At 61.5% G+C, this 113064-nt stretch carries 100 protein-coding genes, 2 tRNA genes, 5 pseudogenes and 1 riboswitch (2 of these 108 only partly in view); of the genes and pseudogenes, 47 read left to right on the top strand and 60 right to left on the bottom strand.

Annotated features, from left to right (window positions below; genetic code table 11):
- Nucleotides 1-357, top strand: the 3' portion of a protein-coding gene (locus C2U47_RS18400) for an MIP/aquaporin family protein (RefSeq protein ID WP_010674230.1). It extends 492 nt beyond the left edge of the window; 357 of the gene's 849 nt are visible here — the last part of the coding sequence; its start codon lies beyond the left edge, outside the window; its stop codon occupies nt 355-357.
- A 54-nt stretch (nt 358-411) separates the two neighbouring features.
- Entirely contained in the window at nt 412-1914 is a 1503-nt protein-coding gene (glpK, locus tag C2U47_RS18395; protein WP_010674229.1) for a glycerol kinase GlpK, read from the top strand.
- Between the two features lie 177 nt (nt 1915-2091).
- Here glpK and C2U47_RS18390 read toward each other — a convergent pair whose 3' ends face one another.
- On the bottom strand, nt 2092-2994 hold the full coding sequence (locus tag C2U47_RS18390) for a LysR family transcriptional regulator (protein WP_010674228.1): 903 nt from the start codon (nt 2992-2994) through the stop codon (nt 2092-2094).
- 168 nt (nt 2995-3162) lie between these two features.
- Here C2U47_RS18390 and C2U47_RS18385 point away from each other — a divergent pair, with 168 nt between their 5' ends.
- From C2U47_RS18385 to C2U47_RS18365, 6 genes are all read left to right on the top strand, one after another.
- The gene (locus C2U47_RS18385) at nt 3163-3549 is read left to right on the top strand and encodes a DUF6404 family protein (protein WP_010674227.1); all 387 of its coding nucleotides are present in this window, start codon (nt 3163-3165) and stop codon (nt 3547-3549) included.
- A gap of 26 nt (nt 3550-3575) precedes the next feature.
- Nucleotides 3576-3929 carry a VOC family protein gene (locus C2U47_RS18380; protein WP_010674226.1) on the top strand — a complete coding sequence of 118 codons (354 nt, stop codon included), beginning with the start codon at nt 3576-3578 and terminating at the stop codon, nt 3927-3929.
- A gap of 120 nt (nt 3930-4049) precedes the next feature.
- Nucleotides 4050-4559, top strand: a complete 510-nt coding sequence (locus tag C2U47_RS22985) for a hypothetical protein (protein ID WP_158657424.1) — start codon at nt 4050-4052, stop codon at nt 4557-4559.
- Nucleotides 4560-4724: 165 nt separating this feature from the next.
- A complete protein-coding gene (locus C2U47_RS18375) occupies nt 4725-5015 on the top strand; it encodes a putative quinol monooxygenase (RefSeq protein WP_010674225.1) in 291 nt (96 codons plus the stop codon).
- 67 nt (nt 5016-5082) lie between these two features.
- Nucleotides 5083-5886, top strand: a complete 804-nt coding sequence (dkgB, locus tag C2U47_RS18370) for a 2,5-didehydrogluconate reductase DkgB (RefSeq protein ID WP_103261785.1) — start codon at nt 5083-5085, stop codon at nt 5884-5886.
- 385 nt (nt 5887-6271) lie between these two features.
- Nucleotides 6272-7441, top strand: coding sequence for an MFS transporter (locus C2U47_RS18365; RefSeq protein WP_010674208.1), 1170 nt, complete (start codon nt 6272-6274; stop codon nt 7439-7441).
- 61 nt (nt 7442-7502) lie between these two features.
- On the opposite strand, the gene C2U47_RS18360 is transcribed toward C2U47_RS18365, so the two are convergent.
- From C2U47_RS18360 to C2U47_RS18350, 3 genes are read right to left on the bottom strand one after another with little or no spacing between them, the layout of a single operon-like run.
- Nucleotides 7503-7616 carry a CydX/CbdX family cytochrome bd oxidase small subunit gene (locus C2U47_RS18360; RefSeq protein WP_010674207.1) on the bottom strand — a complete coding sequence of 38 codons (114 nt, stop codon included), beginning with the start codon at nt 7614-7616 and terminating at the stop codon, nt 7503-7505.
- A gap of 28 nt (nt 7617-7644) precedes the next feature.
- Nucleotides 7645-8772 carry a cytochrome d ubiquinol oxidase subunit II gene (gene cydB / locus C2U47_RS18355; protein ID WP_010674206.1) on the bottom strand — a complete coding sequence of 376 codons (1128 nt, stop codon included), beginning with the start codon at nt 8770-8772 and terminating at the stop codon, nt 7645-7647.
- Nucleotides 8772-10343, bottom strand: a complete 1572-nt coding sequence (locus C2U47_RS18350) for a cytochrome ubiquinol oxidase subunit I (RefSeq protein WP_010674205.1) — start codon at nt 10341-10343, stop codon at nt 8772-8774. Before C2U47_RS18350 ends, cydB begins: the two co-directional genes overlap by 1 nt.
- A 120-nt stretch (nt 10344-10463) precedes the next feature.
- Between C2U47_RS18350 and C2U47_RS18345 the strand changes: the two genes are divergently transcribed.
- Entirely contained in the window at nt 10464-11912 is a 1449-nt protein-coding gene (locus tag C2U47_RS18345; protein WP_010674204.1) for an aminotransferase-like domain-containing protein, read from the top strand.
- Between the two features lie 26 nt (nt 11913-11938).
- On the opposite strand, the gene C2U47_RS18340 is transcribed toward C2U47_RS18345, so the two are convergent.
- Nucleotides 11939-12397, bottom strand: coding sequence for a GNAT family N-acetyltransferase (locus tag C2U47_RS18340; protein ID WP_010674203.1), 459 nt, complete (start codon nt 12395-12397; stop codon nt 11939-11941).
- 159 nt (nt 12398-12556) lie between these two features.
- Entirely contained in the window at nt 12557-13207 is a 651-nt protein-coding gene (locus tag C2U47_RS18335) for a tellurite resistance TerB family protein (RefSeq protein WP_103261784.1), read from the bottom strand.
- 174 nt (nt 13208-13381) lie between these two features.
- On the opposite strand from C2U47_RS18335, the gene C2U47_RS18330 reads away from it, so the two are divergent.
- The 3 genes and pseudogenes from C2U47_RS18330 (at nt 13382) to C2U47_RS18320 (ending at nt 14576) form a co-directional block, all read left to right on the top strand.
- Complete coding sequence (locus C2U47_RS18330; RefSeq protein WP_010674201.1) at nt 13382-13849, top strand: acyl-CoA thioesterase; 468 nt, start codon at nt 13382-13384, stop codon at nt 13847-13849.
- Nucleotides 13850-13933: 84 nt separating this feature from the next.
- Nucleotides 13934-14088: pseudogene (rsmS, locus tag C2U47_RS18325) on the top strand (pleiotropic regulatory protein RsmS).
- A gap of 20 nt (nt 14089-14108) precedes the next feature.
- Nucleotides 14109-14576 (top strand): GyrI-like domain-containing protein, encoded by a 468-nt coding sequence (locus tag C2U47_RS18320; RefSeq protein ID WP_010674199.1) that lies wholly within the window; start codon nt 14109-14111, stop codon nt 14574-14576.
- A gap of 16 nt (nt 14577-14592) precedes the next feature.
- Here C2U47_RS18320 and C2U47_RS18315 read toward each other — a convergent pair whose 3' ends face one another.
- Complete coding sequence (locus C2U47_RS18315) at nt 14593-15435, bottom strand: LysR family transcriptional regulator (protein ID WP_029314296.1); 843 nt, start codon at nt 15433-15435, stop codon at nt 14593-14595.
- A 115-nt stretch (nt 15436-15550) separates the two neighbouring features.
- Here C2U47_RS18315 and C2U47_RS18310 point away from each other — a divergent pair, with 115 nt between their 5' ends.
- Complete coding sequence (locus C2U47_RS18310; RefSeq protein WP_039038602.1) at nt 15551-16060, top strand: nucleoside deaminase; 510 nt, start codon at nt 15551-15553, stop codon at nt 16058-16060.
- Nucleotides 16053-17285, top strand: a pseudogene (locus C2U47_RS18305) (MFS transporter). Before C2U47_RS18310 ends, C2U47_RS18305 begins: the two are co-directional and overlap by 8 nt.
- An 86-nt stretch (nt 17286-17371) precedes the next feature.
- On the opposite strand, the gene rluF reads toward C2U47_RS18305, so the two are convergent.
- On the bottom strand, nt 17372-18385 hold the full coding sequence (gene rluF / locus C2U47_RS18300) for a 23S rRNA pseudouridine(2604) synthase RluF (protein WP_010674196.1): 1014 nt from the start codon (nt 18383-18385) through the stop codon (nt 17372-17374).
- Nucleotides 18386-18956: 571 nt separating this feature from the next.
- Here rluF and gdhA point away from each other — a divergent pair.
- Both gdhA and C2U47_RS18290 read left to right on the top strand, forming a co-directional pair.
- Nucleotides 18957-20300 carry an NADP-specific glutamate dehydrogenase gene (gdhA, locus tag C2U47_RS18295; RefSeq protein WP_010674195.1) on the top strand — a complete coding sequence of 448 codons (1344 nt, stop codon included), beginning with the start codon at nt 18957-18959 and terminating at the stop codon, nt 20298-20300.
- Nucleotides 20301-20484: 184 nt separating this feature from the next.
- Nucleotides 20485-20688 carry a DUF3955 domain-containing protein gene (locus C2U47_RS18290; RefSeq protein ID WP_010674194.1) on the top strand — a complete coding sequence of 68 codons (204 nt, stop codon included), beginning with the start codon at nt 20485-20487 and terminating at the stop codon, nt 20686-20688.
- A gap of 24 nt (nt 20689-20712) precedes the next feature.
- Here the strand turns inward: C2U47_RS18290 and C2U47_RS18285 are convergent, their stop codons facing one another.
- Complete coding sequence (locus C2U47_RS18285; RefSeq protein WP_010674193.1) at nt 20713-21081, bottom strand: VOC family protein; 369 nt, start codon at nt 21079-21081, stop codon at nt 20713-20715.
- A gap of 305 nt (nt 21082-21386) precedes the next feature.
- On the opposite strand from C2U47_RS18285, the gene C2U47_RS18280 reads away from it, so the two are divergent.
- Nucleotides 21387-22661: an IS4-like element ISApu2 family transposase gene (locus C2U47_RS18280; RefSeq protein ID WP_011191341.1), complete on the top strand. Its 1275-nt coding sequence runs from the start codon at nt 21387-21389 to the stop codon at nt 22659-22661.
- Nucleotides 22662-22693: 32 nt separating this feature from the next.
- Here the strand turns inward: C2U47_RS18280 and C2U47_RS18275 are convergent, their stop codons facing one another.
- From C2U47_RS18275 to C2U47_RS18255, 5 genes are read right to left on the bottom strand one after another with little or no spacing between them, the layout of a single operon-like run.
- Nucleotides 22694-24775 (bottom strand): AIPR family protein, encoded by a 2082-nt coding sequence (locus tag C2U47_RS18275; RefSeq protein ID WP_010674192.1) that lies wholly within the window; start codon nt 24773-24775, stop codon nt 22694-22696.
- Nucleotides 24760-25767, bottom strand: a complete 1008-nt coding sequence (locus C2U47_RS18270) for a PD-(D/E)XK motif protein (RefSeq protein ID WP_233735829.1) — start codon at nt 25765-25767, stop codon at nt 24760-24762. The genes C2U47_RS18275 and C2U47_RS18270 overlap by 16 nt, the downstream gene beginning before the upstream one ends.
- Entirely contained in the window at nt 25733-28390 is a 2658-nt protein-coding gene (locus C2U47_RS18265; RefSeq protein WP_010674190.1) for a Z1 domain-containing protein, read from the bottom strand. The genes C2U47_RS18270 and C2U47_RS18265 overlap by 35 nt, the downstream gene beginning before the upstream one ends.
- Nucleotides 28387-29865: an ATP-binding protein gene (locus tag C2U47_RS18260; protein WP_010674189.1), complete on the bottom strand. Its 1479-nt coding sequence runs from the start codon at nt 29863-29865 to the stop codon at nt 28387-28389. Before C2U47_RS18260 ends, C2U47_RS18265 begins: the two co-directional genes overlap by 4 nt.
- Before the next feature lie 23 nt (nt 29866-29888).
- Nucleotides 29889-31514, bottom strand: coding sequence for a DNA cytosine methyltransferase (locus C2U47_RS18255; protein ID WP_010674188.1), 1626 nt, complete (start codon nt 31512-31514; stop codon nt 29889-29891).
- A gap of 68 nt (nt 31515-31582) precedes the next feature.
- Here C2U47_RS18255 and C2U47_RS18250 point away from each other — a divergent pair, with 68 nt between their 5' ends.
- Nucleotides 31583-32041, top strand: coding sequence for a very short patch repair endonuclease (locus C2U47_RS18250; protein WP_010674187.1), 459 nt, complete (start codon nt 31583-31585; stop codon nt 32039-32041).
- An 83-nt stretch (nt 32042-32124) separates the two neighbouring features.
- Here the strand turns inward: C2U47_RS18250 and C2U47_RS18245 are convergent, their stop codons facing one another.
- Nucleotides 32125-32712, bottom strand: a complete 588-nt coding sequence (locus tag C2U47_RS18245) for a histidine phosphatase family protein (protein WP_029314288.1) — start codon at nt 32710-32712, stop codon at nt 32125-32127.
- Nucleotides 32713-33159: 447 nt separating this feature from the next.
- Between C2U47_RS18245 and C2U47_RS18240 the strand changes: the two genes are divergently transcribed.
- Complete coding sequence (locus tag C2U47_RS18240) at nt 33160-35268, top strand: putative bifunctional diguanylate cyclase/phosphodiesterase (protein WP_227656147.1); 2109 nt, start codon at nt 33160-33162, stop codon at nt 35266-35268.
- 163 nt (nt 35269-35431) lie between these two features.
- Nucleotides 35432-35719: a hypothetical protein gene (locus C2U47_RS18235; protein ID WP_010674184.1), complete on the top strand. Its 288-nt coding sequence runs from the start codon at nt 35432-35434 to the stop codon at nt 35717-35719.
- Between the two features lie 45 nt (nt 35720-35764).
- Here the strand turns inward: C2U47_RS18235 and C2U47_RS18230 are convergent, their stop codons facing one another.
- Nucleotides 35765-35953, bottom strand: a complete 189-nt coding sequence (locus tag C2U47_RS18230) for a hypothetical protein (protein ID WP_010674183.1) — start codon at nt 35951-35953, stop codon at nt 35765-35767.
- Nucleotides 35954-36209: 256 nt separating this feature from the next.
- Nucleotides 36210-38111, bottom strand: a complete 1902-nt coding sequence (speA, locus tag C2U47_RS18225) for a biosynthetic arginine decarboxylase (RefSeq protein ID WP_029314286.1) — start codon at nt 38109-38111, stop codon at nt 36210-36212.
- A gap of 1025 nt (nt 38112-39136) precedes the next feature.
- Here speA and pepT point away from each other — a divergent pair.
- Both pepT and C2U47_RS18210 read left to right on the top strand, forming a co-directional pair.
- A complete protein-coding gene (gene pepT, locus C2U47_RS18215) occupies nt 39137-40363 on the top strand; it encodes a peptidase T (RefSeq protein ID WP_010674181.1) in 1227 nt (408 codons plus the stop codon).
- A 105-nt stretch (nt 40364-40468) separates the two neighbouring features.
- Nucleotides 40469-42193, top strand: a complete 1725-nt coding sequence (locus tag C2U47_RS18210) for a lysophospholipid acyltransferase family protein (RefSeq protein WP_010674180.1) — start codon at nt 40469-40471, stop codon at nt 42191-42193.
- 62 nt (nt 42194-42255) lie between these two features.
- Here C2U47_RS18210 and C2U47_RS18205 read toward each other — a convergent pair whose 3' ends face one another.
- From C2U47_RS18205 to C2U47_RS18190, 4 genes are all read right to left on the bottom strand, one after another.
- Nucleotides 42256-42567, bottom strand: a complete 312-nt coding sequence (locus C2U47_RS18205) for a SelT/SelW/SelH family protein (protein ID WP_010674179.1) — start codon at nt 42565-42567, stop codon at nt 42256-42258.
- Complete coding sequence (locus tag C2U47_RS18200) at nt 42564-43685, bottom strand: adenosylhomocysteinase (RefSeq protein WP_010674178.1); 1122 nt, start codon at nt 43683-43685, stop codon at nt 42564-42566. The genes C2U47_RS18205 and C2U47_RS18200 overlap by 4 nt, the downstream gene beginning before the upstream one ends.
- 185 nt (nt 43686-43870) lie before the next feature.
- Nucleotides 43871-44605 (bottom strand): hypothetical protein, encoded by a 735-nt coding sequence (locus C2U47_RS18195; RefSeq protein ID WP_010674177.1) that lies wholly within the window; start codon nt 44603-44605, stop codon nt 43871-43873.
- Entirely contained in the window at nt 44605-45165 is a 561-nt protein-coding gene (locus C2U47_RS18190) for a YceI family protein (RefSeq protein ID WP_010674176.1), read from the bottom strand. The genes C2U47_RS18195 and C2U47_RS18190 overlap by 1 nt, the downstream gene beginning before the upstream one ends.
- Nucleotides 45166-45274: 109 nt before the next feature.
- Between C2U47_RS18190 and C2U47_RS18185 the strand changes: the two genes are divergently transcribed.
- Nucleotides 45275-46177: a LysR family transcriptional regulator gene (locus C2U47_RS18185; protein WP_010674175.1), complete on the top strand. Its 903-nt coding sequence runs from the start codon at nt 45275-45277 to the stop codon at nt 46175-46177.
- Nucleotides 46178-46185: 8 nt separating this feature from the next.
- Here the strand turns inward: C2U47_RS18185 and C2U47_RS18180 are convergent, their stop codons facing one another.
- A complete protein-coding gene (locus C2U47_RS18180; protein ID WP_010674174.1) occupies nt 46186-46587 on the bottom strand; it encodes a hypothetical protein in 402 nt (133 codons plus the stop codon).
- A 66-nt stretch (nt 46588-46653) separates the two neighbouring features.
- Between C2U47_RS18180 and C2U47_RS18175 the strand changes: the two genes are divergently transcribed.
- Nucleotides 46654-48387, top strand: a complete 1734-nt coding sequence (locus C2U47_RS18175) for a formate--tetrahydrofolate ligase (protein WP_010674173.1) — start codon at nt 46654-46656, stop codon at nt 48385-48387.
- 236 nt (nt 48388-48623) lie between these two features.
- On the opposite strand, the gene C2U47_RS18170 is transcribed toward C2U47_RS18175, so the two are convergent.
- Together C2U47_RS18170 and folE are read right to left on the bottom strand one after the other, a co-directional pair.
- A complete protein-coding gene (locus C2U47_RS18170) occupies nt 48624-50273 on the bottom strand; it encodes a methyl-accepting chemotaxis protein (RefSeq protein ID WP_103261783.1) in 1650 nt (549 codons plus the stop codon).
- Between the two features lie 250 nt (nt 50274-50523).
- Nucleotides 50524-51180, bottom strand: a complete 657-nt coding sequence (gene folE / locus C2U47_RS18165) for a GTP cyclohydrolase I FolE (protein ID WP_010674171.1) — start codon at nt 51178-51180, stop codon at nt 50524-50526.
- A 370-nt stretch (nt 51181-51550) separates the two neighbouring features.
- Between folE and moeA the strand changes: the two genes are divergently transcribed.
- On the top strand, nt 51551-52777 hold the full coding sequence (gene moeA, locus C2U47_RS18160; protein ID WP_010674169.1) for a molybdopterin molybdotransferase MoeA: 1227 nt from the start codon (nt 51551-51553) through the stop codon (nt 52775-52777).
- Nucleotides 52774-53529, top strand: a complete 756-nt coding sequence (moeB, locus tag C2U47_RS18155) for a molybdopterin-synthase adenylyltransferase MoeB (RefSeq protein WP_029314282.1) — start codon at nt 52774-52776, stop codon at nt 53527-53529. Before moeA ends, moeB begins: the two co-directional genes overlap by 4 nt.
- A 68-nt stretch (nt 53530-53597) precedes the next feature.
- Here moeB and C2U47_RS18150 read toward each other — a convergent pair whose 3' ends face one another.
- From C2U47_RS18150 to moaA, 16 genes and pseudogenes are all read right to left on the bottom strand, one after another.
- On the bottom strand, nt 53598-54374 hold the full coding sequence (locus C2U47_RS18150) for an alpha/beta fold hydrolase (protein WP_029314280.1): 777 nt from the start codon (nt 54372-54374) through the stop codon (nt 53598-53600).
- A 67-nt stretch (nt 54375-54441) separates the two neighbouring features.
- Nucleotides 54442-55497 carry a molybdenum ABC transporter ATP-binding protein gene (gene modC / locus C2U47_RS18145; protein WP_010674166.1) on the bottom strand — a complete coding sequence of 352 codons (1056 nt, stop codon included), beginning with the start codon at nt 55495-55497 and terminating at the stop codon, nt 54442-54444.
- Entirely contained in the window at nt 55494-56174 is a 681-nt protein-coding gene (gene modB / locus C2U47_RS18140) for a molybdate ABC transporter permease subunit (protein ID WP_010674165.1), read from the bottom strand. Before modB ends, modC begins: the two co-directional genes overlap by 4 nt.
- Before the next feature lie 123 nt (nt 56175-56297).
- Entirely contained in the window at nt 56298-57020 is a 723-nt protein-coding gene (gene modA, locus C2U47_RS18135) for a molybdate ABC transporter substrate-binding protein (RefSeq protein WP_010674164.1), read from the bottom strand.
- A 54-nt stretch (nt 57021-57074) separates the two neighbouring features.
- Nucleotides 57075-57539: a molybdopterin synthase catalytic subunit MoaE gene (gene moaE, locus C2U47_RS18130; RefSeq protein ID WP_010674163.1), complete on the bottom strand. Its 465-nt coding sequence runs from the start codon at nt 57537-57539 to the stop codon at nt 57075-57077.
- Nucleotides 57540-57639: 100 nt separating this feature from the next.
- Entirely contained in the window at nt 57640-57885 is a 246-nt protein-coding gene (gene moaD, locus C2U47_RS18125) for a molybdopterin synthase sulfur carrier subunit (protein WP_010674162.1), read from the bottom strand.
- The gene (gene moaC, locus C2U47_RS18120) at nt 57882-58376 is read right to left on the bottom strand and encodes a cyclic pyranopterin monophosphate synthase MoaC (RefSeq protein WP_010674161.1); all 495 of its coding nucleotides are present in this window, start codon (nt 58374-58376) and stop codon (nt 57882-57884) included. Before moaC ends, moaD begins: the two co-directional genes overlap by 4 nt.
- A gap of 50 nt (nt 58377-58426) precedes the next feature.
- Nucleotides 58427-58933, bottom strand: coding sequence for a molybdenum cofactor biosynthesis protein B (gene moaB, locus C2U47_RS18115; protein WP_010674160.1), 507 nt, complete (start codon nt 58931-58933; stop codon nt 58427-58429).
- Between the two features lie 193 nt (nt 58934-59126).
- Complete coding sequence (locus C2U47_RS18110) at nt 59127-59717, bottom strand: cytochrome c3 family protein (protein WP_010674159.1); 591 nt, start codon at nt 59715-59717, stop codon at nt 59127-59129.
- Nucleotides 59718-59728: 11 nt separating this feature from the next.
- Complete coding sequence (locus tag C2U47_RS18105) at nt 59729-60184, bottom strand: nitrate reductase cytochrome c-type subunit (protein ID WP_029314277.1); 456 nt, start codon at nt 60182-60184, stop codon at nt 59729-59731.
- Nucleotides 60184-61058 (bottom strand): annotated as a pseudogene (gene napH, locus C2U47_RS18100) (quinol dehydrogenase ferredoxin subunit NapH). Before napH ends, C2U47_RS18105 begins: the two are co-directional and overlap by 1 nt.
- Nucleotides 61055-61789, bottom strand: coding sequence for a ferredoxin-type protein NapG (gene napG / locus C2U47_RS18095; protein ID WP_010674156.1), 735 nt, complete (start codon nt 61787-61789; stop codon nt 61055-61057). The pseudogene napH and the gene napG overlap by 4 nt, the downstream one beginning before the upstream one ends.
- Before the next feature lie 16 nt (nt 61790-61805).
- The gene (gene napA, locus C2U47_RS18090; protein ID WP_010674155.1) at nt 61806-64295 is read right to left on the bottom strand and encodes a nitrate reductase catalytic subunit NapA; all 2490 of its coding nucleotides are present in this window, start codon (nt 64293-64295) and stop codon (nt 61806-61808) included.
- 189 nt (nt 64296-64484) lie between these two features.
- Nucleotides 64485-64787 carry a chaperone NapD gene (locus C2U47_RS18085; protein WP_010674154.1) on the bottom strand — a complete coding sequence of 101 codons (303 nt, stop codon included), beginning with the start codon at nt 64785-64787 and terminating at the stop codon, nt 64485-64487.
- On the bottom strand, nt 64784-65293 hold the full coding sequence (gene napF, locus C2U47_RS18080; protein ID WP_010674153.1) for a ferredoxin-type protein NapF: 510 nt from the start codon (nt 65291-65293) through the stop codon (nt 64784-64786). Before napF ends, C2U47_RS18085 begins: the two co-directional genes overlap by 4 nt.
- 251 nt (nt 65294-65544) lie before the next feature.
- On the bottom strand, nt 65545-66540 hold the full coding sequence (gene moaA / locus C2U47_RS18075) for a GTP 3',8-cyclase MoaA (protein ID WP_010674152.1): 996 nt from the start codon (nt 66538-66540) through the stop codon (nt 65545-65547).
- Nucleotides 66528-66667, bottom strand: a riboswitch (molybdenum cofactor riboswitch). Its footprint overlaps the gene before it by 13 nt.
- Before the next feature lie 78 nt (nt 66668-66745).
- Between moaA and narQ the strand changes: the two genes are divergently transcribed.
- The 4 genes from narQ to C2U47_RS18055 all read left to right on the top strand — a co-directional run bounded on the left by narQ (nt 66746) and on the right by C2U47_RS18055 (nt 70494).
- The gene (narQ, locus tag C2U47_RS18070) at nt 66746-68458 is read left to right on the top strand and encodes a nitrate/nitrite two-component system sensor histidine kinase NarQ (RefSeq protein WP_010674151.1); all 1713 of its coding nucleotides are present in this window, start codon (nt 66746-66748) and stop codon (nt 68456-68458) included.
- The gene (gene narL, locus C2U47_RS18065; protein ID WP_010674150.1) at nt 68458-69102 is read left to right on the top strand and encodes a two-component system response regulator NarL; all 645 of its coding nucleotides are present in this window, start codon (nt 68458-68460) and stop codon (nt 69100-69102) included. Before narQ ends, narL begins: the two co-directional genes overlap by 1 nt.
- A 146-nt stretch (nt 69103-69248) precedes the next feature.
- On the top strand, nt 69249-69608 hold the full coding sequence (locus C2U47_RS18060) for a globin domain-containing protein (protein ID WP_010674149.1): 360 nt from the start codon (nt 69249-69251) through the stop codon (nt 69606-69608).
- 310 nt (nt 69609-69918) lie between these two features.
- Entirely contained in the window at nt 69919-70494 is a 576-nt protein-coding gene (locus C2U47_RS18055; RefSeq protein WP_010674148.1) for an LON peptidase substrate-binding domain-containing protein, read from the top strand.
- Between the two features lie 272 nt (nt 70495-70766).
- Here the strand turns inward: C2U47_RS18055 and C2U47_RS18050 are convergent, their stop codons facing one another.
- Together C2U47_RS18050 and C2U47_RS18045 are read right to left on the bottom strand one after the other, a co-directional pair.
- On the bottom strand, nt 70767-72842 hold the full coding sequence (locus C2U47_RS18050) for an ATP-binding protein (RefSeq protein WP_010674147.1): 2076 nt from the start codon (nt 72840-72842) through the stop codon (nt 70767-70769).
- A gap of 18 nt (nt 72843-72860) precedes the next feature.
- A complete protein-coding gene (locus tag C2U47_RS18045) occupies nt 72861-74042 on the bottom strand; it encodes an FIST signal transduction protein (RefSeq protein ID WP_041201554.1) in 1182 nt (393 codons plus the stop codon).
- Between the two features lie 113 nt (nt 74043-74155).
- Here C2U47_RS18045 and C2U47_RS18040 point away from each other — a divergent pair, with 113 nt between their 5' ends.
- The gene (locus C2U47_RS18040; protein WP_029314269.1) at nt 74156-75079 is read left to right on the top strand and encodes a gluconeogenesis factor YvcK family protein; all 924 of its coding nucleotides are present in this window, start codon (nt 74156-74158) and stop codon (nt 75077-75079) included.
- Between the two features lie 12 nt (nt 75080-75091).
- On the opposite strand, the gene C2U47_RS18035 is transcribed toward C2U47_RS18040, so the two are convergent.
- From C2U47_RS18035 to lpcA, 3 genes are all read right to left on the bottom strand, one after another.
- The gene (locus C2U47_RS18035) at nt 75092-75427 is read right to left on the bottom strand and encodes an Hpt domain-containing protein (RefSeq protein ID WP_010674144.1); all 336 of its coding nucleotides are present in this window, start codon (nt 75425-75427) and stop codon (nt 75092-75094) included.
- Nucleotides 75428-75727: 300 nt separating this feature from the next.
- On the bottom strand, nt 75728-76525 hold the full coding sequence (locus C2U47_RS18030) for a class II glutamine amidotransferase (protein WP_010674143.1): 798 nt from the start codon (nt 76523-76525) through the stop codon (nt 75728-75730).
- Between the two features lie 111 nt (nt 76526-76636).
- On the bottom strand, nt 76637-77215 hold the full coding sequence (lpcA, locus tag C2U47_RS18025) for a D-sedoheptulose 7-phosphate isomerase (protein ID WP_010674142.1): 579 nt from the start codon (nt 77213-77215) through the stop codon (nt 76637-76639).
- A gap of 252 nt (nt 77216-77467) precedes the next feature.
- Here lpcA and fadE point away from each other — a divergent pair, with 252 nt between their 5' ends.
- The gene (fadE, locus tag C2U47_RS18020) at nt 77468-79924 is read left to right on the top strand and encodes an acyl-CoA dehydrogenase FadE (RefSeq protein ID WP_010674141.1); all 2457 of its coding nucleotides are present in this window, start codon (nt 77468-77470) and stop codon (nt 79922-79924) included.
- Nucleotides 79925-80098: 174 nt separating this feature from the next.
- Nucleotides 80099-81615: pseudogene (locus C2U47_RS18015) on the top strand (HD domain-containing phosphohydrolase).
- A gap of 75 nt (nt 81616-81690) precedes the next feature.
- Here the strand turns inward: C2U47_RS18015 and C2U47_RS18010 are convergent.
- Nucleotides 81691-82941, bottom strand: a complete 1251-nt coding sequence (locus C2U47_RS18010) for a TIGR03503 family protein (RefSeq protein WP_010674140.1) — start codon at nt 82939-82941, stop codon at nt 81691-81693.
- Nucleotides 82938-83672 (bottom strand): DNA polymerase III subunit epsilon, encoded by a 735-nt coding sequence (gene dnaQ / locus C2U47_RS18005; RefSeq protein WP_010674139.1) that lies wholly within the window; start codon nt 83670-83672, stop codon nt 82938-82940. The genes C2U47_RS18010 and dnaQ overlap by 4 nt, the downstream gene beginning before the upstream one ends.
- Nucleotides 83673-83747: 75 nt before the next feature.
- Between dnaQ and rnhA the strand changes: the two genes are divergently transcribed.
- Nucleotides 83748-84212 carry a ribonuclease HI gene (gene rnhA, locus C2U47_RS18000; protein WP_010674138.1) on the top strand — a complete coding sequence of 155 codons (465 nt, stop codon included), beginning with the start codon at nt 83748-83750 and terminating at the stop codon, nt 84210-84212.
- 6 nt (nt 84213-84218) lie between these two features.
- Here the strand turns inward: rnhA and C2U47_RS17995 are convergent, their stop codons facing one another.
- Nucleotides 84219-84941: a class I SAM-dependent methyltransferase gene (locus C2U47_RS17995; RefSeq protein ID WP_010674137.1), complete on the bottom strand. Its 723-nt coding sequence runs from the start codon at nt 84939-84941 to the stop codon at nt 84219-84221.
- A 78-nt stretch (nt 84942-85019) separates the two neighbouring features.
- Here C2U47_RS17995 and gloB point away from each other — a divergent pair, with 78 nt between their 5' ends.
- A complete protein-coding gene (gene gloB, locus C2U47_RS17990) occupies nt 85020-85784 on the top strand; it encodes a hydroxyacylglutathione hydrolase (protein WP_010674136.1) in 765 nt (254 codons plus the stop codon).
- Between the two features lie 87 nt (nt 85785-85871).
- Here the strand turns inward: gloB and C2U47_RS23370 are convergent, their stop codons facing one another.
- Entirely contained in the window at nt 85872-86144 is a 273-nt protein-coding gene (locus tag C2U47_RS23370) for a hypothetical protein (RefSeq protein WP_010674135.1), read from the bottom strand.
- On the opposite strand from C2U47_RS23370, the gene C2U47_RS17985 reads away from it, so the two are divergent.
- Nucleotides 86145-87395, top strand: a complete 1251-nt coding sequence (locus tag C2U47_RS17985) for a LysM peptidoglycan-binding domain-containing protein (protein WP_010674134.1) — start codon at nt 86145-86147, stop codon at nt 87393-87395. It begins immediately after the preceding gene.
- A 95-nt stretch (nt 87396-87490) separates the two neighbouring features.
- Here C2U47_RS17985 and C2U47_RS17980 read toward each other — a convergent pair whose 3' ends face one another.
- A complete protein-coding gene (locus C2U47_RS17980) occupies nt 87491-88336 on the bottom strand; it encodes an endonuclease/exonuclease/phosphatase family protein (protein ID WP_029314263.1) in 846 nt (281 codons plus the stop codon).
- Nucleotides 88337-88447: 111 nt separating this feature from the next.
- Here C2U47_RS17980 and C2U47_RS17975 point away from each other — a divergent pair, with 111 nt between their 5' ends.
- Entirely contained in the window at nt 88448-88672 is a 225-nt protein-coding gene (locus C2U47_RS17975; RefSeq protein ID WP_010674132.1) for a hypothetical protein, read from the top strand.
- A gap of 6 nt (nt 88673-88678) precedes the next feature.
- Here the strand turns inward: C2U47_RS17975 and yciA are convergent, their stop codons facing one another.
- From yciA to C2U47_RS17950, 5 genes and pseudogenes are all read right to left on the bottom strand, one after another.
- Complete coding sequence (gene yciA / locus C2U47_RS17970) at nt 88679-89077, bottom strand: acyl-CoA thioester hydrolase YciA (RefSeq protein WP_029314261.1); 399 nt, start codon at nt 89075-89077, stop codon at nt 88679-88681.
- A 139-nt stretch (nt 89078-89216) separates the two neighbouring features.
- Nucleotides 89217-90029 (bottom strand): NAD-dependent epimerase/dehydratase family protein, encoded by an 813-nt coding sequence (locus C2U47_RS17965; protein WP_010674130.1) that lies wholly within the window; start codon nt 90027-90029, stop codon nt 89217-89219.
- Between the two features lie 247 nt (nt 90030-90276).
- Nucleotides 90277-91275 (bottom strand): LacI family DNA-binding transcriptional regulator, encoded by a 999-nt coding sequence (locus tag C2U47_RS17960; protein WP_029314259.1) that lies wholly within the window; start codon nt 91273-91275, stop codon nt 90277-90279.
- Nucleotides 91276-91453: 178 nt separating this feature from the next.
- A complete protein-coding gene (locus C2U47_RS17955) occupies nt 91454-93370 on the bottom strand; it encodes a transglycosylase SLT domain-containing protein (RefSeq protein WP_029314258.1) in 1917 nt (638 codons plus the stop codon).
- An 83-nt stretch (nt 93371-93453) separates the two neighbouring features.
- A pseudogene (locus tag C2U47_RS17950) lies at nt 93454-95972 on the bottom strand (bifunctional diguanylate cyclase/phosphodiesterase).
- Nucleotides 95973-96364: 392 nt separating this feature from the next.
- On the opposite strand from C2U47_RS17950, the gene hpf reads away from it, so the two are divergent.
- The gene (gene hpf, locus C2U47_RS17945; RefSeq protein ID WP_010674126.1) at nt 96365-96697 is read left to right on the top strand and encodes a ribosome hibernation-promoting factor, HPF/YfiA family; all 333 of its coding nucleotides are present in this window, start codon (nt 96365-96367) and stop codon (nt 96695-96697) included.
- A gap of 63 nt (nt 96698-96760) precedes the next feature.
- Here the strand turns inward: hpf and C2U47_RS17940 are convergent, their stop codons facing one another.
- Complete coding sequence (locus tag C2U47_RS17940) at nt 96761-97273, bottom strand: VC2046/SO_2500 family protein (protein ID WP_010674125.1); 513 nt, start codon at nt 97271-97273, stop codon at nt 96761-96763.
- A gap of 126 nt (nt 97274-97399) precedes the next feature.
- Here C2U47_RS17940 and C2U47_RS17935 point away from each other — a divergent pair.
- Together C2U47_RS17935 and C2U47_RS17930 are read left to right on the top strand one after the other, a co-directional pair.
- A tRNA-Tyr gene (locus C2U47_RS17935) sits at nt 97400-97484 on the top strand.
- A 31-nt stretch (nt 97485-97515) separates the two neighbouring features.
- Nucleotides 97516-97600, top strand: a tRNA-Tyr gene (locus tag C2U47_RS17930).
- Between the two features lie 204 nt (nt 97601-97804).
- On the opposite strand, the gene tamB is transcribed toward C2U47_RS17930, so the two are convergent.
- Nucleotides 97805-101578, bottom strand: a complete 3774-nt coding sequence (tamB, locus tag C2U47_RS17925) for an autotransporter assembly complex protein TamB (RefSeq protein WP_029314254.1) — start codon at nt 101576-101578, stop codon at nt 97805-97807.
- Nucleotides 101579-101654: 76 nt separating this feature from the next.
- Nucleotides 101655-103430, bottom strand: a complete 1776-nt coding sequence (tamA, locus tag C2U47_RS17920) for an autotransporter assembly complex protein TamA (protein WP_029314252.1) — start codon at nt 103428-103430, stop codon at nt 101655-101657.
- A 536-nt stretch (nt 103431-103966) separates the two neighbouring features.
- On the opposite strand from tamA, the gene C2U47_RS17915 reads away from it, so the two are divergent.
- Together C2U47_RS17915 and C2U47_RS17910 are read left to right on the top strand one after the other, a co-directional pair.
- Nucleotides 103967-104362, top strand: coding sequence for a hypothetical protein (locus C2U47_RS17915; protein WP_010674121.1), 396 nt, complete (start codon nt 103967-103969; stop codon nt 104360-104362).
- 59 nt (nt 104363-104421) lie between these two features.
- Nucleotides 104422-104700: a peptidylprolyl isomerase gene (locus C2U47_RS17910; protein WP_010674120.1), complete on the top strand. Its 279-nt coding sequence runs from the start codon at nt 104422-104424 to the stop codon at nt 104698-104700.
- A 290-nt stretch (nt 104701-104990) separates the two neighbouring features.
- Here C2U47_RS17910 and C2U47_RS17905 read toward each other — a convergent pair whose 3' ends face one another.
- Together C2U47_RS17905 and C2U47_RS17900 are read right to left on the bottom strand one after the other, a co-directional pair.
- Entirely contained in the window at nt 104991-105971 is a 981-nt protein-coding gene (locus tag C2U47_RS17905) for an IS5-like element IS5 family transposase (protein WP_026141915.1), read from the bottom strand.
- Nucleotides 105972-106188: 217 nt separating this feature from the next.
- On the bottom strand, nt 106189-107169 hold the full coding sequence (locus C2U47_RS17900; protein ID WP_026141915.1) for an IS5-like element IS5 family transposase: 981 nt from the start codon (nt 107167-107169) through the stop codon (nt 106189-106191).
- Between the two features lie 255 nt (nt 107170-107424).
- On the opposite strand from C2U47_RS17900, the gene C2U47_RS17890 reads away from it, so the two are divergent.
- The 5 genes in view from C2U47_RS17890 to C2U47_RS17870 are tightly spaced (at most 19 nt apart) and all read left to right on the top strand, a layout consistent with a single transcriptional unit that may run on beyond the window.
- Nucleotides 107425-108135 carry a DUF1499 domain-containing protein gene (locus C2U47_RS17890; protein WP_010674119.1) on the top strand — a complete coding sequence of 237 codons (711 nt, stop codon included), beginning with the start codon at nt 107425-107427 and terminating at the stop codon, nt 108133-108135.
- Nucleotides 108125-108700 (top strand): carboxymuconolactone decarboxylase family protein, encoded by a 576-nt coding sequence (locus tag C2U47_RS17885; RefSeq protein WP_010674118.1) that lies wholly within the window; start codon nt 108125-108127, stop codon nt 108698-108700. The genes C2U47_RS17890 and C2U47_RS17885 overlap by 11 nt, the downstream gene beginning before the upstream one ends.
- A complete protein-coding gene (locus tag C2U47_RS17880; RefSeq protein WP_010674117.1) occupies nt 108697-110853 on the top strand; it encodes an FAD-dependent oxidoreductase in 2157 nt (718 codons plus the stop codon). Before C2U47_RS17885 ends, C2U47_RS17880 begins: the two co-directional genes overlap by 4 nt.
- Nucleotides 110854-110872: 19 nt before the next feature.
- Entirely contained in the window at nt 110873-112042 is a 1170-nt protein-coding gene (locus C2U47_RS17875; protein WP_010674116.1) for an ABC transporter substrate-binding protein, read from the top strand.
- A 6-nt stretch (nt 112043-112048) separates the two neighbouring features.
- Nucleotides 112049-113064, top strand: partial view of an ABC transporter permease gene (locus C2U47_RS17870; protein ID WP_010674115.1) — the 5' portion only. It continues 622 nt past the right edge of the window; only the first 1016 of its 1638 coding nucleotides appear in the window; it begins with the start codon at nt 112049-112051; its stop codon lies off the right edge, out of view.

The raw sequence follows: 113064 nt of genomic DNA, 5'->3' as shown, positions 1-113064 counted from the left end.
ATCATGGCACTGGGTGACAACAACAACGGCGCCCCCAAAGGCTTCGCCGCCGCCCTGCTCATCGGTATCCTGATCGCGGTGATCGGCGCCTCCCTCGGCCCCTTGACCGGCTTTGCCATGAACCCGGCCCGTGATTTCGGCCCCAAACTGTTCGCCTTCGTGGCTGGCTGGGGTGACGTGGCCCTGACCGGTGGTCGTGACAACCCCTACTTCTGGGTCCCCATCCTTGGCCCCATCGTCGGCGCCCAGATCGGTACCGCCCTGTATGTGAAAGTGCTGGCTCCCTGCGTCCCGGGCAACCGCGTCGCCACCGAAGAAGCCTCCAAGCTGTCTAACAAAGAAGAGGCCGCCGCCTGAGAGCGGCCCTCCCCAACGTGTAACAACGTGGAAAATAAAAACGTGGAGAACATCATGTCTGCTGAAAAGAAATTTGTCGTTGCGCTGGACCAGGGCACCACCTCCTCCCGTGCCATTGTCTTCGATCAGGACGCCAACATCGTCGCGACCTCCCAGCGCGAATTCACCCAGCACTACCCGAAAGCGGGCTGGGTCGAGCACGACCCCATGGAGATCTGGGCTACCCAGTCCTCCGTCTTCACCGAAGTGCTGGCCAAGAGCGGCCTGCACAGCGAGCAGATCGCCGCCATCGGCATCACCAACCAGCGTGAAACCACCGTCGTCTGGGAAAAGGCCACCGGCAAGCCCATCTACAACGCCATCGTCTGGCAGTGCCGCCGCACCGCGGCCATCTGCGAAGAGCTCAAGGCCCGGGGCCTTGAAGAGTACGTTCGCGAAAACACCGGCCTGGTGCTGGATGCCTACTTCTCCGGTACCAAGGTGAAGTGGATCCTGGACAACGTGGAAGGGGCCCGGGAGAAGGCAATGAACGGCGAGCTGCTGTTCGGCACCATCGACACCTGGCTGGTGTGGAAGATGACCAACGGCGAGGTGCACGTCACCGACCCGACCAACGCCTCGCGCACCATGCTCTACAACATCCGCGACCTGAAGTGGGATGAGCGCATGCTGGACGAGCTGGGCATCCCCGCCTCCATGCTGCCGCAAGTCAAACCCTCCTCCGAGGTCTATGGCTACACCACCCGTGGCGGCGGCGCCCGCATCCCCATCGCCGGTATCGCCGGTGACCAGCAGTCCGCCCTGTTCGGCCAGCTCTGCTTCGAAAAAGGGATGGCCAAGAACACCTACGGTACCGGCTGCTTCATGCTGATGAACACCGGCACCGAGCCGGTTCGCTCCAGCAACGGCCTGCTGACCACGGTCGCCATCGGCCCGAAAGGGGAAGTGAATTATGCCCTCGAGGGTGCGGTATTTATGGGTGGCGCCACCATCCAGTGGCTGCGTGACGAGCTGAAGATCATTCACGATGCCCGCGACACCGACTACTTCGCCTCCAAGGTTGGCGACACCAACGGCGTCTACCTGGTACCGGCCTTCGTCGGTCTGGGCGCCCCCTACTGGGATCCGTATGCTCGCGGCACCATGGTCGGCCTGACCCGTGGCGCCAACCGCAACCACATCATCCGTGCGGCGCTCGAATCCATCGCCTACCAGAGCCGCGACGTGCTGGATGCCATGCAGCAGGACTCCGGCATCAAGCTGGCAGCCCTGAAGGTGGACGGCGGCGCCGTGGCCAACGACTTCCTGATGCAGTTCCAGGCTGACATGATGCACACCCCTGTGGTGCGTCCGACCCGTATCGAGACCACCGCCATGGGCGCCGCCTTCCTGGCCGGCCTCGCCGTGGGCTTCTGGAAGAGCTCCGAAGAGCTGGAAGACAAGTTCAGCGTGGACCGCGAGTTCATTCCGCAGATGGACCGCGACGATCGCGCCAAGCGCTACAGCGGCTGGAAGAAGGCGGTGGAACGCTCACGCCGCTGGGCCGAAGAGGAGTGATGGGGTAACCGACGCATCCTTGAGATGAAAAAAGCAAAGAGGCCGACAGCGATGTCGGCCTCTTTATATTGGCGCTTGCAAGCCCCTCGGCCCCCTCCCCTTGAGGAGTGGGAAAAGATGGCCCCTCCCTCTCGTGGAGGGGAAGGGCGGGAGGGGATTGGCCCTGTCGGAACACGCCTAGAGCGCGTGGTTGCCGAGCTGCTCTTTCAGGAAATCGAGCCAGACCCGCAGCCGGATGTCCCGCTGGGCATCGGAGTAGAAGACCGCATGGATGGGGCGCGAAGCGCCGCTGTTGCTGCGGGCCAGCACCTCCACCAGCGCCCCGCTCGCCCTGTCATCCCCCGTCATGAAGTCCGACAGGCAGACGATCCCCTGCCCCGCCAGCGCCAGCTGACGCAAGGTTTCCCCGCTGCTGGCCCGCAGGGTCGGGGTGATGGCGAATCGGTCCCCCTGCTCCTCGCTCAATAGGGGCCAATGATTAAGGTGATCGGGGTGCAAAAAACCGAGCAGCTCGTGGCCCGCCAGCAAGTCAGCCGGCTGGCGCGGGGTACCGCGTGCCGCCAGATAGTCGGGGGAGGCCAGCAGCCGCAGCCTGGAGCGGCCAAGGGGCAGGGCCCGCAGGGAGGAGTCCGTCAGCTCGCCGATGCGAATGGCCATGTCCACCCGCCGCTCCATCAGGTTGATGAAGCCCTCGGAGCTGTGCAGTTGCAGCTCGATGGCGGGGTAGCGGCGGCGAAACTCGCCGATGATGGGCACCAATCTATGCAGGATGAAGGGGGTGGCGGCGTCCACCCGCAATATGCCCTCCGGCTGCTCCCGGCGCATCAGCAGCAACCCTTCCGCCTCGCTCATCTCGGTCAGGATCTTCACCGCCCGCTGATAGAACCAGCTCCCCTCCTCGGTCAGGCTGACCCGCCTCGTGGTGCGGTTGAGGAGCACGGTGGCGAGCTTCTCTTCGAGGCGCTTGATGCCGCGGCTCACCACGGAATTATCCATGCCGAGATTCTCCGCCGCCTGGCGAAAGCTGCCCGCCTCCACCACCGCCACAAACAGGGTCAATTCATCGGAATGGGTCTTCATTGTTGTCATCCTGGCAAGAGTAATGGGTCTTTATAGGTGCAATGGCCGGGAGTTGGCAAGACAGGCGTCGCTTCGTATCGTGACGCACCACCTGTTTTATCTGCGCCCTTGCCAGTACAATGCCGCCAACCGGCACCGTATGGCGCCACACCATGACAGGGACGATCCATGACATTCGACAACAGGCTGGCCGCCGCCCATCGGGAGCTGGCCGAGAAGGGCGTGCAAACGCTCAACTACAACCCGCCGATCATCTGGCTGCTGCGAAAGGCGGGGTTCACCATCAGGCCGCCCCACTACGAACGCTTTCTGATCAACGTTCTTGCCCTGGGACTCCCCATCGGCGCTATCTGGGGGGTGTTGATGTGGTGCCTCGGCTGGCAGGATGAGGTGAGCCCGGGGTTTGCCCTGCGCCAGAGCCTGCTGTTTGGCATCGGGCTCGGTCTGCTGATGGGGACCTGGTTCTGGTTTAGGCGCAAGCAGCTCAAGCTGACCCCCTGGGACGCCTTGCCCCACTCCACAAGCCCCACGCAAAAGCGCTGGCAACCGAAATAACCACCGATATCGACAAGGAAACCCTTATGACCAGGGCCCATGAAAAACTGAACTATGTGGAATTTGCGGCCAGGGATCTTGCCGCCACCAAGGCCTTCTTTACCGCCGCCTTTGGCTGGCAGTTTGCCGACTACGGCCCCGATTATTGCGCCTTCGAGGGAGAAGGGCTGGATGGCGGCTTCTACCGGGCGGATCTGTGCAGCCACAGCCACCAGGGAGGCGCCCTGCTGATCTTCTACAGCGCCGATATTGAGGCGACCCAGAGCAAGGTAGCCGGCGCAGGGGGCACCATAGTGCGCCCCCTGTTTGACTTCCCCGGTGGCCGCCGCTTTCACTTTGTCGAGCCCAGCGGCAATGAGTTCGCCGTCTGGAGTGAATAAAATAAATCTAATACGACCAGAGCATTAAGTTGCAGCATCCACAGATACTGATTAATTTTTAATGCTAAAAAATTATTTCATCGACATTCTTTCTTTTAATTTCACATGGTATGGGACAAGATGGGTATTATATTTGAGCCTAGTGTAATCATAAGCATAGTGGCAAGCCTGTTAATTGCTATGCTATCAAAAAGGCTAACTACTTTAGGTGAAATAACAATATCCTACCTAACATCGTTTTCATTTAAAATCAAGAACAAAATAAGTATAATGAAATGGAGAAAAAGGAGGTCTCTTCTTCTCTCCATCAGAAATGAACATAAAGTCACACGGGCAATAATAAGAGCTTATGCACTTTTCATATTGTTTTCATTGGTTTTTATCTCGTATATGTTTTTACTAACCATTGGTCCCTTGAAAGGTATAGGAAACCTTCCCTCATCCTTTATAATGCTCATATCATCCCCAATATACATCTTTGAAATATTATGGCTTATCCAAAGAGACAAAGCACAAACACTGGTAAAAATAGCTGATGAAAAAATAATAAATCGCTCATTTCATCAAAGGGCAAAATACGCAAAGCGGAAAACAGTAAGATCCGTAAAGATGAAAAACGAAAATTTATAATTTTTCATATAAGTTCTCTTTTGCCAATATCATTCAGCACCGACCCTTTCGGTGCTTATTACTTACCTATTGCTGCTCTCCTATCAATAGTGTTTTGCGACTGCTGCCCTGTATCCCCCAGTCTGGGGCGGGCATACTGACTCCCGTCTTAACGAGGAGGTTCAGATGCCATCCCCCCTGATTGTGATTGCCCAGCTTGACGCCAAACCCGAATTCGCCGCCCAGTTTCGCGCTGCCCTCGAGCCGCTGATCGCCGCTACCCTGCAAGAGCCGGGGTGCCTTCGCTACCAGTTGCATCAGAGCCTGGAGAGCCCCCACAGCTGGATGCTGTACGAGGAGTGGGAGAGCGAAACCGCCCTGCTCGCCCACCAGCAGCAGCCCCACTACATCGCCTTTGCCAGCCTCGCCTCCCCCTGGTTTGCCAACCGGGTCGTGAGCCGCTACCGGCGCGCCTGACTGCCTCCGCCCTCGGCGCAGGCAAAGCCCATCATTTGAGCGTAGAAACAATAACTTGAGGAATTTGATGATGAAGATGCCCAACCTGGGTCTTGGAACCTTCCGCCTGAAAGATCAGCCCCTTCGCGACTCCCTGCTCCAGGGGCTGGAACTTGGCTACCGTCATATCGATACCGCCCAGATCTATGACAACGAGGCCGACGTCGGCCAGTTGATGAGCGAGAGTGGCGTGCCCCGCCAGGATATCTACCTGACCACCAAGGTGTGGACCAGCGAGTTCGGTCCGGGCAAGGTGATCCCGAGCCTGGAAGTGAGCCTGGAAAAACTCGGCACCAACTATCTGGATCTGGCGCTCATTCACTGGCCCTCCCCCCAGGATGAGGTGCCGATGGCGGTCTATCTGGAGCAGCTCGCCGAGGCCAAATCCCGGGGCCTGACCCGGGAGATCGGGGTCTCCAACTTCACCGTGGCCCAGCTTAAACAGGCCATCGAGATTTTGGGGCCGGGCGCCATCTCCCACCAGCAGGTGGAGATCCACCCCCTGCTGCAAAACCGCAAGGTGGTGGAGTTCTGCCAGGCCCACGGCATCGCCATCACCGCCTACATGCCGCTCGCCTATGGCAAGGTGCTCGCCGAGCCGCTGCTGATGGAGATCGGCCAGCGCCACGGCGTCTCGGCGGCCCAGGTGTCGCTGGCCTGGCTGCTGGCCCAGGGCATGACGGTGATCCCGAGCTCTACCAAACGGGAGAATCTGGCCGCCAACCTGGCTGCGCTGAAGGTACGGCTCAGCAGCGACGAGATGGCCGCCATCGCCACCCTGGATCGCGGTGAGCGCTGCGCCAACCCGGACTTTGCGCCGGATTGGGACTGATCCCCCTCATCCCCAGCCCTTCTCCCGCCAGGGGAGAAGGGAGCAAATAAGGCTCAATGACATTCTTCAGCACCAGCGGGAGGCACAATGCCTCCCGCTTTTTTTGTCTCCAATACCGCGCGCCACCGCCGCTGGCCCCCTCCCCTGCAACCTTCCGCTGCCCTTCCCTCTTTATTCCCAGTTCGGTCTGTACGCTTTGCCTCTGCACTCAACTCGCGCTGTACGGCCCACTCTTCTCTCTGCAACCTCAGCCACTCCCACTTTCACGGCCCCATTGCTGCTGATTTGGCAAAAGTAATTTGACGTTGCCGTCATTTTTACCAACAAACACCCTCGGCATACTGGCGCCATTCTCCCGTCGGGAGTCCCAATCCAAGGAGTTGTTATGCCACTGGCGTTATTTGCCCTCACCTTAAGTGCCTTTGCCATAGGCACCACCGAATTCGTGATCGTGGGGCTCATCCCCACCATCGCCGAGCAGCTCAATGTCTCGCTCCCCTCGGCGGGCCTGCTGGTCAGCCTCTATGCCCTTGGGGTGGCCATCGGCGCCCCCGTGCTCACGGCGCTCACCGGCAAGCTGCCGCGCAAGTGGCTGCTGGTGGGGCTGATGGCCCTCTTCACCGTCGGCAACCTGCTGGCCTGGCAGGCCCCCGGGTACGAGAGCCTGATTGTGGCCCGCATCCTCACCGGGCTGGCCCACGGGGTCTTCTTCTCGGTAGGCAGCACCATCGCCACGGGTCTCGTGGCCAAAGAGAAGGCGGCCAGCGCCATCGCCATCATGTTCAGCGGCCTCACGGTCGCCCTGGTGACCGGCGTCCCGCTTGGCACCTGGATTGGTCAGGTTTTCGGCTGGCGCGAAACCTTCCTGGTGGTGAGCCTGCTCGGCCTCGTCGCCATGGTGGGCAGCCTGCTGCTGGTACCGGGGAACCTGCCGAAGGGGGCCGCCTCCAGCGTTCGCGAGCAGCTCTCGGTGCTTACCAGAAAGCCCTTGCTGCTGGTCTACGCCAAGACGGCGCTCGGTTACGGCGGTGCCTTCACGGCGTTTACCTTCCTCGCCCCCATCCTGCAACAGGTGAGCGGCTTTAGCGCCGGCGCGGTGAGCCTCATTCTGCTGGTGTACGGGGTATCGGTCGCCGTCGGCAATATCTGGGGCGGCAAGCTCGCCGACCGGATGGGCCCATTGCCCGCTCTCAAGCTGCTGTTCGCCGGGCTCGCCGTGGTGCTGCTGGTGCTCACCTTCACCGCGCCGCACCCGGTGCTGGCGGTACTGACCGTGCTGGTGTGGGGCGCCTTCGCCTTTGGCAACGTGCCGGGTCTGCAGGTACTGGTGGTGAAACAGGCCGAGCGCCACACCCCCAATGCCGTGGATGTGGCCTCCGGCCTCAACATCGCCGCCTTCAACGTCGGCATTGCGCTGGGCTCCGTGGTCGGCGGTTTCGTGGTGGAGCACCTCGGCCTGATGCACACCCCCTGGATTGGCGCCCTCATCGTCCTGCTGGCCTACGGCCTCACCCATGTCAGCGAAGCGGGCGAGCGCCGCGCCGCCCTTGCCTGACCCCGGGCATGAAAAAGGCCGACACCCTGTGTCGGCCTTTTTCATGGACAAGATGCGAGGCTCAGGGCTCCTTGAGATCCTCATCGGCGGCCCAGCGCGCCTCCAGCCAGAGCAGGTTGACCAGCCCGCAGAGCAAGGCGAACCCCAGCCCCAGCAACCAGGTGAAATACCACATATCGCGTTGATCCTTGTGTTGAAGCGGATTAGTAGAGGCTGTGGCCGTGCTGGCGCACCTGTTCGGCGCTGACCCTGCCGCGCACCACCCGGTAGACCCAAAGGGTGTAGCCGATGTTGACCGGCATCAGTACCCCGACGATCCCCAGCATGATAAGCAGGGTGCGCTCGCTGGAGGTGCTGTCCCACAGGGTCAGGCTGCTGGCCGGATCCAGGGACGAGGGCAGCACGAAGGGGAAGAGCGCGATGGCCACAGTCAGCATCATGGCGGCGCAGGCACCGCCGCTGGCCACGAGAGCCAGCCCGGACTTGCCGAGGCGGCTTGCCAGCGCGCACACCAGGGGCAGCAGCAGCCCGAGCACAGGCACGGCCCAGAGCACCGGATGGGCGACAAAGTTGCCAAGCCAGCCCGCCGGCACCGCCACCACCTCTTTCATCAGCGGAGTGAGGGCGCCGTTGAGATCGCCGATGGCCGTGATGCGATATCCCGCCATCTCCCCAAGCCAGACGCCGCCAAGGGCAAAGAGGGCGCTCGCCAGGGGGCCGAGCCAGAGGGCGAGGCGGGCGCTGCGCGCCGCTATGGCTCCCTGTGTCTTGCACTGCAGGAAGCTGGCACCGTGCAGCAAGAGCAGCGCCAGCGCCGTCCCCATGGCGGTCAACAGCAGCGGCCAGTGGAACGCAAAGGCGCCATAGTGGATGCGAAGGGCCGCATCGAAGCGAAACGGCAGCCCTTGCAGCACCAGGCCAAGGGTGGCACCAAACACCAGGGTCGGCAGCAGACCGCCCACCACCAGGGCGCGGTCCCACCAGCGGCGCCAGACCGGGTCCGGCAGCTTGCTGCGATAGTCAAAGCCCACCGGGCGCAAAAAGAGGCCGAACAGCAGGAACATGAAGGGCACGTAAAGCGCCGAGAAGGCGGCGGCATAGACCAGGGGCCAGGCGGCAAACAGGGTGCCGGCACCGGCGATGATCCACACCTGGTTGCCCTCCCACACCGGCCCCACGCTGTTGAGCAACACCCGCCGCTCGTCATCCGTCTTGCCGACCACGGGCAGCAGCATGCCGACCCCGAGATCGAAGCCATCCATTACCACGAAGCCGACCAGCAGGAAGAGCACCAGCCCCCACCAGATCACTTTCAGGGTTTCGTAATCCATCAGGCAGGACTCCCGTTTTGCAACACTTCACCTTGATAACGACCCGTCTGCAGGCTGGCAGGCCCTTTGCGGATCACATGACGCAACAAGAACAACTCCACCACCAGCAGACTGCTGTAGATGAGGAAGATGGCGATGAGGCTGAACCAGAGCTGCCCCGGTTGCAGCAGGGAGACGGAGGCCGACACCGGCAGCACGTCGCTGATGGTCCAGGGCTGGCGACCGAACTCCGCCACGAACCAGCCCGCCTCGATGGCAATCCAGGGCAGCGGAATAGACCAGAGCAGGGCCCTGAGCAGCCGCGGGGATTGCACCAGCCTGCCCCGGCACAGTTGCAGGAAGGCGGCGGCAAAGAGCACCAGCAGCGCCACGCCGATGCCCACCATCAGGCGAAAGCTCCAGAACAGCGGCGCCACCTGGGGGATGGAGTCCGCCACCGCCTTGGCGATGGCCGCCTCGTCCGCCTTGCCAATCTCCTTGGCATAGGGGGTGAGCAAGAGGCCGTAGCCGAGATCGGCGCGGTGGCGCTCGAAGGTGGCCCTGGCCTCGGCATTGCGACCATCCGCTCGCAGGGCTTCCAGGGCGTCGTACGCCTGCATGCCGCTGCGAATGCGCGCCTCGTGCTGCGCTTTCAGATCTTTGAGGCCCGTTACCTGTTCATCCAGGGAGCGGGTGGCGATGATGCCCATCAGATAGGGGATCTTGATGGCCGCGTGGGTGGTCTCGGCACGCTGATCCGGCAGGCCGAACAGGGTGAAGGAGGCAGGAGCGGGTTCTGTCTCCCACTCCGCCTCGATGGCGGCGAGCTTGACCTTCTGCACCTCCCCCGAGCGATAGCCCGACTCGTCCCCGAGCACGATGACCGAGAGGATGGCCGCGAGGCCAAAACCCGAGGCGATGGCAAAGGATCGCAGGGCGAAGCGCACCTCCATGCCGCGCAGCAGATACCAGCTGCTCACCCCCATCACGAACAGGGAGGCCGCCACATAGCCCGCCGCCACCGTGTGGACGAACTTGACCTGGGCCACCGGGTTGAAGATGACCGCGGCCACATCCACCAGCTCCATGCGCATGGTCATGGGGTTGAACTCGGCGCCGACCGGGTTTTGCATCCAGCCGTTGGCGATGAGGATCCAGAGGGCGGAGAGGTTGGAGCCGAGCGCCACCAGCATGGTCACCAGCAGATGCTGACCGCGGGAGAGCTTGTCCCAGCCGAAGAAGAAGAGGCCCACCAATGTGGACTCGAGGAAGAAGGCCATCAGCCCCTCCACCGCCAGCGGCGTGCCGAAGATATCGCCGACATAGTGGGAGTAATAGGCCCAGTTGGTCCCGAACTGGAACTCCAGGGTGATCCCGGTGGTCACCCCCATCACGAAGTTGATGCCAAACAGCTTGCCCCAGAAGCGGGTGATGTCCTTGTAGATCACCTTGCCGGTCATCACGTAGGCCGACTCGGCGATCACCAGGATCCAGGACAGCCCCAGGGTGAGGGGCACAAACAGAAAGTGGAACATCGCCGTCGCCCCGAACTGCATTCGGGAGAGGCTGACCACATCATCCAGGCTTATCATGCATGACTCTCTATGTTGCATTTAACGGACAGGTTTTCGCCCGCCAAGTACACCATGGTCCATGACACCTATAACAGATGCAGTTATAGTGAAAAACACCTATAACAGTTTGGGCCCACCATGTCCCGCTACGGCCAGTTGGCAGACCAGCTGCAACAGCAGATCACGAGCGGCCTCTGGCAGCCGGGGGAGCGCATCCCCTCCATCCGCCAGAGCTGCAAGACCCACGGCCTCAGCCCCATGACGGTGCTCCAGGCCTATCAGTTGCTCGAAAGCCGGGGCCTCATCCTGGCGCGGCCCCAGTCCGGCTACTACGTCAAGGCCGCGAGCACGGCCCGGCGGGAGAGCCAGCCCCAGCAGGCCCGCTACAGCGGCTCGGTGGACATCAACGATCTGGTGTTCGAAGTGCTGCAGGCGAGCAAGTCACGGGAGCTGGTGCCCCTTGGCATGGCGGTGGCGGACCCGACACTCTTCCCCCACCCCCAACTCGGTCGGGCCCTCGGCAGTTGCATGCGCCGCCTCGACCCCTTCAGCACGGTGGCAGATCTGCCCCCCGGCAACGAGGCACTGCGCCGCGCCATCGCCCGGCGCTACGCCGGCGAGGGGATGGCGGTGGATCCCCAGCAGATCATCATCACCACGGGGGCCATGGAGGCGCTTTCCCTCAGTCTTCAGGTGCTGACCGAGCCCGGCGACTGGGTGGTGGTGGAGTCCCCCACCTTCTACGGCGCCCTGCAGGCCATCGAGCGGCTCAAGCTCAAGGTGGTGGAGATCCCGGTGATCCCCGGGGTGGGGATCGATCTCGCCCTGCTGGAGGAGGCCCTCGCCCAGCGCCCCGTCAAGGCGTGCTGGCTGATGGGCAATGTGCAGCACCCCCTCGGCCACACCATGCCCGATGAGCACAAGCAGGCGCTGATGGCGCTGCTCAACCGCCATCAGGTCCCCCTGGTGGAGGATGACGTCTACGCGGAGCTCTATGTCGGGCGCGAGCGGCCAAGGCCCATCACCCATTGGGATGCGCGGGGAGAGAGCCTGCTGTGCGGCTCCTGGACCAAGTGTCTGGCGCCGGGCTTTCGGGTCGGCTGGGTGGTGGCGAAGCGCCACGCCGAGCGCATCCAGCGGCTGCAACTGATGTCGACACTCTCGACCAATGTGCCCAGTCAGCTGGCGCTGGCCGACATGCTGCGCCAGGGCGGGGTGGACGCCCACTTTCGCCGCCTGCGCCACACCTTGGCCCAGCGCCAGCAGCAGATGCGGGCAGCCCTGATGCGCCTCTTCCCCGAGGCGCGCATCTCTTCCCCCGACGGGGGCTACTTTCTCTGGCTCGAATTTGACGCCCGCCTCGATGGCCGGGCGCTCTATGCCAGCGCCATCGAACAGGGGGTCTCCATCGCCCCCGGGGCCCTCTTCTCCAGCCAGGGCCAGCACAACCACTGCCTGCGCCTCAACAGCTCCCATCCCTGGAGCCCGCAACTGGACGCGGCGCTCAACCGGCTTGCGAGCCTCATCGCCCGGCAACGGGAAACCTGGCAGAGCCCCCCTGACGCCTCACACGACAAGGGCCCGTAACGGGCCCTTTTGCAAGCGAGTGCGCCTTACCTGGCCATGGTCTGTGACTGGGCCTTGAAGCCCAATCGCTCGTAGAGGGCCCTGGCCCGCTCGTTGAAAGCCATCACCTCCAGGCGCAGCTGGCTTGCGCCCCGTGCCTTGCCCCACTGGTCCCCGTGGGCGATCAGCGCCCGGCCGATGCCCCGGGAGCGCAGCCCCTCATCCACCACCACGGTCGTGATGCGGCAGACGGGCAGCTTGCTGAGAAAGGGGACGCTCTCGTTGAGGTCGATGCGGGCGGTGAGAAAGCCCGCCACCTCCCCCGCCACCACCGCCACGCAGAAAAGACGCGCCTCGTCGGCTATGGCGCCGAGCAAGAAGGCCCTGTCCTCCGGGGACGGGGGACAGAACACCTCGGGCACCTGCTCGAAGTGGAGCTGACCTATCTGCCGGTTCAGGGCCAGAATGGCGTCGATATCCTGTTCAGTTGCCTTGCGAATGTCCACCTGATGCTCCTTGCAGTGAGGGTCGCCAGCAAGGAAAGAGGCTCGGCAGTCACCCTTTGGAACCCGCATCTTATCGGCTCGTCACGGCAATCAACAGCCCCCGGCAACGACAAGGCCCCATGACGGGGCCTTGTGGACAATCCTGATGGCAATGCGGGCTCAGCCCGGCGCCCCCAGCTGGGCCACCTGGCGCTCTATGCTCCCCTTGAGGTTGTCATCCAGCTTCAAGGCACGCGCCAGCTCGTCCAGATAGCCGCGCTCCATGAAGTGATCCATCTCGATGGTGAGCAGGGAGGCGAGGTAGACCTCGGTCGCCAGCTCCATGTCGGTCACTTCTCGCGCCAGGACATGGGGGTCGAGGGGGCGGGAGAGCTCGGCGTCAATCCAGCGGGCCGCATCCCGCTCCCCCTGTTCGGTCAGGTACTCCTGGATCTTCTGGCGCTCGGCGGCATCGATGTGGCCGTCGGCCCGGGCCGCCGCCACCATGGCGCGCACCAGCAGATTGGCGCGGGCATCCAGGGCCTTGCCCTCCAGGGTGTCCAGGGGCTGGGTCGGCTGGGCCGGGGTGGACTGCTGGGTCTGCCAGTCCTGATAGAGTTTGTAGGCCAGCCCCCCGAGAGCCGCCGCGCCCCCCACCGCCGCCACCTTGGTGCCATATTTGCGCATCTTCTTGTTGCCAAGCAGCAGCGCCATAGCCCCGGCGGCCAATCCCCCCTGCGCCATGCCCTTCATCTGGGCCTTGCGCGTGTCACCACCGTCGTTGAGCCAGCCCTTGCCAGCTCCCATCAATTGCTCCAGCATCTGTTTCATGGGGCCTCCTCCCTCGCGTGATGAGTCATGCTGGGCCGCCTGCGCTGAACTCAAGGTGAATGACGGCGCAGGCAAGAGGAGGCGCTGGTTGGATCAGTGTCGGCCCCGCCCACTGTTATTGTCCCCGGGGGACAGCCAAGGAGTCCCCCCCTTGCCTCGACATAAGGAAGTACCATGAGCGCCCGTGAACTGACCCTGCAATTTCTCGCCGAACCCGCCGACGTCAACTTTGGCGGCAAAGTCCATGGCGGCATGGTAATGAAGTGGATTGACCAGGCCGGCTACGCCTGCGCCGCCGGCTGGTGTGGCGGCTATGCCGTCACCGTCTATGTGGGGGGCATCCGCTTCTTGCGTCCCATCCAGATAGGCCAACTGGTGGAGGTACACGCCAAGGTGATCCACACCGGCACCACCAGCATGCACCTGGCGGTGGATGTCTACAGCCGCCACCCCACCGACCCGGAGCGGCGCAAGACCACCCACTGCATCATCATCTTCGTGGCCATGGACGAGCATGGCAAACCCACTCCGGTGCCCCAGTGGCAGCCGGTGAGCGAGAGCGATCTGCAGTTGCAGCAGTACGCCAAAAAGCTGATGGCCCTGCGCGAGGAGCTGGACAAGGAGATGCGCCAGCACATGTGACCCGTCCCGCCCCGGGCTGCCGGGGCGTGTCTTCGCGCCGCCGGGCGCTATAATGGCGACCACCCTTGCCCTTGAGAACCCAAGATGTCCCTGGAAAATGCCCCCCCGAGGTCCAGCTCGCGGTGGATCTGATCGAACTGCTGGAAACCAACCACATCGCCCCCGCGCTGGCCCTGGCGGCACTCGCCATCGTTCGCCGGGATTATGAGCGCAAGCTCGAGGAAGGTCGGGAGGCCTGAGCGCCCCCGCAGGAGGCACCATGTCAGCACCCATTCGCATCGAACAAGGCCGCGCCATGCTCCTCGGGGGGCTGCGCCGTCACCACCCCTTCGAGCAGGGGGACTTCGCCGGCCAGTGGCGCGACCTCAGCGCCCTGCTTCCCCTGCCGGGGCAGCTCGGTGAGCACGCCTATGGCGTCATCTGCGCCGCCACCGACACCCACTGCGAATACCTCTGCGGGGTGGAGGTCGCCACCCTGGAGGTGCTGCCTCCCGGGCTTGGCCGCATGCGCATCGCCCCCCAGACCTACGCCATCTTCTTGCATCAGGGGCATGTCGCGACCCTGCCGCACACCTGGAGGCAGGCCCTGGCGTGGCTCGCGCAATCGGACTATCAATCTGCCCAGCAGCCGGATTTCGAGCGCTACGGCGCCCGCTTTGACGCCGCCACCGGCAGCGGCGAAGTGGAAATCTGGCTCGCCGTGGTGCCGAAACTGGCCCTGGCCTGACCCCTGGCCGCCCGGGCTACCTCGGCCCCATCACCTCGTCACAGAGCGCGATCAGCGCCTCCCCCAGGCGAGCGAGGGGCTCGCTCGTGCCCGGCCCCTGGTGCAGGGCCAGCTCCACCGAGCGCACCGCAGGCCAGTGGGCCAGCACCACCTGATCCGGTTGCAGCAGGCGCGCCGGCAGCAGGCTGACCCCGATCCCCGCGCTCACCGCCCCTTGCAGGCTGGCGAGACTGCCGCTCACGTAGGCGATGCGCCAGGGGATCCCCTCGGCATCCAGGGCGTCGGTCATCTGGCGCCGGTAGAGCCCCTCGCTTGGAAACACCACCAGAGGCAGGGGGTCGCGCCCGGCGGCGGGCCACTCCCGGCTGTCAACCCAGGCCAGGGGCTCGCGCCAGCGGGCGATGGGCTCCCCCTGGCCGCGCCCCTGCTTGATGAGGGCCAGATCCAGCTCTCCCCCTTCGAACGCCTGCCACAGGGCATGGCTGAGATCGCTTTGTACCTCCAGCCGCACCTGCGGGTGCGCGCGGGCGAAGGCGGCCAGCACCGGGGTCATGGCCCCCGCGGCAAAATCCTCCGGCACCCCGAGGCGCAGGGGGTGGCTCGCCTCGCTCACCCGCTCCCCCGCCCGGGCCAGCAGCCCCAGGATGCGGCGCGCCAGCCCGAGCAGGGTCTCCCCCTGGGCCGTGGTCACCACCTGGCGGCCGGATCGGTCGAGCAGGGTGCAGCCCAGCTGCTGCTCCAGGCGGCGCATCTGCTGGCTCAGGGTGGACTGGGTGAGGTGGATACGCTCGGCGGCGCGGGTAAAGCTGCCGGTTTCGACGATGGCGACGAAGCTCTGCAGCAATTGGGGGTCCAGCAGGGGGCGCTCCATGGGCAATCTCCATTTATAAAACCACTGGAAGTCATTTTATCATTTAATTTCCAAATGATGCGGCGACCCTCTAGGCTGCTGTCCTCCCCCTTTTTGCCAGGATATGACCATGCCACCCCCTTCCCAGTCCGGTGCCCGCCTCCTCAACTCCCTCACCGCCGCCTCGGCCCCCAGCCATCAGGAGTGGCTGGAGCAGGCCCTGCACCTGGCCCTGACCCATCGCCAGCAAGGGGGGCGCCCCTTCGCCGCCCTGCTGGTGAGGGAGAACCGGCTGGTGGCGAGCGCCGTCAACCGCATGCTGGAGGCGGGGGACCCCACCCGTCACGCGGAGCTGGAAGCGCTGCGGGAAGGGAGTCGCCAGGGGCCGCTGGCCGGGGCCATCGTCTATGCCAGCGGGCACCCCTGCCCCATGTGCCTGTCGGCCCTGGTGATGAACGGTATCCAGGCGGTCTACTACGCCTTTGACAACGACGATGCCGCCCCCTTCGGCTTTGACAGCCGCGCGGCCTACGCGGCGCTGCGACTGCCGCTGAGTCCGCCGCCCCTGCCCCTCATCAAGCTGGCGAGCCCCATCGCGGCCGAAACCCTCTACGGTCCCCTGCCCCATGCATAAGCGCCTTCTCCCCCCGGGCAGCGGCGCCTTGCTGGTGCTGGTGATCCTCATCGCCCTCAACCTGCGCCCCTTCCTCACCGCCATCGGCCCCTTGGCCCCTCGCATCGACGCGAGGCTGGCCCTCGGGGTAGATACCCTGGCCTGGGTCACCCTGCTGCCCCTCTGGCTTATCGGGGTCGGCGTGCTGCTCACCCCGGCGCTCCTGGGTCGCACGGGCCCGCGCCCCCTGCTCGGGACGGCCCTGCTGCTGCTCGCCCTTGGCAGCGCCCTGCGCGTCGATCTGGCGAGCGGCACCCTGCTCATCGCCAGCGCCGCCCTGTGCGGGCTGGGCTCGGCCCTGGTGCAGGGGGTGCTGCCCGGCCTCATCAAGGAGGGGTTCGCCCAAAAGGTGCCCCTGGTGATGGGGATCTTCTCCGCCTGCATGATGGGGGGCGGGGCGCTCGGGGCCGTGCTCACCCCGCGCCTTGCCGAGTATCTGGACTGGTCTCGGGCACTGGCGCTCTGGGGCCTGCCGGTGCTGCTGGCCCTCGGCTGGCTGGCCTGGCGGGTGCCCCTGCCTACCCCGGCCCGCACGCCCGCCCCCACCGGGGAGCAGCGGCTGCTCCCCCTGCCCCGCACCTGGCTGCTCATCGCCTGCTTTGGCATCATCAACAGCGGCTACGGCATCGTCGTGGCCTGGCTGGCCCCGGCCTACATGGCGGCGGGCTGGAGCGCCCAGCAAGGGGGGGAGCTGGTGGCCTGGCTCGCCCTGGCCCAGACCGCGAGCGGCCTTGGCCTGCCTCTGCTGGCAGCCGGTCGGCTGGACCGCCGCCCCTGGATGGCGCTGGCCATCGCCATGTAGCTGGCGGGCTTTGGCGGCCTCTGGCTCGGTCCCCAGACCGCCCCTCTGCTCTGGTGTTTGCTGTGCGGCGCCGGGCTTGGGGGGAGCTTCTCCCTCATCATGGTGATTGCGCTGGATCACCTGCCCGACCCACGCCGGGCGGGCGCCCTCTGCGCCCTGATGCAGGGGGTCGGCTTCATGGTGGCGGCTACCGGCCCCTGGGTGGCGGCCCGCCTGCACCATGCAAGCGGTGACTTCGCTGCCGCCTGGCAGTGGCAGCTCGGTGCCCTGGTCCTGATGAGCCTGCTGGTGGTGCGTCTCAACCCGCGCCACTACCCAGGGGCCATGGGCCTGCCCCCGGAGCAGGCCATGGCTGTGCAGACGGCAGGCCACAAGCCCGCCTGATCCGGCGAGCACTGGCCTTGGAGGCCAGAAAGCACAACACCGGCCTTGGCCGGTGTTGTTCATCAGGGTGCGGGAAGGCCTGGCGCTCAGCGCCCCTTCTTCTGGCGCCCACCCTGCCCTGGCCGCGGTTTGCCCGGGGCGGGTTTGCCCCCCTTGCCGGGCGCGCTTTTACCTGCTGCCCCTTTGCTGGCAGCCCCTTTGCCCGCCCCGCCCTTGCCTGCGGGGCTCTTCTTCTCGAAGGCCTCGGGGCCCGGCACATTGGGCCGCCCGCCAATCTCGTGATCGTCGCTGCGCCGCGGCTTCTTGCCCTGGGCCGGGGTGCCGGCCGCAGCCGCCTTGGGCTTGGCAACCTGAGCCCCCTTGGCCGGTTTCGCCTCGGAGGAGGAGTCCTCAATGAGCTTGAACAGCTCGATCAGCTCGTCGTCGGTGAGATCGCGCCACTCCCCCACCGGCAGCCCCTTGAGGCTGACGTTCATGATGCGGATGCGCTCGAGCTTGGTCACCTCGAAGCCGAAGTGCTCGCACATGCGGCGGATCTGGCGGTTCAGCCCCTGCACCAGGGTGATGCGAAACACGAAGGGCGCCTCTCGCTTCACCTTGCACTTCTTGGTGACGGTGCCGAGGATGGGCACCCCGGCCGCCATGCCCCGGACGAACTCGTCGGTCACCGGCTTGTCCACGGTCACCAGGTACTCTTTCTCGTGATCGTTGCCCGCCCGCAGGATCTTGTTCACCAGATCCCCGTGGTTGGTGAGGAAGATGAGCCCTTGGGAGTCCTTGTCGAGGCGACCGATGGGGAAGATGCGGGTGCTGTGGTTGACGAAGTCGACGATGTTGTCCTTCTCCCCCGCCTCCGTGGTGCTGACGATGCCCACCGGCTTGTTGAGGGCGATGAAGACCAGGCTGTCGGCCTCGCGCGGCTCGATCACCTGACCGTTGACCTTGACCAGATCCCCGGCAAACACCTGATCCCCCACCCCGGCCCGCTTGCCGTTGATGAAGACGTTGCCCTGCTCGATGAAACGATCGGCCTCACGACGGGAGCAGATGCCGCTCTCGCTGATGTATTTGTTCAGGCGCATGGATTCATCGGCCAGCATGGGTCACCTCCCGGGTCGGATGGGCCTTGAGAATGGCAGGCTGGATCAGCCGCGCTGTGGTCGGGTTCGTCTGCATACAACTCCATGAAATAAGGGCCTGCGCCCTGCATGTTCGGCAAAAAACGCCGCTACAGTAGCACATTGCACGCGCCCGCGCCCGGCCCCGTCGCCCCCTGGCTGCTGGCTCATGGGTGGTGCTGCCCCTGATGCAACAGCAGGCCCCCCATTATCCAGCGTGCGGTGACGCCGCGGCCCTGATTGGGCTGCACCGCGCACTCCCCGCCTCTTTTCACTTCATGGTGCTCACTTCATGGGCCGGGCCCCCACCGCCGAAGATAGGGTGCGGCCTTTGGCAGATAGCCAGATGATCTAACGCTTGATATTTATCCAGCAAAAATGCATAAAAAGATTTTGGTCATCGCGAATTATCTGCTCTGACCCGCCGACGACGGGAAATGACACCCCCATCGGGGCGCAACAACGGGCCCCTTGAGCCCCGCGAACCCTGAAGACGGGCATGATCCCCTCTCTGGCAGGACGCCACTTTCATCATTCACGACAGGAGTTAAAGATGAGTCATTCCCTCTCCCAGGAGGCCTTCCTGGCCCAGGTCGCCAGCCGCAACCCTCACCAGCCCGAGTTCATCCAGGCCGTGAGCGAGGTGATCGCCTCCATCTGGCCCTATGTGGAGCGCCACCCCCGCTACCTGCAACACGGCCTGCTGGAGCGACTGGTGGAACCCGAGCGCCTGGTGCAGTTTCGGGTGAGCTGGGTGGATGACCAGGGTCGGGTGCAGGTGAACCGCGGCTACCGGGTGCAGCACAGCTCCGCCATCGGCCCCTTCAAGGGCGGCATGCGCTTCCACCCCTCGGTGGATCTCTCTGTGCTGAAATTCCTCGCCTTCGAGCAGACCTTCAAGAACGCCCTCACCACCCTGCCCATGGGCGGCGGCAAAGGGGGCAGCGATTTCGATCCCAAGGGCAAGAGCGAAGGAGAAGTGATGCGCTTCTGCCAGGCCCTGATGCTGGAGCTCTATCGCCACCTGGGGGCCAACACCGACGTGCCGGCGGGCGACATCGGGGTGGGCGGGCGCGAGGTGAGCTACATGGCGGGCATGATGAAGAAGCTCACCAACAGCGCCGAGTGCGTCTTCACCGGCAAGGGACTCTCCTTTGGCGGCAGCCTCATTCGTCCGGAAGCCACCGGCTACGGCCTGCTCTACTTTGTCGACGCCATGCTGGCCCATCGCGGCCAGTCCCTCGATGGCCTGCGGGTCTCGGTGTCGGGCTCAGGCAACGTGGCCCAGTACGCTATCGAGAAGGCGATGGCCCTCGGCGCCCGCGTCATCACCGCCTCCGACTCCGGCGGCACCGTCTATGATCCGGACGGCTTCACCCCCGAGAAGCTGGCCCGCCTGATGGCGCTTAAAAACGAGCAGCGCAAGCGGGTCGCCGATTACGCCCATGAGCTCGGGCTCGAGTTCTTCAGCGGCCGCACCCCCTGGCACCTGGCGACCGACGTCGCCCTCCCCTGCGCCACCCAGAACGAGCTGGATGCCGAAGATGCGGTGCAGCTTATTGCCAACGGCGTGCAGCTGGTGGCCGAGGGGGCCAACATGCCCTCCAGCGCCGCCGCCATCCGTCTCTTCCACGAAGCAAAGGTGCTGTTCGCCCCGGGCAAGGCGGCCAACGCCGGCGGGGTTGCCACCTCGGGCCTCGAGATGAGCCAGAATGCCCAGCGCCTCTCCTGGACCCGGGAGGAGGTGGACGCCCGCCTCAAGGGGATCATGACCAGTATCCATGCCACCTGTGTCCGTTACGGTCAGGATGATGGTCATGTGAACTACGAAAGCGGCGCCAATATTGCCGGCTTCGTCAAGGTGGCCGACGCCATGCTGGCGCAAGGGGTCTGCTAGTCACGCCATTTCCCGTGACATCCCCCAAAGCAACAGGGCAGCCCATGGCTGCCCTGTTGTGTTATCTGCATAGCTGTTGCTTTAACCTGGGCGACGCAGGTTGCATGCCCGATACCACTTCACGCTCGCTTCACCCAGCCATGACACCCTCCCCCCTCTTCCATACGCGAACGAGGAGAACGAGATGACAACGACCATAGGCGCCCTGCTGATCCTGGCCGGGCTCGGCTGCTTTGTGGCCTTCAACCTGCTGGGCACCACAGTGGATACACAGGGATTCCTGCACGAGCCCTTCGCCCTGCTGCCCCTGGGCTATCTGCTGCTCTTCACCGGCATGGTGCTCACCGTGATCCCTCTGCTGCGCAAGTGGCGCACCAGGGAGCAGTGACACAAACCGCAAGGTGCCAGGAGCTCAGCAATAACGGCTGATCTCGATGAGGTTCTGATCCGGGTCCAGGCAATAGACCGATTCGATGGGACCACAGGCACCGCTTTTGCTCACAGGCCCCTCCACTATCTCGACCCCCTGGCTCGCCAGCTGGGCCATCACCTGATCCAGGGGCCAGCGAGTGATGAGGCAGAGATCCCCCGACCCCACCTGCGCCCGGTTGCGCGCCTCCTCCCCCAGCAGTTGCAGATTGATCTTCTGGTTGCCAAAGCGCAGCGCCCGGCGCCCCGCCCCGAAGGTGATGGGCTCCATCTTGAAGGCGCCGCTGTAAAACGCCACCGCCCGCTCAATGTCGCTGACCGTCAATACCAGATGGTCGATATGGCTGATCATGCTTGCTCCCTGTCATGGTGATTGCCGCACCATCATACCCACCCGCCTCAATAGAAACTGTGGCATGGTGCACAGGGGGGCTAACCACTTATTTTGACTAGGGAAATACCTTAACGCACGGCAGCACACGCCTTGTCACGCAGAAACAAATCCCCCCCGACAATCAGCCTTTCGTTTCAAGAGCCTTTCAAAAGCACCACTCATCATGTACAGGATCTTTAGCTACAACCAATTGAAATAGATAGAAAAAAGGCTTCGTTTGTGATCTGATTTAATCGCAAAAAAAAACCGACACGCCCGAAGCCATGACTATTATCAATGCAACCCAGTACCTCAAGCAACTTCTTAGCTCTTCTGAACTCAACCGGATCGGTAAATTTACCGGTTTTTGTCAGCGACTCCGGGATATCCAGCCTGCGAGACTACTCCCGGCTCTGCTCTCAGGGCTTGGTTGCGACAAGGTGGATGGTATTGCTGGTTTGCATCGCCATTTCAATGCGTTGCAGCTCCATGATACTGACCAAATAGCGTATAAACCCTTTCACAACCAGTTACGCAAGCAGGGTTTTCCCTTGTTCATGCGCGCACTGGTTGAACGAGCCATCGCCTTACGCCTCAAGGAGTGTCTACCGGACGCCCACGGACTGGCAGGCTTTGAGCAGGTACTGCTGCAGGACGGGTCGTCATTCGCGTTACATCCGCAATTGGCAGAACATTTCCCGGGCCGATTCAATAAGCACAGCCCCGCTGCGGTAGAGTGTCATATGACCATGTCCTTGCTGGACCAGTCGCCGATATCGATGAGTATCACGGCGGATACCGAATCGGAGCGCAAGCATCTTCCGGCCGCAAATTCGTTAAATAACAAACTGTTATTGGCGGATGCCGGTTACATCAGCCGCGAGTACTTTGCTGATGTGACCAAAGCCAAAGGAAGCTATCTGGTCAGAGGGAGTCAAAATCTCAATCCCAAAGTACAGGCAGCTTACCGACAGGACGGCAGGGAAATGCCCAAGTTACTCGGAAAAAAGCTCAAGGATATCGATCGGAGAAGCTGCAGAGCCGAGGTTCTGGATCTGGATGTGAGTTCGGGAAAGTATAAATATCGACTCATAAGACGTTGGTTTGCAGAGGAAAAACGGTTCTGTATATGGATGACCAATCTTCCGCGTGAGCGATGGCCAGCCGAGAAGGTGATGGCATTGTATCGTTGCCGTTGGCAGATCGAACTGTTGTTCAAAGAGCTGAAATCACATAACCGGTTGAAGGCGTTCGCGACACGACAAAAAGCGATAGCGGAAGGCTTGATCTGGGCTAGTTTGCTGGCCTTGCTGGTCAAACGTCGGCTGGCGCTGACGCTGATTGGCAGCGCGGAGTTATCGATGTTGAAGATTGCCAAAAACAGCGCGCTTTGGTTAATGCCGATATTGGCGAGCATCATCCATGGTGCGTGGCAGGAAATAACAGAGAAGTTGGAGTGGGCAATGGTGTATTTATCCAAAAACGGCAAAAAGAGTAGGCAGAGAAAATCCAAGCAAAACAACACGTTAGACGGTATTATTAATTCGCTTGCCGCTTAAGGTTCTGTACATGCACCACTCATAGGTATGAGTTAGACATTTACGTTGTCATGCACGGTTATCCCTTCCAAACTTCCGTTTTCAAGAATTTCAAGCAACACCAGACTTTGTTTCTCTGTCGGGAACTTGGAAGGAATCTGCATGGCCACTTTAAGTACACTGTCCTGCTTTGGAGTGAGGAGGCCTTTCTCATTCAGCAACTGATGGATACGTTTCCATTCAACCACAGGTACTGCGAGCACCTTTTTTTGAGCTTCAATGCCGTTATCTATTCTCTGAGTATGCTTGGCAGAGCGCATATTGACTGACTGATCATCAAATGAAAGCAAGCGTTCGTAAAATTCAGATGAGAGTTGATTGGCTACAGATTCAGCACTGCCTTGTATTCTTGTCCAACATGCATCCTTCTTGCACCACTCAGATATGTTGGAAATACCAGGGGGTGGATTGATGATATCGTCATTTACAGCTTTCGATACTATGGCTATTGTATTTTCCAGTACTTGTGGGACTTTTTGTATATTCCAGACATCCAGAAAATCTATATTTACCTTTCGATCCTTCGTTATATGACTTATTAGCGCCAATGTATAGGCCACGATATTTGCACGATATCCACCGTTGTACCAAGACTGTGCAGAAACGATACGTTCAGTGGCTCGAAATATCAAAGCTCGAGCGATGGCCCTTTTGAAGTAAAATTCATTGAACTCGTCAGGTGACTTCTCCCATTCACAACCTATTCGAACGGCATAGCGCGCAAAATTCTTCTGGGAACCAAGATTTACCCACTTGGGATGGTCATCCCAGACATTCTCGAATTTCGCCAGATCGGTTTTAGTGAACATTTGCTGCTTAGGATGCTCCCCCTTGAATCGGCGTTGCTCAACAGTTGTGAGTTTCGACTGTGCATCGGCATACTGACCGCGTGCTCGTTCATAAAACCAGCGAGTTTCACGCTGCATCCCTTGCTGTGCAGGAGCCCATATCCGACGTGAAAACTCTTCCATCCGAACATGAAAAGGATGATTAGAAAAGAAGTCTGCCGCATTCACCTTATTCTGTGTGTTTGCATACTCAGATATTTTGGGTACGACTACCTCGCTTTGAAGGCTATTTATCACTGACAGCTTCATTTGAACGAATATCTGGGACAAATCAGCCTTGTCACGCTTGCGAGTATGAAACAGAGATGCCGTAGTCTGGCCACCATTGACAATCTGAAGGTCAACAACTCTTGTAATTACTGGACCAGAAGCTGTCATTGCAGTCTCAACTTCTTGCGCTGTTGCAGTTATCCCATTGTTGTAGGCGAAGAACATGTTGGGTTCATTCAATATCGTGGTCCTGATCCCCTTATTCACGTTGCCACGAGCCTGCAGGAACGTGCGCACGTTCTGTTCAAGCAAACGAGCACCAAATTTCTCGTACAAAGTTGCCAGCACATCTGCAGGCATAACCATGAGATGGGATTGGTAAGTATCGGTTCCCAAATGTGCCGGAAGGCTTGGAATACCGTTGCCAAACATCTGCGTGAAGTCGAGATCAAGTGCTTCCTTGTGGTTTCGAGAACTTCTCTGACGATGCAGGCGTGAGATATCCCAGATGTGATGAACTGCAGGTATACCTATAATCTCAGCGTCGGGTAGAGCTTGGATTTTCTCGCTGAGTATGCGCTCAGAAAAGAGAATCAAGTTGACTTGCCGAAGAGTGCTCTTGCGATCCTCAATCTGCTTGGCAAGGCCATACGCAGGCGATGTCACCTCCAGTTCGCTAGCCAAGCACTTTTTGGCACTGGCCTCGAAGAAGTTGGAAACGCGTTTGAATGTCGCAACCACATCCGCTTTGTTGAGCGTTGCTAGTTCATTCCTTGAGTCAAAATCTGCAATAAAAAGATCCAGAACACCTTCATCATTGAACCAGAAGCCGTCCACACGCATGCCACGTTGGGCCCGATAATGACAGAGCTCGAAACCTTCGGTAAAACCTGTATCAACCAGCTCGACCGCGACAGTTTCCATGAATTCGTCAAGCTGAAACAGGCCATTGGCTTCAGCCCCGGCCAGCAGTTCTTGCCTAAAATCGTGGAAGAACTCTTCTACTTTTTGCGCCATGATTGTCCTCCGAAAACAGCATCCCCCTCGCACTCGTAATGAGCAATCGCTTCCAGTTTGATGTCATACGCTACCTTGGCAATCCCTAGCGGTAATTGCGACCTTATAAGACGCGGAAAGTCGTCAGTAATTAGGTAGCTACGCACGCCACTGATCACAAATCTCGGTTCATCGTAGTCAGGGAAAGGCGCATAGCCATATGCAGCCAGTTTCCGTTCAAAAGCCTCCAAAGCGGCAACTTCATCAAGTCGTGACTGAACTGCCGCAACGACCTCATTGAGAGAACGGCCTCCTCCAGCGTCCGTCAGGCTGTTCAACAGGTAAATGCGTAGAAAGAGTGAGTCATTTAAGGATTCGAGTTGATCTTCCGACGAAATCCGGATGCAGCTCCGCTCTCGGCCTGAAAGCGATTTTACTTCGACTGCCCTGTTGCCGAAGATGAAGTCCTGATGCGACCGATCCGGACCAAGCCAGGATTCAACTGCGGTACTGCTCGGCATTTCCTTATCGAGCAGTTCCACAAGAAAGGTAATTTCGGCAAAGAGCCCCTGGACCTCTTCTGCAGACAAACGCTGATTTCGCCCCATGAGAAAAGTCTTCCAGCGGCGGATATGTGCCTGTGAAACGGCCAGAGCACTGGCCGAATCAGTTGCGTGTTGAAGCGCAAAGGCAAGGGTTTGACACAGCCCTTCAAAGAGGTCGCGATCAACATGTCTCTCAAGAGTAAGCACTAGGTGCTGTCGGCCTTGCTCGCTAGCCCGAAGGTCTATATCGATGCCATTTACCGTTACAGCATTCTGCCGATAATGGGCAACATGATCCCCTTGAAGTTCTAGAATGAACAGACAAGAACCGCTGATATTGCGCCCCCAGAAACAAGGTACTGCTGTTGCTAGTGAGACCTGAATAACATTCAAGCCCATTTTAGGAACGGGAATATCATCCCATGGTGAGGAATTAATCATATTGGTCTTCTTCCTCTGCAGGGTCATCCGCATATCCAACCATCTGCTTGAGCCAGACCTTATTCACGACAACATTAATAGTCGTTGAATAATCACCATATGGGAAACTGATGCCGAAGGCTGCTATTGGGCCGACCACATTATCGCCTTTGGGCTCTAAACTATGAATCATGAGAAGAGGTCTATTTCTGACCATTCGATAATGCGTGTCTGATACTGCTCCACAGCCATCTTCTCCCTTAGCTATCTTCTTCGCCTCATCGCATAAATCATCAAGACCGAGACCTTCATCACCACGTGAAGCAACCCTGTCTTTGTTCAAACGCCATGAGGTTCCATCCGGCTGATCTTTCCCTACTACACGTTCTTGATTCCTAAGAGTGAATGGGCTTTCTCCACCTGAACCATTCGGAGGTGATATAAGCAAAACATCTGCTAGCGGGTGCTTCTTCGAAATTCGTTCTAGATAGCTTATCGCATCTGACTTCTGTCCAGCAAAAGCAGAATGGCATTCAAATCTGATGAGAAAATCGTCGATAACGTCAACTGGCACATCCCTGAATATATATCCCTTCTTAGTCTTCTCTTCTGGCCGCCCACCAAATCCACTGCGCCAATGTTTGGAGAGTAGAGCAAAGTTCCTTGTATTGACGTCAGGGTCTAGGGAAACGATATAGCTCTCACGCATTCGCCCACTAAAACTCTGTTCGACGGTTTCTTTTTTTCCCGAACGCATCTTGTTTGCCGCAGTGATAAGCAGGCGATCTGGATGTGCACGGACATAAAACCCAAATTCCTTTGGGCTCAGGCGATCCCGCCGCATGCGTTTAACCTGCTGGACAAGCTCTTCTGATGCATCAGCTATGTGGGAATACCAGTTGATTGAGTCACGCGAGAGATGAACACGACAGAGATCCTCGAATCCAAGGCGATAACCGAACCATCGTCCCATCTGCATCAACGTGTCGTACATCTTAGTATTGCGATACATATAACTGATGGTCAGCCCCTCGATAGTCAAGCCCCGTGAGAGACTCAATCCACCGATAGCTATCGCTGTCAGTCCAATACCTTCTTTCTCATATCGAGTATAATCAAGAACTTCATCACTTTTGCTATTGATGACATAAAGATGAAGATGCTCGAAAACAGTATTAAGAGCTGATTTCACTTCTTCCCATATAAATCCAACATCGCTATATTCAGCTTCGAAGGCATTCCTCAATCCTCGCATATATATATTTTTTGATGATACGTTTTCCGGCATCGCGTAATTGGCCAAAACCGCTTCCCTAATTCTCTTCTCTCTGAGACTTAGGAAGTCACGGACAGCCTTCTGCACCGGTACGTAACGTGATACATTCACCATCATTGAACAGTGCTTGGCTGCCTGCCCTCGTAGATTTCGAATAGCTCGTGCAATGATGAATTCGTCAAGTGCTCGGTATAAACTTGGTGGTAACTCTTGAATTGGTGCGTCACGCTTATGTGAATATGGAATAAAATCTTCACAATCATCGATTGGTATGACAACCGATTCGCTTGTCGCTTCATTCAAAAATACTTTCTCTGCACCAAAATAAGTTGTCGGTGCATCTAGGCAATAAATGAAATCGCGAGGAAATAACTCTTCCCGAACGTCATCACTATAAGAGTCTGGATTAATGAAAATATTGGCAAAAGGAGTGGCTGTATACCCAACATAGCAAGATTTAGCAAATAACCCCAAGATACTGCGAATCATAGCATTCGTCTTAGTGGGGTCCAAATCGTCCTTGTTTGTATTAATCGATGCATTGTCGGCTTCATCATCTATCAGCAACATTGGCACATCTCGAATTTGACCATCACCGGCGGCATTGAGCTCTTTCAACCACTTGTGTAACGCAGTCAATGTTGTGACGTTCTTCTTTATAACCAAAATGATTGGTGCACTATATTTACTTATTTTTAGTCCACTTTTATCTGCAGTGTTCTTATTAAAATCTTCATAAATATTTGTAAGAGTGCCAGGATGAGGATAGTTTGGCATTGTCCCAACACCAACATATCGGCGATCATTCGGGTCACTCGATTGACCAATGAAGGCCTCATCAATTCGCTGCTGCGTCTGCTTACGTAAATTATTGTGGATTCCGGCAATAACAATGATGAACTTGTAACCCGCATCGGCGGCTCGTGCTATCAAGCCCGTATAGTTGGCAGTTTTTCCAGACTGCACATGACCAATGACAAGACCACGGCGATTCCAAGTTGTCCCTTCGCTGAGTGGGTCCTGAAGATGGCCTAGGATCCGGGTAGTCACATCACTCAGTGACTGAACCATCTGTGGAGGCCAACCCTCATTCCGTAGAAATTCCTCATATGCGTTAGCATAGGTCCAGCTAACATCACTTCGTTTGTGAACCCATTGGTCGTCATGATTCGCATTGGTATCAACCAATGATATGCCGGCTCCCATTCTGGTTACCACAGACGCCATAGCTTCGATAACAACATTTCTAAGGTCCCCAGAGTAACCAAAAACTGCAGCAATCTGTCTAGCCTTATCTTCTACTTGCTCACGTGTTGGCGTTTCCGTCATATTAGCAAGCCCCGAGATTAGAGCATTGGTGATATTCTTTTCTTGCGTTATACCTGTAATGCTCATGTAAAAGCCTCACTGATAAATTTTTCAGAAATATCGACCTGATCGTCGAAGAGATGTGTGGATCGAACAATTTGTAGAAAAGCCTTAGCATCACCCGGCCCATCGCCGTACAAAATATGACGTAGATTCCTTAGCCGTTCCATGACTTCTTTTTCATCTATTTTTTGAGGGATTATTGCACGTGGATGTGTCGAGTAATCAGAATAAATCATTTCAATTGGCAATGATGCAGAAACAGAATCAAGCAGTGTTCGAAATAATTTCGCCTCCTCTGGTGAAAGCTTTCCAGCCAATGAGGTAATAATGGGATGCTGATCGTTTATCGAGAATCGAATTCCATCGTGCTCTGCATAGCGTTCCCAAAATGGCGCTTGAGTTTCTTGAAACAACTTTTGTCCACGCCCTCTGTGAACGGTCACACTGCGTGCAGTAACTTTAGTGAGGATCTGACGCAGACGTTCACGAACTGCATGTGGAGGACGGGCACGAGACTTCTTTATATCGATGGTCCAGTCTTCATCGAGACTGTTTGGGAAATCTATTTGCACCCGCGCCAACTTGGTGGCTTCTCCTTTTGGTACGATACGGAACCAATCTCCCCATGCCATCAGGCGTCCATTTCGATAGACATAACAACCTTGGTTGGAGATAAAATCGCTGCGATCCTGGTAGTAATCGTATTCGGAAGCTGACAAGCGACTATGATGCGGTAAAATGAAAGGCTGCAGGCGGACTTGAGCTGCGCCAATGTGAACAACCTCCTCAGGAAGAATCTGAGTGGCAGGATTTTTTCTGCAAAAAGGATCAAATGCAGTAATCGGATGACCATTTATGCTAAGTGAAAGCTTGGAATAACCTTTGAGTTCTCCAGAAAGGAAACGATGGAATACCAAGGAAAGATGCCGGCCTACAACATCAAGTTTTTCGTTGACGATTTCATCCCGATGAACGCCAATTTCATCTTCCAACAATCTATCCAGCTTACGCCAGATGACCGCAGTACCATTGTCGCCAAGTAACTCAATATGGGGCAATGCTGCAATGTCAACAGGCTCCAGAATTGATAGAAGCCAGTCGTCCGATGCATCAATGCGATCTAGATTCCATTCCGCACCAGATATGAGCCCTTGCTTGATGCTAACTACGGTCAGAGAGCGACATTGTGAAAAAGAAGCCGTTTTCAAGCCCAAGCCAAAGCGGCCAAGATCATGTGATGAACGTCGCCTAGCGGGACTATCCGTTCCATGGCGCATGGCTATCAATAGCTCCTCTTCTGTCATCCCTCTACCATTATCTAAAATGATAAGAGTCGGAAGTATTGATGCTACATCACAAATAATCTCGATATTGCTGGCGCCAGCAGAAATGCTGTTATCTATCAGATCTGCTATAGCCGTTTCGAGCGAATATCCAATATCTCTCATAGAAGCAGAGAGACAAGCTGCGCTTGGTGGGTGTCTTCTTTCATTTGCCATTAGATAGCCTACGCTCCCCTATCTCATGCATCATTTGACCATAAACTTAAGCCCAATTGATCATCATCTTTGATTTTTAGTATTTTAAATACTATTTCTGCTATTTTATGTGCCAGCAATGGTGGAACTGCATTACCGACTTGATGATACTGCTGTGTTCTTCCTCCATGGAAGAAATAATTGTCGGGAAATGTCTGCAAACGTGCGGCTTCTCTCACTGTCAAGCTGCGACATTGTGTCGGATCGTAGTGGATGAAGTAATGGCCATCCTTAGATATATGGCTGGTAATGGTCGTGGATGGTGTATCCGCCAGCTGGACCCTGAACCGATCCGAAAACTGTCCTGATTCCCAGTTTTTGTGATCCGGTGCAAGCCTTGGCAAGCAGAAATCGGTGTGACCCTTTGGTGAACGCCCATGCTCTTCAGCAAAGCATGCTGCAAATCCATAACGAGCCAGATCATCAATACGATGACCCCTTGTTTCGTGATTCAACCACACTTTCAACTTAGGATCTGAATACCATTTCTCCAGACCATCAATTTCACCAACATCTTCTTCACTCTTCTTTTTAAGACGCAATGCGCCAGTATTCTCTGCCTTAAGACATTCAGCGGCGGTTGACAATCTCTTTGCAAGTGGTCTGATATGCTCTGGCCCCATTGGAGCAAGTAAGGAAAGATCCATCAATTGATCACTAACAGATGAAATCCAATCATCATAGGAGTCTTGTTGTTTGCTGAGTTTGCTTCGCAATACAGGCATATTTCCGATGATCTGCTTGACCGTCACTCTGTCTGACTTTGACAGCTTTGGCAATTCTGGAAGCTCAGCACGGATACGATCACTACGAATGCCCAGAAGAATTACACGGTGACGGGCTTGCGGAATTCCATACTCTTCTGCCTGAATTATGAACTTCTTGGCATCAAGCAATTTGGGATCATCGCCATCCTGGAATACTTCGTCACTTACCAAAGATACTATTTTATATCTAAGGCCGTCATCAGGCATATCCAAAGCCACATTGGGACTGGCCAAGTCACGCAAGATCTGATGAAAGATAAAGTCGCCATTAATCTTTGAAGACAACATTCCCTTGACATTTTCCATGACAAAAATATCTGGGCGATTCTTCTGGATAATCCGTAAATACTCTTTATATAGAAAGTGACGCTTGTCCTTTTCCGGTTTGTACTCGGCGTTGCCTTTGTTTCTTGAACGTCCGGCGATGGAATAGGCCTGACAGGGAGGACCGCCAATCAACACCCAAGGCTGGGATTCACTCTTGTTTTCAAAAGCCTTGGCTATCGCGTGATCAAGCTCTTGATTGCCTGCTTCACTGCCAATCTCCAGACACAGCGCCTCTTTTTCCGCTTTTTCCCAGAGATCGATGGTATTTTCCGTGAAGGGATTCTCTGCATCGCCGTTGCAGAACTGGTAATAGTCCTGAATGAACTCGGGCCTGTGACTCTTGAGCAATCGGTAGAATGCGCGAAGTTTCAATGTCTGGTGGGCGACAGGGTCCCTCTCAGCAGAAACCTGGATTTCGAATGCCTTGCCATCATTGAGAGAGGAGAAGCCCTCACCCAACCCGCCAGGACCGGCAAACAAGTCGACAACGGGGATGGGTGGTAAAAAAGTGCTCATGTCGAATTACTGTGTTTTTGATCAGGCCGTAAAGATACCAGGAAGCGTGACGTCGAGGAAGCGAAAGCATGGATGTTGTTGATGCATCAACCCGTTCTGTGATGATGTCAGGCATCAGAGGCAAGAATACCCGCCCCGAAATTTTACTGCGCAAATATCTCCACGCCCGGGGTTTTCGTTTCAGATTGCACGTGAAAGATCTTCCCGGCTCACCCGACATCGTTCTCCCACGCTATAGACTCTGCATTTTCGTTCATGGCTGCTTCTGGCACCGTCATCTCAACTGTCCCTATGCTGCCACTCCAAAGAGCAATACCGTATTCTGGCTGCAGAAGTTTACGGCCAACACGATCCGCGATGAAAAAGTGGAATACATGCTGAGCCAGGCAGGTTGGAGAGTATTCCAGATATGGGAATGCGGCTTGAAAGGAATGGATGAGACCACTCTGGAGTGGCTGCCGCCCATCATCAGGGGGACTACAACATCATTGAGCTGGCCTGACTATCCAAACGAAAGAGTTGTCTGACAGGATGCATCAAGCCCCTTATCAGCTTCTCGAAAATCTCCTTGCGCTCAAAAGCGGCCCCACGGCGGGCCGCCTTCGTGTGGTCAGCAGGCAATCCGCTCGATGCGACCGCCACTGAGTTTGAAGAAGGCATCCTGCGGCAGCTCCTGCAGCCAGGTGGTGGTGTAGTCCAGATCCACATAGGCGCCGCGCAGCATGGCGCCAAAGAGACCGTGAGAAACCACGATGGCCTGCTCGGCAATGTGCTCGTCCTCAAGCCATTGCCGGGCCCGGCCTTGAATGCTCTCAAAGCTCTCGCCATGGGGGGCCCGCAGATACCAGTCCGGCTCCTCCAGATCCAGCTCGGGGTGGGCCGCCAGCAGCTCGGGCACCCGGCGACTCTCCCACTCCCCCATCCCCAGCTCCACCAGCCGCTCGTCCCAGATGATGCGCTCCTGGTCCAAGCCAAGCTGCTGACACACCCGCTCCGCCGTCTGCCGTGCCCGGCCGAGGGGGCTGGCGTAGAGCGTCCAGTCGGTGGGCTCGTCCAGGAGCTTGGCCAGACGGGCCCCCATGGCGAGGGCCTGGGCTTCGCCCCTGGGGGTCAGCTCGGAGTTGCAACGCCCCTGCAACCGCAATTCGGCGTTGTAACGGGTCTGGCCGTGGCGCAGCAAATAAAGGGTTCGAGACATGGTTTCTCCAGCAGAGTCAACGAGATAAGAAAACAGGGGGAAGATGATAACAGATGTACCGGGTCAACCAAGACCCGGAGGATGCAGGCTTGTGCTGACTCCTTGAGCGCATGGCCTGCGGCTATCGTGAAGGGGTGACAGGGGCTGCGAGCCTTTATCGCACAGGCGCCTTGTGCGCATACCACACGCCTTCGCCACGGGCCCGGCGCGCCGTGGCAAGCGCCCCATGCTCCCCTATCTTGTTGTTCAGACGGGATAAAATGGGGATGTGCCGGTTTATCGGTCACAGGATGGCGGCCAATGCCAGAAAAGACAGAGTTTTTGCTCTGATCCGGGGGCCATTTTGGTACGTATCTCTGGCTCACGACAGGGACGCCTGGTGTACAATCTGCCACCCGATTTCCCCTGACCCGGCCCAGGCTCAGGCCCTGATGTACCCCAGAGTAAATGAACGTGACCCCAACCCACCCCATGCTCGACAGTTATTACAGCCAGGATCTGGTGTTCTTCTCCATCCTGGTGGCGGTGCTCGCCTCCTACACGGCGCTGACCATGACCAGTCGAGTGAGCCAGAGTCGGGGACGGGCCGCCGTGCTCTGGCTCGCGGGGGGAGCCTTCGCCATGGGGCTCGGCATCTGGTCCATGCATTTTATCGGCATGCTCGCCTTCAACCTGCCCATCGCGCTGGGATACGATCTGACCCTCACCGGTCTCTCCCTGGTGGCGGCCATCGGCTCCTCGGCCTTTGCGCTCTGGCTGGTGAGTCGTCCCCAGCTCCCCTGGCACCAGATCCTGTTCGGGGCCGTGCTGATGGGTGCCGGCATCGCCACCATGCACTACATCGGCATGGCGGCCATGAAGATAACGCCCGGCATCCACTACCTGCCTGGGCTCTTCATCCTCTCCATCCTCATCGCGGTATTCGCCTCGGGTGCCGCGCTCTGGATAGCGTTTCGCCTGCGCAACAGCTCGCCTCGCGCCTTCTTCAGCAAGGCCCTCGCCTCCCTGGTGATGGGGGCGGCCATCATCGGCATGCACTACACCGGCATGGCGGCGGCCCAGTTCCCCGCAGAGAGCCTGTGCGGAGCCCTCTACACCGGTCTCAATACCCAGTGGCTGGCAACCGTGGTCATCATAGTGACCCTGGCAGTGTTCGCCATCGCCTTCGTGCTCTCCATGCTGGATGCCCACGCCGCCAGGCTCTCCACCTCCCTGCATCAGGCCCACGACGAGCTGCTCAAGCTGGCGCTCCATGACAGCCTGACCCGGCTGCCGAACCGGCTGCTGTTTGCCGACCGGCTGGAGCAGCGCATCCAGGAGTGTCAGCACAGCCAGCGCAGCTTCTCCCTGCTGTTTCTCGATCTCGACGGCTTCAAGATCATCAACGATGCCCACGGCCACCACACCGGGGATCTGCTGCTGGCCGAGGTGGCCCAGCGCATCACCGGCCTGCTCGGTGCCAGCGACACCGCCTCGCGCTTTGGCGGGGACGAGTTCGTGCTGGCCCTGGCGCCGGGGGATGTGAGCCAGACCACGGCCTTCGCCGAGCGGCTGCTGGCCACCCTGGCCCAGCCCTATGAGTGGGAGCACCACAGCCTGCACATCACCGCCAGCATCGGCATTGCCGTCTATCCCCAGGATGGCACCAGCCTGCACGAGCTGACCCTCAACGCCGATGCCGCCATGTATTACGCCAAGGAGCAGGGGCGCAACGACTACTACTACTTCGACAGCGCCATGAACGCCAACGCCCACCAGCAGTTCCTGCTGCACAAGGAGCTGCAACACGCCCTGGAGCGGGGGGAGCTGGCCCTGCACTACCAGCCCAAATACTGTGCCCGCAGCGGTCAGGTGGTCGGCGCCGAGGCCCTGCTGCGCTGGCAGCACCCGGAGCATGGTGCCGTCTCGCCGGCCAGCTTCCTGCCGCTGGCGGAGAAGAGCAGGCTCATCATCCCCATCGGCAACTGGGTCATCGACGAGGCGTGCCGCCAGATGAGCGCCTGGCGGGCGGCGGGTCATCACGACTGGAGCGTGGCGGTCAATCTCTCCACCATCCAGCTCGCCAGCCCCGGGCTGCTGGAGGAGGTGCAGGGCGCCCTCGCCCGCCATCGGCTCGAGGCCCGTCACCTGACCCTAGAGATCACCGAATCCACCGCCATGCAGAAGGCCGAGGAGAGCCTCGCCATCCTCAACCGTCTGGCCGAGCTTGGCCTTGGCATCTCCATCGACGACTTCGGCACCGGCTACTCCAGCCTGCTCTACCTCAAGCGCTTCCCCGCCAACGAGCTCAAGATTGACCGGGGCTTTGTCACCACCCTGGAGCGGGGGGGCGACGATGCCACCATCATCGCCGCCATCATCGCCCTGGGTCAGGCCCTGGAGATGCGCATCGTGGCAGAGGGGGTGGAAACCCCGGAGCAGCGCGACCTGCTGACCGAGCTGGGCTGCGACACCTTGCAGGGCTATCTGCTCGGGCGCCCCATGACCGGGGAGCAACTGCTTGTCCACTGCGCTCCCGAGACTCCCCAACGGGTGCTGGAAGGTGTGCTTGCCTGACAAGCAGGTGAGGCGCTGCGCCCATGTCGCCAGAGCCATCACCAGCCCGATTGCGTCCCTTCACGACTCAAGGTAGTCTGCTGCAAGACTCGAATGCTCCTTTATCTTGCCGGGCGCATCGAGCGCCCCCATGGCAGATCACCCGTTCAGAGGAGCCACATCCATGGCCAGATATCAGTTCTTCAGCGTCCCCGCCTCCCGCCGTCAGCAATATACCTATGTCGACATGGCCTCCCCCACCTTCCTCACGGAGAAGGAGGCGCTGCTGACGCAAGGGTTCGAGGTGGAAGAGGATTTCATCGACGCGGCCACTCCCCGCGAGGCGGTGGAGAAGTACAGATCCGGCTTTCTCTACGTGGCGGACGAGATAGGCAAGTCAGACGAGGCCTATGCGGCGGCAACGACCTTGCTGGAGATGGGCAAGAAGATCCTGGGCCGCAAGGCGGGCTGAACAAGGCGGGCCGCCGGGGCGATACCCCCGATGGCCCGCAGGCAGTCAGCGTTGAGGGTGCTGGCGGAGCATCTCCACCAGCTCCTCTTCGCTGCCGGGTTCATGGGCAAGCTGCAGGCTGGGGGCGGCGCCCCCCATCAGCATATAAACGTGAGTGCTGCAGTGATCGTAGTGATACCACTTACCGTCGATACAGACGTCGGTATAGCATCTCGGGTCCCTCTTGAGTTCCATACGCACATCCTTATGTGTCATTCACCAACCTCACCCTTGACCGTAAAATAAGCGGCCCGAGTCCCTTTTGACCTGGATCAAGGGAGGTGGCGGGCAGAAGCGGGCAGTGGCCGGATCTGGCCGGGGCCGGATGCCCCCAGCCCGGGTGACCTAGCCCGCCAACCGGCCCCAGCCAGGCAACAGCGCAACAAAAACGGCGCCCGAAGGCGCCGTTTTTCATGTCCGTCATTTGACCGACGAGGAACAAGCCGCTGGCTTATTCGTCTTCCAGGTAGGCGTAGCCTTGCAGACCCAGCTCCAGCTCGTCGAGCAGGGCCTTGCGGGTCTCGTCGTCCAGCGCCGGGTGGGAGACGATGCGCTGGTAGTTCTCGCGGATCACGGAGGGGTCGATGTTGACGTAACGCAGCAGCTGGTCGACGGTGTCGCCACGCACCACGTTGCGGATGTCCATCTTGCCTTCTTCATCCAGCCACACTTCCGCGCAGTGGGTGTCACCGAACAGGTTGTGCAGATCCCCCAGGATCTCCTGATAGGCACCCACCAGGAAGAAGCCGACGTGGCACTCTTCGTGCTCACCGTAGACCGGCATTGGCAGGGTGCTTTCCACCCCCAGACCGTCGACGTAGTGCTCCACCTGACCATCGGAGTCACAGGTGATGTCCATCAGGATGCCGCGGCGGGTGAGCGGACGATCGAGGCCGGCCAGCGGCATCACCGGGAACACCTGACCGATACCCCAGGCATCCGGCAGGGACTGGAACAGGGAGAAGTTGGCAAAGCACTTGTCAGCCAGTTTCTCGGAGAGCTCGTCGGCCAGGGCGCGGTGGTTGCGGTTGACCGGGTTCAGCAGCTCCTTGAGCGCCAGACAGGTGTTCTGGTGCAGCATCTCGGCCCAGGCGCGTTGCTCCAGGTTCAAGAGGCCCATGGTGTACTGGGCGTTGACGTCACCGAGATCCGCCACGGAGTCGTGGAAGATCTCCAGAAGGGAGGGATCTTCCCCGCGCAGGTCCAGCCAGCCTTTCCACATGTTCTGCAAAATGGTGGGCGCGTCTTCGTCCGGGGCGCTGATGTCGTTCACCTCCACCCCTTCGGCACCAATGATGTTGGTGACCAGCACGGCGTGGTGTGCAGTCAGGGCACGGCCGGACTCGCTGATGATGGTCGGGTGCGGCAGGTCGAACTCGCGGCACACATCGCCGATGCCCCAGACCACGTTGTTGGCGTACTCGGAGAGGCTGTAGTTCGCGGAGCAGTGGCTCTGGGAACGGGTGCCCTCGTAGTCCACACCCAGGCCGCCGCCCACGTCCACCACCTCGACCTTGGCGCCAAGACGGCACAGCTCGGCATAGAAGCGGCCGCACTCGCGGATGCCGCCCTGGATGTCGCGGATGTTGGCGATCTGGGAGCCCAGGTGGAAGTGCAGCAGTTGCAGGCAGTCCAGCTTGCCGAGGCTGCGCAGACGCTCCACCAGCGCCAGGATCTGGGAGGCAGAAAGACCGAACTTGGACATGGAACCGCCGCTCGATTCCCACATGCCGGAGCCGGTGGACGCCAGACGGGCGCGCACCCCGATGTTGGGCTTGATGTTGAGACGAGCAGACTCGTCGAGCACCATTTCCAGCTCGGAGGGCTTCTCCACCACGATGTAGACCTTGTGGCCCATCAGGTTGCCCAGGAGGGCGTGGCGGATGTATTCGCGGTCCTTGTAACCGTTGCAGACGATCACGGACCCTTGCTCATGATGATGGGACAGCACGGCCAGCAACTCGGGCTTGGAGCCCGCTTCCAGCCCAAGCCTCGGCTTGTCGCTGTAGGACTGACTGATGGTCTCGATGACGCGGCGCTGCTGGTTTACCTTGATCGGGTAAACGCACAGGTAATCCCCTTCATAGCCTGACTTTTCGATGGCCTGACCGAAGGCGTTGAACAGCGCATCGACCCGGCTCTTGAGGATGTCGGGGAAACGCAGCAACACCGGCGTGGTCAGCCCGGACTGGCGCAGTTGCTCGATGGCCTCGGACAGCACGATCTGAGCCTCGGGGCGAGACTTGTCGGGAGAGACGGTCACATGACCGGCGTCATTGATATTGAAAAAACCCGCACCCCAGTAGGGAACGTTGTAGACCTTCAAGGAGTCCTTGCTGGACCAGTTAGTCATGGGCTATGCCTCGCAAATGAGCGGCCGTGGGCCGCCTTCGTTACCCTCAATCACATCCAGACCATTGATTGCAAAATGCGGCAAGCCAGAGCGGCCTGCTGACGTTGGACCCGCAACGGAGCATGCTCCGCCACATCCTGTTCATTGCACATCGCGGCAAGCCAAGGCTGCCTGGTGGATCTTGGGAAGTAACGAGTCTTGATGTGGGGCTGGTGGCTTTACATCAAGCTCAACGGTATGCGGTAACACCTTGCCGGCGTACCGCGGTACTTTGATGACAATCGGCATCAGCCACGCCGTTTGTTCATCATTCGGCAGCCATCCCGACGGACAGGAGAGGGTTTCAAGGAAGAGAAGGGAAGACGTCAGCACGCATCGTGTTGATGGACGACAACCACTACGACCCGCTCAACGCCAGTGACCGCCCATGACAAGGGAGATGATGAGCCCGAAGCCCACTCGGTCAGCTGAAAGATGAGAGTCCGTTGTTCTCCCTGATACCGGAGCCTAACCGGTATTAAAGAAACCATTCCCCAGCAGTGTCTGTCGTTTCTGCGTGCCTCGCCCTATAGGCGTCATGATCCTGCGGGTCTGGCGGACACGGCCTGCGCAGGGTTGCCCTTGGATCGGCGCGGAGTGTACACACTTACCGCAGCCAGTGACAATAAAAAATCGTGTTAAAAAACGGGTTTTCATCGGGGGGCAAAATCTCGCTGCCAGCAAGGCGGGCTCTGGGATGGCGGGGGATGGGAGTGCGTGGGCGAGGCGATGAAAATAACCAATACGTCACGCTTTTTGGGTCACCCCTTGCCAGCGCTGGGCCGAGGGGAAATTCAGCTTTTTCGCAATTGCTTAACCAGTTTTTATTTTGGAATTTTTATGCAAGGTGCCGAGCGATGATCCCTGCCCCTCCCCCTCGATGGCCCTCCTCTCCCCCACAAAGTCATCAAAAACTGCGCTGACGCAATAAGCGGCGCCGCCGTCTTGGCCACAATGACTCCTCTTTCGTGACCCGAGGCTTGCCCATGAACACCCTGCTTTCGCGCTTTCTCCACTACCTCACCTTTCATACACGTTCCGATGCGACCAATCCTGCCTGCCCCAGCAGCGAGGGACAGCGCCTCTTCGCCCGGGCCCTGTGCGACGAAATGACGCAGATGGGGCTGAGCCAGGTCACCCTGGACGAGCATGGCTACCTCACCGCCTGCCTGCCGGGCAACCAGCCGGATGCCCCCGCCATCGGGCTCATCGCCCACATGGACACCGCCGATTACGAGGCCGAATGCGTCGTCCCCCAGATAGTCGAGCACTATCAGGGGGGCGATATCTGCCTTGGCAAGGGGGATGAGGTGCTGGCCATCCGCCAGTACCGCTTCCTGAAAAACTACCTGGGGCAGGATCTCATCACCACCGACGGCACCACACTGCTGGGGGCCGACGACAAGGCGGGCATCGCCGAGATCCTCACCGCCGTGGAATACCTGCAGGCTCACCCCGAGATCCCCCGTGGCGATGTCTGGGTCGGCTTTACCCCGGACGAGGAGATAGGGCGCGGTGCCGACCGCTTCCCGCTGGACCGCTTCCCGGCCAAGTGGGCCTACACGGTGGATGGCGGCGAGCTCGGCGAGCTCGAATGCGAGAACTTCAACGCCGCCAGCGCCACGGTGCGCATCACAGGCAACAACGTCCACCCCGGCACCGCCAAGGGCAGCATGATCAACAGCCAGACCCTGGCCGCCCGCTTCCATGCCGCCATGCCCGCCGAACAGACCCCGGAGTGCACCCAGGGGTATGAGGGCTTCTTCCACCTGGCCCGGATGGAGGGCACGGTGGAGGAGACCACCCTGCACTACCTCATCCGCGACTTCGACGATGACTGCTTCGCCGCCCGCAAGGCCCAGCTCAAGGAGCGGGTCGCCTCCCTTCAGCTGGACGCACCCAAGGCGCGCATCACCCTGGAAATAGTGGACAACTACCGCAACATGCACAGCCAGATAGCGCCCCATCCCCACATCGTCGAGCTGGCCAAAGCCGCCATGGAGGCCGCCGACGTGGTGCCCAAGATCACACCCATTCGCGGCGGCACCGACGGCGCCCGGCTCTCCTTCATGGGGCTGCCCTGTCCGAACCTGTTCACCGGCGGCCACAACTTCCACGGCAAGCACGAGTTCATCCCCCTGCAATCCATGGAAAAAGCGGTCGCCACCCTGGTGGCGCTGGTGCGCCTCACCTCTGCCTGGCGGGCAGAGTAAGGGGGCAAGGACGGGGCTCGCCCCGTCATCAAACCGTCACCCAACCGACACACGAAAGGCACGCAGGGGCGTCAAGCTGGGGCAAAGTTCAGCGGAGCCTTGCCCATGTTCGACGTCGATACCCTGCTGGGGCAGCACCTGCCCCGCCTCGCCAGCCAGCCCCGCCTCCGTCCCCTGATGAGGCAGGGGCTGCGCTGGTTGCTGCACGAAGAGGCCTTCACCCGCTTTGCCGCGCGCCATCCCCACCTGCGCGGTCTGGACTTCGTCGAGCAGGCCCTCACCGAGCTCCACTTCGACTACCGGGTGAGCGAGGCCGAGCTCGAGCACATTCCCGCCAGCGGCCGGGTCATTCTTGTCGCCAACCACCCCATCGGCTCCCTGGACGGGCTGGCCCTGCTGCGCCTCATCGGGCGCATCCGCCCCGACGTCAAGATAGTGGCCAACCAGGTGCTGGCCCAGCTCGCGCCGCTGCGCCCATTGCTATTGCCGGTGGACAACCTGGGGGGCAAGACCGACAGGCAGGCCATCCTCGCCATGAACGAACACCTTGCCGCCGACGGGGCCCTGGTTATCTTCCCCGCAGGCGAGGTCTCCCGCCTCGGCCCCAAGGGGGTGAAGGATGGCCCCTGGCAGGCCGGCTTCATCAAGCTGGCCCAGCGCAGCCGAACGCCCCTGGTGCCCATTCACCTGGGAGGGCGCAACAGCCTCTGGTTCTATCTCGCCTCCTGGCTCAACAAGCCCGCCTCCGCCCTGCTGCTGGTGCGCCAGCTGTTTCGCCAGCAGGGGCAGACGCTGCCGGTGACCATAGGGGCGCGCATTCCCCTCGCCAGTTTTCAGGAGCTGCCGGCCAAGACGGCGGCCCGGCTGGTGCGTGGCCACCTCTACCGAATCGCTCGGGGCAAGGCGGGACGGTTGCAGACCGAGGCCCCCATCGCCCTGCCGGAGGATCGCCGCCTGCTGAAACAGGCCATCGACGGGTGCGAGCTGCTCGGCCAGACCCCGGACGGCCAGCGCATCCTGCTCTATCGCCGCCACGAGCAGAGCCACTCGGTGATCCTGCGTGAGCTGGGGCGCCTGCGGGAGATCGCCTTTCGGGCGGTGGGGGAAGGCTCGGGCAAGCGGCGGGATCTCGATGCCTTCGACGATGACTATCACCACCTCATCCTCTGGGATCCCGCCCGCCTCGACATCATCGGCGCCTACCGTTTCGCCCCGGTGGCCGAACGGCTGGCCAGCAAGGGGCTGGATGGCCTCTACAGCCACACCCTGTTCGGCTTCGAAGAGAAGCTGCTGCCCCGGCTGGAACAGGCCATCGAGCTTGGCCGCAGCTTCATCCAGCCCGCCTACTGGGGCAAGCGGGGGCTCGATTACCTCTGGTTCGGCATCGGGGCCTATCTGGCCCGCTATCCCCAATACCGCTACCTGTTCGGGCCCGTCACCCTCTCCGGCAGCCTGCCGCCGGCGGCCAAGGATCTGCTGGTGAGCTTCTATCGCCAGCACTTCGCCCCCGCCCTTGCCCTCGCCCCTTCCCGCCGCCCCTATCCCGCCACGCCGACGCTGTTCGAGGGGCGCGATTACGGGGACGACCTCAAGGTGCTCAAGGCAGGGCTCGACAATCTGGGCTGCGCCATTCCCACCCTCTACAAGCAGTACGCCGAGCTGTGCGAGCCGGGGGGCGTGCAGTTCATGGACTTTGGCATCGACCCGGACTTCAACCACTGCATCGACGGCCTGGTGTGGGTGGACGTGAGCCGCATCAAGCCCCACAAGCGGGCCCGCTATATCGGCCTCCCCGCCGGGGAAGCGCTGGTCACCTCTGGCGACCGTTGACCGGCGCTGCAACGAAAGAGGGAGGCCTGCGCCTCCCTCTTTCACATCATGGGTGATGCCGCCTACTCGGCTGCGGGTTTGCGATCCGCATGGCCGAGATCCCGCTCCGGGGCGATGACATCCCGCACCCGCTGCTTGATCTCCTTGGCCTCGGGGAAGCCCTCGTCGGCCACCCTGTCCCAAACCAGCACCCCGTCCACCAGGATGCGAAACTCCCCCTTGCTGGCGGGCACCAGGGCCACCTCGCCCAGTTCGCCGTCGAAGGTGGAGAGCAGCTCCTGGGCGAGCCAGGCGGCTCGCAGCATCCAGCGGCAGAGGGTGCAGTAACGGATTTCGATGCGCGGTTTCGCGAGGGGCAAATGGGTGTCTGTCATGGGGTGACTCCGTGAAAATCGGTCAACCAGTGGCGAGCGATGCGCTGCATGGTGGCCTGGGGCAGTTCGTGAAGGCCCGGGGTGGATGCCTGATGGGCCAGTTGGTGCACCCCTTCGATGATCTCCGCCAGCACGAGGTAGACATATTCGCCGATGACGGCGCCGTGGACGAAGTTGACCGCCTCCCCCCGGTTGAGCAAAAAGATGGTGCTGCCGTCCGGCCGGGTCAGGGCCAGCACATGGGGACACACCTCCTCGCTCGGCCAGGGCAGCTGGGCGAGGCTGAAGGCGAATTCGTCGTCGGCGGAGGTGACCGAGGCCAGCATGGCGCCGGGGCGCAGGGCCTGCAGATCGGATATATCGAGGGAGCCGTTGCCGGTGGAGCAGATCACCAGCTCGGCGCGGCCCAGGGCCTCGGCCTTGTTCACCAGCTTGAAGCCGTGGGAGAGCGCCTCCACCTGGCGCAGGGCATCCGTCTCCACCAGCTCCAGATGCAGGTTGCGACAGCGCAGTTCCCGGGCGATGCTGCGCCCCACCTTGCCATAGCCGAACAGGGCGGCCTGGCAGACATTGAAGGTACGCCTCAGGGTACGCGCGAGGGACTCCGCGGAGTAGACCACGCTCAGGCCGATCTGGATATCTTCCGCCTGCTTGAGGGGGCTGCGGGCCACCGAGATGACAGGGGCCGCCAGGGACTCCTGCTCATACCGCTGATGGCCGTTCTCGGTCATCTCCACCACCCCGATGAAACGTGCGCCAAAGTGCTCGGCCAGTACCGCCTGGCTCTTGGCGAAGTAGCCGCCGATGTCGAGGATGATGAGCCGCTCGTGGGACATCACCAGGGGGGCAATCTGGGCGATCACCTCACCGGGATCCGAGGTCCAGTGGCGATTGAGGGGCAGCACGGGGTAGTGCTGCTGAGCCCAGGCCAGCGTCGGTCCATGCACGGACTTGGGTTTGGGCAGGATGGCACCGACCCGGCCCACCCGATCGAGCACCTGGATGAAGTCGGGTCTGTCGGGAAGCAGGTGGGTCACCAGCAGGATGCAGAGATCCCCAAGACATCCCTGTTCGGTGAAATGGCGAAAAAACAGATGCTCAGATCCCTGACTGCGCAACTGTGGCCTCCTTAGCGTGCCGCGGGAAAGCAGGCAAACAGAACCCGGCATAGCCGGGTTCTGTGTGTATCCAGATAATTGAAAATCCTTTTTATCCGAAAGCACCATGGGTCTCAATCTTTATCTGTCCAGACTTTGACAAGCCCATCAATTTCTAAGGTAATAGCCTGTTTTTCATGCAGAAATCAGTAAAGTGACGCCTCTGGCCATACCCACCACAGACTCACTCCGGCACCGACGGCCGCCACCAGGATCAAGACCCCCCAGCGAGAGAGTCCCGGGCGCCCGTGCAGGACTCGTTCCAGCAGCGGCAACAACCAGACCGGCAGCAGCACCAGCAGGGGCACTTCCACGTACTGCCAGGCGAGCATCTGCACGAAGGCGAGTGCCAGCCCCAGGGCGGCCGGGGTCACCTTGACCCCTGCAAAGGCGCCGAGCAGGGCACGGAATCCGGCAAACGCGGCCAGGGCCCCCGTCAGCTGGGCGATGAGCAGGCTGCCATCGATGCCGATGACCAGCGCCAGCCAGATGAAGGCCAGGGCGAAGCCGAGCCCTTCCTCGCTGTCACCGCGCCAGCTCGTCCAGCCAGACCAGAGGATGGCGGGTAGCAGGGCCAGCCAGATCCCGGGCTCGCTCGCCAGCACGGAGGCCAGCCCCTGCCACCACACCAGGGCGCCCAGCCCCCCGAACAGCGCGAGGGCGACCCCCTTGCTGGTACCCTGGGTCAGGGCGGGCACCAGCAGGGTCAGCGGCAGCCACTGCCACGCCTTCACCGGCAGGCCATAGGCACCGCCCAGCAGGCAGCCCACCAGCCAGATCCCCAGGGCGCCCCACAGATAGCCCAGCCGCGGCCAGCGCCACGACAGCAAAGCGGCCCCTAAAGGAGCCGCCAGGGTTTGAAGCAGGAGTGCTGCGCCCATTACTTGCGCACGCCTTCAACGAACAGGTTGATGGTCATCTCGTCAGGGATGTTCGGCACCATGTAGTTCACGCCGAACTCGCTGCGCTTGATGGTGGTGGTGGCGTTGAAGCCGCTGCGGTAGCCGCCCCAGGGATCCTTGCCCTCGCCAATGTGGACCAGGTCGAAGGCCACGTCCTTGGACACGCCGTGCAGGGTCAGGGTGCCCTTGAGCACGCCTTTGTCCTTGGTGCCTTCATAGCCGGTGCTGACGAAGGTCATCTTGGGGTACTGCTTCACGTCCAGGAAGTCGGGGCTGCGCAGGTGCTTGTCGCGGGCCTCGTGGTTGGAATCCACGCTGGCGGCATCGATCTCGAAGCTCGCCTTGGCCGCCGCCGGGTTGGCGTCGTCCATGCTGAAGGTGCCACTGAAGGTGTTGAACCGGCCGACCAGTTCGGAGAAGCCGAGGTGGCCCACCTTGAACTGGACTGTGGTGTGCGCTGCATCGACATCGTAATCGGCAGCCATCAGGGGAGCCGCCATAAACAGGCAGGAGGCCAGCAGGGCCTTGGTCATTTTCATTCCGATCGTTCCTTCATTGGGGGTTCACAACGGTGAACAAAATGCTAACCTCCTATCGATAATAGATAATCATCGATTTATTAAAATAATTATCAACCGAGAGTGGAATATGGATCAGATAGCCGCCATGCGCACCTTCATCAAGGTGGTGGAGTGCCAGAGCTTCACCAAGGCCGCCCACCAGCTCGGGATCTCGGTCGCCATGACCTCCAAGCTGATGCAGCAGCTCGAGGAGTCCCTCTCCACCCGGCTGTTGTCGCGCACCACCCGCCAGGTCAACCCCACCGAGGCGGGCCAGTTCTACTACCAGCGCTCCCTGGCCCTGCTGGCGGAGCTCGAAGAGACCCACAGCCAGCTCACCCACAACAACCAGCAGCCCCAGGGCACCCTCAAGCTCTCGGTGCCCATGGATTTCGGCTACCTGCACCTCTCCCCCGCCCTGCCCCTGTTTCGCGAGCGCTACCCGGACTTGAAGCTCGAGATTGAGTACAGCGACCGGCGGGTGGCCCTGGTGGAGGAGGGGTTCGACCTGGCGCTGCGCATCGGCAACCTGCCGGACTCCTCCCTGGTGGCCAAGCCGCTCGCCATGATGAAGATGGTGGTGTGCGCCAGCCCCGACTACCTGGCCCGCCGGGGCAGGCCGAAGACCCCGGAGGATCTCAAGCAGCACGACTGCCTCATCTACACCCTGACCCAGCCGGACTGGGTCTTCAAACGGGATGGGGAGGAGCACAGCATCCGCCCCCAGGGGCCCCTTCGCGCCAACAACGGGGTGGCCCTGACCCGGGCCGCCTGCGACCACCAGGGCATCATCTTGCAGCCCAGCTTCATCGTGGGGGATGCGCTGCGCTCGGGGGCGCTGGTCCCCTTGTTGCTGGAGTGGGAGAAGGGGCAGGTGGGGCTCTATGCCCTCTATCCGCACCGCCGTTTCGTGTCGGCCAAAGTGCGCTGCTTCATCGAATTCGTGCAGGAGCGCTATCTGGCGCCCCACTACTGGGACAGGGAGACCTGAGCCCGGGCTCAGGGGGTGGGCATCAGCTCGGCCACCAGCAGGTGATCCTGCTGGCTCATCTGCCAGCGTGGCAGACGCTGGCGCAAGGCGGCGAGTTCGGCCTCCCCCAGCGCATAGGGCAGGGTGACGTGCAGGCAGTGGCAATCCAGCATGGCCGCCAACTGCATCATCAGGGCGAGGTTCGCCTCGTCGCTCTTGTGCTTGTTGATGCGCTTGCCGAGCTCGTGGCGAAAGTGGGTCTCGGGATCCTGGGTCATCGCCTGCCAGCCGTAGCCAAAGAGCGGGATGAAGGCGCTGACGATGCCAAGGGCGGTGAGGGGCCGTTTGGGCGGGTGATAGAGGGCGTTGAGATCCAGCAGGATGGGGCTTTGATGGGGTTCACGACTGCCGGATAAAATAGTATTGCTCATTGGATTACCCTGTTGATTCCTCTAGACTTCGCCGCATATTTGACCTGACATGCCAACGAGGTGCTGATGCTAAGCGATATCGAGATCTCCCGCCAGTCCCCCCGCCTGCCCATCGCCGAGGTGGCAGCGCAGCTCGGCATAGCGGCCGCCCATCTCCACCCCCACGGCCATTACAAGGGCAAACTCGACCTCGCGCTGCTCCATCACGCCCCCGCCCGCGAGCCCGGCAAGCTGGTGCTGGTGAGCGCCATCACGCCCACCCCCCTTGGGGAGGGCAAGACGGTCACCACGATCGGCCTCTCCATGGGGCTCAACCACATCGGCCAGCCCAGCATCGCCACCATTCGCCAACCGAGCCTCGGCCCCGTCTTCGGGGTCAAGGGGGGCGCCGCCGGAGGCGGCATGGCCCAGGTGGTGCCGATGGAGGAGATGAACCTGCACCTCACCGGGGATTTTCACTCCCTCACCGCCGCCCACAACCTGGCCTCTGCCGCCCTGGATGCCCGCCTGTTCCATGAACGCAAACTCGGTGACCAGTTCAGCGCCAGAACCGGCCTGGCGCGGCTCGATATCGACCCGGCCAACATCCTCTGGCCCCGCACCCTGGACATGAACGACCGGGCGCTTCGCCACCTCACCCTCGGCCAGGGCGGCGCTGCCGATGGTGTCGAGCGTCCCGATCGCTTCGTCATCACCGCCGCCTCCGAGCTGATGGCCATTCTGGCGCTGGCCAGGGATCTCAAGGACTTGCGCGCGCGTATCGGCCGCATCCAGCTCGCCCTCGACCAGCGCGGCAAGCCCATCACCGCCGAGCAGCTGGAAGTGGCGGGGGCCATGACGGTGCTGCTCAAAGACGCCCTCAAGCCCACCCTGATGCAGACCACGGAGCAGACCCCTGTGCTGGTCCACGCCGGCCCCTTTGCCAACATCGCCCACGGCAACTCCTCCGTCATCGCCGATCGCATGGCGCTGGGTCTTGCCGACTATGTGGTGACCGAGGCGGGTTTTGGCTCCGACATGGGGCTGGAGAAGTTCTTCAACATCAAGTATCGCCAATCCGGCCTCGCCCCCGCCTGCGTGGTGCTGGTGGCTACGGTGCGCGGCCTCAAGGCCAACAGCGGTCTGCTCGACATCCGGCCGGGCCAGCCGCTGCCGGCCAGCCTGCAAGGGGAAGATCTGCCCACCCTGACAGCGGGGTGCGCCAACCTCGCCTGGCATATTCACAACGCCCGCCGTTACGGGGTGCCCGTGGTGGTCGCCATCAACCGCTTCCCCACCGACAGCGACGCCGAGCTGGCCCTGCTGGAGGAGGCGGCGCGCCAGGCCGGTGCCTGTGGGGTCGCCCTCTCCCGGACCTTCACTGACGGTGGCGCGGGCGCGGCGGATCTGGCTCACGCCGTGGTGGCGGCCTGCAAGCAGCCCAGTGAGGTCAGGCTGCTCTACCCCGATGAGATGAGCCTTGTCGCCAAGCTCGCCACCCTGGTGGAGTGCGGCTATGGTGGCCGGGGCGTCACCCTCTCGGACAAGGCGCGCCAGCAACTGGCCAGACTCTCGGCAGAGGGCCAGGATCACCTGCCCGTCTGCATGGCCAAGACGCCGCTCTCCATCAGCCATGACCCGGCCAGGAAGGGCGTGCCGACGGACTTCGAGGTGCCCATCGAGGAGGTGAAACTCTGCGCGGGGGCAGGCTTCGTCTATGCCCTGGCAGGCCCCATCATGACCATGCCGGGCCTGGGCAGTCTGCCGGCCTATCGTCATATCGACATCGACGATGACGGGGAGATTGTCGGCCTGAGCTGACGTGCTGGCTGGCAGCCTGCCCTCCCTGAACACCATATCGACATCGACGATGACGGCGACATTGTCGGCCTGAGCTGACGTACAGGCTAGCAGCCTGCCGTCCCTGAACACCATATCGACATCGACGATGACGGGGAGATTGTCGGCCTGAGCTGACGGCGCCCAGGTCCAGCCAGAAACGACAAGGCCCCGCCGATTGGCGGGGCCTTCTGCGCTGTGCCGGGTGACAGCAAGACTCAGAGGGTGAAGCGCTGGGTCATATGGTGCAGCGAGGTGGCCAGCCTGCTCAGCTCGACGCAGGCCTGGGCGGTCTGCTGCGCCCCCTGGGCATTCTCGTCAGCGGCGGTGTGGATCTTGACGATGCTGCGATTGAGCTCCTCGGTAACCGCGTTCTGCTGCTCGGTGGCGGTGGCGATCAGGGTGTTCATGTCGGTGATCTGGGTGACGGCACCGTTGATGCTGTCGATGCTGCTCCCCGCCTCCCGCGCCAGCTCCACGCTCTCCTGCATCTGCTGACGGCTCAGCTGCATGGCGCTGCCCGCCTCGGCGGTGCGCTCCTGAAGCACTTCGATCATCTTGCTGATCTCGGCGGTGGACGCCTGGGTGCGCTGGGCCAGACTGCGCACCTCGTCCGCCACCACCGCAAAGCCACGACCCTGCTCGCCGGCACGGGCCGCTTCGATGGCCGCATTCAGTGCCAGCAGGTTGGTCTGCTCGGCGATGCCGCGAATCACGTCCAGCACCATGCTGATGCTGGCGCTGTCGGTCTCCAGTTGCTGCACCACGCTCCCGGCCTGCTCTATCTGACGGGAGACCTGCTCTATGCTGCCGATGGCGCTGCGTACCACCTGGTTGCCCTGGGTGGAGGTGCGGGAAGCCTGCTTGGCCGCCCCCATGGCGTCCGTGGTGTTGCGAGCCACCTCATTGACGGTGGACTGCATCTCGTTCATGGCGGTGGCGACCTGGGAGACCTCTCCCTGCTGGCTTGCCATGCCTTTGGCGGACTGCTCGGAGATGGCGCTCACCTCCTCTACCGCGCTGCTGAGCTGGCTCACCGAGCCGGAGATTTCGCTCACCAGCTCTGCCAGTGCCCCCTGCATCCGGTCGATGGCCGACCCCAGCTGCCCCAGCTCGTCGCGGTTGAAGCGGTTGCCGCGGATCCACTCCTGCAGCTCGCCCCGACCGAGATCGCCGCTCGCAATGCGCTGGGCCTGACGGGCCAGCATGATGAGCGGGTCACGGATCTGGCGGGTCAGTACCACGGAGAGGGCGACAACCAGGGCCAGGCCGATCACCAGGGCCAGGGTCACGCTCAGCTTGGCGCTGTCAAAGGCGGCGATCACCTCGGCGCGGGAGCCCACGGAGTAGCCGTGGTTGATGCGGATGAGATCCCCCACCGACTTGGTCAGATTGGTATAGAGGGTAACCCCCTCCCCCATGAAGAGGTGCTGGGCTTCGGCCATCTGTCCCGAATCCTGCATCTGCCGGATGCGCTGGTGCAGGGCGACATATCGCTCCCAGTCCGCCTTGACGATGTCAAAGGCGCGGCGCTCCTCCCGATCCTCCGCCCAGATGGTGCCATCGTGGGCCACTATCTGGCGCGCAGCCTCTTGCAGGCTCTTCTCGCTCTCGTTGCGATATCGGGCCTTCTGCTGGGCATCGTCCGCCACCAGGAAGACATCCAGTTCGTAGCGGCGCAGGGCATTGATGGTCTCGCCGAGGGTGCTGGTGCGCACGACGGCGGGCAGGATACTGTCGGTAAAGCCGATGGCGGCGCGGTTCATCTTGCTGAATTCAAACAGCGAGAAGCCGCCGATAAAGGCCATCATCAGGCCGAGTACGGCAAAGCCGGCGGTAAGTTTTTTGCCTATCGTCATGGTGTTCATGGCATGTCCTGCATGGGGGAAAACAAGTGGCATTGCTGGGCGCAGGCCTGGCCTGCGCCTTCACTACCCTCCTTGGCAGCACATCTCGTCCCTGTCGGCGCGCACAAGGGCGGGCCCGGGGTGTCGGCGTCAACCAGACCGTCCGACAACACGGAGAGCCATAGCGACCGGCACGGTCACAACTTTAGGTATTTTTCAAAAAAAGTGAGGAAAAGGGGACGGGGCCTGTCGGCGACAGGCCCCGGGAGCACTACCCTTTCAGACCACCGAGGAACTCGGCGCGGGTGTCGGGCTGGGTCTTGAAGACGCCGCCCAGGGAGGTGGTGGTGGTGTAGGAGGTGGAGTCCATCACGCCACGGGCCTTCACGCAGAAGTGGGTCGCCTTGATGCTGATGGCCACGTCCCTGGTGCCAAGCAGGGTCTGCAACGCCAGCAGGATCTGCTGGGTCAGCCGCTCCTGTACCTGGGGACGACGGGCGAAGAACTGCACGATGCGGTTGATCTTCGACAGGCCAATCACCTTGCCGCGGGGAATGTAGGCCACGTGGGCAAAGCCGTCTATGGTGACGAAGTGGTGCTCGCAGGTGCTGGTAAGGCTGATGTCCCGCACCATGATCATCTCATCCACCTTCATCTTGTTCTCGATCACCGTCACCTTGGGGAAGGTGGCATAGTCGAGGCCGGAGAAGATCTCGTTCACGTACATCTTGGCAATGCGGTGCGGGGTCTCGGCCAGACTGTCGTCGGCCAGATCCAGTCCCAGCGTCTCCATGATGGCGCGCATATGACCTTCGATTTTTTCCTTTTTCTGCTGGCCGCTCAATTCATTGGCCACCAGAGGTGTCTCAAGGCCCTCGGCCTCGAGCGCCGCCCTGACCAACAGGGCTTCCTGGCTTAAGCTCGTCATCGTGTTTCTCTCCCACGCTCAGGGACTGTGCTGGCCTGCGGCATGGTGCCGCGGCGCAATCTTACAGGGCGATTATTGTCATAATTCTGTCTAACTCAAGCCCGGTGCCCGACTTTATGCCAAACCACCCCGTTTTGTCCGCACCGGCCTGCCCATTCGGGGGCAAGGCGCACGGCCGTGCCGCCTCTTCCCCACCTGCCATCCCGCGCAAGCCTCGCCCTGGTTACCCATCAGGAGGTAATTCAACGGGATAGCGCCCCATAATCCGATCACTCCGGGGCATCTGCCCCCCATTACCGCACCTTCGGCCTGCCCATCGGAGCGGATTTTTGGGATAATCCGCCCCCTACACACCAGAGAGGTCATGATGATGGGATTCGATACCGGTGCACTCCTCCCCTTGGACAAGGCCCTGCAAGGGATGCTGGAACAACTCACCTGCTGCTGCGAGACGGAGCAGTTGCCCCTGCCACAGGCGCTGGATCGGATCCTGGCCGAGGAGATAAGCTCCCCCCTCTTCGTCCCCCCCTTCGACAACGCCGCCATGGACGGCTATGCCGTGCGCCTGGCGGATCTCGCCGCCGGGGTGCCGCTCCCAGTGGCGGGCAAGGCCTTTGCGGGCCAGCCCTATGAGGGGGAGTGGCCCGCCGGCCACTGCATCCGCATCATGACCGGGGCCCCTGTGCCCCCGGGTGCAGACGCTGTGGTGATGCAGGAAGAAACGCAAGCCGGCGACAACGGGATCACTTTCCTGACCGCGCCCACGCCTGGCCAGAACATCCGTCGCCGCGGCGAGGATCTGGCGCAGGGCGCCCGGGTGCTCGAAAGCGGCCTGCGCCTGAGCCCCAGGGAGCTGCCGCTGCTCGCCTCCCTTGGCATCGCGAACGTCACGGTGCGCCGTCCCCTCAGGGTCGCCATCTTCAGCACAGGGGACGAGCTCAAGCCTCTGGGCACCCCGCTCCAGCACGGGGACATCTACGACTCCAACCGCTACGGGGTCAAGGCGATGCTGAGCCGCATGGGCTGTGAGTGCCTGGACCTTGGCATCATTCCCGATGATCCGGAGGCCCTGCGCGCCGCCTTCTTGCAGGCCGACCGCGAGGCCGATGCCCTTATCACCACCGGGGGAGTCTCGGTGGGGGAAGCGGACTTCACCAAGCAACTGCTCGAAGAGCTCGGGGAAATTGGCTTCTGGAAGCTCGCCATCAAGCCGGGCAAACCCTTCGCCTTTGGCCGGTTGCCAAACGCCTGGTTCTTCGGTCTGCCGGGCAACCCGGTCTCCGCCATGGTCACCTTCGATCAGCTAGTGCAACCGGCTCTGGCCAGACTGGCCGGTCAGCAGTTTGCACGCCCGCACCCCCTCCAGGCCCTGGCGACAGCGCCGCTCAAGAAGAGCCCGGGGCGCCTGGACTTCCAGCGCGGCATCCTGAGCGTGGGCCCGAATGGTCTCGAGGTACGCAGCACCGGCTCCCAGGACTCCGGGGTGTTCAGCTCCCTGTCCCGGGCCAACTGCTACATCGTGCTCGAGCAGGAGCGCGGCAAGGTGGCCGCCGGTGAGACGGTCACCGTCGAGCCCTTCTCGGGGCTGCTGCTGTGAGCGAGATCATGAGCGACGCCGAGCTCCTTCGCTACAACCGCCAGATCGTGCTCAAATCCTTCGACTTCGAGGGGCAGGAGGCGCTCAAGCAATCCCGCGTGCTGGTCATCGGCGCCGGGGGCCTGGGCTGCGCCGCCAGCCAGTATCTGGCGGTGGCCGGGGTCGGCCACCTCACCCTGGTGGATTTCGATCGGGTGGAGCTCTCCAATTTGCAGCGCCAGGTGCTGCACAGCGACGAGCGCATCGGCCAGCTCAAGGTGGAGTCCGCGGCGACGTCCCTGCGCGCCCTCACCCCCTGGCTCGAGGTGGAAACCCACGCCGCCCTCGCCGACGAGGCGCTGCTCGATGCCCTGCTGCCAGACCATCAGCTGGTGCTCGACTGCACCGACAACGTCGCCATCCGCAACCTCCTCAACCAGCGTGCCCGCCAGCACAAGGTGCCCCTGGTCAGCGGCGCCGCCATCCGGCTGGAAGGGCAGCTGTGCAGCTTCACCTGGCAGAAGGATGAGCCCTGCTACGCCTGTCTCAGCGCCCTCTTTGGCGATCAGGCCCTCACCTGTGTCGAGGCGGGGGTACTGGCCCCCGTGGTGGGACTGGTGGGCAGCCTGCAGGCGCTCGAAGCCATCAAGCTGCTGGCGGGCATGGGCAAAAGCTACAGTGGCCGCCTGCTGATGATCGACGGTCTGGGTGGCAGCTTTCGCGAGCTGAAGCTTCCCAAACGCCCCGACTGCCCGGTCTGCTCAAGGCCCTGAGCAGTGCCCACAAAAAAGCCGAACCCCCGGGGTTCGGCTTTTTTATCTACCTCTGCTGTCTGCTCCCCTCAATGGGTTGAGAGGATCCGCTGCAACAGATGATTGAACCCGGAGGGATCTTCCGCCGGCCAGGCGTGGTGACCATCCGGGGTGTGGATGGTGGCATTCGGCAGGGAGGCGAACTGCTCCACCCGCCGCGCCAGGGGCAGATAGTCGTGACTGGTGGAGATGATGGCCACCGGCTGCCAGAGGGTGCCGAGACGAGCCCGCACCGACCAGCCGGGCAGCGCCTCCAGCAGCGCCTTGTAGGTCTTCTTTTTGTTGCGCACGAAGCGCCCCCGGAAGGTGTGGCGCACCTGGGCGAGATCGGGGCCGGGAAAGAGCTCGCGGCCGAGCCACCACGCCAGCGGCCGCATGCCGAACCAGCGCAGCCACTTGAGGCGCATGGCATAGCGCTCCTGCTCCTTTGGCGTCTCCAGCAGAAATTCGCTGAAGCCGTTGACCAGCACCAGCCCCTGCACCTTGTGGGGCAGTTGCAGCGCCAGCTCCAGCGCCACCATGGCACCGAGCGACAACCCCACTACCCAGGCAGGCTCGGGCTGCTCGTCGAGCCAGCGGGCCACATCCGCCGCCAGGGTGGGCACGTCAAAGGGCCCCTCCTGCATGCTCTGGCCGTGGCCGCGCAAGTCGATGGCCACCACCCGGTAGCGCTCGGAAAAACGCTCGATCTGCGCCTGCCAGTCGAGGCTGGAAGAGCCCAGCCCGTGCAACAAGAGCAGCAAGGGCCCCTCCCCCGCACTGCGCAGGGCCAAGCCATGGGATTTCATTACCTGATTGCGACGCACCCGTCCCCCCTTTCTCGACGACATGCCGGCCACTCATGGCCAGCCAATTCGTACTCCGGTCCCCCGTCTACCCCTCTCCCACCAGGCTCACCGCCTTGATGTAGGCGTAGAGACGCATGGCCGGCGTCAGGGCGAGCCGCTGCGCGGAGCGGCTGGTGATCCGGGCCAGCAGTATCTGCTGCCCCAGCGCCAACTGCAACAGGGTCTGCCCGGGTCGCACCTCCCGCACCTCCAGCAGCCGGGTCTCGAGGCAGTTGGAGAGGCAGGAGTGCACGATGGGCTCGGTGGCGATCACCAGATCCCGCGCCGCCACCTTGATCTGCAAGGGGCCCGCTTCATCGGGGGCATGCTCCATGGTCACCATCAGGGTCTGCTCCCCGAGTCGCAGGGTCGCCATCTGCTCGTGCTCGTCGTAGTGGGACAGGGTCGTCGAGAGCATGACCCCGACGTCGTCGCGACTGGCCAGCGACAGGTCGGTGCGGGCGAAGATCTCCTCGGGGGGGCCCTGGGCCTCCACCCGTCCCTCTGCCAGCAGCACCAGTCCATCGCAGAGCAGGCTCACCTCCTCCATGGCGTGGCTGACGAAGATCATGGGGATGCCGCTCTCCTGCTGCAAGCCCTTGAGCACGTGGGCCTGATGGATGCGGCTGCGCCTGTCCAGCGCCGAGAAGGGTTCATCCAGCAGCAGCAGATGAGGCTCGGCCAGCAAGGCCCTGGCCAGTGCCACCCGCTGACGCTGCCCGCCGGAGAGGCCGTGGGCCGGTTGCCCCAGCAGCTCGGCAAAGCCGAGGCGCGCAGCCAGATCCTCTGGCTGCCAGCGCCCCCTCCCCTTGCGAGCCGCCAGTTGCAGGTTGCCGAGCACGCTCAGGTGGGGGAAGAGACGAGCATCCTGAAACACCAGCCCGATGCGCCGCGCCTCGGGGGGCAGGGCTGCAAGCTCGCGCCCCTGCCAGCGCAGGGCATCGCCCGGGGCCCTGTCGAGCCCGGCGATGATGCGCAGCAGGGTGCTCTTGCCACAACCCGAAGGACCGAACAGGCCGAGGATGCGGCTGGGGGGCAACGCCAGATCGCACGCCAGGGTGAAGGGGCCGAAATCACGTCTGGCCTTGAGGTAGAGGTTCATCCGAACAGCCTCCGTTGCCGACGTTGCAGCACGCCGTAGACCAGCACCAGCATCACCAGGGAGAAGCCCATCAGGCCGCCGGCCAGAATATGGGCATTCTGGTAATCCATCGCCTCCACGTGATCAAACAGGGCGATGGAGAGCACCTGGGTCTCCCCGGGAATGTTGCCGCCAATCATCAGCACCACCCCGAACTCCCCCAGGGTGTGGGCAAAGCCCAGCGCCGCCGCCATCACGAAGCTGGGCAGCGTCATCGGCAGGATGATGCGAAAGAAGCGCTCAAACGGGCCCATCCCCAGGGTGGCGGCAGCCTCCAGCTCCTTGTTGCCCATGTTGACGAAGGCGGAGGTGAGGGGTTGTACCACGAAGGGGAGCGAATAGATGACGGAGGCGATGAGCAGGCCGAGAAAGCTGAAGGCGAGCGGGGCCCCGAAAGTCTCCCGCCACCAGCCACCGAGGCCGTACTCCGGGGAGAAGGCCAGCAGCAGATAGAAACCGAGCACGGTGGGCGGCAGCACCAGCGGCAGGGCCACCATGGCCTCCACCAGGGGGCGCAGCCGGTGCTGGCTGCGAGACAGCCACCAGGCGAGCGGCGGCGACAGCAGCAGCAGGATGGCAGTGGTGCTGGCCGCCAGTTTCAGGGTCAACCAGACCGCCAGCAGATCCCCTTCACTCATAGGGTCCCCTCTCGGGTGTCGATAAAAAACAGGGCGCCGTCATGACGGGCGCCGTCTTGAGACACGTCAGGCACCGGATCTGGCCAGCACGGGGCTGGCCGGCCCCCGGCAGACGCCGGGCGCTTACTGCGGCAGGGCGTAACCCGCCGCCTTGATCTGCGCCTGTCCCGGCCCCTTGAGCCAGGCGACCAGGGCATCCACCGCCGCCCCTTTCTTCAGCACCAGGGCCTGCTGCTCGATGGGGGGATAGAAGCTGGCCGGCACCGCCCAGGCTTCGCCGGTCTTGCCCGCCTCCACCAGGTTGGCCCAGGCGACGAAGCCCAGCTTCGCATTGCCGGTGTCGACGAACTGCCAGGTCTGGCTGATGTTGGTGCCGGTCAGCACCCGATACTGCTTGGGATCGATCTTGAGGTGAGCCAGGGTCGCCATGGCGGCGGCGCCATAGGGCGCTGTCTTGGGGTTGGCGATGGCCAGCTCCCCCTGCCAGTGGCGCAAGGTGGCCTCGTCAGGAGCAGGCCCCCCCTTCTGCCAGAGGCCGAGCTGACCGATGGCATAGGTGAAGCGTTCGCTCCCCTTGCCTTCCGACTCCAGCTTTTGAGGGGTCGCCACGTCGGCCGAGAGGAAGAGATCGAAGGGCGCACCGTGGGTGATCTGGGTATAGAGCACGCCGGTGGCCGCCGAACTGATGACGACGCTGTGGCCGGTCTTGGCGGTGAACTCCTTGCCGATGCGCTCTATGGTGCCCTTGAAGTTGGCCGCCACCGCCACCTTGACCTCGTCAGCCAGCACAGCACCGCTGTACATGGCGCCGGCGCCCAGCACCAACACGGATACCCATCTCTTCATTCCTTTGCTCCTTATGTTCCGGCACGGCCGGATCGATTGACGCGAGCCCGAGGCTCACTCCCCTTGTTGCCAGCGGGCCAGGGCGGCGTCATCGCTCGCCCTGGCCTCGACCCAGCGCTGCACCCCGTCGGCGGTCAGCTCTTTTTTCCAGAACGGCGCCCGGGTCTTCAAGAAATCCATGATGAAGTGGCAGGCCTCGAAAGCCGCCTCGCGGTGGGCGCTGCTCACCACCACCAGCACGATCTGATCCCCGAGCAGCAGCTCGCCGATGCGGTGAATGAGGGTGCACTCCTGCAGGGGCCAGCGCCCGCGGGCCTCGGCCACTATGTTCGTCAGCGCCTTCTCGGTCATGCCGGGGTAGTGCTCGAGGGCCAGCCCTTTCACATGCTCCCCCTGATTGAAGTCGCGCACCTTGCCGACAAAGCTGACAATCGCGCCTGTGTCCTGCCGGGCAGCAAGGCGGGCATATTCGTCCGCCAGCGAGAAGTCATCCCGCTGCACCAGAATGCGATCGGTCATGGTCAGCCTCCTGTCGTCACTGGAAGGAGAGGGAAGAAGGCGGCCTCACCACAGTCCCGCAGCTCAGTGGCGCGATCTACGGTCATTATCTCGTTCATCCTTAACCTCCGGTCACCGGCGGGAAGAAGGCGACCTCATCCCCGTCATGGAGGGGGGTATCCAGCGGTACCAGGGTCTGGTTGACCGCCACCAGGAGCTTGCCGGATTCGAGTGCCAGCGCCCACTTGTCACCCCGCTCGCTCAAGGCGGCGCGAAGGGCATCGGCACTGGCGTAGTCGCAAGGCAGGCTGAGCTCGTCGCAGCCGACCAGCTCACGGACCTGCGCAAAAAACAGAACCTTGATCATGCCTGCTCTCCTTTGGTCGCACCCAGTTGGAAATGACCGGATTTACCACCCTTTTTCTCCACCAGACGCACCTGCTCGATCACCATGTCCTTTTGCACCGCCTTGCACATGTCGTAGATGGTCAGGGCCGCCACCGAGGCGGCGGTGAGCGCCTCCATCTCCACCCCGGTCTTGCCCGAGAGCTTGCACAGGGTGCGGATATGGACCCGATTGTGCGCCGTCTGGGGGGCTATCTCTACCTCCACCCGGGTCAGGGCCAGGGGATGGCACAGGGGAATGAGGTCGGCGGTCTTCTTGGCCGCCATGATGCCGGCGATGCGGGCGGTGGCGAACACGTCCCCCTTGTGGTGCTGACCGCTCAGGATCAACGCCAGGGTCTCGGGGGCCATGGTCACGAAAGCCTCGGCGCGGGCCTCGCGTTCGGTCACCTGCTTGTCGGTGACATCCACCATGTGGGCCTCGCCGCTCTGGTTGAGATGAGTCAGGTTCATCTATGCACCTATCGAAAAATAAGATGGATGATCCGGGTTTACTCCCGAGATCACAGATGGGTCACGAAGTTGCACGGCCGGGTACGGGCGTCGAGCTGATCCCGGATAAGCTGTTCCCAGCCCAGACGGCAGGCGCCGGTGGAGCCGGGCAGGCAGCAGATCAGGGTGCGATTGGCGAGCCCTGCCAGGGCACGGCTCTGCATGGCAGAGCCCTTGATTTCGGCAAACGAGAGCTGGCGGAACATCTCGCCAAAGCCCTGCACCGTGCGCTCGAACAGCACGCCGACCGCCTCGGGCACCCGGTTCTGCTCGTTGAAGCCGGTGCCGCCGTTGATGAGCACCACCTGGACTCCCTCGTCGGCAATCCAGTCGCTCACCTGGGCGCGGATGCGAAACAGGTTGTCGGGGCAGAGCGCCCGGTCGGCCAGCACGTGGCCGCTCTGGGTCAGGGCCTCGACCAGATAGTCCCCCGAGCTGTCATCGGCAGCGGTGCGACTGTCGGAAACCGTCAGGACGGCGATCTTGAGAGGGATGAATTCGCTGTGTTTGGGTGCCATTGGGGCCATTCCTGTCAATCATTGACCACGAGAGGATGAGGTGAACGCGCCGCACCGTGGTGCCAGCCATGAAAGGAGCCGGTGGGCGCCGCGTTGCCGGGAAGGGATTCTATCAAAAGATGTCTGGCTGGGGGGCGTCATTGCCCATTAATCTCGAAGGCCGCCGGATCCCGGGGATCCGGCGGCCTTCTCATCAGAAGCCTGGCACCCCTTTCATGTCAGGCAGTTGGTGCGCAATCCCCTTGTGGCAGTCGATGCAGGTGTTGGCCCCGCTTGCCAGGTTGGTGGAGTGCATCTGGGCGGCCCGACGCCCTTGCAGGGAGAAGTCCATGTACTCGAAGTTGTGGCAGTTGCGGCACTCGCGCGAATCCGTCTCCTTCATCCGCTGCCACTCCCGCTCGGCCATCTCCCGCCGGTGGGATTCAAACTTCTCGCGGGTATCCACCTTGCCGGTGATCATGCCCCACAGCTCCTTGGAGGCCTGCACCTTGCGGATGATCTTGTAGGTCCATTCGTGGGGTACGTGGCAATCCGGGCAGCTGGCCCGCACGCCGGAGCGGTTGGCGTAGTGGATGGTGTCGCGGTACTCCACGAACACGTTGTCCTTCATCTCGTGGCAACCGGTGCAGAAGGCCTCGGTGTTGGACGCTTCCATGGCGGTGTTGAACCCGCCCCAGAAGATGACGCCACCAAAGAAGCCCATCAGCAGGATGACCCAGAGGGCCGCCTTCGACGGTGACTTGAAGGTGGTCCACAGACGCTTCACAAAGCCGGGTAATTTCATCTACGGGTTCCTCAGTTCAGCGCTTCAACCGGTTTGAAGGTATTGTTCACCAGCGGCTTGGCATCCGCTTGCGGCACGTGGCACTGCAGACAGAAGTAGCGACGCGGCGAGACTTCGCCCAGGGTCATGCCGTCGCGGGTCTCGAAGTGGGTGGGGCTTATCTTGGGGGCCTTCATGGCACTGGCGTTCTTGAAGCTGTGACAGGCCAGGCACTTGTTGACCTTGTTGTCCACTTCATAGTTGCGGGTGTCGTGGGGGATCAGCGGGGGCTGGTGCATGTACTGGCGATCGTAGAGGTCGCCATCCTTGCGAAAGTTCTTCATGGGGGCCGCGTCGGCATCCGTCACCAGATCCGTGCTTCCCCGCTCCGACTTGATGCCCCCCGTGCTGTTGGTGATCTCGGGGACGGCCGCCATCAAGGAACCCGCCATCAGGCAGGCCAGCATTGCTCCAATCAGCTTCTTCATTATGTGTTCTCCGACGTTTTCTCTGCCTTGACGGCAAAACCTACAGTGATTTCAAAAACTTGCTCCGCGCAGACATCGATGCAACGGCCGCAGTTGGTACACTCCTGAGCCGCAATCAAGGGCCCGTGACCACGCCTGGCACCGTGAACGGGGCCGCGCAGGATGGGACGCTCCGGGCAGACCGCATAGCAATCCATGCAGTTGCTGCACCGCTCGCGCCCCGAGGCTGCAATCTTGATGAACCCGACCCGGTTGACCAGGGCATAGAAGGCCCCCACCGGACAAAGGTGGCCGCACCAGCCCCGCTCCACCACAAAAAGGTCGAACAGGAACAGCGCCGCCAGCAGGCCCCAGCCCGCCCCCATGCCAAACAGCAGGCCCCGCAGGGTGAGCGACACCGGGTTGACCAGCTCCCACACCAGCACGCCTGTGATGGCCGGCGCCACCAGCACCATGGCCAGCAGCCAGTAGCGGGTAGCGCGGTTGAACTGACCATTGCCCTTGAGGCCAAGTCGCCCCCTGAGCCAGGCGGCGGCATCGGTGACCAGGTTGACCGGACAGACCCAGGAGCAGAACACCCGCCCCCGACCAGCCAGTAACCCGCGAGCACCAGCCCGGCCCCGAGCCAGAGGGTGGGGATGGGCCACTGGCCCGCCGCCAACGACTGCAACAGGGTCAGGGGATCCGTGAGGGGCACCGTCTCCAGCAGCAGGGAGCTGGAGAGGTTGCCCTTGAGGATCCAGATGCCCGCGAGCGGCCCCAGCAGGAACAGCCCCAGCACCCCGAACTGGCAAAGCCGGCGCAGCAGCAGGAAGCGGTGGGCACGCCACCACCCCAGCCTGGCCGTGGCCTCGGCCCCCGGATACCGACTCATAGACCCTCCGGTTTGCGGGTCGGCAGGGTCAGTCGCTCACCGATGAGGGACTTGCCCGCCTTCTCCTTCTCTTCCCACCCGAGCCGGTAGTGGTGACCCAGCTCCCCCTTGGCAAGCTGGCGAGGCACCACCTTGATGGCCGCCTCCTCCAGCACGCAGGCATGCTCGCACTTGCCGCAGCCGGTGCAGACATCGCTGTGCACCGTGGGCAGGAACATGGCGTGCTTGCCGGTGCGCGGGTTGTGCTGCAGCTCCAGGGTAATGGCCTTGTCGATGAGGGGGCAGACCCGGTAGCAGACGTCGCAGCGCAGCCCCAGGTAGTTGAGGCAGGTCTCGTGATCGATGAGCACCGCCACCCCCATCCGTGCCTGATCGATGTCGGTCATGGCCCTATCCAGCGCCCCGCTCGGGCAGGCCGCCACGCAGGGGATGTCGTCACACATCTCGCACGGGACGGCGCGCGCCTTGAAGTAAGGGGTGCCGGTGGTCACGGGTTCAAACAGCCGGGCGAGCTTGAGAGTGTCGTAGGGGCAGGCCAGGGCGCAGAGCCCGCAGCGCACGCAGGCGCCGAGGAACTCGGCCTCGTCGAGGGCCGCCGGCGGGCGCAGCGCCTGGGCAGGCAAAGCCTGCACCTGCTGGCGCGCCACGCCACCAAGCCCCACACCAAGCAGGCCCACACCGCAGGCCCCCTTGGCCATGTCGGCCAGAAACTGGCGCCGACTACGACTCATCTCGCGCTCCCCCGCCTCAGGCCTTCATGACCTTGACGGCGCACTTCTTGTAATCCGTCTCTTTGGAGAGCGGATCCGTGGCGTCCAGGGTCAGCTTGTTGACCAGCTGGCTCGCGTCGAAGAAGGGCATGAACACCAATCCCTTGGGCGGACGGTTGCGGCCACGAGTCTCGACCCGGGTCTTCACCTCGCCCCGGCGGGAGGAAACGATCACCTCTTCGCCACGGCGCACACCGCGAGCCTTGGCATCTTCCGGGTGCATGAAGAGCACCGCATCCGGGAAGGCGCGATAGAGCTCGGGGACACGGCGGGTCATGGTGCCGGTGTGCCAGTGCTCCAGCACGCGGCCGGTAGAGAGCCACATGTCGTACTCTTTGTCCGGAGCTTCGGCAGCCGGCTCATAGGGCAGCGCGAAGATCACCGCCTTGCCGTCGGGTTTGCCGTAGAAGCGCACCCCCTCCCCCGCTTTCACGTAAGGGTCGAACCCTTCGCGATAGCGCCACAGGGTCTCCTTGCCGTCCACCACCGGCCAGCGCAGGCCACGGGCCTCGTGATACTGATCGAACGGCGCCAGGTCGTGGCCATGGCCGCGACCGAAGGAGGCGTACTCCTCGAACAGCCCCTTCTGGACGTAGAAACCAAAGTGCTCGGCCTCGTCGTTCAGGGCCCCCTTGCTCTGCTCTTTCGGGAACTGGTTCACCTGGCCGTTGGCATAGAGCACGTCGAACAGGGTCTTGCCCTTCACTTCCGGCATCTTGGCAATCAACTCAGCCGGCCACACCTCTTCCACGGTGAAGCGTTTGGAGAACTCCATCAGCTGCCACAGGTCGGACTTGGCGCCTTCCGGTGCCTTCACCTGCTGGTGCCAGAACTGGGTGCGACGTTCGGCGTTGCCGTAGGCCCCCTCTTTCTCCACCCACATGGCGGTGGGCAGGATAAGATCGGCCGCCTGGGCGGTCACGGTCGGATAAGGGTCGGAGACCACGATGAAGTTGGCCGGGTTGCGATAACCGGGCAGCGCCTCTTCGTTCATGTTCGGGCCGGCCTGCATGTTGTTGTTGCACATCACCCAGTAGGCGTTGAGCTTGCCATCCTTGAGCATGCGGTTTTGCAGCACCGCGTGGTAGCCCACCTGCTCCGGGATGGTGCCTTCCGGCAGCTTCCAGATCTTCTCGGCGATGGCGCGGTGTTTGGGATCCGTGACCACCATGTCCGCCGGCAGACGGTGGGCGAAGGTACCCACTTCACGGGCGGTACCACAGGCGGAGGGCTGGCCGGTCAGGGAGAAGGGGCCGGAGCCCGGCTGGGAGATCTTGCCGGTCAGCAGGTGGATGTTGTAGCAGAGGTTGTTGGCCCAGACGCCACGGGTGTGCTGGTTGAAGCCCATGGTCCAGTAGGAGACCACCTTCTTGTCCGGATCCGCATAGATCTGGGCCAGCTTCTCGAGCTTGTCCTTGGGCACACCGGATAGCTTGGAGACGGACTCCAGATCGTAATCCGCCACGAACTTGGCGAAGTCCTCGAAGCTCATCGGGGTGGAGTCGCCGCTGTCCGGGTTCTTGGCCTTTTGCTGCAGCGGGTTGGTGGGACGCAGGCCGTAGCCGATGTCGGTCACCCCTTTGCGGAACTGGGTGTGCTTGTTGACGAACTCCCAGTTCACCTTGTCGTTCTGGATGATGTAGTTGGCGATGTAGTTGAGGATCGCCAGATCGGTCTGGGGGGTGAACACCAGTCCGTTGTCCGCCAGCTCGAAGCTGCGGTGCTCGAAGGTTGAGAGCACGTGCACCTGCACATCCTGGTGGGACAGACGGCGATCGGAGATGCGCGACCAGAGGATGGGGTGCATCTCGGCCATGTTGGAGCCCCACAACACGAAGGCGTCGGCCTGCTCGATGTCGTCGTAGCAGCCCATGGGTTCATCCATGCCGAAGGTACGCATGAAGCCCACTACCGCGGAGGCCATGCAGTGACGGGCATTGGGATCCAGGTTGTTGGAGCGCAGGCCTGCCTTCATCAGCTTGGCGGCGGCATAGCCTTCCCAGACGGTCCACTGGCCGGAGCCGAACATGCCGACGGCGGTCGGGCCCTTCTCTTTCAGGGTCGCCTTGAACTTCTCGGCCATGATGTCGAAGGCCTGATCCCAACTGATGGGGGCGAAGTTGCCGTTCTTGTCGAACTTGCCGTTCGTCATGCGCAGCATGGGCTGGGTCAGGCGATCCTCCCCGTACATGATCTTGGAGAGGAAGTAGCCCTTGATGCAGTTCAGGCCACGGTTGACCGGTGCATCGGGATCCCCCTGGGTCGCCACGACGCGGCCAGCCTGGGAGCCCACCAGCACGGAGCAGCCGGTCCCGCAGAAGCGGCACGGCGCCTTGTCCCAGGTGATGGCGGTCTTGTCGGTACTGGTGATCAGGTTCGCCGCCAGAGTGGGGGCACTGACACCGGCCACGGCAGCGGCTGCCGCCACCGCATTGGCCTTCATAAAGTCGCGTCGACTCAGCTTCATGACATATCCTCGCATTGCTTAATCACATCAATGACAGCCATTGTGACGAGCCGCGCTGGCTCAGCTCCATGGCGCTTTATTCCTTTGCTCTGGGCTTTTCGTTCATCGAACGCAGACAACAGACCCGGCATCCCGTGTATTACTCGTGGCGGTCAGCGAACGACTCTTGCGCTTCTGCCACATGACGCCTTATTCCCCATCTTCGGCGTCCATTTCATCGAACTGGTGGTAGATCAGGGCCGCAGAGAGCACCCCGGGCAACCCCTGAATGGTGTCGATGGCCGCCATGATGGGGCGCTGGCTCGGCCCCTCCAGGGTCACCACCAGCTTGCCCTCCTCGCTGACGGCGTGGATCTCGGCCCCGTCCAGGGTCGCAATCCGCTCTGCCAGGGCGTGGCGCAGATCGGGCTGGGTCAGCACCACCAGGCTGGATACATGGAACTCTTCTCGCGTCATATCACCGTTTTCCAACTTGTTCGTCTCTTGGGTCATCGCGAAGCCTCGCCACGAGACAGACCGATGCTGATGCTGCCCACAGGGCAATCCGCCACGCAGGCCCCGCAGCCGTTGCACGACTCGGCATGGATGCTGGGGGTGGGTACGCGCCCCAGCCGGGGGGAAAAGCGGATGGCCTGCTGCTCGCAGCTGTCCTGACAGCGCTGGCAGAACACCTGGGCAGTGGCCAGACAGCCCGCCTCGATATGGGCCACATACTCCCAGGGTGTCTGGGTTGTCGGCCTGAACACCGGCGCCTGGCAGGCGCTGACGCACTCGGTGCAGAAGGTGCACTCGCCGCGGTGAAAATCCACCGTGGGGAAGCCTCCGTCCCCCTTGATCAGGATCTGCTCCGGACAGGCCGCCAGACAGTCGCCGCAGCGGGTGCAGCCGGCCACGAACTCGTCCCAGGAGACGGACCAGGGCAACTGGATCCCGGCCTTGGGAGCGCTCAGGCGTCCCCGAAACAGGCCTCTGCGTGACAAGTTGACCCCGTCGGTCATATCGACTCCTCTTTTCGGGGACGGATGCCCCCGCGCGGATCCCGTGACTGGCATTTTCAATACCAATTATAAGCGTGGGTGTATATTGCGGCCCTGACAAGTCAGGGGATATACCACCAGGGAGATAAACAGGGGGGATTCTTGCGCTGGATCAAACCCTTGGCACAATTAGACACAGCAGGGGCAAGGTAAATTACCCCTATGTGAGGATTGATAATTAATCGAAGGTTATTTGAGGTGCACGGCGGCTGTCAGCCGCCGATGGAGGCCAGGTGGGGGGTCATGCCTGCATTGCCTTCATGGAGGCGATGGGTGGCGGCCTTGCCGGTCAGCGCCTGGCGAATACGCCATTGCAGCGCCTCCTGCTGGCTGTCATCGGTGAGCAGATCCCGCAGTTCCACCCCGTTGTCGCCAAAGAGGCACAGGTGCAGCTTGCCCTTGGAGGAGACCCGCAGCCGGTTGCAACCGGCGCAAAAATCCTTGCTGTAGGGCATGATGAGCCCCACCCCGCCCCTCGAGTCCGGATGCGTGAACACCTGGGCAGGGCCATCATCCAGGCCGCGCAGCTGCTGCACCCAGCCGCTCTCTTGCAGGCGCTGCTTGATGAGTTCACCGCTGGTATGGTGATCGCGAAACAGGGCGTCCATCTCGCCGGTCTGCATCAGTTCGATGAAACGAAGCTCGATAGGTTTGTCCCGGATCCAGGCGAGGAATGTCTCGAGCTGATGATCATTGAGCCCCTTGAGCAGCACGGCGTTGATCTTGACCGACCGGAAACCGGCACTCAGGGCGGCGTCTATCCCCGCCATCACCTCCGCCAGCTTGTTCTCGCCGGTGATCTGGTGGAACTGACGGGGATCCAGGCTGTCGACGCTGACGTTCAGGGCCGTCAGCCCCGCATCGAACCACTCGCGGGCACGCTCCTTGAGCCGATACCCGTTGGTGGTCATGGCCACCTTCTCGATGCCGGGAGTATTGGCCACGGTCTCGATGATGGCCGTGAAGTCGCGGCGCAGGGAGGGCTCGCCTCCAGTCAGACGCACCTTGCGCGTCCCCATGGCCGCAAACCCGGAGACGACGCGACGGATCTCCTCCAGGGAGAGGAAGGACTGGCGCCCCTCACCATCTCCTTTCGGCGGGTGATAGCCGTCCGGCAGACAGTAGGTACAGCGGAAATTGCAGACGTCGGTGACCGACAGACGCAAATAGTAAAAGCGACGGGAAAAACCATCTTCAAGTGGCAACATAAACACCTTTCCAAATACGGGAGGCCAGGGCATTTCTTTCCTGACCCTTTCAGCTCGAACATCGGCTGACGGCGATCTCCCCCTATCTCAATGACTTAGGCAAAATCGCTCGGAGTTCATCTAGTTTTTCGATGCTAGCACAACTTGGAGTACACTCCCATGCTACTTTGTGGGGTCTTTGTGGGTGAAAAGGGAGCCGGTCGGCATGGGAAAATGGTTCAGAGTGCAGTCGGTCAGCAGCGCCATCGGTCGCTCCATGGTGCTGATCCTGTTCATGGCCAGCCTGATCGCCGTGGTGGCCATGGTCACCCTCTTCTATTCGGTTCCCGATGCCAAGGCCATCAACCTGTCGGGATCCCTGCGCATGCAGGCCTACCGCATGGCCTATGAAATCGAGAAGGATCAGGTCGTCCTCGGTCGGCTCGCCCAGTTTGAACAGACCCTTCATGCCCCCGAGCTGCAGGAGACCCAGCGCTGGATCACGCCCGCCTCCCTGCGCCGCACCTATGGTGAAGTCCTCTTGCAATGGCAAGTGATGCGCGAACACATCGAGAATGCCACTCCCAGCCGTTATACCGATAATACGGAACAGTTCGTCGCCGCCATCGATGACTTCGTCAACCAGATGCAGTACCACGTGGAGTTCAAGGTGCGCATGCTGGCCCTGGCCGAGGGGCTAGGGCTGCTCGCCATCATCACCATCGCCTGGTGCACGGTGCGCTTCACCCGCCAGCAGGTGGTGGCGCCCCTCAATCAGCTGGTCTATTGCGCACGCCAGATCCAGCGTCAGGAATTCGATCTCACCCTGCCCCCCCACTGTGAGAACGAGCTGGGAGAGCTGTCGGGAGCGTTCGCGACCATGGCCGACGAGCTTGGCAAACTCTACCGGGAGCTGGAGAGCAAGGTGGAGGAGAAAACGGCCAAGCTGCAACAGGCCAACGACACCCTCTCCTTCCTCTATTCCACCGCCCAGAAACTGCACGCGGCGCCCCTCAGCCGCCGCACCCTGCAAAAGCTGCTGGAGCGGGCCGCCGCCCACCAGCACATCGAGTACATCCGCCTCACCCGCTTCGAGCACAATGCGATGCCGGTCTACATCACAGGTCGCAAGGGGTGGCCGGGGGATCTGGACGCCGTGGTGAGCTTCTACCTGCAGATGGATGACGAGGAGTACGGCCGGCTCGACTTGATAAGCGACCACCCCATCGACGAGCGGCTGATGAAGAACTTCTCCATGTTGCTGGCCCAGGTGCTGCACAAGGATCAGACCCTGCTGCAGCACCAGCGCCTGCTGCTGATGGAAGAGCGCGCCGTCATCGCCCGTGAACTGCACGACTCCCTCGCCCAGGCCCTCTCTTACCTGAAGATCCAGGCCACGCTGCTCAAGCGCTCCTTCGCCAAGGGGGACAGGGCCAAGACCGAGGCAGCCATGGAGCAGATCGACGAGGGACTCAGCAATGCTTATACCCAGTTGCGCGAACTGCTCGGCACCTTCCGCCTCAGCATCGGCGATGCCAACCTGGGTGAAGCCATCGCGGTCATGCTCGAGCAGCTCAAACCCCAGACGCACGCCGACATCAGGCTCCAGTACGGACTGACGGACACCGACCTGGAAGCGGGGCAGCACATCCACATCCTGCAGCTGATCCGTGAGGCAGTGCTCAATGCCATCAAGCATGCCAGCGCGCGGCACATTGACGTTAGCTGTGAGACCCTCGCTGATGGTAACATCCAGGTTCAGATTGCAGACGATGGTGTTGGAATAAGGGGCGCAAGCTCGGCGGTGAATCACTACGGTCTCAGCATCATGAATGAACGCGCCAGCAAATTGCGCGGCCAGTTGACCATCAGTGAACCGCCCTCCGGGGGCACCCGCATACACCTGACCTTTCCCACCAGCCTAACAAGAGACGCCTGATGGACGAGATGAAATACAGTGTTCTGGTCGTGGATGACCACCCCCTGATGCGCAAGGGAATTGTGCAACTGCTGGAGTTGGAAGATAACATCGACGTGGTTGGCGAGGCCTCCAACGGCACCGACGCCGTGGCCATGGCCATGGCCAAAGAGTCCGAACCGGACCTTATCCTGCTCGACCTCAACATGAAGGGGTTGTCAGGTCTCGATACCCTCAAGGCGCTGCGGGCCGAAGAGGTGACTTCCCGCGTGGTGATCCTGACCGTCTCTGACGCCCGCCAGGATGTGGTTGCCCTGCTCAAGGCAGGCGCGGACGGCTATCTGCTCAAGGACACCGAGCCTGACATGCTGCTGGCCCAGCTGACTGACGTGATGACCGGCAAGCAGATCCTGAGCGAGCCGCTACGTCCCTATCTCGAGAACATCTACGAGCTGGACCACCTGCAGCAGAAGCTGGAGAGCCTGACCCGACGCGAGATGCAGATCATGCGTGAAATCGCCAAGGGGTTGTCCAACAAGCAGGTCGCCTCAGTGCTCCATATCTCCGAGGGAACCGTCAAGGTCCACGTCAAGAGCCTGCTGAAAAAGCTCGAGGCCCAAAGCCGCGTCGAAGCAGCCGTCATGTACCTGGAACAGCGCAACTGAGGTCCCGGCCTCCTGCCAGCAAGGGGTCACCATCCGTGCCTCCTTGCTGGCCCCCTCTCCTTTTCCCCAAATGGCGCGGAACCCGGTGCTCTATTGAGTAGATGGATTATTATTTTCATGACATCGCACGGGAAGGAAACATCGACATGACCTTTGAGCAGATAGAGCTGGTCCAGAAAGCCTGGGGCAGGGTGAGTGCCCTGAACAACAGCTATGTCCAGGAGGTGTATGAAGAGCTGTTCAGATTGTCCCCCGAACTCAGGGCCCTCTTTCCCCCATATCAGGAGCTGCCCGTTGCCAAGGTGTCGGACACCCTGAACACCGTCATCACCAGCCTCTCCCAGCTGGATGCACTGGGTTTCATCATTCGCGATCTCGGCAGGCGTCACCAGCGATTCAACGTTCAACCCCACCAGTTTGCGCTGCTCAAACAGGCGCTGACCCAGGTACTGGCACGGCGTCTCGGCAGTGGTTTTACCCCGGCACTACACAGCACACCGAATTGACCACCTGATCCCCTGGCCTTTGCCCCCAATCGCTGAATGGGTCTGTAACAGGCATTTTGCATGAATCAAATTTGCAATATGCGAAAATAGACTCATTCTGCACACGGGGTATGTTCGGCGCCCTAACACCTCACCTGAATCCCTTTCGCACTACCTTGCTTGCATTCGCGACATCAAATCACAATAGATTGATTTTAAATGGATATTAAAAATAACCACGGGAAATAGCTCACCCCTTCGCCACGCCACCTCTCTCTGGCACGGTCACTGCATTGTCACATTCAGCAATGACTGATTAGGAGGATGGAACATGAAACTTCAACAACTGGCACTGTTCCCCTTGCCGTCCCATATTCTGCCCGGCGGCAAGCTCCCCCTTCGCCTGTTCGAGCCGCGCCACCTGCAGATGCTCAAGGAGTCCTTCCTCGAGGATCGTGGCTTTGGCATCGTGATGGAAGAGACCACCAGCACGGGCACCTGCGGACGGATTCTCCCGGTCGGAACCCGCGTCAAGGTGACTGATTTTTATACCCTCAACGACGGTTTGCTCGGGGTCACCGTGCTCGGCCTTGAACGCTTCTGCATCCACGAGATGGAAACGGATAGCGCAGGCCTCAGGCACGCCCAGGTCGAGCCGTTGCCCAACTGGCCGAGTGCGGATTCTGATGTCAGCGACAACCAGCTGGTCAGCCGATTGAGAGAGGTCTTTGCACAATACCCGGAACTGGATGAGCTCTACCCGGACAAGCAGTTCGACGATGCAGCCTGGCTCTGCCAGCGCTGGCTCGAGATCCTGCCCATGCCGATCTATGAAAAACAGATGTTGATTGCCAAACAGAACAGTGAAGCGGCGCGCCAGTTCTTGCGCCGACTGATCGCACAGTGAGTCAAAGAGTGAGTCAACGGTTAGTTTGCAAAACGCGAATTCTCGGCACTGCATTCTTATAATGAAAAAATGAGAATTGCATTTTGCAATCACGGTAGCGATAAATAACACACAATTCAGCTACAGGCCGCAAATAACAGGTTTTGAAAAGTTGGCACGACTTTTTCATATAAAACCGTACAACCCGATTTATCCCGTGCTCTCTTCAGTATTTGCTGAAGAATTGGTCAACCACCAGGTTGACCATTTTTTTTACCCAAAATCGGCCGACATCACCTGCAATGGCGGAGCAGGCAGCTTCGCAGCCTGGCAAGACTGATGGGTTTGGCCAGAAAATCGTTCATGCCCTGGGCAAGGCAGCGGGCCCTGTCCTCCATCATGGCATTGGCCGTCAACGCGACGATGGGCACCTCGCACCCCATGTCCCGCAGGCGCCGGGTCGCCTCCAGCCCATCCATCTGCGGCATCCGCATATCCATCAGGACAAGGTCCGGCTGCTGCTTCGCCACCTGTGCCAAGGCCTCCAGACCATTGCCTGCCAGCCTCACCCTGCACACCAGCTTCTGCAGCATCAGGGATACCACCAGCTGATTGACCGGACTGTCTTCCACCACCAGCACATCCAGCTCCAGTCTGGCGCACTCTTCACTGCCGGGGGCGGCGGCCGGAGCACAGGGAGAGGCCATCCCGGGCAGCTCGAACCAGAAGCAGCTTCCCAGCCCAGGCGTGCTCTGCACGCAAATGTCTCCCCCCATCAGCTGCACCAGCCGCCTGCAGATGGCCAGTCCGAGCCCCGAGCCGGAGAAGCGGCGGGTTGCCGAACTGTCGACCTGATAGAAGGGTTCGAACAGCAACGCCTGATCCTCGGTGGAGATGCCGATCCCCGTGTCGCTGACCATGACCCCCAGCTTTTCCTCCTCCCAGGTCAACGCCAGACGCACGCTGCCGACGGAGGTGAACTTCACGGCATTGCCAAGCAGGTTGCCTATCACCTGGGAGAGGCGGACGGCATCCCCTTGAAGGCGTTCAGGGAGCGTCTCATCCAGATGCCAATGCAGTGTGATTCCCTTAGCACTGGCTTGTGCCTGCAAGGGCTCCACCAGGGCACGGCACAGCTCGGCTGGCTGAAAGGGTTCACAGTGCAGCGTCAGGGTATGTGACTCTATTTTCGAGAAATCGAGCACGTCGTCGATGATGGTCTGCAACAGATGCGCAGAGTGGGTGGCATGACCGATGAGGGTCTGTTGCGGAGTGTCGAGCCGGCCGTGCTGCAGCAGATCCAGCATCCCCAGCACGGCGTTCATGGGAGAGCGGATCTCGTGGGTCATCATGGCGAGGAACTGGGATTTGGCACGGTTGGCCGTCTCGGCATCGTCCCGCGCCCGCGCCAGCTCCTGCTCGCGGCGGATCTGGCTGCCTATCTCCCGCGCCGTACCCCGATAGCCGAGGAAGCGGCCACCGGCATCATGGCAAGGCTCCGCATTGATCTCCATCCAGCAAGGCCCGCCCGCCAGCATCACCTGGGCCCGCATTCCCCGCACCGGCAGATGGTGGGCGATCAGGTGCCGGTAGTGACTCCAGGCCGGGTCCTGCTTGTCGTGGGCAAAATCATAGAGGCTTCTCCCCGTCTGGCGGGCCAGCACTTCCCCCTGATAGCCAGGGGCAGAGACATAGCTGAGCCTGTGCTGGGGATCGGTCTCCCAGAACCAGTCAGAGGCCATGGCGGCAAAACTGCGAAAACGCTGTTCGCTGGCCTGCAGGGCCAGGGTCTTGAGGTCAACCTGTTCTTGCAGGCGAGCCCGATAGGCGATGTTGACCAGAGCCTGGGAGATGAGCGGGCGACAACGCTGCATCGCCGCCTTGCTCTTGAGATCGAAGGTGCCCGCCACGCTGTGCCGGCAGATGAGCACACCGGAAAACCCCGGTCCCTGCAAGCCTGTCATCATGACGCTGGCCCAGCCCGGCGCCCCTGCCAGCGGCGCCAGCTCAGGCAGTTGGGCGGGATCATAGATGACCAGGGTCTCCCCCTCGATGGCCCTGGAGAAGAGCGGTGTCAGCGACCAGGTCCGGCCCACCTCGTCCGGCTGGGTGCTCAGATGGGTGCTGCCCCTCACGGCCTCCCAGGCGACCACGTCCGCCTGTTCGAATCCGATAAAGGGCTTGAGAGCAAGAATGAGACTCTCCAGTACCTGCTCCAGACTCTGGGCCTGTGCCAGGGTCGCCACCCCGCACAGCAGGGCTTGGGACTCCTCCCGATATCTGGCCTCCCGCTCCCGGCAACGCATCAGCTCCACCAGCGTGGTTTGCAGTTTGTCACCCAGGGTTTCGAGTTCGCTATTGCCTATCATCTTGAATCCAGCACAGTGTCAGCTCTCGAGGAAGATTACGCTCGACACCATGAGGTTGCCGTGTGCCAGCTCACCATGGGGTAATCGTCCCTGTTCACCGAAGGTAAAGGGCGTGATGAAGGGGATCTCACCCAGCCTCTGACTGAATTGACTGACGATGTCCCCCAGCCTGTCCCCCAGTGCCAGCCGACAACCGGCACAAAACACCACCAGGGCGCCAAAGGGGCGCATATTGCTCGCCATGCCATATTCAGGCTCGATATTCACCGCATTCAGGCTGCGCTGCAACAACCCTTCCTGGCTGCTGTACATGAGCAGCAGCCGCTCTCCCAGTCGGGTTTCGGTAAAGAGGCGCAGCCCCTCCCGCGCCGTCACCGCCTCGGGATGGGAGAGCTTGTAGTAGGGCAGGTCATCGAGCATGCCGACCTGACGGGCCAGTGGCGAGAGCGTCGTCTCCCTGAGGATGGGGCCCACCGGCCAGGGCGTCGCACGCTCGGTCCAGCGACCATAGACCCGGGCCGCCGGCTCGTGATCGATGGTCAGCACCTCCCGCCCGTCTATCCCGGTAATGATGCCGCGACACTCGGTGGGTACATAGCCTGAATGAAACTGGAACGCCAGTTGGCAATCGGGGTAAAGCACCGCCAACACGCACCCTTGTGATCCCTCCCCTTCGTCCCAGCACAGCTGCCACTGCCCGGCCACGCCGTCGTCTGCCGCCGACCCGCCGACGACGGGAACGGTCGCGCCAAACTCGGCGTCGATCCCCGCGAGCACAACCTCCTCCAGCCCCGGGCTGGTGTGCAGCAACACGAGCTGCGGCAGCTCTCCCGGTCGGCCACCATCGGCGATGGCGCGGCGCAGCAATGCCCGCACATCCGGTTGATCCCCCATCTGGCCAGCCACGCCATAGGCCCCCTTGTCATCATAAAGGGCGGCGACCGACAGGCTCCAGCCATGCCGACCATGATGGCCATCCTGGGTCAGGATACCGCCGCAGGAGCTGCAACCGATCAGCCGGGTATCGGGAAAACGTGCCTTGAGCGCACGGCGCAGTTCCGCCGCCTCGTGTGCTTGGGTAAAATAGACCAGCAACAGCGATGGAACATGGGATGACTGGGCATGCAACCGCTCTGTAACTTGTTGGGCGGCCAGTGGGGTCGTCTCGGCAAGCGAGTGAGCCGTCAGGAAGTTCAACATCGTCTCCTAGGGGTACGGGATGCTGGCATCAAGCAAAAATCATACCCTTATCAAACAATTACCTGGCCATGGAGACTAGAATGGTGCTCACTGGCCTCCCACGGGATCACTGCATGTGGCAAAAAAATATCAATGACTTCGACCGGGTCGTCGCCATCGGCGGCGGGCACGGTATGGGCCGGGTGCTCTCTTCCCTGTCGTTCTTGGGATCCCGGCTGACGGGCATCGTCACCACCACGGATGATGGCGGCTCCACCGGACGCCTGCGCAAAAGCCAGGAGTGCATCGCCTGGGGGGATCTGCGCAACTGCCTCAACCAGCTGGTGACCACCCCCAGCATCGGTAGCCAGCTGTTCGAGCACCGCTTTACCGGCCGCGGCGAGCTGGCGGGCCACAACCTCGGCAACCTGATGCTGCTGGCCCTCGACAACCTCTGCGTGCGCCCCCTGGATGCCATCCGGCTCATCAGCGACATGCTGGAAATTGAACCCAATCTGCTGCCCATGTCCGAGCATCCCACCGATCTGTGCGCCCACACCGTCTGTGGCGATCAGATCCTGGGAGAGGTCTCCATCGATCAGCTCACCACACCGCCACGGGCCCTGAGCCTGAAACCGGTCGTGCCCGCCACGCGCGAAGCGGTCGAGGCGCTGAGCCAGGCCGACATGATCATCCTGGGGCCGGGCAGCTTCCTCACCTCCATCATGCCTCCTCTGCTGCTGCGCGAGATTGCGGAGGCGATCCGCAGCAGCCGCGCCATCGTCGTGTTCATCAGCAATCTGGTGGACGAAGAGGGTCCGGCAGGCCAGTTGTCACTGTCCAGTCAACATCGTTGGCTGGAAGAGCGGATAGGCAGCGGCCGGATCGATGCCATTCTGGCTCCCGAGGGCCCCCAGGTACCCGAGTTGCAGCACTGCCTCGTTCGGGCCGAGCTGGGTGAAGCGGCCCTCCCCCACCGCCACGACCGCCTCAAGCTGCGTCTGGCACTCGACACCGTGATCCTGAGCAGGCTTGGCGAGCGCGACATGGCGGGCTGATGCCCCTCTGGATCAGTGAAACTGGGCCAGATGGGTGAAGACCTGAGGCAGGGAGTGCTCCAGCTCAGCCAGCAGTCTGCCGGCCTCTTGCTCATCTTCCCGGCGACAGGCGGACTCCAGATCCATCACCTGCTGATAGCTGGGTTTGGCGCCATAGCTGCCACAGGACGATTTCATGCTGTGGGCAAGACGCGCCAGGGCTGACCAGTCCCGCTGCTCAAAAAGCGGTCTTAATTGGGCCAACTGCTCGCCTACCTCTTCGACAAACACCGAGATGACGACCGGCATCATCTCGTGACCGATGTCATCTGCCAGTTGTCGCAGCACTTTCTGATCCAGCCACTCCATCTTCTCTTCCCTATGATGGTATTCAAACAGACCACAATATAGCGGACCCACAGCCCCGCTGTCACCCGCCCTTCGGGCATGCCCGTATCGCTCCGGATGCTCTTGGGACACCAGAATGTGAGCAGCTTCAAGTTATCGGTATGTCAGTCAGAATGGAGAGAGATAAAGGTTGTCACAAAATTAACATTAAAGTAACAATGCAACCCATGAGAATGATGCGGCTCAGCAACACCTCTCTCATCCCTTTTTGCCTGTATGGCTGCTGCGAAGAACCAGGGTAGACATCTACCCTGGTATTTTTTATTTCTGGTTCAACAAGTTGGCTGCATTGCCATATTCCAGCTCGCCCAGCCTGAACAGGCAGAACTCCCCGGGCACCATCTTCACCCAATTCTCGTTGCCGGTGAGCGGCCGGGTGGCGATCAGGGTCACCACATCGTTCGGCGTGGTTTCACTCTGAAAGTCGATGGCCACATCCTCATCCAGCAGACGGGCTTCGCCAAAGGGAGCCCTGCGCGTCAACCAGTAAAGGTTGTTGCTGCAATAGGTCATCACGAACTCTCCGTCCGACAGCAGCATGTTGAACACCCCGAGCCCGCGCAGCTCGTCGCACAGGGTCGCGAGGTAGCGGAACATGGCGGGGAAATTTGCCGGCCGTTTGGGGTACTTGTGCTCCAGCCTGTCGAGCAGCCAGCAGAAGGCGTGCTCGCTGTCGGTGTCGCCTACCGGGCGGTGCCGCCCCGTGGGCAGCCTCTTGTAACCGGTCAACTGGCCATTGTGGGCAAAGGTCCAGTAACGGCCCCACAGTTCGCGGGTAAAGGGGTGGGTGTTTTCCAGGGAGACACACCCCCGGTTCGCCTGCCGGATATGGCTGACCACGGCACGGCTCTTGATGGGCAGTGCCTGGACCAGCTTGGCGATGGGAGACTGGGCACTGGGTTCGGGATCCTTGAAGGTGCGAAAACCCCGCCCCTCATAGAAGGTGATCCCCCAGCCATCCTTGTGGGGACCTGTCTTGCCTCCCCGCAGCATCAGCCCGGTAAAGCTGAAGCAGATGTCGGTCGGCACATTGGCACTCATGCCGAGCAGTTCGCACATATACCATCCACTCCCTGAATGTCTTGACTCTGGTTTCGTCAATCAACCGTCACGGCTGGACGAGAGGGCCGGTATGGTCACCCATCCCCCCTCTCAATCCCGGATCGTTGATTACTTGGCCATCTCTTTTTCAACCAGCTGGATCAGGATGTGGATCACCTTGATGTGCACTTCCTGGATGCGGTCGGCATAACCGAAGTGCGGCACACGGATCTCCACATCGGCCAGACCAGCCATCTTGCCGCCGTCCTTGCCGGTCAGGGCAATCACCTTCATCCCTTTGGCACGGGCCGCCTCGATGGCTTTGAGGATGTTGCCGGAGTTGCCGCTGGTGGAGATGCCGAGCAGCACGTCACCACGGCGGCCGACGGCCTCCACATAGCGGGAGAAGACATAGTCATAGCCAAAGTCGTTGGAGACGCAGGAGAGGTGGCTGGGATCGGAGATGGCGATGCCGGCATAGCCTGGGCGGTTCTCGCGATAACGACCGGTCAGCTCTTCGGCAAAGTGCATGGCATCGCAGTGGGAGCCGCCGTTGCCGCAGGAGAGTACCTTGCCTTCCTGCTTGAAGGAGTCGGCGAGCAGCCTGGCCGCCGCCTCGATGTTTTTCAGATTTTGCTCATCTGCCAGGAACGCCTGAAGCACGCTGGCAGCCTCGGTCAACTCGTTGCGGATCAGTTCTTGGTACATGGTTCTTGAAATCTCGTCGTCCAACATAGGGTGGCGGCATTGTCGCACAAGCCAGTCCAATCGTCGCCCCCCGCCCGCCAAGATGGGGCGGGCAGCGCGTTATGGAGATCACAGAGCCAAGGTAACAGGCTTGTAAACAGCTTGATAAGTTTGTGCGTATGAATTACAACAGGGGCCATATCCAACAGGTCAGACCTCTGGATCAGTTAACGCCAATTTCCCAACCTCGGCAATTCATGCAAGGAGCAAACAATGACGACGACCCTCACTCTGCTCGGGGTGATCCTGGTGATCGGCGCCATGGCCTATCGCCGTGCGTCCCTGTTCACCGCCACGCTTGCCACGGCCGCCGCCCTGGTCGCCGGCACCTTCTATGGCCATGTACCCCTGCTGGTGTGGGCGCTGTTCGCGGTGATAGCCCTGCCCCTCAATCTGGTGGAGTTTCGCCGTAACCAGCTGACCAAGCCGCTGTTCAAGATCTACAAGTCCATCATGCCGGAGATGTCCCGAACCGAGAAGGAAGCAATCGAAGCGGGGACGACCTGGTGGGAAGCGGATCTGTTTGCCGGCAACCCTGACTGGAAGAAGCTGCACGCCATTCCGGTGAGCACCCTCAGCGCCGAGGAGCAGGCCTTCATGGACGGCCCGGTTGAAGAAGTGTGCCGCATGGTCAACGACTGGGAAGTGACCCACGAGCGTGCCGATCTCTCTCCCGAGGTGTGGCAATACCTGAAGGACAACAAGTTCTTCGCCATGATCATCAAGAAGAAATATGGCGGGCTGGAGTTCTCCGCCTACGCCCAGTCCTGCGTGCTGCAAAAGCTGTGCGGCGCCAGCGCCGTGCTCGCCTCCACCGTCGGCGTTCCCAACTCCTTAGGGCCGGGTGAGCTGCTGCAACACTACGGTACTGACGAGCAGAAGGATTACTACCTGCCCCGTCTGGCTGTCGGCAAGGAGATCCCCTGTTTCGCCCTGACCAGCCCGGAAGCGGGTTCTGATGCGGGCTCGATTCCCGACTTCGGCATCGTCTGCAAAGGCGAGTGGGAAGGGGAAGAGGTGCTCGGCATGCGCCTGACCTGGAACAAGCGCTACATTACCCTGGCTCCCATCGCCACCGTACTCGGCCTCGCCTTCAAGCTGCGTGACCCTGACCACCTGCTGGGTGAGGAAGAAGAGCTCGGCATTACCTGCGCCCTCATTCCGACCCACATCAAGGGGGTCGACATCGGCCGTCGCCACTTCCCGCTCAACGTGCCGTTCCAGAACGGCCCGACCCGCGGCAAGGACGTGTTTGTACCGCTCGACTTCATCATCGGCGGTCCGGCCATGGCCGGTCAGGGCTGGCGCATGCTGGTGGAGTGTCTCTCCGTCGGCCGCGGCATCACCCTGCCCTCCAACAGCACGGGCGGCGTCAAGATGCTGGCCCTGGCCACCGGTGCCTACAGCCGCATCCGTCGCCAGTTCAAGCTGCCGATAGGCAAGATGGAAGGGATTGAAGAGCCGCTGGCACGCCTGGGTGGCAACGCCTACATCATGGGCGCCGCCGCCAAACTGACGGTCACCGGCATCGATCTCGGTGAAAAACCCTCGGTCATCTCCGCCATCGTCAAGTACCACCTCACCGACCGCGCCCAGAAGTGCATCATTGATGCCATGGATATCCATGGCGGCAAGGCCATCTGCATGGGGCCGAACAACTATCTGGCCCGTGGCTATCAGGGGGCGCCCATCGCCGTGACCGTCGAAGGAGCCAATATCCTGACCCGCAGCATGATCATTTACGGTCAGGGAGCCATCCGTTGCCACCCCTACGTGTTGCCGGAGATGCTGGCAGCCAGCCACCCCGACAAAGAGCAGGCGCTGAAAGATTTCGACAAGGCGATGTTCAGCCACGTGGGCTTTGCCATCAGCAACCTGGTGCGCAGCTTCTGGCTGGGGCTGACCAGTGCCCGCTTCGCCGCCGCGCCCTACAAGGATCAGACCAAGGGCTACTATCAGCAACTATCCCGCCTCTCCGCCAACCTGGCCTTCCTGTCAGACATGGCGATGGGCACCCTGGGTGGCGAGCTCAAGCGCAAAGAGCGGGTCTCTGCCCGCCTTGGCGATGTGCTGAGCCAGCTCTATCTGGCCTCCAGCGCCCTCAAGCGCTATCAGGATGAAGGACGCCAGCAGGCCGACCTGCCGCTGCTGCACTGGGCACTGCAAGACGCCCTGTTCAAGGCTCAGGAAGCGATCGACGAGTTGCTGCGCAACTTCCCGAACCGCTGGATTGGTCTGGCCCTGCGCGCCATCGTGCTGCCCCTTGGTCGCGACCTGAAGCGTCCCTCCGACAAGCTCGACAGCCAGGTGGCCCGCCTGCTCCAGGTGCCAAGTGCCACTCGCAGCCGTCTGGCCGAGGGCCAATATCTGACGCGCGAGGAGGGCAACCCCTTCGGGCTGCTGGAACAGGCGCTGGACGATGTGCTGACCGCAGAGCCGCTGTTTGACAAGGTGTGCAAAGCCGAAGGGAGCAAACGCCCCTTCACCCAGCTCGACAAGGTGGCAGAGGCGGGCCTGAGCCTCGGTGTCATCAACCAGGCCGAAGCGGACCTGCTGCGGCGCGCCGAGGAGAGTCGCCTTCGCACCATCAACGTCGATGACTTCGATCCCGTCGACCTGGTGGCCAACAAGGCACTGTTTGAAGCCTCCGCCTATCACAGGGCAGCTTGATGCCTCTGATGCCAGAACGCCTCCCTTGTGGAGGCGTTTTTCATGAAAGGGCTGGTGGATGGCATTCGATACGAAGAAAGAGAAACCGACTGGATCATATTTTGGATATCAATCCGTTTCCTATATTGAATGAAGCGGTTAAGGTAAGCACAGGATCACACACAGGATTGCATAATGGATGATCAAATCCTGATTATTGATGATGAAGATCTTCCCCAATCAGCACCGCGTCCCGCCGGCTGGAAGGTGATGATAGTGGACGATGAACCCGAAGTGCATCGCATCACCAAAATCACCCTGAACAAGTTTGAATTCGACGGCAAGCCGATCGATTTTCTGCACGCCTACTCTGCGGCTGAAGCCAAAGCCTTGCTCGCCCTCACCCCGGATGTCGCCCTGCTGCTGCTCGACGTCGTCATGGAGGTCGACCATGCCGGTCTCGAGGTGGTCAAGTTCGTGCGCGACGAGCTGCAAAACAAGATGGTGCGCATCGTGCTGCGAACCGGTCAGCCCGGCCAGGCCCCGGAAGATGACGTGGTGACAAACTACGACATCAACGACTACAAAGACAAGACCGAGCTCACCTCCCAGAAACTGCGCACCCTGCTGCGCGCCAGCCTGCGCTCTTACCGGGACATCCGAACCCTTGAGAGCAATCGACAGGGCTGGAGAAGGTCATCGAGGCGTCCAAGGGGATCTTCGAGCAGCGTGCCCTGCGCCAGTTCGTCGAAGGAGCCCAGACCCAGCTCAGCGCCCTGCTCAATCTGGAAGAGTCCCAGATTTACGATGTGAAGCACTTGGCGTATGAGGTGCGGGATCAGGTGCTCGAGCCTCTGCTCAGCGATGGTCCCATGCTGCGCCTCGTCGATGCGCCGGAAATCCTGCGCTGTGCCATGGCCAAGGGAGCCAATGTCTACGATGGCAACCAGATGGTGCTCTATTGCCAGAATGCCCGTCATCACCTGCTGTTCCACATCGAGACCACTCGCCCGCTCAGCCAGATGGATACCGGGCTGCTGAGCCTGTTCACCGAAAACATCATAGTGGCGCTGGAGAATATCCGGCTCAACGAGGTGATCGGTGACAACCAGCGAGAGATCATCTATCGCATCGGCGAACTGGTGGAGAGCCGCTCGAAGGAGTCCGGCTTGCACGTCAAGCGGGTGGCCCTCTACACCGAACTGTTCTGCAAGCTGCTCGGCATGAATGAGGACAGGTGCGAGCTCATCAAACGGGCCTCTCCCCTGCACGACATCGGCAAGGTGGGGATCCCGGACGCCATCTTGCACAAACCTGGCAAACTCACTCCCGAGGAGTGGGAGATCATGAAAACCCACGCCCAGCTTGGGCAGGACATGCTCTCCGGCAGTGACCTGGCCCTGTTCCAGATAGGCGCCACCATCGCGGGCAACCATCACGAGAAGTGGAATGGCAGCGGCTATCCCCGCGGGTTGAAGGGAGAGGACATTCCGCTGGAAGGACGCATCGTCGCCCTGGCGGATGTGTTCGATGCTCTGGGCTCCGATCGTTGCTACAAGCAGGCCTGGCCGCTGGATCAGGTGCTGGCGCTGATCAAGGAGGAGAAAGGAGAGCACTTCGACCCCCTCCTGGTGGACCTGATGCTGGCCAATCTGGAGAAGTTCCTCGATATTCGCGAGCAGTACAAAGACATCTATATCGGCGCTCACTGATATCGGATGCACCCCATCCACTTGCCACCATGAAGAAGCCGCCCATTGGGCGGCTTCTTTGCAATGTGCGCGGAATTATTGCTCCGGCAGATTGAGATCCAGTTTGGGGGTTGCTGGCGTCTCTTCAAGTTGCGCCTTCTGCGCCGCCATCGCCTTGTGCAGAGTGCGGCGCTTTTGCAGCAGAATGAAACCACCCGCCCCCAGCAAGAGCAGCAACACGCCACCTCCCCCCAGCGCCCAGGGCAGCCAGACCGGACTCTCCCGCTCCTCGAACCGGTCGGGGGTGGCGGCGGATGCGGGCATGGCCGCAGAGGGTGCGGGAGGGGGGGGAGGCGTTGCTATGGTGAACGACTTGGCCGGCAATTGCAGTTGCACCTCGCGACCGAGCCGGGTTGTTCCAAAGAGGGTGGCCTCCACCTTGTACTGCCCTGCCGCCTTGAGGGCGGAGAGATCCACGCCAAAACGCGGTGCTGTCGCCACCTCGTTGAACGTCATGCTACTGCCGCCGCCGTCGATGGCCTTGCCCTGGATGACCACGGAGGCGGGATCCAGTTCATCCACATCGATGACCAGAGAGAGCTTGGCTCCCCCCTCCCCGGAGGGGGGATTCAGGGAATAGCTGACCGGCCAGGGGTAGAGCAGCACCTGCTGTGACTGGGCTCGTGAGAAGACCTCATTGCCGGTGCTGAAGAGGGCTCGGTATTTTCCCGCAGGGACGTCCAGTACCGCCTCGGCGGTCAAGATACCGTCCCCCGGCACTTCGTCCACCCCCTTGCCATCATCCATGTAGCGTCCCAGGGTCTCCTCGAACACGGGATCGCTACTCTGGCTGGCATCGTTGAACTGCTGCAGCTTGACGGTCATGCCCAGATCGGTGAGGTAGTAACCCGCCCCAGGCGCCGCGCCATCGATCAGCAGACGGGATTGCAGTTTGACACGCTCACCCTGATAGAGGCGGGCCGGCAGCGGCTCGCTCTCGACCTGGATGTCGGTGAGCAGGCGCACCCGATTGTCGGGGTCCACCTCTCCGATCGCCTGCCAGGGGCCGGGTATGGGGTCGCGGATGGTGATGAGATCCTGATCCTTGAGGGGCAACCAGCCCACGTCGGGCGGCTTGACCTTGCCCACATAGAGCTTGCTGCCATCGGGCCGCACCAAGATCACCGAAGGCGTCCCCGGCTTGCGCTTGATGATGAAGGTGATCTCCTTCACGCCGTAATCGATGCGAAAGCGGTTGTCGAGCAGAGGAATGTCGGAAGGCGCAAACACCTCGTTGGCCGCGGCCGGGAGGGAGGCCAGCAGCAGCAGCCCCCAAAGCGATCTCATTGCCGCCACAGGCAGGCACCTCCTTTTTTCTGTACCAGATCCAGCCTCGCTTCATGGACAGCCGCCACCTCGTCGCTCGCGCGAACCACCCTGAGCGGCGGGCGATTGCTCTCCAGACGACGAATGCCGGTATCCTGGCTGGTCTCGCTCTCGCTGGTTTCGCTCGCCAGATTGAGTTTGGTCTGGCCACCCGTCATCAGGAGGTAGACGTCCGCCAGGATCTCCGCATCAAGCAAGGCGCCGTGCAGGGTACGGTGAGAGTTGTCGATGCCGTAGCGATCGCACAACACGTCCAGGTTGTTGCGCTTGCCCGGGAAGAGATCCCGCGCCATCGCCAGGGTATCCGTGATGCCGCAGATATCCGCCGTCTTGAAGTTCAGACCGAGCTTGCTGAACTCATAGTCCATGAAGCTCACGTCAAAGGGGGCGTTGTGGGCGATGAGCTCGGCGCCGCGAATGAACTCGATGAAATCGTCCGCTATCTGGTTGAAAGAGGGCTTGTCAGCCAGGAAAGCATCCGTGATGCCGTGCACGGCGATGGCCTCGGGGTCCACCAGCCGATCCGGCTTGATGTAGACGTGGAAATGGTTGCCGGTGAGTTTGCGGTTGATCACCTCCACACAGCCGATCTCGATGATGCGGTGCCCAAGATAGACAGGGCCGCCCGCGGTGTTCATGCCGGTGGTTTCGGTATCCAGAATGATCTGGCGATTCAGTTGGGGTGTGCTCATGATCAAATCCATGTCAAACTTCGGTTTTACTCGCTAGTTTACCCCAAGCCTCTCGCTAAAACAGATTGATTGCTCATGTTGAAACAGATTGATTTATTCACGGATGGCTCCTGCTTAGGCAACCCGGGCCCCGGCGGCTATGGTGCCGTCATGGTCTATGGCAAGCATCGCAAGGAGATCTCCGCAGGTTTTCGATTGACCACCAATAACCGGATGGAGCTGATGGCCGCCATCATGGGGCTGCGGACCCTGAACGAACCCTGCCAGGTGCGGCTTACCACCGACAGCCAGTATGTGCGCCAGGGGATCACCCAATGGATCATCGGCTGGAAGAAGAAGGGCTGGATGACCGCCAACCGTCAGCCGGTCAAGAACGTCGATCTCTGGCAGGCCCTGGATGCGGAAGTGGCCCGTCACCAGATCGAATGGCTCTGGGTGAAAGGACACTCGGGCCACCCGGAAAACGAACGCTGTGACGAGCTTGCCCGTGAGGCCGCCAGCGGCAAGCAGCTTGCCGAAGACAGCGGCTACCAGCCCTGATGCCCGCTAGCCGCCCTGGCGCGCCATTCCTGGCGCGGCCATCGACTCCGGCAGCCGCCAGCGGCGACGCACCGGAGTAACGGGGAAACGCCGCTTGCGGGCGGCAATCACGTAAACAGACGCCAGGGAGCGGCAATAGTCCCGCCCCAGACTCTCCCGCCACCAGCCGATCTTGCTCTGCCTGCCCATGAAGGAGAAACCGAACCGCTCGTCGAACATCACCTCGCAGCCGAGCAGTTGCAGCCAGTCGGTCACCCGTGCGGGCGTGAACATGCGGGCAGACCAGGGCAGATGCCGCCGCATGAAGGGCAGATAGTGGCCCAACCCCACCAGGCTGAGCGGGTTGTAACCGCTGACAATGAGCCAGCCATCGTCGGTCAGCACCCGTTCTGCCTCCCGCAGCACCTGATGAGGATCCGGCGAGAAATCGAGGCAGTGAGCCAGCAGGCAGGCATCCACGCTCCCCGATCGCACCGGCAAGGCGAGCGGATCCCCCTGGATGTCCAGCAGCCGTCCGCCGGGAGCGACACCTATTTGATGGCGAATGGTGGAACAGCCGCAGGAGAGTTCGGCGCTCAGGGCTCCTATCTTGAGCAAGTGATAGCCAAAGAGGTGGGGGCACCAGTTGTCGAGGCGCTCCTGAAGCTCGGCGGCCACCCAGTCCCCCATGGGCAGTGCGGACCAACTGGTCGGAAGCGCGATCTGTTGTTCGGTACGTGCCAGTTGCATAATGGGACCAACTCGGGGCGAATGCCATCCAGTTATATAAGATCCCTTCCTTAAAGAGAACACAAGAGACCTCGACCCATGTATACCGTCATCACAGTTCCCGCCTTCAGCGACAACTACATCTGGTTGATCCGTCATGAAAATCACTGCCTGGTCGTCGATCCGGGCGAGGCCGCTCCCGTGCTGGAACGGCTGGCTGCGCTGGATCTGGTGCTGGATGCCATCCTCCTGACCCATCACCACCGCGATCACGTCGGGGGCGTATCCGAGTTGCTGCAACACTTCCCCCACGCTCGTCTCTATGGCCCCAAGCATGACCCCATGCCGGACCATCACGGCCAGTGGCTCGACGACGGGGATCAGATCAACTGGCATGGCCTGAGTCTGGATGTCCTCCATGTACCCGGTCATACCCTGGGGCACATCGCCTATTACGGCCAGGGCATGCTGTTTTGTGGCGATACCCTCTTCAGCGCCGGTTGCGGCCGTCTGTTCGAAGGTACCCCGGCACAGATGCACACTTCCCTGCAACGGCTCGCGGCACTGCCCGATGAGACCCTCCTTTATTGTGCCCATGAATACACCCTCTCCAACCTGCGTTTCGCCCATGCGGTCGAGCCCGACAACCTGGCGATCCAGCGGCAGATCGGCGTGATCAGCAAACTGCGTCAGCAGGGCCTCCCGAGTCTCCCCTCCCGGCTGGGAGATGAGCGGAATTTCAATGTTTTTCTGCGCTGCGAGCAGGACTCGGTAAAATTTTATGCTGAGAAATACGCCCTTAAATGCTTGGAAAATCCAGAGGATACCTTCGCTGTTCTGCGGGCCTGGAAGGACGTTTTTTGAACAAACCTTGATCAGGGGGGCATTGCCCCTTATGATGCGAGCTGTTTTTCCACAGATGACCTGAGCGAGATGAAGCTACGAACGGCCTTATTGGCAGCGCTGTTTCTCAGCGGCTGTCAAAACCTGAGCCATCAGGATGACCGGGCGGTAACGGCAATCGAGCCGATCAAATCCCCCCAAGTCAGCAAGAAAACGTACAAAAAACACTCTTCGCGGATGCTGTTCGGCGACGAACAGATAGAAGAGCTGGATGACACTGATAACCTGTGGGTGCGTATCAGCGATGATATGCAGCTGGACTCGCACGATAATGCCCGGGTTCGCCAACAGCGTGATTGGTTGTTGCGCAATGATAAGCATATGGCGACCATTGCCAGCCGGGCTGAGCCCTACCTGTATCTGATGGTAGAGGAAATCGAACGGCGTGAGCTGCCAATGGAGCTTATTACCATCCCCATGATCGAGAGCATGTTCGATCCCAATGCCCGCTCCCGCAGCAATGCGGTCGGTCTTTGGCAGTTCGTTCCTGCAACCGGCAAGAATTTCGGCCTGCGCCACGACAACTGGTACGACGGTCGACGCGATGTCCTGGCATCCACCAATGCTGCACTGGATTACCTGGAGTACCTGAACCGGTTCTTCGACGGTGACTGGCTGCAGACCCTGGCCGCTTACAATGCCGGTGAAGGTCGGGTGCGCAACGCCATCACCCGCAACGAACGGGCTGGTCGTCCGACCGACTACTGGTCGCTGGACCTGCCCCGCGAAACCCGGATGTATGTGCCCAAGATCCTGGCCATGGCCGACATGATCCGCAATGCGGACAAATACAATGTCACCCTGCCGGTGCTGGCCAACAAGCCGCAATTGCGAACCATCAATACCGGTGGTCAGATTGATTTGAACGTGGCCGCCCAGCTGGCTGGCGTTTCCGCCTCCCAGCTCAAGGCGCTTAATCCTGCGCTCAAGCGTGGCATGACCTCACCGCAGGGCCCTTACAACCTGCTGGTCCCCGTCGAGTACGCCGACACCCTGGAGCTGGCCCTGGCCGATCTGCCCCAGCGTGAACGTACCCGTGGCGTGCGCTCCTATCAGGTCACCAGTGGTGATACGCTGTCACGGATCGCCCAGAATCACGGGGTGACCGTGCAACAGCTCAAGCTGGCCAACAACATGCGCGGCAACAACCTGCGCCGTGGCCAGAGCCTGATCATCCCCAATGGCGGGCGCGCAACCCAGGTTGCCCAGAGCAAGCCACAGCAGCTCGCCAGCCGCAGTGGTGGCAAGGTGAACTATCAGGTGCGCTCCGGTGACAACCTGTGGAGCATCAGCCAGGCACACGGGGTCACCCACGCCGACCTGGCCAAGTGGAACGGCCTGAACGCCAAGTCGGCCCTCAAGCCTGGCATGAAGCTGGTGGTCTGGCCCAAGCAGGGCAAGAGCAGCAACAAGTCCATGGTCTATCAGGTGCGCCGCGGTGATTCCCTCTCCTCCATCGCAGCCCGCTTCCAGGTCGCCGTCAACGATGTGATGCGCTGGAACCAGCTCGGCAAGAGTGACTATCTCAAGCCGGGTCAGGAGTTGACCCTGTTCGTGAAGAACAACAGCTGATCGCTCGTCGCAATCCAAAAAATACCCCGCTTGATGCGGGGTATTTTTTTGTCTGCATGAACCAGCGGCGACGCCGCTCTCCCCTGAGGGATGACTCAGGGAGTGATGGCCTGGGCCGCAAAGCGCGCCAGAATGGGGTTGTGGTCAGAGGCATCGGTAGCCGGTGAACTCACCTCCACCAGATCCAGATTGCGATAGTAGAGGTGATCCAGCGGGCGGCCAAAAGCGGTGCGACGCAGATCAGGCACAGGTATGGCCTCCTGCAGGCCAAGCTCGCCCACCAGCTTGTTCAACCAGAACGCGCGCTTGTCGCTCCAGGTGTTGAAATCGCCGCCCAGGATGACCGGCCCCTGGTGGCGATGGATCAACGCAGTCAGATCGTTGAGCTGCTCGCGGAAGGTCGCCATGCCCAGTTCGAAATTGACCGCATGGAGATTCACCACCAGCACGCCGTCAGGATCCCCCTGCAAGGGATAGAGACTGACCAGACCTGACTTGGGGATACGCAGCAGGGGTTCGGGGGAACGGACGCCACAGACAAACGCCTGCGGCGTTTTCGCCACTGTCATCACGCCAAAGGAGACACCTCCCTGGGTGAAGGCCTGCAACTGCTGCCATTGGAAATCGCCTCTCTTCAGCCAGTCCAGCATCTCGGGCCGGGTCGCCGACTCTTGCAGCAGCACCAGATCCTGGGACTTGGCATACTCATCCAGCCCTTCCCGCCAGTTCTTGCGTTGTCCCTTGTAGAGGTTCCAGACGGTGATGCCAAATTCCCTCGGCAAGGCCGTGGAGGCGAGCGCCACCAGAGGTGGTCTGTCACAGCTTGCGCCAGGTATGATACCTGCCGCAGTCACCAGATGATCTTGATCCGGTACCTCGAAGCAACCGACCAGCCCCAACGTCAGCAGGGACGTTCCCAGAATCCGATAACTATTTTTCATTGGCTAACAATCACCTGCCTCTGCAAGACGACATGGCCCTCACACAGGCCACGGTCGCCGACTAGTCTCATTATTCGTGTCCGGCCCGACTCATCCAGAAGGAATTCAACGATGGCGAGACAGCACCAGTACCGCGTGACATTTTACGATCAACAGGGAACCTGTCATCAAGTGGAGCTTTCCACCGTCTATCAAATCAGGCGGGATCCCCAATGTGATCTCTGTCTGTTCGACACCCGGCAGTGCGTGGGGTCGGAAGAGATGCTGGAGCGCATGATACGGCAAAAAACCGGGCTTGAGCAGGAAATATCCATCATCAATGCCCGGCTCATCTGAGCAGACTCAGACCGGGACGGGGCGGGATTTGCCCTGATCGTCGATGGCCACATAGGTGAAGACGCCCTCGGTCACGCAGTACCGCTGGGCTTCGTTCTCCCGCAATACCGGCTTGACCCAGACCTCCAGCTTGAGTCGCATGGAGCTGCGACCAATCTTGAGGCAGCGACCGTAACAGCACACCACGTCACCCACCTTGACCGGGCTGTGGAAGGTCATCCCCTCCACCGAGACGGTACAGATGCGCCCTTTTGCCAGCTCCTTGGCCATGATGCCCCCACCTATATCCATCTGGGACATGATCCACCCGCCGAAGATATCGCCATTGGGGTTGGTATCGGCTGGCATTGCCAGGGTTCTCAGCAACAGCTCCCCATCGGGGTGGCGCTTGGTCTCTTCCATCATTACCGCTCTCTTTATCATGGATGGCGGCATGATAGGGGGCGATCCCCCCCTTGGCAAACCTCAATTGTCCCGGAGCGCGCGCCGTATCTGGTTTGCACGCCAGATGACCGACTCCGGGGCCCGGATGGCGACGACCCGTTCAACCCTTCAAGGCCGCCCCGTCCGCAAACCAGTGGGCCGGATCCGGCCAGCGATAGACGAAACCAAGCTGCTGGCAGATGCGCTGACCTTCGATGGGAGCAAACTCCCCCGTCGGCTCAACGAACTGCGGCGGCACCAGCCCGAGCAGGCGGCTCGCGAAGGGGTAGAGCTGCTCCCGGCGCGGGTGAACGGGGGCACTCAGATTGTAGGCATCCCCATCCTGCCCCTGGGCCAGCATCAGCTCACAGGCGGCCACCACGTCGTCCAGATGCACCAGGTTCACAGCCTGGCCTCCCCCGGCCAGCGTCTTGCCCGCCAGAAAACGGCCGGGGTGACGGTCAGGACCATAGAGTCCGGCCGGGCGCAAGATCATGGCGCAGTCAACATGCCCTTCCAGCACGGCAAGCTCGGCCGCCCGCATCCGCAAGCCTCTGTCATGGGCTGGAGCGGGCGTATCCTCCTCCCCCTGTCCGGCCCCCCAGACCGAAGTCGCGCTGATAAAAAGAACCCTCTGAACACCCGCCTCCCTCGCCTGTCGGCACAGGCTGGCCACGGACGCCGGGTAATCACCGGTCTTGCTGGGGGGCACACAGATCACCAGGTCATGACAGCGAAAAGGCAGTGACCCCATGTCAGGGGTGAGCAACAGCGGCCAGGCAGCAATACTCTCCCCCCGCAGCCGTTCAGCCTTTTCGGCCGTACTGACCGTCACCGCGACAGATTGCCCCTGCTCTTGCAATGCCCTGGCCAGGGGCAAACCCAGCCAGCCGGCGCCCACGATACCCGTCTGATACTCAAATTCGTTCGTCATACCCGGATCCTGACAAAAAAAAAACGGCCATCCAATGATGACCGTCGAAAGTAACGAAGGAAATAGCCGGATTAACCGGTTACCTCCCACAGCGGGAAAATCGGGAGCGCACGCTCCTAATTCGTGGGCCTATCCTAGTGGCAGCGCGGTCAAAAAGCTTTGAAGCGGATCACAGTTGAAAAGGATTTCTGAAAGCGCTTTCACTGTTTTGCAAAAAAGTCGACCCGCACGGGGCCAACTTCATGACTCAGGCCACAGATTCCCGCCGTACCAGTTCGGCTTCGAATTTGAGCGCCAATCCCTCTACCGGCTTGTGATCCAGCAGCCTCAGGGCCAGCTCAGCGGCACGCTCTCCCATCTCCTCGATGGGGTAACGTACCGTGGTGAGCTTGGGATAGATGTATCGGGCATAGGGGATGTCATCAAAACCGACCACAGAGACCTGCTGGGGGATCTTGTAACCCCGCTCCAGCAGACAGGAGATGGCCCCCGCCACCATGGCATCATTGAAACCAAGCACAGCGCTGAACTCGACGCCGCGCGCCAGCAGCTCGCTCATGGCCACATAGCCACCTTTTTCATCGGCATAGGCACGGCCGATGAGGGCAGGATCCAGCTCGATACCTGCCCGTTGCAGGGCGAAGCGATAGCCGGCCATCCGCTGCTGACCATCCACAAACTCCTCGTCATCGGAGGTGACGAAGGCAATCTTGCGATGTCCCGCGTCCAGCAGATGCTGGCAAGCCGTGGTGATGCCGGCCTGGTTGTCCAGCCAGACGCAGCGATCCTCGCAGCCTGGCACCTGACGGTTGATGAAGACGATAGGGGTCGTGCCCGACGCCAGCTCGCTGAGCTCTTCGTCAGGCAGCGCCTTGCTGTGCAGGATCAAGGCATCGCACTGGCGCTGCAGCAGCGCCTGGATGGCGTGCCGCTCACGGGCCGCGTCGTGGTTGCCGGACACCACGATGGTGAACTTGTTCGCCTTGTCGACCATGCTTTCGATGCCGCGCATCATCTGAGCGAAGAAGGGGCCGCCACACAGATCCCCCACCAGCACACCGATACAGTTGGAGCGTTTGCTCACCAGGGCCTGGGCGAAGCTGTTTGGACGAAAGCTGAGCTCCTTCATGGCCGCGAGGACAGCCTCGCGCTTCTCGGGCGCCACCTGCGCCGTGTTGTTGATCACTCGAGACACTGTCGAAATGGAGACATTCGCCAGCTGAGACACATCTTTGATCGTTGCCACTCTCGATTCCTTTGTTGGAAAAGCCTGTCAGTGATGATCGGGCATTGTATCGAACCTGACAGACCAAGACGCGGCGCCCGATCACCTGGCAGGTTTCCTTTTGTAACAAAGCTTAAGGGATGATAACCATTTTGGGGCAAGAATGGGAGGCAGCCGCCACAACGACTGCCCCCCGAACTCAATAGGCGTGATTCAGCTCGCGTTCCGACATGAAACGCAAGGGCTGCTGCAGCTTGTGTTGATAGATGAGATCGAAAGAGAGCACGTTCTGGACATAGTTGCGCGTCTCCCGATAGGGGATGCTCTCCACCCAGACATCCATCGGCTTGTTGTCGCTCTGCTCGCGCCAGCGCTTGACCCGGCCAGGACCCGCATTGTAGGCCGCCGCCGCCAGGATCCGGTTGCCGTCATACACATCCAGCAGGCGCTTGAGGTAGGCGCTGCCAAGTCGAATGTTCATGGCCGGGTCGAACAGTTGCTGCTCGTTGCGATAGGGCACCCCAAGCTTGCCGGCCGTCTCTTTCGCGGTGGCAGGCATCAGCTGCATCAACCCCCGCGCCCCGACCGGTGACTGGGCCAGGGGATAGAGTGCGCTCTCCTGACGGGAGATGGCGTAGAGCAGACTGGTGTTCATGGTGCGCTCTTGTGCCATCTGGGAGAAGGTGCGCTTGAGGGGCAGCGGGAAGCGCAGGTCCAGCGCATCCCAGGCCTCGGCACGGATGCTGGAGAGGATCGCCAGCTCGTGCCAGCCCTGGTTGAGGGCGATGTGGCCAAACTCCAGGCGCTGGGCCACGCTGTTGCGATCCATGTTGTGGATCCACTCAGAGCGGGCCGCCGTGATCTCGTTCATCGCCAGCAGCTCACGCACCCGCAGCAGGAAGGGCCAGCGGCGGCTGGCACTTTGCCAGTCCGGCACCTTGTGCGCCACGCTCTGGTTCTTCATGCGATAGGGCACACCGGTGCGCTGGGCCGCCATGAAGCCGTAGAAGCCGCGCAGGCTCGCAGTCTCGAGATAGAGGTCCCGCGCCGGTTTCTGCCGCCCCTGTTTCTCCAGCGAGCGCGCCATCCAGTAACGCCAGCGATCCTCTTTTTGCAGCCCCATGGGCATCCGCTTGACCCAGCCTTCGAGGCCGCGCCAATCCTGCTCCCAGATGGCAAGACGGGCCCGCAGCTCCACCAGCTCCGGATCCTTGAGCCGCACCAGAGCCGTATCCAGCCAGGCGCGCTGGTCAGAAGATCGGTCCAGCAACAGGCGGCGGGCGGCCGCCTTCTCCACCCGACTCACCTCGGCATGGTTCAGGCCGAAGCGACGGGTCATCTCCCCCAGCTGGCGCAGAACCGCGTCGGGCTCCTGGTTGGCGTAGCGGGCCAGCCCCAGGGAGAGCAGATGCCGCGACGGGGGCGCCGCCGTGAAGTTGGCAGGATTCATCGCCCGCACGGGTTGGTCATACAGGGCGATCATCTGATCGCCATACCCCTTCATGCCGCTGCCGAGCTGGGCCCCGAGGTGGCGAATGAGGTTGGGGTTCTGGGCCTCGAAAGCCAGGTTCATACGCTCCCAGATCTTCTCCTGAGTGCGCAGACCTGCCTGCTGCCAGAGCTGGAACAGGGGATCGCAGGCATCGGGCCTGGATTGACCGCTCAACCAGAGCTTGCCTGCCTCCTGCAGGGCTTCACTTTGGTGCCCCGTGTAGTAGCGGGCCTGATAGTGCTGACAGAGCAGATCGGTGGAGCTTGGCTTGGCCGGATAGAAGCGCAGGAACTGGGACCACTGCTGGCTCTGGGCAAGATAGGTGAGATAGCTGCGCTCGAGCCGGTTGGACTGGGGGGTGTCCCCGTGCTGGCGGATGAAGCGGGTCACATCGTTGTAGTCTGCCGCCCCGGGACGGAACGCAAGCTGGTAGTAATCCAGATAGGGCAACAGCGGATAGTGGATCAGGCGTGCCCGAAGCTGGCTGAATTTGACCTGATCATTGGCACGCACGGCCTCATGGGCCTGGCGATAGAGAGACTGCTCCATGGTCTGCGCGAAGGCAGGAGCCAACAGCCCCGGCATCCAGAGCGCAGACAAGATGATTCCCTGCACGACTTTCACGAATGGCATTCTCCCCTTGAAGGCATAACCACCGTCAAAGTGCGGTGGTGACATACCTTCATTCTACCCGCTAAGCACGGGGGCTACGCCACACTATTTTTATCGGTGCAGACGGGGCGATCACCGCGTACCTGGCGGCTGACATAGCGTTCAAGGTAGGAAACAGGGAGCGGCTTGGAGGCGAGGTATCCCTGGAAGAAATGGCAGCCCTGTGCCTGCAGAAACTCCAGTTGCTGGCGGGACTCCACCCCCTCCGCCGTCACGTTGAACCCCATGTGGCGGGCCATGGCGATCACGGCCTCGACGATGGCCATGTTGTCACCATCCTTGGGAATGTCCTGGATGAAAGAGCGGTCGATCTTGAGCTCGTCCGCCGGCAGCCGCTTGAGGTAGCTCAGGGAAGAGTACCCCGCCCCGAAGTCATCGATGGCAAAGCTTATGCCCAGGGTCTTGAGTTCCGCCATCTTGCTGATGGTGTCTTCCGCATGACCCAGCACCACCGACTCGGTGATCTCCAGGTTGAGGCAGGCGGGATCCATGCCGGTGGCCGCCAGCACGTCGTGAATGCGATCGACAAAGTCGGGAGCATGGAACTGTTTGGCGCTCACGTTGACCGACAGCTGGGGGACGTGGATCCCGTTCTCCTCCCAGGAGACGTACTGGGTACAGGCTTCGTGCAATACCCAGTTACCGATGTCGACAATGAGATCCGTCTCCTCGGCAATGGGGATGAACTCGGCAGGCGACACCAGGGCACGCCCGGGGGTTGCCAGCGGATCAGCGCCTCGACACCGATGATCTCCCCCCCCGCTACCATGTGCTGGGGCTGGTAGTGGAGAGTCAGCTCCCCATTGTCGAGGGCACTGCGCAGCTCGTTGTGAATGTGCAGACGCCGGTCGGCCTGCAACTGCATGGAGGCATCAAAGAAGCGCCGGGTCTTGCGGCCCGCCGATTTCGCCTGATACATGGCGGTGTCAGCCTGCTTGAGCAGATCCCCCGCCTCCTGCTCCCGACCGGGGAAGAGGGTGATGCCGACACTGGCGCCGATGTGCAGCACCTGGCCTCTGAAATCATAGGGGGCGGCGATCTCCCCGATCAGCCGCTCCGCGATGAGGTCGGCCTGCATCTCCGCCTGGGGCGGGCTGATGGAGAGCGCGGGCAGCAACAACACGAACTCGTCGCCGCCGAGACGGGCCAGACAATCCCCCTGGCGCACCAGCCGCTTGAGACGGCTGGCCACCTCCTTGAGCAGCCAGTCGCCGGTGGCGTGACCCAGGGAATCATTGATGGTTTTGAAGTGGTCGAGATCGATGAACAGCAGGGCCCCGATGAGGTGACTGCGATTTGCATCGGTGAACGCCTGGGTCAGGGTTTCGTGCAGCTGACGGCGATTGGGCAGGCCGGTCAGCTCGTCATAGAAGGCGAGATCCTGAATGCGGCGCTCCGCCGCCTTGCGCTCGGAAATATCCTCGAAGAAGATGACATAGTGGCTGATCCCCCCCTTCTCATCCTGCACCGGCGTGACGATCTCCCACTGGGGATAGGCGTGACCGTCGGCGTGCAGGCGCAGGGTTTCCCCCTGCCAGCGATCCAGGGCGTTGAGCTCGTAACCCAGCCCTCCCAGCCCCGACCAGAGATCGTTGCCAAGATGCAGACCAATCACCCCCTGGTTGTCAAAGCCGGTGATCTGGCTGAAGGCGTAATTGACCCGCAGGATCTTGAACTCGGGATCCGTGATGATGATCCCTTCGTGAGTTTCAAAGGCCACCGCAGACAGCCGCATCAAGGCATCGCTCTGCAGGCGCTCCAGCTCGGCCACCATGCGCACCGAGAAGATGGTCAGGACGGAGTCCAGATCCGTGGTCCGGGTCTGGCTTGGGAACAGCAGGGCGAGATGACCCAGGATCTGACCGTTGCGATCGAGCAGCGGCTGGGCGTAATAGTGCTGGCCCGGGGGCAGGTCAGGATACCCGGTCAGGGGTTCACTCACGGGGACCGCGCAGGAGGCCCCCTGGCGATAGAGCTGCTGGCAGGGCATGTCACAGAGAGCATACTCCTTGACGTCGATGCCGTGGCTCGCCAGCACCCTGAGCCTGTCGAGACCGACCCGCTCCGTCAGCCAGACGGCAGTGGCTCCCAGGATATGGGCCAGCTCGTTGACCAGGGTCTGGCAAAAATCGAGCCCCGTCTTGGCGGAGAGCGCCTGCGCCAGCTTGGCCAGCAAGGGGGCCTGCAACATGGGAAGCGGCGGTGTCACGCCTGCGGGGGAGTCGGCGCGATCCATCTCGCGATGCATCATTTCAAGGGGGGCAAGCCAGCCACAACAGAGCCCCTGTGCAGGCACATACTGACCGTACCAGAGCGCATGGTGTATCTTGCCGTCCTCATCGCGCAGGTGACCGATGAACTGGCCAGGCTGGCCGGAATCGTGGAGTCTTGCAAGAAAATCGGCGAAACCCGCTTCATCTTCCCGCTCAAGTTGGGTGGCCCAGGGGTGGGCTCCCTCCCCTGCCCAGGGTTCACAAGAGACATGATCAGACAGGCTCCATTGCCCATGCTGCCGATCATAAAACCACATCATCTGGGTGGCTTGCTGCTTCATCTACGACTCCAACCACTACAACCACGTTATCCACCCCGACTCCTGCAGAAAAGCATATCCGTTTGCGCGCATATCTCCACCGGCGCATGGCAATGATTTTGCGATGCGATGAGGCGATGTGGGTGGAGAAAATTCGAGACTATGCGGCAAAAACCAAACATCGGGTCGACACAAGGCGCTGCCGAGGGGGGACAGAAACGATCCTATTTGCTGATACTGCCTGCCTGTTTCACTGAGCTCAAGCGGTTTTTGGCATGAAACGGGAAAAGCTCACAATTTATGGACAGCGGGATTCCCAAGGGGATTTTTCGTGACATAGATCACATTTTGATTTGGCGACATGGGTAATCTGGAGGTGAAGACACAAGCAAGACGACCCGAAGGGGGCCATTATGAAAATCGAAATGACCAGTAAAATCATCGACATCACCCCAGCCATCCGCGAGCGCATTGAATCCCGTTTTGAAAAGCTCGAGCGTCTTCAGGTGCCTCTTATCACACCCCATGTGATCATCTCCAAAGAGCGTTTGATGTATATCGTCGAAGCCACTATCGGCATTCCCAACGGCAAACTGTTTGCGCAGGCAGAGCACGAGGATCTCTATGCCGCCATCACGGACCTGGGCCAGAAGCTGGAACGCCAGCTCAACCGTCACACGGAAAAACCCATCGCCCGTCGTGCCGCCGGCAAGGAAGTGCCTCAACCGGACGAAGCAGACGCCTGACAAGGTTCACCACTCATAAAGCAAAAGGCGGGTTATCCCGCCTTTTTGCATTCTACCGTGCCGTCACCCCAGCCAGCGCAGCCTGGCATCCACCCCTTGCGCAAGCTCATCGAGCAGCGGCAGCATCATCAGCGGAACTTCCTCCCTGGGGTCAGCGCCCATAGGTCGGGCCTGCCATCGCTCGCGACCCAGTGCCGAGAGGTTGTCGTACACCGCGGGATCCAGCGCGGGCGTTCGGCTCACCAGTGGCGGGGAGCGCAGCGCCAGCCAGAGTCTCACATCCGTCATGCACCCGCCCTGTTGCAGACGTTCGTTGAGGCTGGTGGCATCGCTCTCTTCCACCCCGCCTTGCAGGGACGCCCGGGGCATCAGACCGAAACGAGAGCGCCAATCCAGCTCACCCGACGCAGGCTTGGGCGGGGCATCAAACCAGGGCTGCTCTTCCACTGCATCAGTCAGCAGCGCCAGATGCAGCCTGAAGTCGGCACGGTCCCCCGCACGGAGATCCTGGTTGAGCCGTTGGCCCAACTGGGCCTCATCCACGAGCAAGCGGTCACGAATCGCACTGGGCAGCATGAGATAAATCTTGGAAATGAAGGTTTCATTGCTTATCGGCCATCAACCCGATCCTTTAAGCATTAAAAATCCCGGCAGAGGGGTTCACAAGCGCGACAGATCTGTTAGTATGCGCCTCGCACTTGGGGAGGGGTTCCCGAGCGGCCAAAGGGATCAGACTGTAAATCTGACGGCTCTGCCTTCGAAGGTTCGAATCCTTCTCCCTCCACCATTCAAGTGCGCACAATCAGGTCATGCCCCGTGGAGGGGTTCCCGAGCGGCCAAAGGGATCAGACTGTAAATCTGACGGCTCTGCCTTCGAAGGTTCGAATCCTTCTCCCTCCACCATATTTCAGAGAACCAGGCCTTGTGCCGGGTTTTCGCTTTTCTGCCTTCCACAAATCCCCTTCTTCTACAAAAAAACGGGAGGCCAGGCCTCCCGTCAATATATGCACGCTCTCACCCCGAACCTGCTGGCGACAGCTGTCATCAGCAGGTCGGGCAGGGGGGAATAAGCGTCCCCCCAGGCATCTGTCTTGTCATCCGCGCCCCTTACAGGGTGAAGCGATAGAAGATATCCACCGCCTGGGCCATCCCGCTCATGGCCTGCAGATAGAGCCTTGGCATCAGCTCGTAGCGCAGCTTGAATTCGGCGATGGGGCTGAACACCCCGACCCCGTACTGGAACTGCAAGCCGGGCAGCAGGTAGGCCGACAGGGTCACCTGGGTGTCATCGCCACTGCCTGCGGTATCGAGGGCCACGTCGCTCATGCCGAGGGACTCCCCGATGCTGGAGACCACGCCGCTCGCCTGGCTCACGGCCCCCGCCACCAGCAGGCCGTTGAAGCCGCCATCCTCGCCGCTGGTCTGCAATCCCTTGCCCCGCAACAGATAGGAGAGCTGTTCGGACTGCGCCATCTGCGGTTCGGAATAGACAGTGATCTTCGGCTTGGCGGCCGGCCCCGTCACCCGCACCCCGACGGTCACGTTGTCCTCGATGGTGTCCGGATCCCGATAGGTCTCGATGTTGAGATAGGGCTGATCGATGGGACCGGAGAAGAGGATCCACCCCTCCTTGATGATGAGGTTCTGGCCATAGGCCTTGAAGCGCCCGTCCCTGAGCTCCAGTTGCCCGTTGCCCGAGAGCGGCTTGGAGGGATCCTGGCGAATGTTGAGGGCCCCTCCCACCTTGGTCTTGAGTCCCATGGCTTCAAGGCGGACGTCGTCCCCGAGCCGGATGGCGAGCCTGATCTCCATGGGCAGCGGTGCTGCCTTGGGGACCGGCGGCAGATCGTCGTAGATGACGGTGACGTCATCGGAGACCGCTACCGCGCTGTCTGGCAGGCTCTTGACCAGGATGCGCGACCAGGGGATGTCCACCTGACCGGTCACCCTGGTCTCCTCCCCGAGAGAGATGGCGATGTCAGGTGTCACCCTGACCCGGCCCATGCCCGGGTACTGGGCTTCCAACTCCTTGCCCTGAATGGTGAGGCTGCCGGTCACCGGCTGCTGGGCCCAGCTCAGCCAGCCCCCCAGCACCAGGGGGCCCTTGCCCACCATCATGGAGCCGTCGAGTTCGGCCCGGTTGCCATCTATCTTGAGGCGGGTCACCAGCTTGGAGAGGGTCACCATGTCGGAGTGGGTCTGAACCTCCCCCTCCTTCAGGTTCAGCTCGCCATACAGCAGGGGGGCAGCCAGGGTGCCGTCGAAGCGGGCATCCGCCGAGATGACCCCTTGCAGGGAGCGCACTTCGGGAATGAGGGGCGCAAAGGTCGCCAGCTTCAGATCGTCAAACCTGAGTTGACCGCCGAGGTTGCCGCGGCCGGCGGGATCCCGGATCAGCAGATCGGTGTCGATGTTGCCGATCTGCTCGGAAGCGAAATCGACCCGGATGGCGGCCTGCTGGCGCTCGAAATCGATCCCAAGCTCGAGGCGCTGGTAGTCGGTCTTGAGTTCGTCGGCGACGAAGGTCCCAGGCGTGGTACGCACGGTGGCGTGCAGGGTCGGCTGGTTGCCGCGCCAGCTGGCGCGCCCGTCGGCCGACAGCACCGCCTGCCAGCGGAAATTGTCCGGCAACCAGGGGCGCAGCCGCTTGAGATCAAATTCGTTCAGGGCAAATTCCAGATTGCCCTGGGACTGGGCTATCCGGCTCCCCTTGACGCAGAGACTGGCCTTCTGGGACGCGAGGCAGAGATCCCCCATGGTTAGCTGCTGTTTCGGCAGATCCAGGTCCAGAGACCAGGGGGCGGTCAGCGCCCAGCGCTTGAGGGGGGTCTTGAGCTTCAGCTCGGCAAGGGCGCCACGCCAGTGGTCACCGCGCAGGCTGCCATTCAGGCTGAGGTCTGCCGCCAGGGGATCCCCCTTCATGGTCAAGGTGAGCCCGTGGCGATCGAGATCGCCGCTCAGGTTCAGGGCGATTTGCGAGAGCTTGGTCTCCCCCTGCGCCAGGCTCGCCACCGTCACCGCCACCTCACCGGCGGGCTTCTCCCCGACCAGGGCGTTGGCCTTGATGACGGTCTCCTTGAGGACGGTGCCCGCGTAGGCGAGTCGGCCCGACACCAGATCGGCATTCACGCGCGGCGCCTGCTGGTTGCCGGTGACGCGCACCTGGCCCTTGATGTCCCCTCCCAGACCCGGATAGATGCCCCCAAGCTTGGGCGCATCCAGAGCCGCATCCAGCTTCCAGGCCTGGGTCGTGAGCGAGCCTTTGGCCTGCAGCCGGTTGGGGCCGCTTTGCAGCGCCAGGGCCGGGATGGTCCACTCCATCTTGTCGTTGCCGCTGAGCCTGCCCTGCAAGGCCAGAGGATACTGGTTGAGCTTGCCATCCACCTTGAGCTCGGGCAGGGCCAGCTGCCAGTGGCCCGCCTCATCCAGATCGAAACGGCTGGTGATCTTGCCCGCCAGTGCCCCCTTGATCTCGGGCACCAGCTCCGCCGGGTTGATCCCCTTGAATTCGGTCGTCCCCTGCCACTGGACCCCCTTGCTCCAGGCCAGCTTGCCGTCGAGCTTGAGCTCCCCCTTGAGGGCCCCCAGCAGCAGCTCGATACGGCTCAGCTGGTTGAGATCCCCCTTGCCCGAGAGGGCCACCTTGAAGGGGGGCACATCGGTCCCCTTGCCGGCGGTGTTGAGCGCAAACTGGTAACCGGAGAGCTTGCCCTTGGCGCTCAGGGTACCCTTGTCCAGCCGATAGCTGGGCTCATCCTTGGCAGGCTTGTGCAGGGGCCAGGAGAGGCTCTTCCAGTCCAGCGCCAGATCGAAGGGCAGATCCGGGTCGAGGGCCGCAAGGGATCCTTTGAGATTGGCGCCCACCGGCCCCTTGGCCTTGAGTGCCAGCCCAAGCTTGCCCACAGAACCGTCCAGGACGAGATTGACCTGCTCCCCCTTGAGCTCCCCGTCCAGCAGCCCTTGACGCGCCTTGGCATCCAGAGTCAGGGCGAGGGGGTAATCCTCGTGCAGGCGCACCTGACCACTCAAGGCCAGATCTGCCATGGCATGGCGCAAGGAGAGCTCCCGGATGTCGATGCGCTCCTCCTCGGCGGTGGCCGACAGCAAGAGGTTGTCGAGCCCCTCCACCAGCTCACCTTGCTGATAGCGAAACGCCGTGACCTGTAATCCTTCCAGCTGGATGGGGAAAGGCAGGCGCACGGCCGGCAGCACCATGGGCTCGGGCTTGCTTGCGGCCTGCGTCTTGTCACCGGGGGCAGCCTTGCCCTCGCCGACCGCCAGGGTGGCGCTTTTCTCATCCGCCGGTTTGGCGCCCTTGTCACTGGCCGCCTCCACCGGGGACGGTGCCAGCACCACGTTCAGGCCATCGAGCACGGGGCCGCGCACGATGAGCCCGGCGCGATCCAGGGCGGCGCCAATGTCCAGATCCTTGAGGGTGATCGTCACACCGGGCACCGCCACATCGAGATCGGCAACCTTGAGGCTGTCGACCTGGATTTTGAGCGGCAACGGATGCCAGACGAAGGGCTCCGACGGCTCTTCCGGCACCGGCTCGGACTCCGCCACCCGGACCATGGGGCGAGTCACCGCCAGAGACTTGATCCAGAGCTTGCCCTGCAGGAGCTTGCCCAGATCCCAGTCCAGCACGGCCCGCTCCACGGTGACATCCACCAGCTCGTCCTGCCAGCCAACCCCTTCGAAGGTCCAGCCATACCCGAGTTGCCCCGCCACCAGCTCCCCCTTGAGGGAGGGCAGCGCGGCTCTGGCCTGTTGCCACAGCCACTTGTTGCCCTGATGGGTGAAGCCCAGCAGGCTGACGCCGATGAGCAGCAGGAAGAAGAGGCCCATGAGCCACAAGAAAATGCGTTTTACCCAGATCACGATGCAGACCCCTGCAAGGAAAGCAGCCGCAGCGGCCAGAAAAGAGAAAGAAGAGGATGTGCGCCTGGTTGCCGGGTCATAGTTCCGGCCCCAGCGCGAAGTGCAGCCGCAGCGGCTTGTCCTCCTCGGAGATGCCCACCGCCAGATCGAGCCTGACCTGACCGATGGGGGTGACCCAGCGCACCCCGACCCCGGTGCCTATCTTCCAGGCCTCGCTGTAGTCGACGGTGGCGGTCCCGGCGTCCACGAACAGGGCGCCGAGCCACTTCTCGCTGAAGCGGTAGTTGTACTCCAGGCTGCCGACGCTGGTGTAGCGTCCGCCGGTCAGCTTGCCATCGTCCCCCCGTGGCGAAATGGTCTCGTAACCGTAGCCCCGGACCGTCTGATCGCCGCCGGTGAAGAAGCGCAGGGAGGGGGGGACCAGGGAGAAATCATCCCCGACGATGGCCCCCTGTTCGGCCCGCATCAGGAAACGGTGATCTTCGCCCAGGGTGCGCAGCCACTTGCTGCGCCCCCACACCCGCATGAAGCTGATGTCGGACCCCCAATAGGGACTCGAGAACTCCATCGTCAGTTGCTGGCGATCCCCCCAATCCGGCACCAGACCGCCGCGCACCCGCAGCCGTGACCAGGAGACACCGGGGATCAGCAGCAGGCTGTTCCCCTCGTCCTGACCCTGGACGTAGCGCTCGTTCTCCAGGCGCACAAAGACGTCCCTGTCCCAGCTCTCCGGTCGGCGTGTCCAGCGGTGCACCCCGAAGGTGGCCAGATCGGAGCGGGTATCGTTGTTGTCGGTGTATTGATAGCCCGCCTGCAGGGAGTAGTAATCCCGTAGCGGGTTGCCCACCGGGATCTGGTAGTCGAAGCTGAGCTCCGCTTCCGGCGCCGAGATCTTGGCGGTGCTGGAGAGGCGGTGACCATAGCGGTTCACCCAGGGTTTCTCCCAGGTGGCACTCAGGCGCGGCCCCACGTCCGTGGCATAACCGATACCGGTCTCAATCTCGTGATCGACCCGGTTGGAGAGGGTCACCTGCACCGGCACCCGGTTGCCCTCGGCCTGGCTGATCAGGGGTTTGATGTCCACCTGCTTGAACAGCTTGGTGGAGGAGACATCCTGGGACATCTCCGCCAGACGGATCGCCAGATAGGGGTCGCCGCTCTTGATGTTGATGAGCGGGCGGATCAGGTGCAGTGCCTCCGGCGTCGCGTCATAGCGGATCTCGCCGAAATGGTAACGCGGGCCAGAGCGAAACAGGATGTAGATCTCCGCCTTGCCCTGTTCCGGGAAAACCTTGACCTGGCTCTTGCTGATCTTGGCGTCAAAATAGCCGCGGGCCAGCCCCAGACTGCCGAGATCCGCCTTGATGGATTCATATTTGCCGTGGTTGAGGGGATCTCCCTCCTTCAGGGGCAGCTTGTCCAGCAGCTCGCTGTACACCTCGTCGCTCCCCGCATCCCCTTCCAGCAGGATGTCGAGGCGCGAGATGATCACGGGTTCCCCCCGCTCAATCTCGATCACCACCTTGGCGGGCGTCTTCTTGTCGCGGTTCAGGGTGATCTTGGGCTGGTAGTAGCCATAGACCTGCAGCGCCTTCTGTACGCTCTCGGTGATCTTGGCGCGGGCGGGGCGGTACTGGCGTTCCTGATAGACGGGCAGGGCGTTGAGGTAGGCCTCGACGTTGTCTTTCTGCTCTCCCCTGACCCCCTTGATCTGGTAGGTCAACTTGGCCGCCATGACGGGCATCGCCATCAGCCAGAGAGCGAGGGCAAGCAGCAAGAGACCGGGCCCGGGGCGACGGGATCGCCCGGATGAAGTGCTCCCGGTGAGAAAAGTAGGATAGCATCCTGTCAAACGTCATTTTCCCCGAATAACATGATTTAAAGATTGTGTTATTTAGTACGATACCGAGACTCATCCCGGGCGAGTGCCGCTCATCCTAGCATAATCGCGACGGCGAAATCCCACGCTCGGGGCCCCTTTGCGTGCCGCTCTGCCGCCCCCGGTGCGGGGATCGCTTCGGCCCTGCAAGGAGCCAGCCGGGTGTGAGGAGCCAAACTGCGCACAATCCGGGCAAGGGGTGAACAAAACGCCACCACCTGCCCCGCCACGCCGGATCTCCCCTGGCGGCCTTGGGCTGGCAGCAGGGTCCGGTTCTTCGCGACAACCCTTGTCGGACACCCCGCATCCGGCGGGTTTCGTCAACCCGTCCCCCTCGACTTGCTCCGTGCCCTCTTCCCCGCCCTGCCTGCTATTGAACAGGAAAATAAGTTTAAATCAATCACTTGAATAGATGGCACTAAAGCTTCGTTCAATTCAATCGATTTATCCCGCTGCCCCTGCGCTCCTGCCTGTCCCACACTGATCCCAATCATCGCAGGAGAGACCCCATGCACCTACGTAGCGAACAACTGGCTGACTACATCGCCGACCGACTCGAGTTCATCACCTTCCTGGCCTGCTGCAGCGCCCTGCTGGCCCTGCTGACCGGCATGAACGGCCAGCAGGCTCTCGCCTTCACCGCGCTCAATCTGCCCTTTGGCCTGGCCCTGCTGCTGGGCATGGCCCTGCTCGCCCCCCTGCCTGTCCACTGGCGCCTGCCCGGCATAGTCCTGCTGCTGGTGAGCGCAGCCCTGGCCACCCTGCAGATGGGGGGCAACTGGCTCAATCCCCTGGCCATCTGGAGCCTCTATGCCCTGCTGGGGCTGGAGATCCTCTGGCAATCCCGGGCCAGGGTCCCCCTGGCCACCGGCCCCCGGAGCCGGGTCTCGCGCCCGAGGGGCTGACGCGGAGGCGCAATTGCAGTAATCTTGCGCCCCCTTTCCCCTCGCCGAGGAGCATTCCGATGAAAAAAGCCTGTGCCCAGCACATTCTGGTCAAGACCGAGAAACAGTGTCTGGAGATCAAGGAGAAGCTCGCCAAGGGCGCCGACTTCAGCCAGATGGCCAAGCGTTTCTCCACCTGCCCTTCCGGCAAGCGTGGCGGCGATCTGGGGGAGTTCTCCAAGGGGGACATGGTCAAGTCCTTCGACGATGCCGTGTTCAAGGGGGAGTTGCTGACCGTGCTGGGGCCGGTGCGCACCAAGTTCGGCTTCCACCTGATCAAAGTTTTATATCGGAGTTGAGTGAAAAAGAGCTGGCGTATACGCCAGCTCTTTTTCTTGCTACTCAGCAACACCAATAAAGTCATTCAATAAAGGACCAAGCTCATCATCCTCAAGTATGCACCAACTGAGAAATGCGCTGTAGGGTGCTGACGGTTTAACTAAGGAAGGTGCGAATAAGCGGGGAAATTCTTCTCGGCTGACTCAGTCATTTCATTTCTTCATGTTTGAGCCGATTTTTTCTCCCGTAAATGCCTTGAATCAGCCTATTTAGACCGTTTCTTCGCCATTTAAGGCGTTATCCCCAGTTTTTAGTGAGATCTCTCCCACTGACGTATCATTTGGTCCGCCCGAAACAGGTTGGCCAGCGTGAATAACATCGCCAGTTGGTTATCGTTTTTCAGCAACCCCTTGTATCTGGCTTTCACGAAGCCGAACTGTCGCTTGATGATGCGAAATGGGTGCTCCACCTTGGCCCGGATGCTGGCTTTCATGTATTCGATGTTGATGGCCGTTTTGTTCTTGCGTGGATGCTGTTTCAAGGTTCTTACCTTGCCGGGGCGCTCGGCGATCAGCCAGTCCACATCCACCTCGGCCAGCTCCTCGCGCTGTGGCGCCCCTTGGTAGCCGGCATCGGCTGAGACAAATTGCTCCTCTCCATGCAGCAGATTACCCAGCTGATTGAGGTCATGCTCGTTGGCCGCGGTGGTGACTAGGCTGTGGGTCAGGCCACTCTTGGCATCGACACCAATGTGGGCCTTCATGCCAAAGTGCCACTGATTGCCTTTCTTGGTCTGATGCATCTGCGGATCGCGTTGCTGCTCTTTGTTCTTGGTCGAGCTGGGAGCCTCAATGATGGTGGCATCGACCAAGGTGCCTTGAGTCATCATGACGCCTGCTTCGGCCAGCCAGCGATTGATGGTCTTGAACAATTGGCGGGCCAGTTGATGCTGCTCCAGCAGGTGGCGGAAATTCATGATGGTGGTGCGGTCCGGCAAGGCGCTATCCAGGGATAACCGGGCAAACAGACGCATGGAGGCGATTTCGTACAGAGCATCTTCCATCGCGCCATCGCTCAGGTTGTACCAATGCTGCATGCAGTGAATGCGGAGCATGGTTTCCAGCGGATAAGGTCGCCGGCCATTACCAGCCTTGGGATAAAACGGCTCGATGACTTCCACCATGTTTTGCCATGGCAGAATCTGCTCCATGCGGGACAAGAAAATCTCTTTTCTGGTCTGACGGCGCTTACTGCTGAATTCACTGTCGGCGAAGGTGAGCTGATGACTCATGATGAACCCTTTTTCATGGCTCCAGATGACAAACATGATCTCATATCAGGGACTTGTTCGCACCTTCCCTAAGGAAGGTGCGAATAAGCGGGGAAATTCTTCTCGGCTGACTCAGTCATTTCATTTTTTCAGTTTGAGCCGATCTTTTCTCCCGTAAATGCCTTGAATCAGCCTATTTAGACCGTTTCTTCGCCATTTAAGGCGTTATTCCCAGTTTTTAGTGAGATCTCTCCCACTGACGTATCATTTGGTCCGCCCGAAACAGGTTGGCCAGCGTGAATAACATCGCCAGTTGGTTATCGTTTTTCAGCAACCCCTTGTATCTGGCTTTCACGAAGCCGAACTGTCGCTTGATGATGCGAAACGGGTGCTCCACCTTGGCCCGGATGCTGGCTTTCATGTATTCGATGTTGATGGCCGTTTTGTTCTTGCGTGGATGCTGTTTCAAGGTTCTTACCTTGCCGGGGCGCTCGGCGATCAGCCAGTCCACATCCACCTCGGCCAGCTCCTCGCGCTGTGGCGCCCCTTGGTAGCCGGCATCGGCTGAGACAAATTGCTCCTCTCCATGCAGCAGATTACCCAGCTGATTGAGGTCATGCTCGTTGGCCGCGGTGGTGACTAGGCTGTGGGTCAGGCCACTCTTGGCATCGACACCAATGTGGGCCTTCATGCCAAAGTGCCACTGATTGCCTTTCTTGGTCTGATGCATCTGCGGATCGCGTTGCTGCTCTTTGTTCTTGGTCGAGCTGGGAGCCTCAATGATGGTGGCATCGACCAAGGTGCCTTGAGTCATCATGACGCCTGCTTCGGCCAGCCAGCGATTGATGGTCTTGAACAATTGGCGGGCCAGTTGATGCTGCTCCAGCAGGTGGCGGAAATTCATGATGGTGGTGCGGTCCGGCAAGGCGCTATCCAGGGATAACCGGGCAAACAGACGCATGGAGGCGATTTCGTACAGAGCATCTTCCATCGCGCCATCGCTCAGGTTGTACCAATGCTGCATGCAGTGAATGCGTAGCATGGTTTCCAGCGGATAAGGTCGCCGGCCATTACCAGCCTTGGGATAAAACGGCTCGATGACTTCCACCATGTTTTGCCATGGCAGAATCTGCTCCATGCGGGACAAGAAAATCTCTTTTCTGGTCTGACGGCGCTTACTGCTGAATTCACTGTCGGCGAAGGTGAGCTGATGACTCATGATGAACCCTTTTTCATGGCTCCAGATGACAAACATGATCTCATATCAGGGACTTGTTCGCACCTTCCCTAGCGCAGCTGAAGCCGGACCGGCGCGCCGACACAGCCCACGCAGGTTTGCTGGCGCCCCACTCCCAGAACCGCCCCCCACCCGGGGCGGCAAAAAACCGAAGCATCACGATAATTTACTAACGTTATCAGGCAATTAAGTTTATCCTTCTGGGCATAGTTCCATCCTGACCCGTGGATCCCTCATATGCACAGCTCTTTGTGGTGGCCGCTGCTGACCTGGCTATTGCCCCTTTGCGGGGCCCTTGGCAGCCGCGCCCATCTCTGGCCCTGGTGGCTCGGCTTCATCCTCTGTCTCCCCAGCGCCCTCCTCAGCCTCGTGCTGCTGCTGCGCCTGCCCTGGCGCTATCGCCGCACCACCAACCTCTGGCCGGATATCTGGGGCATTGCTCCCCTGCTGCTGCCCCTGCTGTTTCTCGTCCAGGCGCTGCGCTCTCCCCTCACCAACGACGTCAGCACGGATCCCTACCATCCGCCACGGCTCCAGTGGGCCGAGCAGCTCAGAAGCCCGGAGGATCTCCCGGTCTCCCCCCCGCCCCTGCAAGTATTTCCAGGCAACCCCGGTCCTCTCTATACCCGGGCATCCCCGGTCGAAGTGCTCGCGGAAGCCGAGGAACTGATGACGGAGCTGGGCTGGCAGGTTCGCCCGGGCAGCGAGGGTATCGATGCCGTCGTCACCACCGGCTGGTTCGGGTTTCAGGATGACGTGGCCCTGCGGGTCTTTGCCGGGCCCAAAGAGACCCGTATCGACATGCGCTCCGCCTCGCGCCAGGGGCGCAGCGATCTGGGGGTCAACCGGGCACGGATCATCGATTTCCTGAATCGGTTGAACGAGCGTCTGGGCGGGGCCTACAAGCCCAAGATGGAGAAGCTCAAAGAGGAACAAGATGCGCATTGAGGTCAAACCGGACCGGGCCTACGCCTGGTTCATCCGCCCCTTCTTCTGGCTGCAGAAACGCAACTACGGTCAGGTGCTGATCCCGGGCAAGTGCTGGGGGCGCTCCCCCAGGCTGTTCGCCGCGGTCGCCACCCTCTACGGCGTCATCAACCGCAAGCGCTCCCCCATCGACCCCGTGCTGCGCTCCCTGGTGACGGTGCGGGTCTCCCAGCTCAACTGGTGTCGTTTCTGTGTCGACATCAACGCCATGACCCTCGTCAAGCGGGCAGGCTCCAGCGACAAGGTGGAGGCGCTAGCCCGGTGGCGCGACAGCCCCTTGTTCGACGAGCGGGAGCGGGCCGTGCTGGACTATGCCGAGGCCATGACCGGGCTGGATGGCGTGAGCGACGAGCAGGCCGCCCGCCTCAAGCCCTGGTTCGATGACGACGCCCTGGTGGAGCTCACCGGCCTCATCGCCTTCCAGAACATGTCCGCCAAGTTCAATGCCGCTCTCGACATCGCTCCCCAGGGGTTCTGCCAGTTGCCGGTGCAACCCGAGCGCCACCTCGACAAGGGGCAGGGATGAACCGGGCACGCCTGCTGCTGTTGCTGGCGATGGGGGCCCTGTTCGGCACCTTCTTTGCCCTCGACCTTGACCACTATCTGAGCCTCACCCAGTTGCAGGCTCATCAGGCGCGCCTGGCCCTTTGGGTCGACCGCCATGTTGTCGCAGCCAGCCTGCTGTTTTTGGTGATCTATGTGCTCACCACCGCCCTCTCCCTACCGGGGGCGGCCCTGCTCACCCTGGCGGGCAGCGCCGTCTTCGGCATCCTGTGGGGGCTCTTGCTGGTCTCCTTTGCCAGCTCCCTCGGCGCCACCCTGGCCTTTCTCAGCGCCCGCTTCCTGCTGCGGGACTGGGTCGAGACGCGCTTTGGCGACAAGCTGACGAGCGTTCAGGCCGGCATGCAAAAGGAGGGGGCCTTCTATCTGCTGAGCCTGCGCCTCATCCCCCTCTTCCCCTTCTTTCTGGTCAACCTGGTGATGGGGCTCACCCCCATCAGAGTCAGCACCTACTACTGGGTCAGCCAGCTCGGCATGCTTCCGGGCACCCTCGTCTACGTGCTGGCGGGGAGCGAGCTGGCTACCCTCACCAGCACAGGCAACCTCTTCTCCCCCGGCCTGCTGGCCGCCCTGACCCTGCTCGGCCTGATGCCCTGGCTGATGCGTGCCTTGCAGCGCCGTCTCGCCCTCTACCGATTGCACGCCCCCTACCGCAAGCCGGCGCGCTTTGACTACAACCTGCTGGTGATAGGTGCCGGCGCCGGAGGCCTGGTCACCAGCTACATCGCCGCCGCGGTGAAAGCCAGAGTGGCCCTCATCGAGCAGCACAGGATGGGAGGGGATTGCCTCCATACCGGCTGCGTCCCCTCCAAGGCGCTGATCCGAAGCGCCCGCTTCGCCTTTGAACAGCGCAAGGCCGGGGAGCTTGGTTTTACCCCGAGCCAGAGCAGCGCCGACTTCGCCGCCGTGATGGCGCGGGTCGCCCGGGTCATCGAGGAGGTCGAACCCCACGACTCGGTGGCGCGCTATGAAGGACTTGGGGTGGAGTGCATCCAGGGGCGGGCGCGAGTCACCTCCCCCTGGGAGGTGGAGGTCAACGGCAAGCGCCTGACCAGCCGTCATATCGTGATCGCCACCGGCGCCCGCCCCCGGTTACCCGCACTGCCGGGGCTGGACAGGGTTCCCTACCTCACCTCCGACACTATCTGGCAGCGACTGCGCGAGCCCCCCCGCCATCTGCTGGTGCTGGGAGGGGGCCCCATCGGCTGCGAGCTGGCCCAGAGCCTGGCCCTGCTCGGTATCCCCGTCACCCTGGTGGAGCAAGGCCCTCAGCTGCTGCCCCGGGAAGATAGGGACGTCGCCGGGGCCCTGGCCGCCCAGCTGGAGCACGACGGCGTCACCCTGCACCTCGGCTGGCAGGCTACCTCGGCCGAGTATATGGACGGTAAAGGCACCAACCTGCCCATCCGGCTGCACCTGCGCCGGGGGGACGAGACGCTGGTGGTTGAGGGGGACCAGCTGCTGCTGGCCCTTGGCCGGGAGGCCAACGTGAGCGGTTTCGGGCTGGAGGCGCTGGGGGTTGAACTGGCCCCCGGCGGCACCCTGGCCATCGACAGCTTCCTCGCCACCAACTACCCCAGCATCCTGGCGGTGGGGGACGTTGCCGGCCCCTACCAGTTCACCCATTTTGCCGCCCATCAGGCCTGGTATGCCGCCATCAACGCCCTCTTTGGCCAGTTCAGGCGCTTTCGGGCAGACTACAGGGTCATGCCGGCGGCCACCTATACCAGTCCGGAGATAGCCAGGGTCGGCCTCAACCAGAAAGAGGCTCGGGCCCGAGGCATCCCCTTCGAGTCGACCCGCTTCGAGATGGCCGAGCTGGACAGAGCCATCGCTGACGGCGAGTCAGGGGGCTTTGTCGAGGTGCTGACGGTGCCGGGCCGTGACAGGATACTCGGGGCCACCATAGTGGGTGCTCACGCCGGCGAGCGGATCGCCGAGTTTGCCCTCGCCATGCGCCACCGCCTGGGACTTGGCAAGATCCTCGCCACCGTTCACCCCTACCCCACCCTGATGGAGGGGAACAAGTACGTGGCTGGCGCCTGGCGCCGTGCCCGCCAGCCCGGGCGCCTGCTGGCGCTGCTGGCCCGTTATCACCGCTGGCGCCGCGGCGCCTGACTCTGACGAGGCAACCATCATGTTCACGACCCGACTTCGCGCCCTGCTCCGTCCCCTGATGGCCGCTGTCCCCCTGCTGCTGACCTCCCCGCTCCACGCCAATGACGCGTCGTGGCAGCAGACCCTGCTGGCCGCCAGGGGGCAGACCGTCTACTTCAACGCCTGGGGGGGCAGCCCCGAGATCAACGCCTACCTGGTGTGGGCCAGGCAGGAGATCGCTCGCCAGTACCAGGTCGAGCTGGTGCAGGTGAAGGTGGATGACATCGCCCAGAGCGTGAGCCAGTTGCTGGCCGGCAAGCAGGCTGGCAAGACGTCGAACGGCCCCATCGACCTGCTCTGGGTCAACGGCGAGAACTTCAAGGCGCTCAAGGAGCAGGGCCTGCTGGGGGCCCCCTTTACCGACGAGCTGCCCAACATGGCCCTGGTGGACACCGCCCTGCCGGTGAGTGAAGACTTCACCGTGCCGGTCGAGGGGCTGGAGGCCCCCTGGGGCATAGGCCAGCTCAATCTGATGGTGGATGGCGACCAGGTAGACGTTCCTCCCACCTCGGCGGCCGCCCTGCTGGCCTGGACCAAGGCTCACCCCGGCCGCTTCACCTACCCCAAGCCTCCCCAGTTTCACGGCTCTAGCTTTCTCAAGCAGATCCTGCTGGAGCTGACACCAGATCCGGCGCCCCTCTATCGGGAGGCGACCGATGCCGACTTCCTTCGCATCACCGCCCCGCTCTGGGCCTGGCTCGACCAGCTTCACCCCGCGCTCTGGCGAAAGGGCAGGCTCTTCCCCACCGGCGCCGCCGAAACCAGGCAGTTGCTCGATGACGGCGAGCTGGCCATGGCCATCAGCTTCAACCCGGGGGAAGCCCAGAGTTCGGTGCAAAACGGCACCCTGCCCCCCACCGTCCAGGCCATCGCCATGGAAAAAGGGGCGCTCACCAACAGCCATTTCCTCGCCATCCCCTTCAATGCCTCCGCCCGGGCCGGGGCCAAGGTGGTGGTCAACTTCCTGCTGAGCCCCGCCGCCCAGGCACGCAAGAGCGACCCCGCCTTCTGGGGGGATCCCAGCGTGCTGCGCCAGGAGGCGCTGCCAGGCCAGACCCGTCCGGCATTGCGCTTCAAGGGAGTGGCAGAGCCCCACCCCAGCTGGCAGACCCGGCTGGAAGCGGCCTGGGCCGAGCGCTACGGCCACTGATCCATCATGCAGGCGCGCGCCCCTCTTCTCCTCCTGCTGCCCTTTTTGATGCTGGGGATCCCGCTCGCCGGGGGCCTGCTGTTGCTGGTCATCGAGGGGCTCTCCCCCGCCAATCTATCCCTCTTGCTCCCCCAGCCCGGACTCTGGCACTCCGCAGGGTTGAGCCTCTGGGTGGCGGGGGCCTCCACCCTGGGGGCCCTCGGCGCCACCGCCCTGCTGCTCGCCCAGGGGGACGGGCGTCCCTGGATGCGCTGGCTGCGCCGCCTGCTCTCCCCCCTGCTGGCGCTTCCCCACGTCGCCTTTGCCATCGGCATCGCCTTTCTGATCGCTCCCTCCGGCTGGCTGCTGCGCCTCGTCGCCCCCCTGCTTGACCTCACCCATCAGCCCCCGGACTGGCAAACCCTCAAGGATCCCTGGGGGCTTGGCCTCATCGTGGTGCTCATCCTCAAGGAGACCCCCTTCCTGCTGCTGATGGCGCTGGCGGCACTGGATCCCGCCAAGGTGGCGCGCCAGCAGTGGCTGGGGGCCTGCCTCGGCTTCAGCGCCCCCCGGATCTGGTGGCGCCTGCTGCTGCCCGCCCTCTGGCCCGCCCTGCGACTGCCCTTCTACGCGGTCGCCGCCTATGGCCTGGCGGTAGTGGATCTCGCCCTGCTGCTGGGGCCGGATGCCCCGCCGCCCCTGGCGGTGCGACTCTGGCTCTGGTATCAGGATGCCGACCCCGCCTGGCGCGGCGCCAGTGCCAGCGGCGCCCTCTTGCTGCTCGCCCTCAACCTGCTGCTGCTTGGCGCCCTCAGGCTGCTGGAGCGGACCCACCTCACCCTCGGCAAGGCACGCTGGCTGGATGGGCGACGCGCCCCCGCCTCGCCCTGGCCCGCATTCATTGCCCGCATCGGCGTGTGGGGGCTGCTCCTGACCAATCTGCTGGTGCTCGCCGCCCTGCTGCTCTGGTCCCTGACCCGGCGCTGGTCCTTTCCCGCCCTCTGGCCGAGTGAATGGAGTAGCCACCACTGGCTGGCTCTGCT

It is taken from the genome of Aeromonas sp. ASNIH7 (assembly GCF_002903485.1).
In the GTDB taxonomy this organism is placed as follows: Bacteria; Pseudomonadota; Gammaproteobacteria; order Enterobacterales; family Aeromonadaceae; genus Aeromonas; species Aeromonas caviae.
Note: the sequence above shows the minus strand (reverse complement) of the source record. Positions and strands in the feature narration are given on the sequence as shown.

Excerpts from the sequence above, each read along its gene's own strand:
- glpK (WP_010674229.1), top strand. The coding sequence starts at position 412 with ATGTCTGCTGAAAAGAAATTTGTCGTTGCGCTGGACCAGGGCACCACC.
- C2U47_RS18390 (WP_010674228.1), bottom strand. The coding sequence starts at position 2,994 with ATGAAGACCCATTCCGATGAATTGACCCTGTTTGTGGCGGTGGTGGAG.
- C2U47_RS18385 (WP_010674227.1), top strand. The coding sequence starts at position 3,163 with ATGACATTCGACAACAGGCTGGCCGCCGCCCATCGGGAGCTGGCCGAG.
- C2U47_RS18380 (WP_010674226.1), top strand. The coding sequence starts at position 3,576 with ATGACCAGGGCCCATGAAAAACTGAACTATGTGGAATTTGCGGCCAGG.
- C2U47_RS22985 (WP_158657424.1), top strand. The coding sequence starts at position 4,050 with ATGGGTATTATATTTGAGCCTAGTGTAATCATAAGCATAGTGGCAAGC.
- C2U47_RS18375 (WP_010674225.1), top strand. The coding sequence starts at position 4,725 with ATGCCATCCCCCCTGATTGTGATTGCCCAGCTTGACGCCAAACCCGAA.
- dkgB (WP_103261785.1), top strand. The coding sequence starts at position 5,083 with ATGATGAAGATGCCCAACCTGGGTCTTGGAACCTTCCGCCTGAAAGAT.
- C2U47_RS18365 (WP_010674208.1), top strand. The coding sequence starts at position 6,272 with ATGCCACTGGCGTTATTTGCCCTCACCTTAAGTGCCTTTGCCATAGGC.
- C2U47_RS18360 (WP_010674207.1), bottom strand. The coding sequence starts at position 7,616 with ATGTGGTATTTCACCTGGTTGCTGGGGCTGGGGTTCGCCTTGCTCTGC.
- cydB (WP_010674206.1), bottom strand. The coding sequence starts at position 8,772 with ATGGATTACGAAACCCTGAAAGTGATCTGGTGGGGGCTGGTGCTCTTC.
- C2U47_RS18350 (WP_010674205.1), bottom strand. The coding sequence starts at position 10,343 with ATGATAAGCCTGGATGATGTGGTCAGCCTCTCCCGAATGCAGTTCGGG.
- C2U47_RS18345 (WP_010674204.1), top strand. The coding sequence starts at position 10,464 with ATGTCCCGCTACGGCCAGTTGGCAGACCAGCTGCAACAGCAGATCACG.
- C2U47_RS18335 (WP_103261784.1), bottom strand. The coding sequence starts at position 13,207 with ATGAAACAGATGCTGGAGCAATTGATGGGAGCTGGCAAGGGCTGGCTC.
- C2U47_RS18330 (WP_010674201.1), top strand. The coding sequence starts at position 13,382 with ATGAGCGCCCGTGAACTGACCCTGCAATTTCTCGCCGAACCCGCCGAC.
- C2U47_RS18320 (WP_010674199.1), top strand. The coding sequence starts at position 14,109 with ATGTCAGCACCCATTCGCATCGAACAAGGCCGCGCCATGCTCCTCGGG.
- C2U47_RS18310 (WP_039038602.1), top strand. The coding sequence starts at position 15,551 with ATGACCATGCCACCCCCTTCCCAGTCCGGTGCCCGCCTCCTCAACTCC.
- rluF (WP_010674196.1), bottom strand. The coding sequence starts at position 18,385 with ATGCTGGCCGATGAATCCATGCGCCTGAACAAATACATCAGCGAGAGC.
- gdhA (WP_010674195.1), top strand. The coding sequence starts at position 18,957 with ATGAGTCATTCCCTCTCCCAGGAGGCCTTCCTGGCCCAGGTCGCCAGC.
- C2U47_RS18290 (WP_010674194.1), top strand. The coding sequence starts at position 20,485 with ATGACAACGACCATAGGCGCCCTGCTGATCCTGGCCGGGCTCGGCTGC.
- C2U47_RS18285 (WP_010674193.1), bottom strand. The coding sequence starts at position 21,081 with ATGATCAGCCATATCGACCATCTGGTATTGACGGTCAGCGACATTGAG.
- C2U47_RS18280 (WP_011191341.1), top strand. The coding sequence starts at position 21,387 with ATGACTATTATCAATGCAACCCAGTACCTCAAGCAACTTCTTAGCTCT.
- C2U47_RS18275 (WP_010674192.1), bottom strand. The coding sequence starts at position 24,775 with ATGGCGCAAAAAGTAGAAGAGTTCTTCCACGATTTTAGGCAAGAACTG.
- C2U47_RS18270 (WP_233735829.1), bottom strand. The coding sequence starts at position 25,767 with ATGACCCTGCAGAGGAAGAAGACCAATATGATTAATTCCTCACCATGG.
- C2U47_RS18265 (WP_010674190.1), bottom strand. The coding sequence starts at position 28,390 with ATGAGCATTACAGGTATAACGCAAGAAAAGAATATCACCAATGCTCTA.
- C2U47_RS18260 (WP_010674189.1), bottom strand. The coding sequence starts at position 29,865 with ATGGCAAATGAAAGAAGACACCCACCAAGCGCAGCTTGTCTCTCTGCT.
- C2U47_RS18255 (WP_010674188.1), bottom strand. The coding sequence starts at position 31,514 with ATGAGCACTTTTTTACCACCCATCCCCGTTGTCGACTTGTTTGCCGGT.
- C2U47_RS18250 (WP_010674187.1), top strand. The coding sequence starts at position 31,583 with ATGGATGTTGTTGATGCATCAACCCGTTCTGTGATGATGTCAGGCATC.
- C2U47_RS18245 (WP_029314288.1), bottom strand. The coding sequence starts at position 32,712 with ATGTCTCGAACCCTTTATTTGCTGCGCCACGGCCAGACCCGTTACAAC.
- C2U47_RS18240 (WP_227656147.1), top strand. The coding sequence starts at position 33,160 with ATGAACGTGACCCCAACCCACCCCATGCTCGACAGTTATTACAGCCAG.
- C2U47_RS18235 (WP_010674184.1), top strand. The coding sequence starts at position 35,432 with ATGGCCAGATATCAGTTCTTCAGCGTCCCCGCCTCCCGCCGTCAGCAA.
- C2U47_RS18230 (WP_010674183.1), bottom strand. The coding sequence starts at position 35,953 with ATGGAACTCAAGAGGGACCCGAGATGCTATACCGACGTCTGTATCGAC.
- speA (WP_029314286.1), bottom strand. The coding sequence starts at position 38,111 with ATGACTAACTGGTCCAGCAAGGACTCCTTGAAGGTCTACAACGTTCCC.
- pepT (WP_010674181.1), top strand. The coding sequence starts at position 39,137 with ATGAACACCCTGCTTTCGCGCTTTCTCCACTACCTCACCTTTCATACA.
- C2U47_RS18210 (WP_010674180.1), top strand. The coding sequence starts at position 40,469 with ATGTTCGACGTCGATACCCTGCTGGGGCAGCACCTGCCCCGCCTCGCC.
- C2U47_RS18205 (WP_010674179.1), bottom strand. The coding sequence starts at position 42,567 with ATGACAGACACCCATTTGCCCCTCGCGAAACCGCGCATCGAAATCCGT.
- C2U47_RS18195 (WP_010674177.1), bottom strand. The coding sequence starts at position 44,605 with ATGGGCGCAGCACTCCTGCTTCAAACCCTGGCGGCTCCTTTAGGGGCC.
- C2U47_RS18190 (WP_010674176.1), bottom strand. The coding sequence starts at position 45,165 with ATGAAAATGACCAAGGCCCTGCTGGCCTCCTGCCTGTTTATGGCGGCT.
- C2U47_RS18185 (WP_010674175.1), top strand. The coding sequence starts at position 45,275 with ATGGATCAGATAGCCGCCATGCGCACCTTCATCAAGGTGGTGGAGTGC.
- C2U47_RS18180 (WP_010674174.1), bottom strand. The coding sequence starts at position 46,587 with ATGAGCAATACTATTTTATCCGGCAGTCGTGAACCCCATCAAAGCCCC.
- C2U47_RS18175 (WP_010674173.1), top strand. The coding sequence starts at position 46,654 with ATGCTAAGCGATATCGAGATCTCCCGCCAGTCCCCCCGCCTGCCCATC.
- C2U47_RS18170 (WP_103261783.1), bottom strand. The coding sequence starts at position 50,273 with ATGAACACCATGACGATAGGCAAAAAACTTACCGCCGGCTTTGCCGTA.
- folE (WP_010674171.1), bottom strand. The coding sequence starts at position 51,180 with ATGACGAGCTTAAGCCAGGAAGCCCTGTTGGTCAGGGCGGCGCTCGAG.
- moeA (WP_010674169.1), top strand. The coding sequence starts at position 51,551 with ATGGGATTCGATACCGGTGCACTCCTCCCCTTGGACAAGGCCCTGCAA.
- modC (WP_010674166.1), bottom strand. The coding sequence starts at position 55,497 with ATGAACCTCTACCTCAAGGCCAGACGTGATTTCGGCCCCTTCACCCTG.
- modB (WP_010674165.1), bottom strand. The coding sequence starts at position 56,174 with ATGAGTGAAGGGGATCTGCTGGCGGTCTGGTTGACCCTGAAACTGGCG.
- modA (WP_010674164.1), bottom strand. The coding sequence starts at position 57,020 with ATGAAGAGATGGGTATCCGTGTTGGTGCTGGGCGCCGGCGCCATGTAC.
- moaE (WP_010674163.1), bottom strand. The coding sequence starts at position 57,539 with ATGACCGATCGCATTCTGGTGCAGCGGGATGACTTCTCGCTGGCGGAC.
- moaD (WP_010674162.1), bottom strand. The coding sequence starts at position 57,885 with ATGATCAAGGTTCTGTTTTTTGCGCAGGTCCGTGAGCTGGTCGGCTGC.
- moaC (WP_010674161.1), bottom strand. The coding sequence starts at position 58,376 with ATGAACCTGACTCATCTCAACCAGAGCGGCGAGGCCCACATGGTGGAT.
- moaB (WP_010674160.1), bottom strand. The coding sequence starts at position 58,933 with ATGGCACCCAAACACAGCGAATTCATCCCTCTCAAGATCGCCGTCCTG.
- C2U47_RS18110 (WP_010674159.1), bottom strand. The coding sequence starts at position 59,717 with ATGAAATTACCCGGCTTTGTGAAGCGTCTGTGGACCACCTTCAAGTCA.
- C2U47_RS18105 (WP_029314277.1), bottom strand. The coding sequence starts at position 60,184 with ATGAAGAAGCTGATTGGAGCAATGCTGGCCTGCCTGATGGCGGGTTCC.
- napG (WP_010674156.1), bottom strand. The coding sequence starts at position 61,789 with ATGAGTCGTAGTCGGCGCCAGTTTCTGGCCGACATGGCCAAGGGGGCC.
- napA (WP_010674155.1), bottom strand. The coding sequence starts at position 64,295 with ATGAAGCTGAGTCGACGCGACTTTATGAAGGCCAATGCGGTGGCGGCA.
- C2U47_RS18085 (WP_010674154.1), bottom strand. The coding sequence starts at position 64,787 with ATGACCCAAGAGACGAACAAGTTGGAAAACGGTGATATGACGCGAGAA.
- napF (WP_010674153.1), bottom strand. The coding sequence starts at position 65,293 with ATGACCGACGGGGTCAACTTGTCACGCAGAGGCCTGTTTCGGGGACGC.
- moaA (WP_010674152.1), bottom strand. The coding sequence starts at position 66,540 with ATGTTGCCACTTGAAGATGGTTTTTCCCGTCGCTTTTACTATTTGCGT.
- narQ (WP_010674151.1), top strand. The coding sequence starts at position 66,746 with ATGGGAAAATGGTTCAGAGTGCAGTCGGTCAGCAGCGCCATCGGTCGC.
- narL (WP_010674150.1), top strand. The coding sequence starts at position 68,458 with ATGGACGAGATGAAATACAGTGTTCTGGTCGTGGATGACCACCCCCTG.
- C2U47_RS18060 (WP_010674149.1), top strand. The coding sequence starts at position 69,249 with ATGACCTTTGAGCAGATAGAGCTGGTCCAGAAAGCCTGGGGCAGGGTG.
- C2U47_RS18055 (WP_010674148.1), top strand. The coding sequence starts at position 69,919 with ATGAAACTTCAACAACTGGCACTGTTCCCCTTGCCGTCCCATATTCTG.
- C2U47_RS18050 (WP_010674147.1), bottom strand. The coding sequence starts at position 72,842 with ATGATAGGCAATAGCGAACTCGAAACCCTGGGTGACAAACTGCAAACC.
- C2U47_RS18045 (WP_041201554.1), bottom strand. The coding sequence starts at position 74,042 with ATGTTGAACTTCCTGACGGCTCACTCGCTTGCCGAGACGACCCCACTG.
- C2U47_RS18040 (WP_029314269.1), top strand. The coding sequence starts at position 74,156 with ATGTGGCAAAAAAATATCAATGACTTCGACCGGGTCGTCGCCATCGGC.
- C2U47_RS18035 (WP_010674144.1), bottom strand. The coding sequence starts at position 75,427 with ATGGAGTGGCTGGATCAGAAAGTGCTGCGACAACTGGCAGATGACATC.
- C2U47_RS18030 (WP_010674143.1), bottom strand. The coding sequence starts at position 76,525 with ATGTGCGAACTGCTCGGCATGAGTGCCAATGTGCCGACCGACATCTGC.
- lpcA (WP_010674142.1), bottom strand. The coding sequence starts at position 77,215 with ATGTACCAAGAACTGATCCGCAACGAGTTGACCGAGGCTGCCAGCGTG.
- fadE (WP_010674141.1), top strand. The coding sequence starts at position 77,468 with ATGACGACGACCCTCACTCTGCTCGGGGTGATCCTGGTGATCGGCGCC.
- C2U47_RS18010 (WP_010674140.1), bottom strand. The coding sequence starts at position 82,941 with ATGAGATCGCTTTGGGGGCTGCTGCTGCTGGCCTCCCTCCCGGCCGCG.
- dnaQ (WP_010674139.1), bottom strand. The coding sequence starts at position 83,672 with ATGAGCACACCCCAACTGAATCGCCAGATCATTCTGGATACCGAAACC.
- rnhA (WP_010674138.1), top strand. The coding sequence starts at position 83,748 with ATGTTGAAACAGATTGATTTATTCACGGATGGCTCCTGCTTAGGCAAC.
- C2U47_RS17995 (WP_010674137.1), bottom strand. The coding sequence starts at position 84,941 with ATGCAACTGGCACGTACCGAACAACAGATCGCGCTTCCGACCAGTTGG.
- gloB (WP_010674136.1), top strand. The coding sequence starts at position 85,020 with ATGTATACCGTCATCACAGTTCCCGCCTTCAGCGACAACTACATCTGG.
- C2U47_RS23370 (WP_010674135.1), bottom strand. The coding sequence starts at position 86,144 with ATGCTTATCATTGCGCAACAACCAATCACGCTGTTGGCGAACCCGGGC.
- C2U47_RS17985 (WP_010674134.1), top strand. The coding sequence starts at position 86,145 with ATGGCGACCATTGCCAGCCGGGCTGAGCCCTACCTGTATCTGATGGTA.
- C2U47_RS17980 (WP_029314263.1), bottom strand. The coding sequence starts at position 88,336 with ATGAAAAATAGTTATCGGATTCTGGGAACGTCCCTGCTGACGTTGGGG.
- C2U47_RS17975 (WP_010674132.1), top strand. The coding sequence starts at position 88,448 with ATGGCGAGACAGCACCAGTACCGCGTGACATTTTACGATCAACAGGGA.
- yciA (WP_029314261.1), bottom strand. The coding sequence starts at position 89,077 with ATGATGGAAGAGACCAAGCGCCACCCCGATGGGGAGCTGTTGCTGAGA.
- C2U47_RS17965 (WP_010674130.1), bottom strand. The coding sequence starts at position 90,029 with ATGACGAACGAATTTGAGTATCAGACGGGTATCGTGGGCGCCGGCTGG.
- hpf (WP_010674126.1), top strand. The coding sequence starts at position 96,365 with ATGAAAATCGAAATGACCAGTAAAATCATCGACATCACCCCAGCCATC.
- C2U47_RS17940 (WP_010674125.1), bottom strand. The coding sequence starts at position 97,273 with ATGCTGCCCAGTGCGATTCGTGACCGCTTGCTCGTGGATGAGGCCCAG.
- C2U47_RS17915 (WP_010674121.1), top strand. The coding sequence starts at position 103,967 with ATGCACCTACGTAGCGAACAACTGGCTGACTACATCGCCGACCGACTC.
- C2U47_RS17910 (WP_010674120.1), top strand. The coding sequence starts at position 104,422 with ATGAAAAAAGCCTGTGCCCAGCACATTCTGGTCAAGACCGAGAAACAG.
- C2U47_RS17905 (WP_026141915.1), bottom strand. The coding sequence starts at position 105,971 with ATGAGTCATCAGCTCACCTTCGCCGACAGTGAATTCAGCAGTAAGCGC.
- C2U47_RS17900 (WP_026141915.1), bottom strand. The coding sequence starts at position 107,169 with ATGAGTCATCAGCTCACCTTCGCCGACAGTGAATTCAGCAGTAAGCGC.
- C2U47_RS17890 (WP_010674119.1), top strand. The coding sequence starts at position 107,425 with ATGCACAGCTCTTTGTGGTGGCCGCTGCTGACCTGGCTATTGCCCCTT.
- C2U47_RS17885 (WP_010674118.1), top strand. The coding sequence starts at position 108,125 with ATGCGCATTGAGGTCAAACCGGACCGGGCCTACGCCTGGTTCATCCGC.
- C2U47_RS17880 (WP_010674117.1), top strand. The coding sequence starts at position 108,697 with ATGAACCGGGCACGCCTGCTGCTGTTGCTGGCGATGGGGGCCCTGTTC.
- C2U47_RS17875 (WP_010674116.1), top strand. The coding sequence starts at position 110,873 with ATGTTCACGACCCGACTTCGCGCCCTGCTCCGTCCCCTGATGGCCGCT.